This is a genomic window from Vibrio bivalvicida, assembly GCF_001399455.2.
GTDB classification, from domain to species: Bacteria; Pseudomonadota; Gammaproteobacteria; order Enterobacterales; family Vibrionaceae; genus Vibrio; species Vibrio bivalvicida.
Window position 1 is genome coordinate 1 of the sequence record NZ_LLEI02000017.1, and the last position, 104,383, is coordinate 104,383.

Below are 104,383 nucleotides of genomic sequence, written 5' to 3' on the forward strand. Positions count from 1 at the left end.
ACTCGTGACCTCAACCTTGGCAAGGTTGCGCTCTACCAACTGAGCTAGTGTCGCATAAAGCTTAAGATTAGATGGTGCCCCGGGCCGGACTTGAACCGGCACAGCGCGAACGCCGAGGGATTTTAAATCCCTTGTGTCTACCAATTCCACCACCAGGGCACACAAATCTAAATTTGTGATGGAGACACCATCTGCGATATCGATATTAACGCATCGTTATCAAAATAATTTGGAGCGACACACGAGGTTCGAACTCGTGACCTCAACCTTGGCAAGGTTGCGCTCTACCAACTGAGCTAGTGTCGCAAATGGAGGCGCGTCCCGGAGTCGAACCGAGGTCCACGGATTTGCAATCCGCTGCATAGCCACTCTGCCAACGCGCCTCTGTGACGCCAAGATGAAGAGTATTTAACTCGATTCCTCTTGGGTACGGAAAGCATTCTACTCATTCGAACTAACGAGTCAACACTAATTTTGATTTTTTAAATCGTTTGTCTATTAATCGTGCAAAACGACCCAAATTAGTGAGTTTGTTAGCAAATAATTGAGTAAATCCACTGAGTTAACTGAATTTACACAGATACCAGATACAAAAAAGCGGGCTATTGCCCGCTTTCGAAATCAGTGGTGTTCTTCATTGAGCAAATCATCTTTTGCTGCCATGAGATACTGCGCCATCGACCAGTAAGTCAGGAAGGTCGCAATGTACAATGCCGCATAACCAACCCAAATCATCCAATCATCGTACCGCCAAATAAGAACCCATAAAGCAAACATCTGACTGAGCGTTTTAACCTTGCCCACCCAAGAAACCGCCACACTCGCTCGTTTACCAATTTCAGCCATCCACTCACGTAATGCTGAAATGATGATTTCACGAGCGATCATTGTCACTGCCGGAATAGTGATCCAAATGCTGTGGTAATGCTCTGTAATTAAAATTAGCGCAGTCGCAACCAGTACTTTATCCGCTACAGGATCGATAAATGCGCCAAAACGAGAGGTTTGGCCCAGTTTTCGAGCCAGCATGCCGTCTAACCAATCTGTAAACCCAGCAACCCAAAACACCATTGCGGCGGCAAAAGGAGACCAGCTATAAGGGAGGTAAAACACAACGACAAATACTGGTATCAAGAAAAGTCGCAACAAAGACAATATGTTCGGGATATTTAAACGCATATTTATTTAAGGCTCTTTTTGTTTGCGTATGGCTCTATTTGGTGCTTCAAACAGCGCCTTATGGTGCGGGATTTTTATTATTGTTTCAATGCTTGATATATGTTTTCTGCCAAAGAAACACTAATACCCGGCACTTTGGCGATTTCTTCTACACTTGCTCGTTTAAGTTCTTGCAAACCACCCATGTATTTAAGTAAGGCTTGGCGGCGCTTTGGCCCGACGCCTTCAATGCCTTCTAAGGCACTGGTTCTACGGGTTTTTCCGCGCTTAGCTCGGTGACCAGCAATCGCATGATTGTGGCTTTCATCCCGAATATGCTGCATAAGATGCAGAGCTGGGGCGTCGCTAGGTAGGTTAAACTCATCCCCTTCAACGGTAATCAAAGTTTCCAGTCCTGGTTTACGAGTCACGCCTTTTGCGATACCGATCAAATGTGGTCGCTTTGGCCAGTCTCCCCAATATTGAGAAATAATCTCATGCGCACGATTTAGCTGGCCTTTACCACCGTCGATAAATACGATTTCGGGAATCTTTTCTACTTCGAGTTGCTTCGAGTAACGACGCTCTAGTGCTTGCCCCATCGCAGCGTAGTCATCTCCCCCCGTAATACCGGAAATATTATAACGACGATACTCTTGCTTAACGGGGCCCTCATGGTTGAACACCACGCACGATGCTATGGTACTCTCACCCATGGTATGGGAAATATCGAAACACTCCATACGTGTTATACTTTCCATTCCAAGCAACTCTCGCAACTCTTTAAAACGTTGAGAGATCGTCATCTTATGATTGATCTTGGTGGTGATTGCAGTGAGCGCGTTGGTGTTAGAAAGCTTCAAGTATCTGCCACGTGTACCAACCGGGTTAACATGAAAATGGACCTTACGTCCCGCAATACCTGAGAGCGCTTCAGCCAGCGAGTCAGAATCATCCATTAAGCCTGTGTTGAGTATAATTCGAGTCGGAATAGTCCTCGCCTCATTATGGCTTAAGTAGTATTGGCTTAAGAAACTATAAAAAACTTCTTGCTGAGTGGTGCTGTTTGGAATCTTAGGGAAATGGCTTCGGCTCCCCAAAACCTTACCTTGGCGAATCATTAAGATATGAATACAGGCAATCCCATTTTCTTGGGCAAAGCCGAGCACATCCATATCGTCCATAGAGTCTTCGGAAACAAATTGCTGCTCTTGCACGCGGCGTATTGCTTGGATTTGATCCCTGAATTTGGCTGCATCTTCAAAGCGCAATGATTGACTTGCCAGCTCCATTTTTTCAACTAATGAACTCAGGACTTGTTGATCTTTGCCCTGTAGAAACAAACGTACTAAATCGACTAGTTCTTCGTAATCTTGATCAGATATCACACTGCTAACACAAGGTGCTGCGCAGCGACCAATCTGATACATCAAGCAAGGCCGCGTCCGATTGCTGTAGACAGTGTCTTCACATTGTCTGACTGGAAAAATCTTTTGCAACAGATGGAGCGTTTCTCTTACCGCACCAGAATCAGGGTAAGGGCCGAAGTACTCGCCTTTGCGTTTTTTAGCGCCACGGTGCATCGAAAGCCGAGGATGTTTGTGTCCACTCACAAAGATATAGGGGTAGGACTTATCATCCCGCAAAAGTACATTGTACTTAGGCAGGTACTGTTTGATGTAGTTATGCTCTAGGATCAGGGCTTCAGTCTCGGTGTGTGTAACCGTGACATCAATTTTGGCAATATTACTTACGAGGGCACGCGTTTTTTCGCTATCTACTTTGATTCTAAAATAGCTTGAAAGGCGCTTTTTGAGATCTTTGGCTTTACCAACATAGATAACCACAGCCTCGGCGTTATACATACGATAAACGCCAGGCTGATTGGTTACTGTTTTAAGGAAAGAAGCCGAGTCAAATTGGGTCATACCACTACCATGTACTGGATCTGAAAAACATTGATGGTAATGGCGCCTTATAATGTCTCGGTGTCGATCATTCCATGTCGAATCGCTAGGTGAGTCAATTCAACATCACCACTAATGTCTAGTTTATTAAACAAACGATAGCGGTAGCTGTTTACCGTTTTAGGACTCAGGTTCAACTGCTCAGAAATGTCAGTAACCTTTTCTCCTTTGGTAATCATCATCATGATTTGCAGCTCGCGCTCAGACAGATCAGCAAATGGGTTTTCCGAAGCCGGAGAAAATTGGCTAAGTGCCATCTGTTGAGCAATTTCTGGTGAGATGTAGCGTTGACCACTATTCACCATACGAATCGCGTTGACCATTTCATCTGGCCCCGCGCCTTTAGTCAGGTAACCCGCGGCACCTGCCTGCATCACTTTAGTTGGAAACGGATTTTCCGTATGAACAGTTAAAACGATGATTTTGACATCAGGATTAAAACGCAGGATCTTCTTGGTTGCCTCTAGGCCACCAATACCCGGCATATTCATATCCATTAAAATGACATCAGCATGGTTACTACGACACCATTTTACTGCTTCTTCACCGCTTTCAGCTTCCCCTGCTACGTTCATTCCACGGACGTCTTCAATAATACGTCGTATCCCTGTGCGAACCAGCTCGTGATCATCTACAAGGAAAACATTTATCAAACTTGTATCTCCACACAACATTAACTTGGCTCTGAACCCACTAGTGTGGATTACAGTACAGCTGCCTAGTTTAACTCAAATTACTCATTTCGCTTACTCTGAATATGTGCTGAAACGCAAAGTTTAGCAAGTACTTATTTTCATAACTGGTATTTAAATTGTTATTAATCTAATAATCAATTGCTTAGAGTATATTATTGGTCATTTTCATAGCACTTCGTCGATTCCAAAAGTGGTAAAATAGCTGCTTGCTATTTAACATTCTAAGCTTGTGGTACTCTATTTCTGCGGAAGTTCACCGCGTCATTTCGTTGATAATTATCACCATGGCTATTCAAAACGGATTCGTACTTACGCGGCAAGCCCGCGATATTAAAGGCAATACTCAGATTGATCTTTGGTTATCAACACCACATGGTCCTACTCAACTTCTGATTGAAGGCGAAAAGCCTGTCTTTTTTGTGTTTCAAGACCAGTTAGAAAGTGCCAAAGCACAGACCCAAAATTTACAAGTCGAATGGAAAATCTTACCACTGAAAGACTTTGACTTACGACCTGTGGCTGCATGTTACTGCAGTTCTATTAAGCAAGCTCAATCACTCAGCGAGCAGCTAAAGCAGCACGACATTGAAGTCTTAGAACACGATATTCGCCTTGCTGATCGCTTTTTAATGGAACGCTTTATTAAAGGTAGTATAGAGTTTGCAGGTGCAGTACAGAGTAATACACCCCACCGACGACTTAAGCAGGTGAGATGCCGCCAAGGTAATTACACCCCCGAACTTAAAGTGGTGTCATTAGACATTGAGTGTTCAGAAAAAGGTGTTCTCTATTCTATTGGGCTAGATAGTCCAATGGATAGTCGAGTGATTATGATTGGACAATCAGAGAAGGCTGACACTCATATACAGTGGGTAAACAACGAAAAAGAGTTGCTGCTGGCCCTAGTTGGTTGGTTTAACCAGTTCGACCCTGATGTTATTATTGGTTGGAACGTCATCGACTTTGATTTCAGGCTCCTACATAAGCGTGCCGAGAGGAATCAGGTCAAACTTATACTTGGTCGAGGTAAGCAATCGAGCTTTTTCCGCACATCAAACACAACTCAACAAGCCTTTATCTCGATCCCCGGCCGAGTTGTAATGGATGGGATTGATACCCTTAAGACGGCGACCTACCACTTTCGAAGTTGGTCACTTGAGTCAGTTTCGCAAGAATTACTCGGCGAAGGTAAGCAGATACACAACGTACACGATCGCATGGACGAAATCAATCAGATGTTTCGCCATGACAAGCCCTCACTTGCAAAATATAACCTGCAAGATTGTGTATTGGTTAACAAGATTTTTGCTCACACTCATTTACTTGAGTTTGCCATTGAGCGCTCGAAGCTGACGGGCGTTGAGCTCGACCGCGTTGGAGGCTCAGTCGCTGCCTTTACTAATCTGTATCTACCTCAGTTGCATCGTGCAGGTTATGTCGCTCCTAATCTGCATTCTGAGAATTGGGTTGCAAGTCCTGGTGGGTATGTGATGGATTCCATCCCAAACCTCTACGATTCTGTTTTAGTTCTCGACTTTAAAAGCCTCTACCCTTCAATCATTCGTAGTTTTCTAATCGACCCTATGGGGTTAATTGAGGGTTTACAGTTAGAGGTTGGTAATCAGGAAGAGCAAGCGGTTCCAGGATTCCGGGGCGGCCAATTTCACCGCTCCCGCCATTTCCTTCCTGAAATGATCGAAAATCTATGGGCAGCTCGCGATATCGCCAAAAAGAATAGCGAAAAAGCTTTCTCTCAAGCAATAAAAATTATCATGAACTCTTTCTATGGCGTGCTTGGTTCGTCAGGGTGCCGCTTCTTTGATACCCGGTTAGCTTCAAGTATTACCATGCGGGGTCACGAGATCATGAAGCAAACCAAGGTGTTGATTGAGGAGAAAGGTTATCAAGTCATCTATGGAGATACTGATTCCACTTTCGTCTCGCTCAATGGCCAATTCACCCAAAAGAAAGCCGATGAAATTGGCCACCAACTAGTCGACTATATCAACGATTGGTGGACGAACCATCTGCGTACCGAGTACAACCTCAACTCAATTTTGGAGCTAGAATACGAAACACACTATAAAAAGTTCTTAATGCCGACGATTCGGGGACAAGAAATTGGTTCGAAAAAACGCTATGCAGGACTTATCGGGGACGGAGAGGATGAACGACTCATTTTTAAAGGGTTAGAAAGTGCACGTACAGACTGGACCCCTCTTGCACAAGAGTTTCAGCAGACACTTTATTCGATGGTGTTTCATGGTAAAAATCCAAATGATTATGTTCGTAGGTTTGTAGAGCAGACAAAAGCGGGCCAATTCGATGACAAATTGATTTATCAAAAACGCTTAAGAAGAAAACTGCATGAGTATCAGAAAAACATCCCACCTCAAGTACGCGCGGCAAGAATAGCGGATGAGATCAATGGCCAATTAGGCCGACCGTTACAGTACCAAAACAAAGGCCGAATCGAGTATGTGATTACCATTGCAGGGCCAGAGCCGAAAGAGTACCAAAAGAGTGCCATCGACTATCAGCACTACATAGACAAGCAACTTAAACCTGTCGCGGAAGCAATCCTGCCATTTATTGGCGTAGATTTTGCCACTCTTAGCGAACCACAACTAGGTTTATTCTAACAGTTAGCAGACTATTTAGCGTCTTGCATAATCTCGGCGTAACGACCAGAGGCAACTAATTTCTCGAAACCTAGGTTAAATTGCTCGACAAAGTACGCTTGATGAGGGCTCTTGTTAGAGATAAGAACACTCCATTTTTGCACATCAACAGGCTTACTGGCATGGGTAATCTTTTGTGCTTGGTCGTAGGGAAGTTCATTATGGATTAATGTATAGCCAACACTTTCCGTCGCAATAACCAAGTCTACTCTATTAGCCACCAGCTTTTTAAAATTATTCACCTCACTCCGTACGCGTTGAACTTTTATCACGCCTTGTTGCTCTGCATCTTGGAATTCTTGCGAATACTCATAACCAATTGTGCCCCCTATCTCATATTCCCCGAGGTCACTAATAGTATGCCAATCAACTGTCTTGCCGACTAAATGAAACAGTACACGACGTTCTTCTAATACAGGAAGGGTATAGATAAATGCTGCTTGGCGCTTTTTATTTTCCGACCAAATCACTGTTCCGTCATATTGGCCTTCTTCTGCTAAAACATAAGACCTTTGCCACGGGTACCACCCCCAATCCACATCTATACCTTGTAGTTTGTACGCCTCAACAATAACTTGCGATGACGGCCCGCCGTTTGGCAAGGAGTTAGAAAGGTAAGGAGGCCATTCTCCATTGGTTAATTTAATGGTACTAGGACCTGCTAAAGTATGTGCAGACACTAGGTAGAGAACCACAAGGATCAACGGCAATTTCATACTACCTCCGATGGAATCAACGGTACATATTCCATATAACTATAGCAAATCCGCCCTTTGTCCCCCCCTCCCCCCTCTTTCATAGCATCGAGGCAGATCCTTTTCTCGCTCTATAAGAGCCACGAGTCCCTCATCCATCAGTTAATTGCCAAAAGCTGCGTGACTCTCGTTCAAAGCCAATTATTTTAAAGTAAAACATTTTTATTTATTTGCATTTCTTAACCCACCCTTAACCCTATTTAAACTAATTTTCGACAGATTAATGACATGTCGTCACCACAGGAAGAATATGTGTTGGCTAATTCCAACCAACCGGAGCGAGTAACACTAATCTGACTTACCCCGTTATAGATTTCACTGGTGTCCATGTTGCCGAAGATCAAGTTTGTATCATCAAATAACAAGAGAAATAGTATGAAAAGAAAATCTAATCTGCTTCTACTAGCAGCTTCAGGAGTGTTGAGTGCTAACGTTTGGGCATCTGGATTTGACGAGCCCGCTGGAGCAGCTATTAATATGCTCAGTACTCTGCAAGATTCAAGTGCAGTCAACTACATCAATGCCGCCTATCTAGCCGACGGTAACAGCGAGCCACCGACACTTTCCCAAGTAAAAACTCAGGTGCTAACCGAAAACAGACGCTACTTGATCGACTTTAGTAACATTGAACATGAATCTGATAAACATATTGCTCAGGACAAGCTACGTCAAAGCTTAGGTTTGTTGACTCTTGGGGATATGATTATCATTAGTGAGCACAAAGGAAAACTACTGTTTAGCCAATTAGAAGGGCCTGATGACAGTAACCTGGAGCGTCTTGAATACAAGTCCAAGCCACGACGGGTAAAGAAAAGCATCTCACCTCTAGCAGAAATAGACAACAGCATACCTAGGGTCGCTTTTTATATCGAGGCTAAACGCACAATCAGTGACGCAGCATGTAATCCTACCTGGAATACTTACCAAGGCCCCGTAAAGAGTACTGGCATGTGTGACAATGCCCATATCTCTTTGATTTATCAAGTGACGCTGCAACGCTCACTACCATACGGGAGCCAAGGGAGCGCTACGCCAGACGCAAAAATCGTTCGAGTTGCGATTGATGACTCTACGACCGGAGCGGGCATTAAACTAAACCGCGACTTCGGCAAAATTCTGCTTCATACACGCGGCATACCTTGGCCTGAAGGAGGGGACGAGCATGAGATGGTCACCACGGCACTCGCGCAAAACTATGACTTTAATTTTAATGCTTCAAATGACAAAGCTCGCATTCTGCGCACTGTGCCTAAAAACAATTTAAACAAAAACTATACCAACCGTGAGATTTCAACTTTTTCTTTCGGTGTTGTGGCGGGAGGTGAAGCGAGTAGCGACGGCGCCAAAGGCAAGCTTGAAGCTTCGGCAAACTGGACGGAATCAAAGTGGTTGTCTTTCGAAACCAATGACTATCGGGTCGATCGCCATTCAAACGGCTCTCAGCATGTAGGTTTCGAATGGGCAAGGGAGCAGTACCCAACCGCTGAATCGGTTATGGTAACTACAATCCATGGCTATACCGCAGGAATCACACTACCTGTTGATGAAAGTCGTATCCACAAAATGGGACACGCAAGCTTTCTACCAAAAATGGAAGTCATTTACTCCGCAGCCCCTGATGCTACAGGCAAAACCAAATTTGATATTGATTCCTCTGTCGACATAACTGGCTTTAGGTATATGACGAACGTGACACCGTTTTTTGGAGTGCGCACTTACTACGCTAAAGACAGTGATCACCAAGTCAATCGCGTCAACAAGAACATTAGTTTTGTGGTTGATTGGGACCACCCTGTCTTCACCGGAGGCAGGCCAGTTAACCTGCAGCTTAGTGGTTTCAAAAACAGATGCATTGCTATCGATAATCAACAACGTTTATCCAGTGAAGAGTGTGATGAATATGATAACCATCAGGCATTCATTTACAGTCGAGATGGTCAGTATATTAGCGCATACAACACCGAATATTGCTTAGATAGTGATGATCTAAGCCAAGCTCGGTCGTGTAGCTTAAGCCTCACACAAAAATGGAGTTGGGAGGAAGAGACAAAACCAGACAACTTAAAGAGCGCCCACCTCGATCGTTATCTAACGCACGATAAACAAACTGGTGAGCTGAGCATGTCATCTGGCACACAAACCGACTCTAAACTCAGTACTAAGATGTATACGCGTTATGTCAATGTATTTGACGCCTCGACAATAGAAACAAGCTCTTTTAAGTAACTCCCGCACACTAGATTTAAAGAATACCGCGGTAGTGAGAGCCACCTTGTTTCACTACCGCCTAGCCGACGCTTTATCCAATCTTAAATTCGGTCTTTTTATATTGGTGAGATAGCCACTCACCAAAACCATCAAGAATACCAATCACAGAACGTTTGGCGATAAGTCGCCCTGAAAGCAGTATCCCTAATCGGTCTATTTCTACCTGCTTTTCGGGGTGATAACACAAAAAAGCTTTTCCACACTCTTGTGGGTCATCAAACCACTTTTTGTCTTTGTACATGACGAGAGAGTAGCTCGCTCGGAGCAACTTCTTCGCGATGATCTTCTGCGCTTTAATCTGATCTTCAGGCTTATCACAACGGACAATACGATTGCGGTAAACCGCTACCCAATCTTCCACATCCATATTCCAGTGCTTGGCGATCTCCCAACTTGGTTCGTAATCACCAAAACACTCAGACAAATCTTCACCGAAAATGCACACTGAGCAATGCCGTAGCTGAAAGCCCCAAGAGAAAATACTCTCCAAACTCGCTACCTCTGAAACTAACGCAGTTTTAAAAGATATTTCAGTGATAAATGGATAAGACTTTTGAAAGCGCCATTTGATGGAATTAAATAGAGTGGTTCTTAGATTGCTAAACGGCTCAACTGTAACCACAATCACGTCCAAATTAGACACCCCAGGCTTTGCAGTTTTACGCGCAACACTGCCATAGAGATAAATGCTGTGCAGATTTTTCCCTAACCCATTTCTGAGGAAGCTCACTAATTCATCGATGGCTGGTTGATAATTAGGTTGAAACGGTGTTTTAGGGTTGATCGTGGAAAGATGCATTTGATTGGTAACACAAAATAAACGAACTCAATTTTCTAATGTTCGCTCACCGCGCAGGATGAATCAAGATATTCCTTCAGCTAGTGACTCGGTATATAATCGCGGTAATACCTATTCACACGAAGGAAATTGTTCATGCCAAAGGCAAGTGAGCTTAAAAAAGGTTTTGCTATCGAATCTAATGGTAAAACGCTATTAATTAAAGACATCGAAGTAACCACTCCTGGTGGTCGCGGCGGCGCTAAAATATACAAACTGCGTTGTACGGACCTAACTACAGGTGCTCGCGTTGATGAACGCTACAAATCAGACGACGTCGTAGAAACTGTAGACATGTTCAAACGTGCTTCTTCTTTCTCTTACGTTGATGGTGACGAATACATCTTCATGGATAACGAAGATTACACTCAATACACGTTCAAACAAGACGAAATTGAAGACGAACTACTATTTGTAACAGAAGACATCCAAGGTCTACATATAATCCTTGTTGACGGTAACGCCGTTGGCCTAGAGCTTCCTGCGGCTGTTGAATTAGTCATTGAAGAGACAGATCCTTCAATTAAAGGTGCTTCAGCATCAGCACGTACTAAGCCTGCGCGCTTCGCAACGGGCCTCACCGTGCAAGTTCCAGAATACATTGCTACTGGTGACCGAATCGTGATTAACACGACTGAACGTAAATACATGAGTCGCGCGTAGCCATGACAGATCTAATCTCATACGATGATGCCATCGACACGGCTTACGATATTTTCTTGGAAATGGCGCCAGACAACCTAGAGCCAGCAGATGTCATTCTATTCACCGCGCAGTTTGAAGAGCGCGGCGCTGCTGAGTTGGTTGAAACTGGTGACGACTGGGTTGAACATGTCGGTTTTGACGTAGACAAAGAAGTATATGCTGAAGTTCGTGTTGGCTTAGTCAACGAAAAAAATGATGTGCTTGATGATGTGTTCGCGCGCCTATTAATTAGCCGCGATCCTGAACACAAGTTCTGCCATGCTCTATGGAAACGCGACTAAAATCGACTTTCAAATGGCAAAGACAAAAACACCCTAGCCTTTGCTGGGGTGTTTTTTCATCAGGAGCTTTCTAGGAATCTAGCTAGCCCTATGAAGGATGCGCCTCTTAGTTAACTAAGAGTCAGTCCATCTTTATATTTTCAACTCGGGCTTTTAATTTTTGCCCAGGGCGGAAGGTCACTACGCGACGAGCACTGATTGGAATGTCTTCACCTGTCTTGGGGTTTCGACCTGGACGTTCATTCTTATCACGAAGATCAAAATTACCAAATCCAGACAGTTTTACCTGTTCGCCACTTTCCAGTGCCTTACGAATCTCTTCGAAAAACGCCTCAACCGTTTCCTTGGCATCCCGTTTACTGTATCCGAGCTTTTCAAACAGGTTCTCAGCCAAATCGGCCTTTGTGAGCGCCATAAAACTTTCCTCAAAGCTGTGTTAAACATCGCCGCCCCAAGGCAGCACCAAAGCATTTCACCAAGCCAATCAACAACATATCGGCTTTACCTTGGAAAGTGTATGCCAAGCTCATGATTTTCGCCAACTTTTTTCTTCAATGAGCACAATTTAGTCGACAAAACAACGAGATAGATGGCTAAATAGGCAGAATTTCCAACAATTAAAGGGATGATGAACGCCAATAGCGCAGAGGATTAGTTTATTATTAACAAGATTGTTAGATAATAATTTCAAATCAGAATCAGTTGATAGCTAAAGTACTGATGTAGGTAATAAAACACAAATCTTACGAAAACCACGTCATCCCAATAACTAATGGCTCTGTTGTTAGCGCAATTCAAAACATTAATGATGAAAAAACAATCACCTAATCCATACACAACGTGCTCTACATCACCAATATTAATATTAATAACGTAGTAATTAGCATAAACATACTAATTCAATTGCACAAATAGGCATACATATGAATACTAATTGTTCAAAATAACAATATTACAACAATGTCTATGGCTAATAATTATCAATCTTCCCTTTTGGAACGAGGGACGAGTCAACATGCGCGTGCGCTATTTGAGCAAATCGAAATACTTTTCGGAGTGGACAGCAATCACTTTTTTAAACATATACTCAACGAAAGAGTCACGCAGATCTGCGAGCAAGATAACTCGCTCCGGTATAAAAATATCGCGACAAAGCTGCAATCACCTTACTACTTTGTTAACGTCAATTATCCGCTGAAAGATGAACCTAAGCAGTGGCATGATTTTGAACAAAGGGCTTTAACACTTTTTGATAACTGGGCGCAGGCATGGTGTGCATTCAATGTCTGGAAGATTACGAAAAAATACTACAATCAAACCTGTAGTTTAAAACTTGAGTCAGTTCCAATATTTACTCAGAATGAAGAGAACTTCGCCGATAGCATCATCAAGGATATAGAGAAACACACAGAGCTCTATTACACGTTTCACAGTCAGTATGCAATGGAACTCCCTGACGCAGTAATGTTAATCAATCTAGCAACGTTTGTTTGGGAACAACAATGGTTTGAAATGCTCTATGAAATTGAAGTATCTTCTCAGGGAACTCACTTCATTCTAGCTCAGTTAGCCCCTGATCTAGCCTTCCCCATCATTGTATCTAGTGCGAAAATTAATCGACATCAAAACGCACTTGATTGGCTTTACTTTTCACCGTTTTTTCAAACTTCTTGCTGGACTTTGATCAACCAAGCAGAGATGCAAGATCAATTAGTGAACCTAGATCTCTTGTGTTCAGATGTCGAGATCAGTGATACTTCATCAGCGGAATTTGAAAACACACTATGGCAAAATATTAGGGCCCAAGAAAAGTGCTGCGAAATCGTCAGGCTAACTGTCAGTGGTAACCAGAATCAGAAGATTTTTTTCCTCTATTTGTCACAAAAAAGGCTAATGGCTCAACTGGACAAACACCACTTTCAGGTTGCCTTTGTCGTCATTGAGCAACCATTGATGATTCAGTATTACCAAAGTTTAAATAACGGTGCGTATCTAAAGATGAGTTTTTGCCACGTATCAGATTCAGGGTTCGCTACATATAAAGGACTTTGGTTTATTAAACCACTAAGTCAAGCTTTAGCCGAATGCAGTTATCGACATTATAAAGTTAGTACCATCACGCAATTAAAGCAGCATAGACACCAAGGACAAGAGCTACAATATGCTTAGTTATATTTCAGAACAGCTACTCTATCCAAAAGCCATCGCCCTGATTATGACTGCTTTACTTGTCTTTATATGGGCGGGGTATTTTTGCACCGCTCTCACTAGAAAGCATGGTGTCGGCAGCTTAAAACAGTATCTCTACTATGTGACCTATACGCTTGGGCTGTTTGTTTGGATTTTGAGTAATGCTTACTTTCATAGCGGATGGTTAGTTGAATGGGGCCCAGATGTAGGTACTATGATGGCAATCATTGCCAACCTTTCTGCACTGCTTGCATTTAGTTCAGCTTACTATTTCTCAGCCAAACTGAGAAAACATTACACAAGTAGTCAACCAAGTTTTTGGCAGTTTCTATTTGCTGGTTTAACCTTGACCTTTTGTACCGTGGTAAATATCGTTCCCGATCTGACTGTTAAAAGCGTAATCATTAAAGGCCCAAGTAACTTCATGTTAGAGTTTGGTGAGTACACTCGACCATTCTTTATTGGCTTAACGCTGCTATTCGCACTAACGTTCTTTAACCTGCTCTCTATTAAACGCGGTAGTAGCCGTGTACGACGCACAAGAGTTAACTATATGATACTCGGGATGACCATTTTTATGGCGTCTACTGCGGTTATCCAATTAGGTTTTACATATTTCTTCAATAACTTCTCTCTGACTTGGCTCCCACCAGCACTTTCAATTAGTGAAATGCTCTTTATGGGATACGCGATTCTCGCTTCTCGCTTTTACAGTTTTCGCTATCTCTGCCTTGTGGGGTGTTCACTACTCATTACCGCCGCCACCTATACATTTATCGTTTCTCTGTTCAAAGACTTGAGCTATGCCAGTACAGCAACAGGTATAGTCGCAATATTGGCCATCGGTCTCTCATGGCCTTATGTATCACGTTTGGTCCGCACCTGCCTAACCTACGCGTTGTACGGTTCACCTGTTTCTCCGACAGAGAAAATCGCTCAATTAGAAGACGAGTTTCAAAAATCCCCAAGTAAAGCCATAGAATCACTCGCGACTTATTTGGGTGTACCTAGCGATAAACTAAAGTTACTTGATGATTACCAAGGTGCCAGTATGTATCGCTCTTACTTCGAGAATCACTCCACACCGTTGGTGATCGATGAAATTGAAGATGCGATCGAAAAAAACCGCAACAAAGAACTATCAACCATCCACAGTAGTATGAATCAAATGGAGTCAGCACTGGTTCTGCCCATCTACGAAGGCAAGAACAAGCTATCCCATGTACTGGTTTCTAGTCACAAGCCGGGAGGTGTCAATTTTTCTTTTGAAGAACTCAAGGCACTAGAACGCGTCATACAGAAAGTTCAAGTTCATATCAATTACGAACAGAAAGTAAGACAGTCGCAAGCACTTGCGAATTCCATCGCTCACGAGATGAGAAATCCACTTGCACAGGTGCAGTTTGAGTTCGAATCGCTTAACCACAAGCTTCTATCTCCGAACGATGCCAACAGCCTAATGCAACATGTTGATAAAGGTAAGCAAGCGATAAAGCGCGGGCGACAACTGATTGATATCATCCTGCGAGAAGTTAACAACTCTTCACTTGATCAAGAACCAGCAGAAGCAACATTAATTCATGACGCAATCAATAGTGCGATTAATCAATACGGCTTCGACAATGATGATAACCTTAAACGTATCTCGTTGAATCTTGACCATGATTTCGTAGCCAAAATTAATGATACTCTGTTCAATTTTGTCTTATTTAACTTGCTACGCAATGCCATTTACTACTTTGACTCTTATCCGAATAGTCAGATTGAAATAAGGACTGAGCGCGGTCAGTACGAAAACTACTTACTGTTTCGAGATACCGGGCCAGGCATTCCTCAAAATTTGCTGAGGCGTATTTTTGATGACTTCTTTAGCCACAATAAGAGTGGTGGTAGTGGCTTAGGCCTCGGATACTGCCAACGCGTATTGACGTCATTTGGTGGTTCAATCAGTTGTCACTCAGAAGTTGGAAGCTTTACCGAGTTTAAACTCACCTTCCCGGCAACCAACGCTACCGTTTCTCAGGCTATAAAAACCAGCCCGGTACCTAAACAAGAAACAAAAGCCTCTACTCCTGCAGTTGCTGTATCTAATGGCGGGCTTAATTTTGGCGTCGCACCTTCTCATATGATATTGGTCGTTGATGATAAAGAAATTCAGCGCACCTTAGTTAAACTTTATCTTGAACAGTTAGGCTATGGCGTCGTACTGGCAAATAATGGCAAAGTGGCGATTGAGATTATCCGAAGCAACCCCATTGATCTTGTATTTATGGATATCCAGATGCCAGTCATGAATGGTTTTGAGGCAGCGAGCATCATTAAGCGAACCTATCCAACGATTCCAATTATCGCTCTGTCAGGAGAGTCTGGCGAACGAGAACTGAACTTGATTAGCGAGCTTATGGACGGACGACTGTCTAAACCAACGACAAAAGAAGCACTCGATCAAATGTTGAAATCTGCTCTACCTATGGGCATACATTAAGCAGTAGTTTACTGGCGAAACAAAACTCTCAAAGCGGTTATGGTATCAATTTGCCATACCGCTTTCGCAGATAAACATTTGATTATATGGGAACTCCCCATCCTCTTCTCAAAACCATCAATAACTTCACTCATTATTCGGCACTAAATCATAGTACCGATCATTCGCCCTTCGAAAACGAGACACATGTCAGATAGAAATAAGAAAATAGTTGCTCATACATCAGCATCAGGTAAATAAGATCGCAAAACTTTGAGTCGCGATAATTCAAATCAGCACCAAATTCAGGTTACTTCTTGCGATCTAATCGTATGTACGATGCTAACTAAGCTATATAAGATAAAAACAGTGTCGGCTCAATATTAACAACGTCAACACTTGGTGAACTCAGAACAACATGTTCAGCTATCTATTGAATCAACTATTATACCCAAAGGCGGTCGTATTACTCTCGACCTCTTTACTCGTCCTTATATGGGCTGGGTACTTTTGTACTGCTCTAGCAAAACGCCACGGGAGCCTCGGTCTAAAACACTATCTCTTTTATATTTGTTATACGTTAGGTGTGTTCATTTGGGCTCTCAGCAATAGCTATTTCCACACCGATCTCATTATGAAATTTGGTGATGCGATGGCCATTAAGATGGCCGTCGTTGCGAATCTCGCGACGCTGCTTGCGTTTGTTTCCGCCTATTGTTTCATCGTCAAATTGCATAAACACTATACAGATAAGAATGTCGCTCGATGGCAGAGCGTATTGGTCACCGCCATTGCACTATTCGGAGTGTTCAGCAACCTGATCCCTGGTGGTACGGTTCAGGGAATTGAAATTTCGGGTCCAAGCAAATTCCAATTAGAATTTGGCCCCTATACAAAATACTTTTTCCTTGGCTTCACTACCTTAGTATTTCTGACTTTTTTCAATCTGCTTTCATTAAGAAACAATCACAATCGAATAAGACAAACGAGAATTAATTACATGATTCTGGGTATCACCATTTTCATGTGCTCTACCGCCACCATTCAAGTTGGTATGACTTTCTTTTTTGACAACTTTTCACTGACTTGGCTCCCACCTACACTCTCTCTCAGTGAGATGTTACTCATGGGCTACGCGTTGCTCACATCTCGATTCGTTAGCCCACGATATATTTGTTTTGTCTTTGTTAGTGCGGCAATAACTACGCTTATATACGCCGTTTTCATTTCTTTGGTAGTACCAATATCAAAGGTGGATCTGTTTAATGTTTTATTACTTGTCCTGCTCATTGGAATGACATGGCACAAACTTTTCAAAGTGATCCAAAAAGGAGTAAGTCTGTTTTGCTATGGCGAATCAATAAATCCAGTAGAAAGAATTGCTCTTTTAGAAGAAGAGTTTCAAATATCTCCAACCCAAGCGATGGAGAAGTTAGCGAGCTATATAAGTGTGCCTAAGGGTAAACTGCGCCTACTTGACGATTATCGAGAAGTGAACCAGTACCGCTCCTATTTTGAGAGCTATCGCACCCCGTTAGTAATTGATGAAATTGAAGAAGAGTTACTTCAATCTAGTGATATGGCGCTTAGTGCGGTACACAACACTATGAGTAAAACTCAGTCTGCTCTAGTACTGCCCCTCTATGAGAGGAAAAATAAGCTTTCACATATTCTAGTATCAAGTTCAAAACCTACAGGAAGGCACTTTTCCTACGAGGAGCTGGCAGCAATTGAACGAGTGCTAAGAAAAATACAAGTGCATGTCAATTACAAAAAAGAAGTTAGACAATCACAAGCTTTAGCAAGTTCTATTGCACATGAGATGCGCAACCCGTTCTCGCAGCTTCTGCTCGAGTTTGAAATGCTAGAACAAGCTATTGACGCAAGGCAGCCATCTGAACAGCTAGTGTCATATGTTAAAAAAGGAGCCCATGCCATCGCTCAAAGCCATCAACTGATTGATATTATAATGCGTGAGCTGGAAGACGCTTCGCTCGATCAAGAGCCTGTTATTCCATCTTTGATATCATCGGTAATTTGTGCAGCGGTTGACCAATATGGCTTTGACAATGAAACCACGCGTCAAAGGATTCATTTAGAACTAGACCAAGACTTTGTCGCTGAAATTAATGCCACCTTACTCAGTTTTGTTCTGTTCAACCTTTTACGCAATGCCACCTACTATTTCGATTCTTACCCGAAAAGCCAAATTACAATTCGCATTGAGAATGGCCAATACGAGAACTCTGTTCTTTTTCGTGATACCGGGCCTGGAATACCAGAAAGCCTACAAGCACGCATCTTTGACGACTTCTTTAGCTATAACAAAAACGGCAGCAGCGGTTTAGGTTTGGGCTATTGTCAACGTGTTATGAACGCATTTGGAGGGTCAATCCACTGCCAATCTCGAATTGAGCAATACTCCGAATTCAAACTAACATTCCCAGCGACAAACATTTCGCTCAGTCAAATCAAAGCGCCAAAGCCTCACCAAGGCAACACAGCTCGGCAACAAATAGCTCCGGCTGTTAGTTGAAATAAGATCCGCCCTTCGTGATGATTGCCAGTCAATAGATTGGCAATCCCATTCCCAATTTGACTCTCATTTTGCTGTTTTTTGCTAGATTATCCAAATACACTTACTCTCAAATTGCTATTTTTTACACATTATTAAGCACCTACCACCTAAGTGGTCAAAGTCTCATTCTACTGGCATTGAATATGCTTAATCCTTACACGGTATACACAAGCGGCAACACTCCGTTTTACAGATGTCAGGAGCACGTTATGGAAGTTCAACGTCACACATACTATCGACTTATTCATCAAGGCATCAAGAGCCTTCTTGTCGACCGAATCGGGCATTTTACTGAGTTGGAATATCATGAATACTTAAATGGTATGACTGGAAAGTCATGTTGCTTTTCGATGAGCGATGAAGAATTGCAATTTGCCGTCGATAGTTTACGCAGTGAAGGCTATTTGGAAGATTTTAAGCGACAGATTCAACGTTAATTGACAAATTGACGGGTACAGACTTCGGCTCGCATGCTACTAAGCACTTTGTGATTGGCATTGAATTGGTTAGACTAAGAGCAATTACACAGATGTAGAATAACTCAATGAAACAACTGCTCGACTTTATCCCGCTGATTATCTTCTTTGTTCTATACAAAATGCAGGACATCTACGTTGCGACGGGCGCTCTTATAGCAGCCACCGCCATTCAAATAATCGTCACCTATGTCATGCTCAAAAAAGTAGAGAAGATGCAAGTCATCACTTTTCTGATGGTAGCCATCTTTGGTGGCATGACAATTTTCCTTCACGATGACAACTTCATAAAATGGAAAGTCACCATCGTTTATATGATTTTTTCCATTGGCTTGGCAGTCAGCCATATCATCGGTAAATCAGCGATTAAGAGCATGTTGGGCAAAGAAATCACCCTCCCCGAGCACATATGGGCCAAAGTCACATGGGCATGGGTAGCATTCTTTGCATTCTGTGCGGGGTTAAACGTCTATATCGCGTTCAAACTGCCTCTTGATGTTTGGGTTAACTTCAAGGTGTTTGGCCTGCTTGCCGCAACATTTGGATTTACTCTACTCACTGGTGTGTATATTTATAAGCATATGCCTAAAGACGATAGGCAGGCAAACTCTAGCGAATAAGTTGATAAGTTTGTTACAATCCTACTTTTGCGGCGACCGACTTGGTCGCTGCTTCGTTTGTATTGGATGTCACAATGAGCACAGAACACACCGCACCTAAAGGGCAGATGCTTCTTAGAACCCTCGCTATGCCAGCAGATACCAACGCCAATGGCGATATTTTTGGTGGTTGGATCATGTCACAACTCGATCTAGCTGGCGGGATTCTCGCCAAAGAAATCTCATCTGGCCGCATTGTTACGGTTTCTGTATCGAGCATCACTTTTAAAAAGCCTGTCCGCGTTGGTGATGTCGTCTGTTGTTATGGTGAGTGTACTAAGATTGGCCGTACTTCAATGAGTATTGACCTAGAAGTATGGGTAAAGCCCGTGAAAGAGCATGGCCTAGAAGATCGCTTTATGGTGTGTGACGCCACATTCAATTACGTTGCTATTGATGGCGACGGAAAGCCTCGTCCGATCAAGTAATCAGCATAGGTATAGAATTATCTATACATCAAAGCTTTAAAAATACGCTAGTTAAGGTAGAGTAATCGTCTGAAATTAAGCTAATTATATAAGGATATCGGCTCATGTGGTACGTCATTTTCTCACAAGATGTAGAGAACTCTTTGGAAAAACGCCTTAGCGCTCGTCCGGCTCATCTAGAACGTTTGCAAGTACTCCAAGATGAAGGTCGCTTGCTGACTGCTGGTCCTATGCCTGCAATAGACTCTGATAACCCTGGTGAAGCTGGTTTTACAGGTTCGACTGTCATTGCTGAATTCGAATCTCTACAACAAGCGCAAGAGTGGGCAGACTCAGACCCATACATTGCAGCAGGTGTATATCAAAGCGTTGTCGTAAAACCATTCAAAAAAGTATTCTAATCATGCTTAACTCGCTAAAGATATATACTCTAGTGGCCTTAGGCACCTTAATTGTGGGGTGTTCTTCTGCATCATCAGAAAAGCAGAAACAGCTTGAGTTACTCGCACAAAGCCGTGCTAACTTGCTATCAACAGAGTTACCGCTTGAGTCTGGTCCATTATCTATCATGCGCGCCAACGCAAAAGGAACCACGATTGAGATTATGATGGTTTACAATGACGATGCAAAAGGGGCTAGACCTACATCTCAAGTGTTGAAGCAGAGCATTCAAACCTATTGCAACACACCAGATACCAAGAATAACCTAGAGGTAGGGGTCAGCTACCGTATTAAGATGCGCAATAGCCGCGGGCAGCTAATGGCAGATGAGTTAATCACTAACCAACGCTGCCAGACTCTAAGCAAGTAACCGATAGGCGGCACCTGTTAAATATTGAGTAAAGGCGACATTATTGGAGTCTTTACTATCTTAATTATTGATGAATTTTTTATTGCAGCTTACAGTTGTTCAAGTTTCTAATCTTCCCCTATATTTCAATACGATAGCTCCTCATCGCTCTGATGGTCTTAATTAAAACAGACTCAACACTGACAAAACTGACCAATAATTAACCATAATGTGTTGACGGTTTTCTTGTCGGCTTCTAAGTTTTCATATTAATGTCACAACTAAGGAGGTTCACCGCATGAAACGTGCTAGCAACTCATACCGTCTTCAATTGATTAAAGAGGTAGCGACTCGGCAAGATCGGCTGAAAGGTGGTGATCCGATGGCGAGCTATATACAACATTTGCTTGATGAGAAACCTCAAAATGAAAAGCGCAATGAAGTGAACCACCGATTCTCAGGAAACCATTTTGATGAGCACGCCGGTGGTTGGGTTAACGATCGTTGGGGCTTGAAGTAAGTGAGCTAGTTGTCAGATTTCAAACAGAGAGGTTCATTGGGCAAGCGCTCAAGAATCTCTCTTTGTTTTATTTCGGTCAGTTGATGCCACAGATACCTTTCTTCCCGGCTACGTCCGCAGCCGATACAAATACCATTGTTGCTAGATTCGCATAGACCCACGCAGGGGTTAGTATTGTCATTTCGTATATCCATACTACACCTTAAAATACAGTACACGACATTTAAGATGTAGCCTAAATAATGGGCCATGTAAATCTTTGATTTTAAAATAGATCTTGTTGCGGGGTGTGGGTAAGTATCTCTTCCGTGGGCTTAGATTGCCCTTTTCGAATTTTGCGTAAGTACCGTTGTCGACAGAGCTTTATCACATGTAACTGTTGAGCAGGTGTCATATTAAGCCAATTAAAACGCTCTTCCCTTTTGCGCATACAGCCCTGACAATAGCCTTTCTCATCTACTGTACATATGCCGACGCAGGGACTTGGGACGATAAAAAACTCTAACTGCTCCAAGCGATTCCTCTCACTTTAATTAACGCATAAATTTCACTCTACGTGAATTGTAATTGTATGTTTATCAATGAGTTTCAATATGTGATTGATACCAAACTATGACCTTATTTTGACAAATCCTGCCTGCAATTCACTATACTGCTCTCATCAAAGTCATAAAGCTGACTTATCTATTTATTATCGGAGTTGATCTATTATGAAGCTTAGTCCAAAAATGTTACTTGCAGCAATTACTCTACCTCTTGTTGTAACGGCATGTGCAAGCACTGGAGACGATGTGAAACCAATTACAGCTCAAGATTTACAACACCATAACTGGGAACTGGTTAGCATTGACGGCGAAGATATCACGCTAGAAGGTCGTCAAAACCCACCACGTCTAGAAATTGGCGAGAAAATGACTGCCAACGGTAATGCTGGATGCAACAACTTCTTTGGCCAAGCAGAATTAAAAGATAATCAGTTCCGTATCGAAAAAATGGGTATGACCATGAAAATGTGTGTTGGTGACATTATGGATATTGAACAAGCATTCGGCCAAACTCTATCTGACTGGAGCGATATGACTCTAACGCAAGACTCAATGGTGCTAAAAAACGATGTACATACGCTAACGTTTAAATTGAACGATTGGAAAAACTAACATTTATCGCCAAAATAAGTTCAGAAAGCAGCCAACTTGGCTGCTTTTTGATTTCTACCAGACTCTTTTCATACATCTCGTCAACAATTCAGCCAAATTGTTAATAATCCTGATTTTTTCAGTCATAATGAATGAATAATTGCGTTAGCTCGGTCTCTAATTATTGGCCGATACAATTATTCAACTAACAGGGAACATTATGACAAGGCTGATCACTCTTATTTCTTCGCTTGTTTTTTCACTTTCTTCCGTTGCAGCAGACCAATGGCAAGAGACTGTCGAGAAAGCAAAAGGACAAACCGTTTACTTCCATGCTTGGGGTGGTAGCCAAGAAATTAACCGCTATATTCAATGGGCCGGCAATGAGCTTCAATCACAATACGGTGTAACATTAAAACATGTAAAAGTCACCGATATTGCAGAAACAACATCACGCTTGATTGCAGAAAAAGCAGCAGGAAAAAATAGTGGTGGTAGTGTCGACATGGTTTGGATTAATGGTGAGAACTTCAAATCTATGAAAGACAACCAACTTCTATTTGGTCCATTTGCCGAGGGTTTACCTAGCTGGCAGTATGTCGATAAATCACTTCCTGTCGACGTAGATTTCTCTGAACCGACAGAGGGCCTAGAAGCTCCTTGGGGCGTAGGTCAACTGGTCTTTATTCATGATGAAAAAGAGCTAAATAATCCACCACAATCATTCGCAGAACTACAAAGTTACGCCAAAGCGTACCCCAACCGAATCACTTACCCTCGACCGCCAGAATTTCATGGCACGAGTTTTATTAAAGCACTATTGATCGAATTGACAAATAATGATGCTTCTCTACAGCAGCCAGTTTCTGATGAGAGTTTTGCTATCGTGACACAGCCTCTTTGGTCATACTTAGATGAATTACATCAAGTGGCTTGGCGTGGTGGCAAACAGTTCCCAGCGGGCACGGCAGAAACGGTTCAGTTGCTTGATGATGGCCAAATCGATCTCGCCATTACATTCAATCCAAATGCCGTATTTTCCGCACAAGTAAGTGGCAACCTAGCAGACACAACAAAGGCTTATGCAATGGAGGCTGGTGCTCTTTCTAACATCCACTTCTTAGCGATTCCTTGGAATGCCAATGCAAGCGCTGGAGCTCAAATTGCGATTAATTTCCTACTCAGCCCTGAAGCGCAATCTCGTAAAGGAGATTTGAATGTATGGGGTGATCCTTCCGTACTAAGTAGCCAATTCTTAACTGGTTCAGCTAAGAATACCCAGCAATTTAAGTCAATTGCCGAGCCTCACCCTAGCTGGCAAGCTGCTTTGGAAAAAGAGTGGCTAAAACGCTATGGAAACTAGAGTTACTGCATGTTAAGAGCGCTCTATTTAGTCATTATTGTCGTTTGTATAGTGCCTACCCTACCAGGCTTGCTTGGTGTGTTGGTCTCTGCGCTCGGGTACATCCCCCCGATTGGCTTAAATCAGTTTTCCATTGATGGCTTTTCTGCTGTTTTTGAATGGGCTGGTGTTTGGCAGTCAATCGGGTTAACGGTATATAGCGCGATTTTGAGTAGCTACCTAGCCTGTTTGATCACTTTTGCCATTTTGCAATCTGCATGGAGGACTGCATTTTGGCGTAAGATTGAGTTGAGCTTATCTCCGCTACTCGCGATGCCTCACGTTGCATTTGCTATTGGTTTTGCTTTCTTGTTTGCGCCGACGGGAATGGGCGCGCGTATCCTACATGATATGTTTGGTTACAACCCTAACGGACAAACGGTCGATGACTTGGCGCTATTAGTCAAAGACCCTTATGCAATGGGCTTAATTGTAATGTTGGCCATCAAAGAAGTCCCCTTCTTACTTCTGATGAGTATCCCCATTCTTCAGCAGTTAAATGTTGAACAGACTGAAAAAGTCAGTCACGCCATGGGCTATAGCTCGGCTCAAACTTGGTGGAAATGTCTTTTCCCTCAATGGTTTGCTAAGCTGCGCTTCCCTATGCTCGCGGTTATGGCTTACAGCTTATCTGTGGTTGACGTTGCCTTAATTGTTGGCCCTACCAATCCGCCAACATTTGCTGTATTGGTCTGGCAATGGTTCAATGACCCAGATTTATCACTGCTTCCTCGCGCAGCAGCTGGTGCCGTTGTTTTATTCACAATAGCCACATTACTGATTGTTTTTGCTCGCTTGGTCGAATGGACAGTCACCAAAGGTTTTAAGGCTTGGCAATATTCGGGTAGAAAGGGAGTCAATTTACCGGGAAAAAGCCTTTTCTCTGTAGTCGCAGGATTAACCTTAGCGATAATTCCGCTATTGATTATTTGGAGTTTCGCTCAACGCTGGCGGTTCCCAGATCTCCTGCCATCCAAGTTTAGCCTTCGATTTTGGCAATATGAATGGCAAGGTATTTTAGCCACTCTAGAACAGAGTCTAGTCATCGCGCTTGTCTGTGCGACTGTGAGTTTGGTGTTAGCGTTGATCGCTCATGAATATCGTCTACGTTACCGTTGGCAGGTACCGGGGTATATCATCGCAATCCCTATGCTCATCCCACAATTGTCAGTTCTGTTTGGTGTGCAAATCGTGACTTTGTACTTAAACAGCGAAGCGTATTTGTTTTGGGTATGCTGGGCTCACGTTTTTTTCGCTTTCCCATTCGTCTATCTATCACTTGATGGACCATGGCGCAGCTTTGACGACGGGCTTACGCGCGTTGCCCTTAGCTTAGGTAAGTCTCCGTTACAGGCTTGGATGAAAGTTAAACTGCCATTGCTATTACCTGCCATCGCGTTTGCTTGGGCTATAGGCATTAGTGTGAGTCTCGCTCAATACCTTCCGACTCTCGTGTTGGGAGCGGGACGTATCAGCACAATCACTACTGAAGCTGTCGCTTTATCCAGCGGCTTTGATCGTCGCGTCACTGCCATTTATGCTATTTGGCAAGCGATCTTACCACTGCTGTTTTTCTCATTTGCGATTCTACTTAGCCGACTACACGTTAAGTATCGCCGACTGACTATTAAAGGTTTACTACCAAATGAGTCTTTGTCTCGAAAACCTCGCCATCCGTAAAACGAATGGTGACCCCCTTTTCTCTGATTTCAACCTGACCGTCGAGCCAGGAGAAATTGTCACTTTGATGGGCCCAAGTGGCTGTGGTAAATCAACCTTGCTTGATGCGATTGCTGGTCACTTGTCATCAGAATTTGATTACTCAGGCTCTATCACATTGAGCGAGCAACGCCTTGATAGACTGCCCGCACACAAACGTCAAGTTGGTATTCTATTTCAAGATGATTTGCTCTTTCCGCATCTAACTGTGTGGGAAAACCTTGCGTTTGCATTGCCCGACTCGATGAAAGGAGCACAAAGAAAATCAAGAGCGATGCAAGCATTAAAAAACATCTCACTATCAAAACTCGCAGAGTCCTATCCAGACCAGATCTCTGGCGGTCAACGCGCTCGTATTGCCTTAACACGCATGCTACTAGCGAAACCCAAAGTCGCTTTATTAGATGAGCCTTACAGCAAGCTAGATAAGGAACTGAGAGAGCAATTCCGCGCTTGGGTTGTCGAGCAATTAAAACAGGCCAATATTCCAGCATTGATGGTCACTCATGATGACGAAGACATTCCATCAGATAGCCGCTGTATAACTTGGCCGTGGGAGACAAAACATGCTTGATCGTTTCAGTATCAAAGTTATTCGTTGGCCTTTAGCTCAGTCTGCCAAGCTATTTGATAAGCTAGGGGTCACTGCCAACCAGACAACACTGTTTGGCTTTGCCTTAGGCTGCCTTGCCTTTCCCGCTTTGATCGTAGAGCAATACACCTTAGCGCTGGCTTTTATAGTTCTCAATCGGATATGCGATGGCCTTGATGGCGCACTTGCACGTGTTCAAGGTATTTCGGATGCGGGGGGCTTTCTCGATATCAGCTTAGATTTTCTATTTTACTCGCTGATCCCATTTGGTTTTGTGCTCGCTAATCCAGAGCAAAACGCCATTGCCGGGGCATTTCTGATTTTTTCTTTTATCGGAACGGGGACAAGTTTTTTAGCTTTTGCTGTAATGGCAGGAAAACGCGGCATCGACAACCCTGTCTATAAAAACAAGTCACTCTATTACATGAGTGGACTCACCGAAGGAACAGAGACAATTGGCTGCTTTATTTTGTTCTGCTTATTTCCACAACATTTTGCCTTGATTGCATTCGTCTTTGGTGCCGCATGCTGGTTTACAACCTTTACCCGTATCTATTCAGGCTTTCAGACATTAAATGAGGCGCCTTAGCGCCTCATTTACTACCTATAAAGTGACTTCGACACGGCGATTTTTTTCACGCCCTTGTGAAGTGGCATTACTCGCCTTAGGCTTTGTTTCGCCTTTCGAATCAATCTGAGTATTATCTAGCCCTTGATCTATTAAATAAGCCTCTACGCTGCCTGCACGCTTTAAACCCAACTGAAAGTTATACTCCTGTGGTCCTGTACTATCAGTATGTCCGGTCAAAACAAACTCATTGTTTGATGACCCTGCGATTTGAATAATACGATCAAGGATTTTCTTCGACACCGGCGTTAGGTTCGCGCGGTCAAAGTCAAAATAAACACTCGCTAACACATCCCCAGACTGACCTGAAATAAACTGGCCATTATTTACTAGATACTCGGCACAACCTCGCTCTAGCTCAAACTGACTAGCGAAGCGGTCGACAAAATGGCGAGTATCTAGGTCTGTTGCTTCAGTTTGCACCTGATACATAATTCCTGCATTAGGAATAACAGAAACAGGCGTACCAGACTCAACCTGAATATAAGTCGCGCCCGATTGAGTTCCACATACTTGCTCAAAGACAATATTGGCGTCATTGGCTAATACTGTAGAGCTCCCAACTAGAGCCGAAACAATAAAGAGTTTGTTGAATTTAAAAATCATTTTAAGTGTCCGATTTCTTCTGAAATTAGGTTGAGGATGATGTCTAAGAGTTCATCAGGATTAGCAGCGTCGTAGACATTTTCTTCACCAACACATTGAGTTAAGGGGTTTTTTCCAACGTTATAGCCAAATCCGATTAAAGCAATTTGGAATGTCACAGGTCGATTATCAGAAGTTTTGCGGCTATTTAACTCTGCACGTATATCTTCACAAAGGCCCTGGTTAATGAGTGCTTTGGTTGGGACTGGTTCACGACTACTCATAGGGCCATGATTGCCGTTTTTATCATCGCCATCAGATAAAATAACCATAAGCTGACGCGGGTTAGGATCTGATAACTGGTCAAAATACTGTGCTGACTTGATAATCCCTTGGTAAGAAGCGGTTGCACCGCCTGGACGAAACTTTTTCATCTCGGATCTTAGTTGATCGAACTTATCGACAAATGAGACATTCTTATAGCTCATCCCAAAATTTCTATACAATTCGTGAGCACACACCATATCTTTGTCAGATGCTCGGCTATCACGCCAGCGCTGTACCGTTTTGTACGCATCGAGTTTGTAATTTCGGCCTCGCTTTTTATAGTAGAGTTCATCAACATAAGGAAGTGGACTCTTACTTCTCCACCCACAAGACAAGTTATCCTTGGGCCGCGCAGTAAACTCGGCATAAGGTACCAGTGAAACCTTGTTATTGATTTCTTGTATTCCTTGGTATGTTTCAAGTTCATCAAGCACATCATTAATGATATCTCTTACACGTATATACTTAGGTTTACCCTTCCATGATTCGCGCATGGACCCCGAATAGTCCATCACAAATGAAATATCAATGCTGTCACCTTGGTACTTACGCGCTGTAGCAGCGTGCGCCACATCATAGCTGTCACCAAAACCGACAAACTCCTGTGTGGGTAACCAAGCATCTTGGTTAATGGACACTTCTAACGAATACTGTGAGTATCGGTTGGCGCCATCACAGTCGAGGTTGTTGGAAACATGACATTCACTTCTCCCTATCTTGGTAATGGAGATATCCGAATCAGGGATATACGCGCTAATATAGTCTTTAGCTAAACTTTTGTTTTCACTTGTGTTTTGGCTATTCTTAGCAGCCAGAGCCAACGCTGCTGCTTCAGTTGCATCGCCTAAACGAGCTTTGGTTTGCAGTGCACGTGAACCATCAATGGCGAGTGTGAAAAATCCCCACATCCCTGGAATGATCAAAGCAAATAATAACGCAGCGTGCCCGCTTTGTTTTGTTCTAGAACTGCGCATGATTACCGCCCCATCATCAAAGAGGATGATTGTATGGTGGTAAATTCTTCGTCAAACAAAGGTCCCGCCCAATTGTCGGTTTCATAACATAATGTCACCCGGTATAAGGTTGCTCGACGTCCCCATGAGGTCACCATTGAGAGCCCTTCTTGCTGAGAGATAGTTTGTCCAAGTGAGCATCCCTTTCCTTTCGAAATTAGAGTCACAGAAGGCTTACCGTTGAGGTCAAATTTAAGCAACTCAAACTCTCCACCAACGTTGTTTGCCTGATAACTGCCCATGGTTCTTTGCATAGAACCTGTAGCAATCTGGTAGATATCAGTGACCATCTTGTTATCGATATCGAAATTGTCTTTGCCATAGAACTGAGTACGCTCTTTAATCACATTGACCAAGGAGTAAGAAAGCCGATCTAACTTGCCTTGCACCGAGAGCTTAACGATGATATCAGCGGTAAAGATCAATATGGTGGAGAACACAACCCCCAGCAATGCAAACTCAATAGAGAACACCCCACGCTGGCTAGATTTTGAATTGATCACGCTCGAACTCCTGAATTACAACAACTTCTCTTGTCAGGCTACTGCTCGCCCGCATAAAAATAGCGAGCATTGGCGTGTAGTCATAATTGACTCTGTATATCGCAAGTGCGCTATCTGTCGGGTTTCCGCACTCCACTTCGCTGTGATTTTCATTCTGGGTACATGTGTCATCGTTCGATCCACCATAGCGACCTAGCTCTTCAATCGAAGCAAAGTAATGTACTGTAAGTCTGTACTTGTCAGGGTCAATGATATTGCCTAACACACCCGCCTGCTCACGAATGATTCGTTTGAACTCCGTCATAAACTGCGTTTGCTGTGAGCTACGGCTCGCCATCGTATTTGTCGTCTTGGCACGACGTGAAGCTTCCGCTATCGCGAGATCATTAGCAGAAGAAACATAGGCCAGATAACCCATTTCAGCCCAAAGCATAATCATTAAGAAAAAAGCCATAAAGCCGAGTCCAAATTCGATAGAGGCAACGCCATGTTGTTTACGTCGATTTATCATGGCTTAAGACTCAAAGTACGCGCTGTTAAAGCCGTCAGCACGGATTGAACTAATGATTTTCTGCGCCTGTTCACGCTCATATTTGTCTTCGAGCAACTGTTGAGCTTGCTCAATATCACCTAATTTCACCAACACAATGACCAAGTTAGCCTCAGTTTTGCTATCTTTTGGATTAGACTGATAAGCAGAAAGTAGTAAGTTGTAACTGCGTTTATATTGACCCTGAACTAAATACAAGGTCGCGAGATTATTTTTAACCACATCATCGACATAAAACAGCCTTCTCGCGTCAACGAAGTGTCGTTCCGCCACCTCAAGTTTCCCTTCCACCGCGGCTAATACTCCAGCAAGGTTGTGAGCTTCACCACTCTTTGGGTTTAGCGACAGAGCCGTCGAAACATTCTCCACTGACTGTTCGATATTGCCTAAATGGAAATGCGCTTTAGCCAATATAAGATAAACATCAAATCCTTTTGATTTTTCGGTAAGTTGACTGATAACAAAAATGGCAGACTCATGGTCTTCCGTATCCAAATATGTACGAGCTAGTTTTATACGGGTTTCAACACTTTCACGTTCGCGTAGCGCTTGCTTATAAAATTCAATCAGCTTTTCCTGATTGTTTGCCTCGATATACATCTGCTCTTTATTAGCATTAATCACCGAATTAGGGCTAGAGGGCTGGATGGTCGCACAACCGCTCAACAATAAAGTAGCTAACAGCATCAATTTATACATGGTCCATAAACCTCATTACGGCAGGTGCTAAGATGATCACCACAATCGGCATCATGATAAAAACAATCAGCGGCAGAGACATTTTTGCGGCGAGCTTACCGATACGCTCTTCAGCTGCGAGCATATTGACGTCACGGATGTCAGATGCAAGTGTGGTTAACACTTGATAAATAGACGAGCCATATTGCAGGCTTTGCTTTAATGTCATGACAAAGCTGCGAATTTCTGATGTCGGTAACTTTTCATACAGCTCGTCTAGCGCCCTTTCAAGGCTGACAATTTGTGCGCGGTCATCCAATTTAGCGAGCAACGAGGCAAGCTCTTTATCAAATGCTCTTAGTTCTAGAGATAGATATTTAATGGTCGCCTCGAGCGTCATTCCGGTTTGAACGCAAATTGCCATCAGATCGAGTAAATAGGGTAACTGTCCAGAAATACGTTGTCGGCGCGCCCTCTTTCTTGCCGCGAGTAACGAGTCTGGAAAAATAATACAGGTGACGAACCAAACAGCCATTGCCGCGACCATTTGCGACGATGCTATTGAATACATATTGGCTAACAAGTAGATAAGAAAAATACCTAGTACTGATACGCCATACTTAAAATGCATGTAGTACTTAGCAAAATTTTGATTGTGTAGACCTGCCTCCTCTAATTTCTCCTTAATCTCACCTTCCTGTGAAGAAAATGAAGAAGTTAGCTTTTCAAGTGCCTGTACTAGGTGGCTATCCGTATCGGTTTGCTTTTCTTGGTCGTCATCAATCAAGGCATAGATTTTTAGCATCTTCCGCCGCTTAGCCGTACTCCATACCTGATAGCTGACAATCGCGATACCTAGAGTGATAAGGATAAGAGTTACAAAGATGAGCAAATGAGCTGACATTATCTTTGGGCTCCTCTCATCAAACTCCAAATGATAAACAGCCCAATAAACTCACTGCTAATCAAGTAATAAAGAATAGGTTTACCTTCAGGATCAAATAGCAAAAATTCGAAATTATCAGGGCTGACAAACTGCAACATTAACAACACAGAAAAAGGGATAACCGCGACAATCTTTGCCGACATGCGTGCTTCCGCGGTCAGGGCATACTTTTTTTTCTCTATCGCCCGAGCATCGAACATCAATCGGTTTAAACGTGCAATGACATCTTTCAATTGCCCTCCACGCTGCATATTGGCGCGCAACGTGATAACGAAAAAATAGAAAGAAGGATAAGGAAAGCGATCGCAAGATTTACGAAACACGTTGTCCGGTGTTTCGCCGAGCTGAAGCCTTTCTCCCATGTGCTTAAACTCACTACCAACTTCACCTTGTAGCGTTCGACCTACATAGATGATGGCATGCATAATACTTTCACCTGAGCTCACCGCACTCGATAGCATGTTCAGTGCGTCAGGAAAGGCACTTTCAAACGCTTGACGCTGACGCTTTTGCAACCATAAATACCCAAGCATCCAACCGAGAACCAAGACACTTGAAGCAACTGAGACCAAGTTTGCCTGCAAATACTTGTTATTCAGTATCATAGCAACGGTGACTAAAACAAGGCTGTACACAAGCAGTTTCACCTCTGGCATTTTGCCTAACTGACGTTTCACGTTTTTGCTTCGTGCTTTTAGTTTGTCGACAAAAGTTTTGTCAGAAAGCGCTTTAAGGTCAACGGCTTGCTGAGCCTCATCAATAGAGCAAGCCCTTAAAGAGCGGTTTGCTTCTTCCAAGTAGTCGTTTTTTTGTTCGCTATTTGTTGGCCAAAACACCACTAGCAAAGCTACACCACCTAGAATTAAGGCTAACCAGTAAATCATACAGGGGCACCAACATTAAAAGCATCCGTTAGCTGTTGTTCCAACCCAAAGTACTTGGCTTTTTCGACTAAAACTGAACGTTGCATAAGGCCAGCGGTAACAAACTTACCGTGAATTTTTCCGTTTTCGTTCGCCACTGACGCAGGTTGAAAGCGGAATAGTTCTTCAAGTACAACATTCGAACCTTCAATCCCAACCACTTCAGTGATGCTCATCACTTTACGGCTACCGTCGTGCAAGCGACTAATTTGCACCACAAGATCGACTGCACTCACAATTGCTCTGCGAACCGCCTCTAATGGCAAGCTGTTGGTCGCCATCATTACCATGGATTCCACCCTTGCCAGCGCATCTCGTGGAGTGTTGGCATGCAGGGTAGACATAGAACCATCGTGCCCTGTATTCATTGCTTGAAGCATTTCAAACGCTTCTGCACCACGACATTCACCAACAATGATTCGATCAGGACGCATACGCAGTGAGTTAATCACCAAGTCACGCTGACTAATCGCACCAGAACCTTCAATACCAGCCATTCGAGTTTCCAATCGTACTACATGAGGCTGCAACAGTTTCAGTTCCGCTGCATCTTCGATAGTGACAATTCGCTCTTTTTCCGAGACATATTGTGACAACGCATTAAGCATAGTTGTCTTACCGGAGCCTGTACCGCCAGAGATGAGGATGTTGAGCCTACAACGTGCTGCAATCATTAAAATACGCGCCATCTCTGCGCTCATGGCACCAAACTCGACCAGTTCAGAAAGCTCTATTGTTTGTTTCTTAAACTTACGAATAGAGATAGAAGTACCGTCGATTGCTATGGGGGGAATTACGATATTAACGCGGCTTCCATCAGGTAGACGAGCATCACAAGTTGGCGAAGATTCATCAACACGTCTGCCAACTCGGCTCGCAATACGTTTAGCGATTTGCTGTAACTGCCCTTCATCGATAAAGGAAATATTCGCTTGTTCTACCAAACCATGTCGCTCAATAAAGATGTGGTCACAACCATTGATCATGATGTCACTGATCGACTCATCTTCCATTAGAGGTTGCAAAGGCCCAAGTCCGTGCAATTCATCGACAAGCCCTTTGACATATTCACGACGGATAACACTGGCAACCGAAAACCCTAGCTTGTCGATCAACATATCGACAGCGTTAGAAAGCTGAAGCGTCAATGCATCTTTAGACACACTTTGCACCACTTCTGCATCTAGCGCTTCGAAAATCTGTTTACGAATCTCTATATAAGCTGACTTATTGATCTTAACGTCCATTACTTGCCTCGCTTAAGAATACGACGTAGCCAACTGTTTTTTTCACCTTCATCTGGCTGACCAAGCAGCATTGCTGTAAGTTTGTGCAGATTTTGACTGACTGGATAATCATGTTTATAGATATGCTTTTGCTCTAGAACTAACTTACTCATTCTCGGCTCGTTCGGCAGTATGATGTCAGGGGTACGCCCTAGAAACGCTTTAATGTTTGCCGCATTTATCGTCGCCGCTTTTTCTTCAATGGTGTAGTTCAAAACAAACAAACAACGCACACTAGAGTCTGCGGCTTCCAAACTCTTCATCGTGCGTTTAGCTTCACGAACACTTGAGACTGTTGGCTCCATCAGTAGAACAATGACGTCACAGGAAGTTGAGATGTAATCGAGGTCTTGTTTAGAATTACTCCCTCGTGATAGATCTTCGAGAATAAAATTGTAGTTACCTGATAATTGCGCCGTTAAAGTGCGGAGGTACTCTTTCAGTTCGAGTTCATTGAGTTCATCTGACTCAAGCGACAATACCGCTAGCATGTTGTCGACCTTTTTCACCATGCTTGCTGCATAGGTAGTATCAACGCTCGATGCTAATGAAGCTCTAGAGACGAGTTTCTTATCAAATCGCTTAAGCCCCAAGAAAATATCTAAGTTACCACCACGAAAATCATGATCGACCACCAGAGCACTCGACTTTTTAATGTCGGATAGCTCGAAGGCTAATTCTGCGGTCAACATGGTGGCACCGACGCCCCCCTTGGTCCCCCAAACACCCACTTTTTTAGCGCTGCGATCTTTACCTAAACCAGAATTTCGTTGACGGTTATTATTAACATTGCGGACAAACTCTATCAGTTCTTGCTTAGTGATAGGCCAGAATACATAGTAAAAACCCATCTCTTTCAAGTTTCGAATTGTAGAGATTGCATCTTCGCTACCTACGACTATTACAGAAGCACTGTTAGGTAAAAGATGACTAATTCGCTCCATGTCCTTTGTGATGTTTTCGCTCAGGTTTAGCTCAACAATCACGATCTCAACGAAAGATTCACGCACATGCTGTTTAATCTTGTCATCACTATTGACGAGCATAGTTGGAACATTGATATTCTCGAAGCGAAAAGCTTCATCAACCAGATCGACACACTCTTGTGTTTGATGGAACAAAACAGAGGTAATGGTCTCTTTTTTAACAGTGTTTTGCAGCGGTTTACTTTGTAGCTTATCTACTAAATCAAACATAAATGTGGGCCTTACTTAGCTAAAGGCTGAGATGAAAGGGTATTTTCTGGATTCACCATCGATTGCCATCGTGCATTTTCCGCAAAACAACCTTCGGCGTTTGTACCAAACTTACCTACCTTACTTGGAGTGCATAATTCAGTGATCACCTTGGTGTAGTGAAATTCAACCGCTACATCTTTGCCACTATCTAACTGTTCTTGGTGAAGGGATATTTGATTTGACTCAACCCCACGCTCAAGCAAACCTTGACGAATTGAGATTACAAACTGTTTACCTAGCCTTGTTGACCATTGCAGATTAATTCCCTTACTCGCAACAATTTGCCAGTTGTGATCGATTAGCTTCTGCACTTCTTGCTTAGCTTTGTCTATACCAGCAGGTTCAAAGGAAGCAGACCATGTATAAGTCATCGGCACAGTGTGAATCGCTTGGCCTTCACGCATCGAAACGTTTTCAGCGCAACCACTCAAAACAAGCAGCATAGATAAGCCGACGGATTGCCAAATAGAGTTAAGATTGACGTTTCTCATAGCTTGAAGCCTCCTGTCGCGTAGATTTCATTTGCCCATTTACTTTGATCTGAATCCGATATGTTTGGCTCAATGTTCAAAAAGCGCTCAAGACTAGTAGTTTTCTGCATCGTAGGCAGTTGGATTGAGCTAGGTTCAACGGGTTGAACAAGATTGACCGTCGCAACAATAACAAGCTCAGTGCGCGTTCTTTCCGTCCCTGAAGAGCGAAATAGCGCACCTAATACAGGAATTTCGCCAATAAATGGGATTTGGCGTAACGACTCCTTGTCTTCGGTACTCAACAGGCCACCTAACACAAAGCTCTTGCCATCAGCGAGCTGAACCGTCGTTCTTGCCCGTCGAGTTTTTAATGCCGGAAGATTGTATGACTCGTTGCGGTATTGGGTATCCAATGAACTCACTTCTGGGATTAGTGAGAGCTTGATATTGTCATCATCCAGCACCTTAGCCATCAAATCTAAGCGAATACCAAACTCTTTGTATTCAACATTAGTGGTCCCATCGACCACAGTCACTACAGGTAGTTCTCCACCTACAAGGAAATTGGCCGTCTCTCCGGACATCACTGACAAGTTTGGCTGCGCTAGAATTTGCCCAACGGTATCGTTACCCATCGCAGTTATCACTGAAATGATATCTGAGGCACTGAAAGAGGTTAGCTTATCAATGAAAACACCTGAGTTTTGACCTTGGCTACCATACTGAACACCAAATTCTTCAAGAAATGAGTGTGACACTTCAGCAATCGATAGCTTTACATTGACCTGCTTTTGGGTGACGACTTCGATCTGGTTGACAACACCAGTGAAGTGGAAACGCTTCATAAACTCCATTTCATAGTCGTCATCATTGATGTTCCATTTAATTGCGTACTCTTTCTTTTCTTTCTCTAACAACTCTCCCACCATTTGATTGATAGCATCTTTGTTTTTTTCATTCGCAACAGTGCCCGTTAAAACCACATTGTCACCAATATGAGTCAGCTTTACGTTCGCATTGGGATACAGCAGTTGAACTTGGCTTTCTAGCTCCGTGAGCGATGTATTAACCGTTACCTTACGTTTAGTTAGGGTTTTTCCACTGATGCCAAATACGGCAAATCCGGTTTCACCCAAGGCTTTGCCAAACAAAGCAACTTTGCGTTTATCAATCACTTGATAGTCAGCCACTTCTGGATTGGAAATAAAGACAGAGTCAATGTCTTCGCCAACCGAGATGATTTCCATCTCGCCTTCAGAGAGGTAGGTGATTCTTTGCGCGTTTGAAAGAGAAGGTACTAAAAACAATAAGGCACAAAGAGAGATAAGTAACTTTTTCATTGAAGCCTCAGTTAATGGTTACGTCGTTAGAGCGATACTCAACGACAGATTTGAAGTTGGATAGCACATCACCAGCATCTGCATGGAGATCTGACTTCTTGTATTCACCAATGGATTTGTGGACTTCCAGTTCAGAGATTCTTTTTGCCACTGTGAGGGTCGCTACTTGCTTACGAGTAAGCTCTAAAATCAGATTTACTTCGGTTGACGCTGGAGCGCTACGCGTTTCACCAATCAACGTCTTGTTTACTTGCAGTACTTTGACACCTGTTAGCACTGGGGTAACAAACATATTGCGCTTACGCGTCGGTTGTGTCTCTGCCGTTTCTATTGAGAATTCCGTTGGCAAAGAGAGAGATAACACATCAATCATGGTCCCGTGGGTGATCACACCACCAACAATGGATTGAGGCCGCACTTTTATTGCATAAGGAACACGGTTTTTGGCGATCACCAAATCAACATAGCCCTCTTGATCTGGCGCAACCAAGTGCTCTTGAAAAATCAACTCGCCAACATTCAAGTCTGCCGCGTAGACCAAACCGTTTGAAAAATTGATCAACATATCTTCAGCAACACCTAACACCGTGGCTTTAGACTCGGTTACACGAAGTAATTCCAAATCCGAGCGCTTCACCTGCTGACCTTGACCAACAGAGTTGACCAATCGCCAAGCGGTAATCAACTTGTCTTGTTTCACTTCCGGTTGAAACTCTTGCGTTGGAGTTTTTGATAAACTCCCTGCTAAGCCATACAAACCCAATAAGATTGCTAGCCCTGCAAAAGTTAATAATACTTTTTTATTCACACTGAATTTTCCAAGATAGATGCCAGCACTCCAAATAGCCCGCCTAGGGATATAGCGATCCCATAGGGTATTCCCGTGAATTTACTCTCTGCTACTTTATTTCTAAACAGATAGAAAACACTGGTAATACCGCCGGTAATAGCAACTATAAATAGCGTAATAGGAATGTATGCTGGAATAATTGCAACTGAATAGGCGGCAAATAGCTTACTATCTCCGCCACCAAGCCAACCTAGGTGGCTCATGACTAATCCAATTGACAAAAACAAGATAACGTTGACTATTTGGAAGACTCCACCCAGTTTCAAAACGATAATAGAGCAGCTAAGTAGCACTCCTAAACAGAGGAGGTTACTGATTTTTCGGTATCTAATATCTGACCAGATGGATAGAAAAGTGAGGGTAGCCAATAATATTAGCCACCCTGTTAGGCACTGTGTTCCCAAAACGTCGATGACTACTTCGCAACTTTGCCTAGTTCTGTTTTGATGCTAGTAAATATGGTAGTAAGGTGTGTACCAATGTCACCAACGAGTGCAGCAATTACAATTGAGATACCTGCCGCAATAAGGCCGTACTCAATAGCAGTTACGCCGTTCTCATCGCTCTTATAGTTTTCAATGGCTAATTTGGTGTTAACAAATAGTTTAGTAAACATGCTTATTCCTTCTGACTTTAATCTAGAAATTAAAATTAAAAACTTATAACCCAGACAAATTTGGGGGTGCACATTTGTAACTCGAACAATTACACCTGTTCAAAAAACAATTCATAACTAAACTAAACAAACAGTATAAGCCGATCAATAAACTGTATATTTATATAAAAATAAACAAATATGTAAAATTATTACACACAAAATATGAACCACCAAGCATATGGGGCGACATTTCTTGCCTAGTGTCCAGTTTAAATCACATTCACTTATTGAATAGATCTACAAATAAGATGGTTGATAAAACAACAAAACACGTTCAGTTCTGTTATTTACAGGCTACGAATAATAAAAAAGCGCCATGAATGGCGCTTTTCGGGGTTGAAATATGCGGCTATTTAAATCGAAGTACTTTAAGCGACGCTTCTGTATCGACGTCTTCAAACTCTGGAGGGTTGTCTAACCGCTCAATAAAGTTGAGCTGCGGCGCTTCTTCCTTCATGCCTTCTATTAAGAACTGGCTTGTTACTTGAGGAGAGTTAACACAGGCGATTACTTGTCCATCTTGCGCTAACAACTCCGGCAGCTTTCTGAGAATACGCTTGTAATCTTTAGTTAGTGCAAAGCTACCTTTTTGGAATGACGGCGGATCAATCACAATTAAGTCATAACGTCCCATCTTCTTGATTTTTCCCCAAGAGCGGAAAATATCGTAGCCTAAGAACTTAACTTGATTAGTGTTGTGGCTATTCAACTTATGATTTTCTCGCCCTTTCGCCAGTGAAGAGCGCGACATATCGACATTGACCACTTGATCTGCCCCACCTTCTATCGCAGCAACAGAAAATCCGCATGTGTAGGCAAACAGGTTTAGAACATTTTTATGCTTAGCGTTATCTTTTACCCAATCACGCCCATAGCGCATATCCAAAAACAGACCAAAGTTTTGGTTGCGGCCAATATCGAGTTGGTACTTTAAACCTGACTCTTCTACTACAGGGCGGCTATCCAATTCGCCCAGCAAGACTTCCGAAGGAGCCCCCTCTGCGTAACGATATTGAACAACTATTGAACGGCCTTGTTTTTCGTTCCACAACGCACTTTGTGACAGTGTAACCAATCCTTGCTTTAGTTGTTCAATAAATGACTCTTCAACCGCTTTAAATACACTGACAATAAGCTGCCCTTGAATCCAATCACAGGTTAATTGATCCAACCCTTCAAATCTACGGCCACGGCCATGAAACAGGCGGCGAATTTCGTTCGGAGCTGATTCTAATTGAAGTTGCAACTGCTCAAAAAAAACTGGAAGTTGTTGTGTCTGCATTGCTGCAGGAATTACTTGTTGATCTTCGGCCATGATAGCTCCCAAGGTTTTAGCCAAGCCTCAATGCCTTGACTGGTCATTTCATCATTCCACTTCTCTCCGAGTAAGACACTTTTACGCGGATCGCAAACAAATTCGTAGCTTTGGCTATTGAATTCGAAGCGAAGGGCAAACGCATGCAAGTAACCGCGATCTGAGGTATTGCCACTATTGTATATAGGATCGCCGACAATTCCCGAACCTACTGATTTCAGAGCGACGCGAATTTGGTGCGTTTTCCCTGTATGCGGTTTACATAAGAAAAGTCTTTCACCGGGCAAAGCAGTTGCAGAAAAAAACTGGGTCACCGCAGGGTTATGTTGAGTGGTAAGCAGCTTCCAAGATGCTCGACGCGAGCGTTCCATATCTCCCGATACCAACCCTTGCTTCTTTTTTGGTTTTTTACTGCCGATAGCGAGATAGAACTTCTCCACTCGCCGTTCGGCAAACTGGTTTGAAAGAGCTCTGGCTGCCGCCACGTTTCTACCCAGCAACAAAATACCCGAAGTCATTTTGTCTAAGCGGTGAATAAGATAAAGCTGTGAATCTCCAGTCTGTTTGGAAACATCTTGGAGTAGCATAGTATCGCCATCATCTTTATGTACTGACACATTCGGATGTTTATTAATAACGATAAAGTCAGGATGGGTATGTAAAATATCAAACATTAGACAGGCTCCACTTCGGAGGCATGAGTATACCCATTCTCTTTGTGAATACCAGTAGGGTATCATTCATCAAGCGATAAAGAGACTTTGACACAAGATAGGCCAGGTATTACCAGACTTACCCCTACTGCTGCCACTCACTCATGTAGGACTAGCAAAAAAAACCTCCCAAGCGGGAGGTTTGTTTCATTGAAGTCGTGAGTCAGGTCTATAGCTTCTTAGAGAAGATTCCTGCCACAGCGATGATACCGATACCTAGCAGCATGATTTCACCCTTGCCGCTATCGAAGCCAGACTTAATGCCCATGAAAGCAACGACTGCGATAGCTACTGGAATAATGTACTTAACTAGGTTGTACCATAGACCAAACAGTGGGAAAGACACTTCACCATCGTTAGTGATCTCTTTTTCAAGCTCTGAGCGTGATAGACGCCAACCTGCGAAGATACATACCAACATACCACCAACAGCTAGGAAGATCTTATCTGTTAGGAGGTCGAAGATATCAAATGCGCCAGTGCCGAATAGTGTTGGCCCTACACCACCTAGCGACAGAGAGGCGAATACACATAGCGTTGCCATTACTGAGCTTGCGCTGATTACGGCTGTAGATCGCTTCATACCTTTTTCATCAATTAGGTAAGAAACCACAACCTCAAGTAGTGATACAGAAGAAGTAAGTGCCGCTACCGTTAGACCAATGAAGAACATCAGTGCAAACAGAAGACCGATTACGCCACCCATTTCAGCAAATAGCTGAGGTACGACAACAAATACTAGACCAGGGCCAGCCGCTGGCTCCATACCGAATGCAAACATTGCTGGGAACATTGCTACACCTGCTAGGATTGCAACACCAGTGTCCATTGCAGTAACCATACCTGTCGTCTGAACTAGGTTTTCTTTCTTCTTCAAGTAAGAACCGTAAGTCAACATACAGCCCATACCCAAGCTCAGCGAGAAGAACGCCTGACCTAGAGCCGCTAGAACAACGTTACTATCCACTTTAGAGAAATCTGGCATAAACAGGAATTCAAGACCAGCCATAGCGCCAGGGAGCATTAGACCTTTCACTGATACAACAATCAGGATAAGGAATAATAGAGGCATTAGGATCTTACCTGCTTTCTCGATACCGCCAGATACGCCTTTCATCACGATGGCGATGTTTAGCATCAGGTAGATACCCATCCACATCAGTGGTTGAACGGGATCAGAGATGAAACCGCCAAAGCTGTCACCGATTGCTTCTGGTGCACTTAGCAGGCCGCCACCAACTTTAAAGATGTATGCCAGTGCCCAACCACCTACCACTGGGTAGAAACCCATGATAAGTAGACCACTCAACACACCCATAACGCCTGTAAACGTCCAACGACGATCTGTCGTTTTAAACGCACCAACAGCGGATAGACCTGTCTTACGACCAATAGCGAACTCAGTTAGCATGACGCTAAAGCCGATAAAAATTACGAAAAGAAGGTAAATTGCAACGAACGCGCCGCCGCCGCTCTCACCTGCCGTATAAGGAAATTTCCATATGTTGCCCAAACCAACAGCAGAACCTGCTGCGGCCATCACGAAGCCTAATTTAGATCCCCATGTATCACGGGCTTGTGTACTTGTACTAGTAGCCACGGTTACTCCATTAAATCGTTTTTAAGTTGTGTTTGCTTCTGTTAGGCGCCTTAAAAAAGTGGTGTATAATTATTTTTACACTTAATAAAATTATCAGTGACGCTAACGTTATGGCAAGTAAAGCAGTTTAAGATTAAAATTGGAAGCCCATTTAGTTTATTTTTCCGCCACAAATGTAATTAATATGTTTAAATGCTGCTTTTTTAGCCTTTAACATCTACTATACACCAGAATTTACATTCCCATAACATAATCATTCTTTTTCTGACTTTTCCTTACTCGTTACATTCTTTGTCTATTTGTCGCTTGTCGCCCCTCTCCCAGAGTTCTAATATTGAATGGCATTGGAATACCTAGGTTACTGAATGGAAAAGTTTTATCACTTTGTTACGCTGGCTGGGATCGTCTTATATTGGATTTTAGTTGCAGGTGTGACAATTCGAGTCGTACTAAAACGACGTGCTGTCAGCGTCTCGCTAGCTTGGCTGATGATCATTTATATCATTCCAATCTTAGGTGTCGCCTGCTATTTCCTATTTGGTGAACTCAATCTTGGTCGCAAAAGAGCCGAACGCGCCAAAGAGATGCTCTCTCCTTTCTCTGAGTGGTTCTCGAAGCTCAACGATTGTCATGCTCACTCACCTGAAAGTTTTGGCCGCCATATCTATCGTATTGATGAGCTATGTAACAACCGGCTTGGTCTACCTGCCCTTTCAGGTAACTCACTTTCTTTACAAAGTTCTCCTGACGATATTTTACATTCCATTATCGAAGACATTGAAAATGCTCAAGCCAGTATTCGTATGGTTTTCTACATTTGGCACCCAGGCGGGTTGGCCGATTCCGTTGCTTCTGCCTTAATTCAAGCAACAAAACGAGGTGTAGATGTTAAAGTTTTGCTCGACTCCGCTGGCAGCCCACGTTTCTTTCGCAGCGAGTGGTTACAGATGATGCGCGGTGCGGGTATCGAAGTCGTTCAAGCACTCGAAGTTAGCCCGTGGCGTATCTTCCTTCGTCGCCTCGACCTGCGCCAACATCGGAAAATCATCGTCATCGACGAAGAGATCGCATATACAGGATCAATGAACTTGGTTGACCCGGCATACTTTAAACGAGACTCTGGCGTCGGTCAGTGGATTGACATGATGGTACGCATCACCGGCCCAACCGTTAATGTATTGTCGGCGATTCACTGCTGGGACTGGGAAGTAGAGACAGGTTCTCGGGTATTCCCATCATTACCCAAGTGCAACATCAATCCAAATGAACCTCAACACCCTGTTCAAGTTGTTCCTTCCGGCCCAGGTATGCCAGAACACCTCATTTCTCAGGTATTAACGCTGGCGATCAATCAGGCGAATCACTCAGTTCGTATCACGACTCCATACTTTGTCCCTAGTTCTGATTTACTTGAAACACTCAAGATGACCGCACAACGTGGCATTAAAGTGGAGTTGATCATCCCACACAAAAATGACTCACTCATGGTTCAGTGGGCATCACGTGCATTTTACAGTGAGCTATTAAGTGCCGGGGTTAAAATTTATGAGTTCTATGGCGGATTGCTACATACAAAGTCGGTTGTGATTGACGAGGAGTTCTGTCTCGTCGGAACGGTAAATATGGATATGCGTAGTTTGTGGCTTAACTTTGAGCTTACCCTAGCCATTGATGACATAGCGTTTACCAAAGAGATGTATTGGCTTCAGCAAAGTTATATAGATCAGTCTCACTTAGTTAACATTCAAGACTGGGAAAAGCGTACGCTATTCTCTCGCTTTTTAGAGCGCGTTTTCTATCTGTTTAACCCACTGCTTTAAACCCTTGCTATTCAAGCTACGCCATGGTTTAAATAAGAGAAAGTATTCGATAAGGACTTCCGATGTCAGAAAGTAAACAGACCAGAATGGTCACCGCTGGTCGCGATAAAAAGTGGACTAATGGCGTGGTAAACCCGTCCGTCCAAAGGGCATCTACCGTTGTATTCAACACCGTCGCTGAAAAACATCATGCAACGGTGAACCGAGCAAATAAGACTCTGTTTTACGGTCGCCGCGGTACTACCACCCATTTTGCGTTTCAAGACGCAATGACCGAAATAGAAGGTGGCACAGGTTGCGCTCTGTATCCTTGCGGTACAGCAGCGATCTCTAATGCCATTCTGTCGTTTGTCGAGACAGGCGACCACATTTTGATGGTCGATACCTGTTATGAACCAACACGAGATTTTTGCGACAAGATCCTTAAGAAGATGGGAGTAGAAACAACCTACTACGACCCAACTCTGGGTGAAGGTATTCGCGAGCTTATTAAGTCAAATACTAGGGTGCTGTTCCTAGAATCTCCGGGGTCTATCACCATGGAAGTACAGGATGTGCCAACTCTGTCTAGTATTGCACACGAACACGATATTATCGTGATGCTAGATAACACTTGGGCAGCAGGTGTAAATTTCTCACCCTTTGAACATGGCGTCGACATTTCTATTCAAGCAGCAACGAAATATATTGTGGGCCACTCAGATGTCATGCTCGGTACTGCAGTTGCCAATGAAAAACACTGGGATCAATTACGCGAACAAAGTTACTTGATGGGCCAATGTGTTTCCCCTGACGACGCCTACTTAGGCTTACGTGGAATTCGCACTCTTGATGTACGTCTGCGTCAACACGCAGAAAACAGCTTAAAAGTCGCGCAGTGGCTTCAAAACAGACCTGAAGTTGATCATGTTCGCCACCCTGCCCTTGAAACTTGTCCTGGTCACGAGTTTTTCACACGCGATTTTACCGGTGGAAATGGCCTATTTTCATTTGTCTTGAAAAGCAGTTACCCAAGAGCAACCACAGCCCTATTAGATGGAATGAAGCATTTTAGTATGGGCTATTCCTGGGGGGGGTTTGAAAGTCTGATTCTTGCCAATGAACCAAAGAGCTTCAATAGTCTGCGTACAGTGGCTAATCCTAACTTTGAGGGAACCCTGATTCGCTTACATATTGGACTTGAATCTGTCGATGACCTGATCGCCGATCTTGAAGCAGGGCTAGAACGATACAATGCACTGATTCTCGAAAAAGAAGCAACGGCCTAATGCCTTCAAAAAAGTTCACTATTTAGCCTCGCTCGCGAGGCTTTTTAATATATTGATATTATTAACAATTTGGTCATTATGATTTTATAAGACCTTTCGTTAATTAAAGCTGTTGGTTATTAATTCAACATCACAATTTAACATTTTATTAACTTATCTAATTTCGCTTAGTTCAATTTTTCTCCTACGTTTAAACATCTCATCAGAGGTCATACCAGAAGGAGCTAACATTGAAACTGATCTACTCACTTGTCCTTACTTGTGCTTTAGCACTTGGACAACCTATGCTAACCAACATCGCCTATGCCAGTGGCTACACTCAAACTCAATATCCCATAGTTCTTGTTCATGGACTGTTTGGATTCGATACCCTTGCTGGTGTCGACTATTTTTATGGCATACCCCACTCACTGACGCGTGATGGCGCCACTGTGTACGTTGCGCAAGTATCCGCTTCAAACAGTACCGAAGTAAGGGGGGAGCAACTTCTAGAACAAGTAGAAACCTTATTGGCTGCAACAGGCGCGTCTAAGGTCAACCTAATGGGTCATAGTCATGGCGGCCCCACCGCACGTTATGTCGCATCCGTCAGGCCAGATCTTGTTGCATCAGTCACCAGCATTGGTGGCGTTAACAAAGGTTCTAAAGTTGCTGACTTGGTAAGAGGAACGGTACCGGAAGGCTCGGGGTTAGAAGGGTTAGCGGTAAAACTAGCCGGAGGACTCACCACACTAATTAACCTTCTTTCGGGTGGGACAGATCTTGATCAAGATCCACTAGCCTCTCTCGAAGCGCTAACCACTGAAGGTTCGCTTGCGTTTAATCAACATCACCCATATGGAATTCCCGCCAGCACCTGTGGCGATGGCGACCTTCTCGCTAATAATGGCGTCTATTACTATTCTTGGACAGGATCTTCCACCTTTACCAATCTTTTTGATCCTACTGATGGCGCCATGGTTGTACTGGGCTGGGCGTTCGATGAACCAAATGATGGCTTAGTCGGAGCGTGTAGTACCCATTTAGGAAAAGTCATTCGTGATGATTACAAGATGAACCATCTCGACGAAATAAATGGGTTGCTAGGCATTCACCACCTATTTGAGACAGACCCTGTCACACTGTATCGACAACACGCGAACCGCCTAAAACAACAGGGGCTATAAGGAAAACCCGATGAAAAAGACCGCTCTTATTACCGCTACTCTCGTTATTTCTATTGGTTTAGGTGCGGTCTTATATAAGTCCGCTAGTATGCCAGACAGCTTACCAGTCGCTCCATCTCAAGTAGATATTGAGGTTGATACCACCACGGCAAAACACTTTTTCGATTTTTCTTTGAGCAGCTTGGGAGAGCAAAGTCTCAGTGACATCAAGAAAACGGTCCGTCAACACGTTTCAATGGGCAACAACCTCACTGATGAAGAGGCGTTATTTACAACTTATTTGCAATACAAAGAAGCGCTTGCTGACCTTGAACCCATGCAAGTCACTTCGCTCACAGCCATAGATTTAGAGCAACTTCACCTACGCATCATGGATTTACAATCTCAGTATTTCTCGCAAGAGCAAATCAAGCTGCTATTTGAAGATGAAAACCTGTTACGTCAATTGGCCATCGACAAAGCGAGTATCGCCCAGCAAGATATCAACAATATACAAAAGCAAGTCTTGATAGAAGATAGGCTTACCGAGCTACCTGAACATATTCGCAAAGCCGAAAGCAACAACCAGCTCGTTGTTAATTTAGCGTCTGTATCACGACTTGAGAGTCAAGAGAAATACCTTGCCAGAGTCGAGCTGATCGGCGAAGAAGCAGCACAGCGGCTCACCGCACTCGATCAACAACGTGCCTCTTTCCAATCATCACTCGATTCCTATTTACAGCGTAGAGATAGCCTACTTGCGTCGCCATCTCTTTCAGAGCAAGATAAACAATTTCAAATCACTCAGTTACGAGAGCAAAACTTCGACACAACTCAGTTGAGACGAGTACAAGCGCTTGAGAGAATCCATGACAGTCGTTAAACGATACAACATTGGCAGCATACAAGGTGCTGCCAAACAAAACCTATACACGCTTTTTCGGACAGCCGACTAAGTGATCATCAACCATTCCAACAGCTTGCATAAATGCATAACAGATGGTTTCGCCAACGAACTTAAACCCTTTCTTTTTGAGGAATTTACTCATCGCTTTTGATTGCTGTGTCGAGGTAGGGACATCGCTCATTTGAGTCCAGAGGTTCACAATAGGCTCACCCTCGACAAACTGCCACAATGCCTTAGATAAACTGCCGTACTCTTCGATGAGTGCGAGAGCCGCACGCGCATTACTATAGACAGATGCAATCTTTCCTCTGTGTTTTACCACGTCAAAATTCTCTATAATTGGCTCTACGTTTGATTCATCGTACTGAGATAGACGAAACAAATCGTAGTCTTCAAATGCCGCTCGGTAACCTTCACGTTTTTTTAGAATCGTTATCCAACTTAACCCAGCTTGCGCGCCTTCTAAAGTAATAAACTCAAATAGCACTTTGTCGTCATAGACGGGCACACCCCATTCTGCATCGTGATACTCACGCTCTAGTTCATGATTCATAGCCCATGCGCAAGTTGTATCCTTACTCATTCATTATCCCCTTTTAAAAAACACCCCCGACAAAGTCAGGGGCGTTCCGTTAATATTTCTAGTTAATTTGGCACTTTCACTTTGTGGAATAGACGATACAACACTGGCACGACAATAAGTGTCAGCACTGTTGCAAAACCTAAACCAAACATGATAGTCACCGCCATCGGTTTGAAGAAAATATCAGGGAGCAGAGGAATCATACCCAAGATGGTAGTGATCGCAGCCATACAAACCGGGCGAACACGGCTTAACGCAGCATCCACCACCGCAACATAGGGATCTTTACCCGAATGCATTTCGATCTCTATCTGATCCAACAAAACGATACCGTTTTTCAGCAACATACCTGATAAACTCAAGAAACCAAGTAGGGCCATAAAGCCGAACGGTGTATTCAAAGCCAGTAAGCCTGTGGTCACACCAATTATCGCTAAAGGTACGGTTAACCAAACAATCAAAGGCTCTTTGACTGAGTTAAACAAGAATACCGTCACCAAGAACATAAATAGGTAGCCCATTGGCATAGTGGTAAATAGTGATTTTTGAGCATCACCTGACGACTCATATTCACCGCCCCACTCTAGCGAATAACCTGGCGGCAACTCAATCGCTTCGATTTGTGGCATCAAACGCGTTTGGAGTGTCGCTGCAGTCTCTTCCCCAAGCAAATCGGGATCAGCCATGACGGTCAACATACGTTTGCGATTCTTGCGAACTATGATTGGGTCCTCCCAACGAATATCGTAGCCTAATGTCACTTGCTGCAACGGAATATACTCGCCAAGCGCTGGGCTCCAAATCTTCATACCTTCAATATTACGAATATCAACACGCTCACCTTCAGGTAAACGGGCTACTATCGGCATTAAGGTCGTACCATCTCGGTAAACACCAATTGATTTACCTGAAAAAGACATCGCTAGGAACTCGTCTACATCAGATTTACTGATGCCGTAACGACGCGCTTGGCTCTCATTAAACTGTGGTTCAAGCACTTTAGTACGCTCTCGCCAATCGTGACGGATGTTCGTCGCACCAGGATCAGCGTGCATGATATCTTCAACTTGTTTAGCAATACCACGTAGTACCGTTGGATCAGAACCAATGATACGAGCTTCTATCTTCGCACCACCACCTGGACCAAGCTCAATTTGCTTAAGCTTATAGTTAATCTCTGGAAATTTGTCTTCTAGGTACAACCTAAAGTTTTTCATCAAACTTTCAAGTTGTTCATAGTCGGCAACACGAGTCGTGATCTCACCATAGGCTGAATAGCTCTTTTCTGGCGAATATGTCAGCATAAAGCGTTGCAAGCCCTGCCCCGCCGTCGCCGTGACATGCTCAACACCTTCTTGCTCTGAAAGCCAAGATTCCAATGCTTTCAACTTAGTATTAGTCGCGCGTATATCAGTCCCTTCAGGTAGCCATATGTCCGTTAGGAACATAGGTGTTGTGGAAGATGGAAAGAAAGACTGCTTAACTTGAGTAAAGCCAACAATGCTCACAGCCAAGCCAACAATAAGTACAATCACGGTTAACCAGGCTCGCTTCATACAAAATTCAAGGAAGCCTTTGTAAACCACAAAGATCATTCCATTGTATGGGTCACTGCCTTCTCCTTGTTTGAACTTCTGACCTTTAAAGAAGATATCTGCAAAAAATGGAGTTAGGGAGATAGCGGTAAACCAGCTCAACATCAGCGAAATAAGCAGTACGGTAAACAAAGTACCACAGTACTCACCCGTTGCATCCTCTGACAAGCCAATTGGAGCAAACGCCGTCACTGCAATAACAGTAGCACCAAGCAATGGCCACTTGGTTTGAGTTACGATATCGGTGGCGGCCTGCATTCGCGTTCGCCCTTTTTGCGTACCGATCAATATCCCTTCGACCACCACTATGGCATTGTCCACCAGCATACCCAATGCGATAACCAGCGCACCTAAAGAGATGCGTTGCAAATCAATAGCGAAGTACTTCATAAAGATGAATGTACCTAGCACGGTCAAAAGTAGAATAAGCCCAATCAACAGACCTGAACGTAGCCCCATAAAGAACAACAGCACGATGATCACAATCGCCACTGCCTGACCTAGGCTGACAACGAATCCGCTCACCGACTTGTCGACTTCTTTGGGCTGGCTATAAATTTCAGAGATTCCAACACCGACAGGCTGCTGATACTTAAGCTCGGCAAGACGTCGGTCAAAGCGTTCCCCTACCTCAACAACGTTTACCCCTTGAGCAAAAGAGACCCCTAAATTAAGCGCTAAATCGCCATTAAAGGTAATGATGTTACTAGGAACTTCAACATAACCCCGTTTTATATCGGCAACATCTTTAAGGTAAATTAGGCCCTGTGCACCACTTTCAGTAATAATGAGATCACCAAGTTGGTCCACATTTTCAAACTCACCTGTTGGATGGATTCGAATATATTCATCACCGATTCGAATTGCGCCAGCATCAGAGACAACGTTCTGAGTTGATAACAAGTTAAATACAGTGTTCGGCGCTATTCCGAGAGTACTCAAACGCTTCATCGAAATCTCGATAAAGACCTGCTCTTGCTGCTCACCCGATACAGAAACCTTGCTGACACCGTCAATCAGTTCCAGTTCTCGACGCAAATAGTCAACATAATCGAGTAACTCTTTGTAGCTGTATCCATCGCCAGTTACCGCTAGTAAGATACCGTAAACGTCACCAAAATCATCAATCACTGTCGGGTCATTCACACCAGGTGGGAGTTGACCTTTAAGATCATTAACCTTACGACGCAACTCATCCCAAATTTGAGGTAAGTCATCAGGGCCATAGTTGTTCTTCATCGAGACAGTGATCTGCGACAAACCTCGACTAGAGGTCGAGTTTACTTCATCGACATACGTAAGCTGTTGAATCGCTTTTTCTATCGGGTACGTCACCTCTTCTTCAACTTGCTGCGGTGTTGCTCCAGGGTAGGAAGTGACAACCATAGCATCTTTAATGGTAAATGCCGGATCTTCTAACTGGCCTAAACTGAAAAATGCACTAACACCACCAATTAAGAAAATCAGTGAGATCATCCAACTGATGACTCGGTTGCGGATAAAATAAGCCGCGATTCCCGTTATCTCATCATCGCTTTGTGACGAGTTATTGTTGTGTTCACTCATTACCCGCCTCCTGCTTAACTACTTGCACCTGCATTCCTTCCCTTAACCTAGAAACACCTGCTATCACAACTGATTGCTCACGACTCAAGCCATCAAGAATTTCAACTGCATCTTTCGTCGCCTTTCCTGTCACCACTTTCTGTTTCGCGACAGAGTTATCTTCATTGACCACCCAAACATACTTACTTTGTCTGTCGAGTGAGTCGCCATCACCATTGAAGATGGCCTCAATAGGCACTTGCACGCGACCTTTCAACTCGAAACCAATTTCTTTGCTTTTAGAAGTCACTTCTACCGCCATACCGTCAAGAATGTATTCCTCTTCAGGCATAGGAAGCGTTAAAGTCGCCGTAAATGTACCAGTTGCAGGATCTGGCTCAGTGGTAAACTCTTTGACTCTAGCGTTGTACTCATTGCCACTTGGAACTCTGACAATCGCTTTGATGCTCTTAGCAGCCACTTGTGTTTGCTTATTCGCATGGAGTCTATCGGGCAGTTGTATCAGCACTTCGACACTGTCGACACTATGGATATTGACGACTTGCTGACCAACTTGAATATTCTCGTATTGATCTACACTTACCCGAGAAATAATGCCATCAACGGGCGCTTTTAACTGAGTAAAAGACAAGCGAAGTTTCGCTAACTGAAGCTCTGCGTAAGCTATCTGACGGTTAGCTGCTATTTCATCAAATTGAGATTTTGCTAGTAAGCCTTTATCTACCAGTGGTTTAGAACGTTTATATTGGCTATCTACGACACTGTAACGTGCCGATGCGTTGTCGACATCAAGCTGGTAGTCAGTGGGATCTAACTCAGCGATTAGGTCTCCCTTTGCCAGATGATCACCTTCTTTGACATAAATTTTGTTGATCTCACCAGAGACACGGAAGCTAAGATGTGAACGTTCTGCGGCATTGGCGACAGCAGGGAAATAAAGTAGATCTGCGCTTACCTCACGATCAGCTAGCGCCAATACCTTAACTTTAGGTGCGCCAAAATCAACATACTGAGGTTCACCTCCACATCCCGATAAAAGTACAACTGAAGAGAGCGCACATAGATTTAACCATTGCTTCATCTTACAGACCTCGCTCTTTAATCCACTCTCGAACCTTAATGCCCGGCTCGATACCATTCACACCAGAGATTACGATCTGGTCACCTTCATTTAGGCCACTTTGCACTTGTCGCTTGTCATTCAGATCGACCAGAGCTTTAGTAACGATGCCTTGAGAATCTACTCGCCAAACATATGTTTGACCATTTTCCTCAATCAATGCCGACGTTGGAATCCGCGTTGCTCCGGTAGACTCTACTGCGACGTGGATAGTGCCAGCCATACCCGGTAAAATGCCTATGTCTTCGGGTCTTTCCATCACCATGGTGACTTTATAAGAGCCCGTCTTCGGATCTGCTTCAGTATCGACTTCTTGGAATGTCAATTCATATTGGTTCTCAGGGAACGCATCAAACGTCATGTGCGCAGTTAGATTTAGGCCACTTGCAAATCGATTGAGGAGATGATCTGGAAGCTGAAAAATAACCTTCATTAACTGCGTCGTTTGAATATTCATTACACCTTCTTTGGCCGCGATATACTCATATGCTTCAGCAGGGACAATGGATACCGTACCATCGTACGGTGCGACTAAACGGGTGTAGCGTAAGTTTGCTTGCGCCTGTTCAAGCGTCGCTCTAGCAGAGTTTCGTTTGGCTTTCGCTTCATCAAAGTCTTGTTCAGAGACAACTTTGTCTTTACGAAGCTTTTTATACCGCTGGAATTGAACATCAGCGAGGCGGTATTGTGCTTCCGCTTGCTTCGCCAATAAGGTGTATTCATCAGGGTTTAATGAGGCTAAAACATCCCCTTTAATGACGGCTTGCCCAGCAACGACATCAATAGATTGCAATTGGCCTGGTACTCGAAAGGCAAGTACCGCTTTATCACCAGCTTCAGAAGTGGCAGGAAAAGAGCGTTCAAAGTGAGCATTGCCGATTGAAACAGTAAACAGTTTAGCTGGCCTAGAATCGGGTTCAGGAACAGGAGGAAGCTCCCTACCACAGCCACTGAGCACAGCAGCTGTTGCAAGAAACAGTATGGATTTGCGCATAATCAATCATCCGTTTGCAGCGATTAGTTACAAAGATAGATGAATGATACCGCCTCTTCCATACGTCAGGTAGAAAATATTATGAAAATTAATAATTTGCCCGTTATATGAGTAGATTGTCGCAATTTTGAACCCTCAGTATATTAATGTGAAGTGAAGGTTCAAAACCGCCGAGCTCTTTGAAGCTGTTAAAGTGTTTTGAACTCTTTATCTACTTTAAACGCATCTGAAGTCACGTAAGCTTCAATATCTCGAATTTGAGTTTCTAGATTGTGAAAATCTCGCTCGATGGTATTGAGCAACATTTCAGGTGTTTGGCCTTGCTGCCAAGGTTTGTTTTTTAGCTTGTGCTCTTGCTCGGTTTTGATCGCTTCGACATAGTTTGCTGGCTGCTTTTCAATCATCAGGGTCATGGCAATGTACGCTAACAGTACCAAGAAGCTACCACCCAGCAGAGCGGCTGAAATCACCAAAATACGTACTAGCCACACTTCTAAAGCAAAATAATTCGCTAACCCTGCACACACGCCCGTTATCTTTCCATTCACAGGATCTCGATAAAGTTCTCGCCTATAGTTCATAACGACGTCTCCAAGTCGGTGACTCCGCATCCAAAATACGCTCTAGCGTGTCTACTCGGTTCTGCATACTGGCCGCTTTCTCCGATAAAGATTCTAGTCGTTGAAGATCTTCATTCGACAGCCCTGTACTCGCATTTTTCTTACTGCGGTAGTGCAAGAATAGCCACAACGGAGCAACGAAAATCAGAAATACGATTAATGGACCAGCAATAAAAAATGACGACATAAATAACTCCTTAATGAAAGGTAGATAAACAGCTTTTCCAAGCCCATGCTATCTACCTAGTTAACTTATCAAAATCTAACTGGAATTACTTTTTATCTTCCATTTGCTGTTTAAGTTTCTCCAATTCTTTTTCAATTTCATCTTGCGCCTGAAGCTCTGCAAATTCTTGGTCGAGTGACTTAGCGTTACCTGTCTTAGCATACAGATCCGCTTCCGCTTCCATTTCATCTACCTTGCGTGAGTATTGCTCAAACTTAGCCATGGCCTCGCTTGTACGCGCTGTATGCAGGTGCTTTTGAACATCACGGCGGTTTGAAGCCGTTTGGCTACGAATTGCCAGTGCCTGTTGCTTTGCACGAGTTTCCGTTATTTTTGTTTCTAGCTTGCTGATTTCACCAGTTAGCTTGTCGATGGTCTCCTCAACCAAGGTTTGTTCAGTGTGCAGGCCTTTCAGCATATCTTGCAGTTTTTGCTTTTCTATCAGCGCTGATCGCGCAAGATCTTCACGCTGCTTTGTCAGTGCCAGCGTTGCCTTCTGCTGCCATTCATCGATCGCAGCTTCCATTGAATCTACTTTACGTGCCAACTCTTTTTTGTCTGCAATTGCTTTTGCCGAATTGGTGCGCACTTCCACTAAAGTGTCTTCCATTTCCTGAATGATTAAGCGGATCATTTTTTCAGGATCCTCTGCTTTATCCAATAGAGCACTGATGTTTGAATTAACGATGTCGGCGAATCGAGAGAAAATACCCATAGCGAGGCTCCTTATTTTATTGCATCAAGTTATGTCAAACATAACCATTGAATCTGTATTTTTTCAATCTACTCAATGGTTCCAAGTTACGTGCCAACATTTCAACCTATATAAATCAAACAGTTATCAAAAAACTCATTGAAATATTTTTTTAACTGTGTTGAATTTGACCTACAGTTGGTAAATTTCACCACGGAGCTATTATGCAGCAAAATCTAATTGGCGAATCCCCTGCCTTTCTCTCGGTACTTGACAAAGTCTCTAAACTGGCAGCAATTGAACGACCAGTACTAATTATCGGTGAACGTGGTACGGGTAAGGAACTCATCGCTCAACGTCTGCATTATCTGTCCAAGCGCTGGGATCAGCCCTTGATTTCGCTAAATTGCTCAACGTTAAGTGAAGGGCTGATCGACTCAGAGCTTTTTGGTCATGAACAAGGCTCATTTACTGGCTCTAAAGGACGTCATAAAGGGCGTTTCGAGCGCGCTGAAAATGGCACTCTGTTTTTGGACGAATTGGCGACGGCTCCTTTGCTGGTTCAAGAAAAGCTTTTGCGAGTCATTGAATACGGCCAGTATGAAAGGGTTGGTGGTCATCAGTTGCTTAATGCCAATGTCCGCTTGGTTTGTGCAACCAATGCAGATCTACCTCAAATGGCAGGTCAAGGGGCTTTCAGAGCCGATCTATTAGATAGACTAGCCTTTGACGTTATTCACTTACCTCCGCTTCGCCAGCGGCAAGAAGACATTCTATTACTTGCTGAATATTATGCCATTAAGATGTGCCGCGAATTGGGCTTTGAGTATTTCGTTGGATTTTCGAACCAAGCGGAGCAAAGTTTGCTCGATTACCGTTGGCCAGGCAATGTCCGCGAACTAAAGAATGTTATTGAGCGAGCCGTTTATCAGCATGGAGCAGAGCAAGAACAAATTGAGCAGTTAATATTCGACCCATTTCAATCCTCTTGGACCCCACCCGAGCTGAAGGATGAATCAGCCCAACCACCTCAAGTACCATACTTCCAGTTTCCGATTGATTACAAACAGTGGCAAGAACAGCAAGACCAACTCATACTTAATGAGGCATTAAAGCAAAGTCAGTTCAATCAGCGAAAAGCGGCAGAGCTACTTGGGCTAAGTTATCACCAATTAAGGGGGATGGTACGTAAGTATGACCTTACCAACCTCAATTAGCTGATGAAAATTGTGGTTTTGCTTTGGTTACCATGGGTATTTAGTGGTAAATTATTAGGATCTTAAGGCATAATGATGCGTTCTATTGTGCTTTGTCCCAGACACTTGTTCTTTCTATGAAAGCATTCATTCAGTTTACATTAGGTTTATTTAGCCTCAGCCTGTTAGCAGGTTGTGGTGAAGAGATTGATCACGACAAAATCCGCCAGAAAGGATTCGTCTACTGTGGTCAAGGAGGTCCAACGACCTTTAACCCTCAGCTCGTTGATAGTGGTATTACTACCGAAACACTTAGCCCACAATTGTTCAACACTTTACTGACACTCGATAGCAAAACGTACCAACCTATCCCAAGCCTTGCGACAAAGTGGATGGTAAATAAAGCCGGTACTGAGTACATTTTTACTCTGCGAAAAGGAATTCAGTTTCAAACCACAGCTTGGTTCACGCCTTCTAGATCAATGAACGCGGATGATGTGGAGTTTAGCTTTAATCGCATTGTCGATACCACCAACCCATTTCATTATGTCGGCAGCGGTCTTTACCCTTGGTTTACTGGCATTGATTTTCAAAACTTGATTGTCGACGTGACCGCCCTATCAAAGTACAAGGTGAAGTTCACCTTGAGCCGACCAGACAATAGTTTCTTGTCTAACATTGCCACTAGCCACGCCGTAATCCATTCGAAAGAGTACGCAAATCAGCTCGCGCTCAGTGATGACAAAAGCATGCTAGATAGCCACCCTGTTGGCACTGGGCCTTTTTACCTTGCCGAGTACCAAGCCAATGACCTTATTCGTCTCAAAAGAAACGATCGCTATTGGAAAGTCAGACCTAAAATGGAGCAAGTTGTTTTTGACATTTCTCAACGCGGTACAGGTACGCTAGCGAAACTGCTGCGAAGCGAATGTGACGTACTTAACTCACCACTGTCAAGCCAACTGCCCATTATTGAACAAACGGCCGACGTAGAGTTAACGGCTAAGCCAGCAATGAACATTTCTTTCGTTGCAGTCAACACCTCACACCCTGCACTAAATGATGCTCGGGTGCGCAAAGCCCTTAACTATGCTATCAACCGTCAAAACATCTTAGATTCTGTCTATTATGGTACAGGGAGCCAAGCATATTCTGTTCTGCCCCCTTCCTCATGGGCCTATCAAAAAGACGCCGTACAGATCCGCTATGACCGAAACTATGCCATCGCACTTTTACGTGACGCTGGTTATAGCAAAGGGCTAGAGCTAACTATGTCGGTGCCACTTGAGCCACGAGCTTATAATCCTAGTCCAAGGAAAACAGCAGAGTTAATTCAGGCTAACTTAGCCGACGTTGGCATAAAACTCAATTTGATGGCCGACGACAGGTTCGAGCGCAGTACGCTCAACGACAATGCCAATATTGACCTTCACTTGACAGGTTGGATTGCCAATACAGGTGACCCAGATAACTTTTTGCGCCCTCTCCTATCTTGTGACTCAAAACGCGCAGGGCTAAATGTATCGAGTTGGTGCAACCCAGACTTCGATTTCTTACTCGATTTAGCACTCGAGGTCGACAAGCCACGTTATCGACAGAATCTGTACAAACAAGCGCAGAATATTCTCAATGAAGAGTTCCCTGTGATTCCACTAAACCATGGCATGCAGTTGCAAGCTCATCACGCATCATTGAAGGGCTTCAAAGAGAGTCCATTCAATGCTCAGCCATTTGATACTGTCGAGAGGGTTAAGTAATGCTACTGTATTCGGTTAGACGCTTTAATCTCTTCATAATCACACTATTGATACTCACTATGGTGGGTTTTAGCATTCTCAGACTAGAGCCTAGTTCACCTTGGGCTATCCATGATTTTTGGAACGGCTGGATGCTCTATCTTGGTGAACTCATGCAGTTGAACCTTGGTGTCACTAAACTAGGCACGCCGATTATTGATGAGTTAAGTGTTGTCTTTCCTGCGACTTTAGAATTGTGTTTCATTGCGTTTATTATTTCGCTATTGGTTGGTATTCCCGTTGGCACCTTGGCCGGTATGAAGCAAGGTAAGTGGATAGATACTGTCATTTCATTTACTTCAATGTCTGGTTATTCCGCTCCCTTATTTTGGGTCGCTCTATTAATGATCATGGTGTTCTCGCTACACTTTCAAGTGCTACCCGTTGCTGGCCGTTATGACCTACTTTATCAAATAGAGCATGTCACTGGATTTGCCATCATCGATGCTTTTTTTGCCAATGGCGAGTACCGAGCACACGCGCTTCAGAGCGTTCTGGAACACTTAATCCTGCCATGCTTGGTACTTGCTCTAGCACCGACCACTCAAGTCATTGGCTTGATGCGAGCTTCGGTAGCAGAAGTTATGGGACAGAACTATATTCGTGCCGCCCGCATCAAGGGTTTGTCGACGCACGAGATCGTCACCCAACATGTGCTGCGCAACGCTATTCCACCTATCATTCCAAAAATAGGCGTGCAACTTTCAAGTATGTTGACACTTGCCATTATCACCGAGTCAATATTTAACTGGCCAGGCATTGGCCGCTGGTTACTCGATGCCCTATCCAATCAAGATTACGTTGCCATTCAAGCGGGGGTTATCGTGGTTGCTAGCTTTGTTCTTACTGCCAACATCTTGTCAGATTTGATTGGTGCAATGGTCAACCCACTGGTAAGGAAGGAGTGGTATGCTAACCGATAACGTTTATCAAGAAGAGCGTATCCCTACCCAGTTCGAACGTTTCTGGCGTAGCTTCCGAGCAAACAATTTGGCAATGTTTGGTCTGTGGTGCCTGCTGATTCTGTGCCTGATTACATTGGTTTCGCCGTGGTTAACCCCCCACGATCCGCAGGCTCAAAGTGGAGAGTTACTTATCCCTCCCTCTTGGAACCCGACTGGCACAGTAGAATATTTCCTTGGTACAGATGACTTAGGCCGAGACATACTGTCTCGACTAATCGAAGGCTCGCGATTCACATTTGGCGCAGCCTTTGTGGTTACACTCGTCGCCACAGTGATCGGTTGTTTGATTGGTGTGCTAGCAGGCATGACCAAAGGACTGCTATCAAGTGTTTTGAATCACTTGCTAGATACCGTTATGTCTATTCCATCATTACTATTAGCAATTATATTCGTTGCTTTCTTAGGGTTTGGTGAATTCAATATACTCCTCGCAATCTGCTTAGCCTTGATACCAAGGTTCGTTCGTTCCGTCTACATTGCGGTACATACTGAAGTTGAAAAAGACTACATCATGGCAGCTCGCTTAGATGGGGCAAACCAGTTCTACCTACTATGGAACTCAATATTACCCAACATTTTGGTAGTTGTTGCCACTGAAGTTACCCTTGCTTGGTCAATTGCTATTCTAGATATCACCGCGCTAGGCTTCTTAGGGTTAGGCGCGCAGGCACCGAGCACCGAATGGGGGGCCATACTTGGCGATTCTGTTGAGCTGATCTACCTTGCCCCTTGGACTGTGACCCTTCCAGGGCTCGCCATTATGTTTACCGTTATTGTCATTAATCTGGTTGGTGAAGGAATTCGCCAAGCGCTTAATGCGGGGATCGAATAATGCCGTTATTAGATATTCGACATCTCACCATCGAGATTGAAACACCGCAAGGAATGATGAAAGCGGTAGATCGTATGAGTCTGACCATGAACGAAGGCGAAATACGAGGATTAGTTGGTGAGTCTGGTTCAGGCAAGAGCCTTGTTGCTAAGGCGATCGTTGGCGTTTGTAAAGATAACTGGAAAGTTAGCGCCGACCGGATGAGACTAGGTAATGTAGACTTACTCCAATTGACTCCTAAAGAGCGGCGCCGCGTCATAGCCCGTGATATAGCTATGATTTTTCAAGAACCCTCTACCTGTTTAGACCCTTCAGAAGAAGTGGGTAAGCAGTTGATTGAAGCCATTCCATCACGCTCTTTTGAAGGTAAGTGGTGGGAGCGGTTTAAGTGGCGAAAAAAACAAGCGGTTGCGCTACTTCATAAGGTTGGGATTAAAAACCATCAACAAATCATGGAGAGTTTTCCCTATGAACTCACTGATGGTGAGTGCCAAAAAATCATGATTGCAATGGCCATCGCTGCTAAGCCAAAGCTCTTGATTGCTGACGAGCCAACCAATGATCTAGACCCTATAACTCAATCTCAGATTTTGCGCTTGCTCAGTAGGATGAACCAATTGCACAACACATCCATCATGCTGATCGGGCACGACTTAACCACTATTACTCAGTGGGCGACACGTATTACTGTCATGTATTGTGGCCAATCTGTTGAGTCTGCAGATACCAGTAAGATTTTAGACAAACCTAAACACCCTTATACCGCAGCACTGCTTAAAGCTATGCCCGACTTTAACGACTGGATTCCGCATAAAGAGAAACTCCAGTCGTTACCGGGCTCTATTCCACCGCTCCAGCATTTGCCCATCGGCTGCCGCCTTGGCCCACGTTGCCCCTATGCGCAGCGCCAATGCGTTGAAATACCGATGACTCGTCGAATTAAAAATCATAAATTTGCCTGCCACTTCCCGTTGAATATGGAGAAGAAAAAACTATGAGTGCCCTATTAGAAGTCAATGAGTTATCAAAAACCTTCGTTACGCGCTCTAGTCTGTTTCGCAAAAAGGTTCAACAAGCAGTAAAACCGGTCAGCTTTAGCCTTGAGGCAGGACAGACCATAGGCTTTATCGGCCAAAACGGTTCGGGTAAGTCAACCTTAGCACGAATGCTCTCGGGGGTTGTTGAGCCCACATCAGGTGAAATTCGAGTCAATGGTGAACTGCTAAAACATGAAGACTATTCCACGCGCTGCAAACTTATTCGAATGATTTTCCAAGATCCAAATACCTCTTTGAATCCTCGCATTCAAATTGGACGAATCTTGGAAGGCCCACTAAAAAGAAATACGAGTATGCCCCCCGAAGCGCGTATGAAACGAGTAAAAGAAACACTTCTTAGAGTGGGGTTACTTCCTGAGCACGCCTATTTCTATCCGCAGATGCTCGCTACGGGTCAGAAGCAGCGTGTTTGTCTCGCACGAGCGTTAATTCTCCAACCTTCCGTTATTGTTGCCGATGAAGCGCTGAATGGGCTGGATATGGCAATGCGCTCACAGATCATCAACTTATTCTTAGAGCTTCAAGAAGAGATGGGCGTCTCGTTTATTTATGTGTCACAGCATATCGGCATTGTAAAACACATTACCGATAAAGTGATGGTGATGCATGAAGGGGAACTCGTCGAGAGCGGTGAAACCCATGAAGTGCTTAGTTGCCCAACTCATCCTGTGACACAAAGATTAGTAGAAAGTCATTTCAATAAGGCGACCTGCTTTAAATAGGACTACTCATGCTAAGGAAAGCAATGCTTGGAATTATAGTGCTTGCCACTTCATTCCATTCTCAGGCATACAGTACACAACAAACTTGGCTCGATACCCAGTTTGTCGAGAAGGCTTTTATCAATGTTGCGCTGCGTAATGAGTACTCGTCTGGAAGTAAGCCATTAGTAAAATGGAATGAGCCTATAAAAATATGGGTCCAGCACAAAGTACCGGACAAAGCGCTTCACGATGAGCTTACAGACGCACATTTGCGTCACTTAGAGCAGATAACTGGACATCGAATTCAAAGAGTGGCATCACGTGAACAAGCGAATATCGTCTGGGTGTTTACTAAAGAATCTAAGTGGCGTGAGGATATCGAACGAGAGCTAGGTAAACCAGCGCTTGCGAAAGTATATGGGGCGATCTGCAAAGCAGGTTACCAAGTCGGTCGTAACGGCGCTCTTTCTCACGCAGCCATCATCATACCAGTCGATCAAGCTAGGGAGCACGGTAAGTTGCTTGCCTGTATCGTTGAAGAGATCACTCAAGTCTTGGGGTTGCCGAACGACTCAGAGAGCGCTTTCCCATCGATTTTCAATGATGAAACTCCCGAAGATCTGCTCTCTCCGCTTGATGTCGTTCTTTTAAAACTACTCTATGAGCCTGAGCTCAAACCTGGGATGAGTCAAAAGCAAGTCACGCCTATTATTAGAAAGCTATTAGCCAAATACAAAAAAGACGGCACGTTAAATCGTGCCGTCTCTATCGCAAAACAAGGAGAGCTATTTCAGCTGATAGGTTATTAATCCCTGTTAGTCTTAGCCGCGCTTTTTCAACTCGACTTCAAATTCGTCTGGGTACAGTACCACACCTTCTTCGTTGTCGTTAGGGAACACAACAACAGATAGCTCGTCATCTTCAAGACCATACGTCCAACGACTAAACCATTTTGCCGTCGAGATTGGCTCTGCCTTACAGTGCTCCCAATCTCCGGTTGCCCACTGCTCTGCAAACTCTTGGTGGGGCCAAACCGGCACACAATCTTCCTCTTCGGTGTTGAGCATTACGCAGCCATGCTCATCAGTCAGGATCCAAACCTTACGGTTTTTGGCGATTTCTTTAATGCAGTAATTAAAGCGCTCATCAGGGCGCATTTTATTCACTGTTTCTAGCTGCTCATTTGATAGCGACATATTCACTTCCTCGCAAAGAAAACGCCCATGGCGTGACCATGGGCGTTAGGGTATACATTAGAGAGATAGAATTAAGCTAGTTCAGCTTGAAGCCAAGGCCAACCTTGCTTCTTACGACTTAGCGTATTTTCCATCATTAGCATGCCGTCTTTCTCATGCTTAACAAGCTTCTCAGCCCACTCACCCTTGTAAAGTAGACGAGTTTGAGCTGTCGTGATGTCTGTTAGCATTACTGCTGCAAACGCCAAACCTTGTTCAGCACAGCGGCTTTCTAGATCAGCTTCTAGCGCTTCGATCATGCCGTCGACTTGCTCAAGTGTTGCAAGCTCAACCTGACCAACAACTACGTCACGACCGTTGAATGGGTAACCTTTCAGGTCTTTTTCAACAAGCTCAGCCGCTGATAGGCCTTCGATATTTGTTTTAGCGATAAGTAGATCTTTAATGAATGCATCTACATCGCAAACGTCAGCGATTTTCGCTAGCTCTTCTACTGCATCTTTATCTTTTTGAGTACAGGTTGGAGAAGCAAAGCCGACAGTGTCAGATAGGATTGCTGACATCATTAGCTTAGCGATCTTAGGGGTGATTTCGTGGCCTTCGATTTTAAACATGTTAAACAGTACTGTGTTAGTACAGCCAACAGGCCAGATCCAAGCTTCCATAGGGTTTACAGTCATCACGTCACCTAGGCGGTGGTGATCAACGATACCTAGAATTTCTGCGTCAGCCACATCATCTGGTGCTTGTGCTAGATCTGAGTAATCTACTAACCAGATTTTCTCGCCCGCCACTGAAGTACGTAGCTCAGGAACTTCTGCGCCAGCCACTTCTAGAATGTGTTGAGTTTCACGGTTAATTTCACCTTGGCGAATAGGCATCGCTTCAACGCCACGTGCTTTCAGCAGCTCAGTAGCTACTAGTGCACTACAGATACTATCACTATCAGGGTTCTTGTGACCTACAACTAGAATCATCTTTTTTCCTATCTGACTAAATTTCTTCCCAACGAGGGGCAATTACTCACAAACCCGGCATTTTACCGGATTTTGGTGATTTGTCATCGGTTGGATAGAGAATATTTCGTCATAAGCAATGACCAATAACCGTTATCAAACCTAACCCTCATTTAAGTTTAGCACTAATCCCATCATGCTTCTCAACAATAAGACACACTTAATACCATGGTTCACCTAGCAGGTAAGGTAAAAAAGTTATTGCAAACAATTCTCATTAGCATATAGTTGATAATAATTCGTATTCACAGTTTCGACCGCCTATGGACATTTTACGATTTTCTCAAACTCTGCCCTCGTGGCTGTCTCTTGCTCAGTTTCGGCCAGCATACAAGCGCTTGTTGCTCCCTTTCGCACTAATCGCTTTAATCACAAACGACACGACAAGAGACGTTTCGATAAACACCCTGTCTGATGCATTTTGGGCAGTATCTAGCTATGTCGCTTTTACCCTTGCGATTTATCATTACCTATCGGTTTTCTTTAACAAAGAAAACCGTATAGTAAATTTGTACCAAAGTTCTCGAAACCACCAAGTATTCTTTGCAGCATTACTTGGCGCTCTACCCGGTTGTGGCGGTGCGATTATTGTCACCACTCAATTTGTTAGCGGTAGAGTTGGTTTCGGCGCAATTGTCGCAGTTTTAACGTCGACAATGGGTGATGCCGCATTTTTGCTACTCGCAAGTAAACCTGATATCGGTTTTGCAGTCATTGGCCTTGGGGTAATGGTTGGCTGTATTTCTGGCTGGGTTGTTAATGGAATACATCGTGATGATTTCCTGCGCCCTGAAGCAAAGTCAGTCGCGAATCGTTTTAGTTGCGCAAGTGAAAGATCAAACAGCCTTGAACAAAAGGCAATCAATCTACAAGGTGCATTTTGGAAATGGCTAATTGTACCTGCAACCATCATTGCCGCACTTGGCTCTTTTCAGGTCGATGTAAATCAATTGCTCCACCTACCTGAAATGACCATTGAATGGACGGGCGCAATTCTGATCATTGTTAGTATGTTACTGTGGTCACTAACTAAAGAAATCAAAGATTACGAATCAACAGTTGCTGAGGACATAAAGCAAGTTTCTTCTCATCCAATACAGAAAGCTGCGCAAGATACCAATTTCGTTACAGCATGGGTGATACTGGCATTTATGGCATTTGAGCTGATTACTTTCTTTGGCCATATTGACCTCGCCGCGACGTTTTCTGGCTGGGGAGCGTGGATGCCTCTAATGGGATTAACAGTAGGTTTACTTCCGGGCTGTGGCCCGCAAATACTGGTGACTAGCCTATATATTTCCGGCGCAGCACCCTTATCCGCGCAACTCGCAAATGCAATCTCTAACGATGGCGATGCTCTATTCCCTGCAATTGCCTTGGCACCAAAAGCCGCTTTGGTCGCAACCATCTACTCAGCATTACCCGCTTTAGTTGTCGGTTACGGTTATTACTTCTTATTTGAAATTTAACAACATATACGTTGGCAAGAAAAAGCGCCCTCATTTGAGGGCGCTTGCTATTGGGAGGTCAGATATTATTTGTGACGCTCTTTTAGCTTGTTGACCACATCATTCATTGATAAACCTTGGTCTTGCAGAAGGACTAGCAAGTGGTAGATCAAATCGGCTGACTCGCACACTAACTCCGCTTTATCACCCGACGTCGCCGCAAGCGCGACTTCAACGCCTTCTTCGCCCACTTTCTGCGAAATACGCTTGGTGCCACGGGAATAAAGGTTGGCAGTATAAGAGGAATCAGGGTCGGCACTCTTGCGGGCAGCCAATAGCTGCTCAAGTTGATGAAGCCACACCATTTGCGACTCCTCTTGTGGGTCGACATCCCAGCAAGTGGTGTTGCCCAAGTGACACGTAGGACCAATGGGATTCACTTTCACTAGTAGCGTGTCGTTATCGCAATCTAGCTGCATGTTCACCAATTGCAATACGTTGCCTGAGGTTTCACCTTTGGTCCACAAACGCTGCTTAGTACGAGAAAAAAAGGTGACTTGACCTATTTCACCCGTTTTCGCCAGTGCGTCTTGATTCATGTAACCCATCATCAGCACTTGGCTCGACTGGAAATCTTGCACAATGGCAGGTACTAGGCCATCCACCTTGTCCCAGTTGATACGCTCAGCTAAAGAACTTACTTCGGCGGTGTTTACACTCATAGTCGAACCTCAATACCTTGTTGTTTTAAATACTGCTTTAATTCGCCAATATTGATGACTTGCTTGTGGAACACCGATGCGGCAAGCGCACCATCCACATTTGCCTTTTGGTAAGCTTCTGCAAAGTGCTCCATCGCACCAGCACCGCCCGATGCAATCAATGGCACGTTACACACTTCTCGCACCATATTAAGCTGTTCGATATCGTAACCATTACGTACACCGTCTTGGTTCATCATGTTCAACACAATTTCACCTGCGCCACGCTGCTGAACTTCTTGTACCCAATCGCGTGTTTCCCATTGGGTCGCTTTGGTGCGTTCTTCATCACCCGTAAACTGATAAACCTGATATTTGCCCGTCTCTTTGTCATAGTACGAATCGATGCCGACGACGATACACTGAACGCCAAATTTGTCCGCAAGGTCAGTGATTAACTGTGGGTTTGCCAACGCTGGAGAGTTGATAGACACCTTGTCTGCACCGAACTCAAGAATGCGCGCTGCGTCTTCGGCTGATTTAATGCCACCAGCGACACAGAAAGGGATATCGATCACTTCTGCAACGCGAGCCACCCAACTTTTATCTACCACTCGACCATCGCTTGAAGCGGTAATGTCGTAGAACACTAGTTCGTCTGCACCTTCTTCAGCATAACGCTGCGCCAGAGGAACGATATCGCCAATGATTTCGTGATTACGAAACTGAACGCCCTTCACCACTTGTCCATCACGAACATCAAGACATGGAATTATTCGCTTTGCCAACATGCAAATGCCTCCTCTGCTGTGAACTTACCATCAAGTAGTGCGCGGCCAACAATCACACCAGCGACACCAGAGTCTTTCAGCGCTTCGATATCCGCTAATGAACCAATGCCACCTGATGATTGAAATTGTACTTGTGGGTATTGTTTACATAGGTCTACATACAGCTCAACGTTTGAGCCTTCTAACGTGCCGTCTCGAGAAATATCGGTACAAAGTACATGTTGTAAGCCAACGGTTAGGTAATCATTAATCAGAGCTTCGATAGTCACGCCTGAGTCTTCTTGCCAACCAGAAATTGCCACTTTGCGCGTACCGCCTTGATCGATGTTGATATCTAGCGCGAGAACGACTTTTTCCGCGCCGTATTTTTCCATCCAACCTTTTACCAATTCTGGTTGTTTTACCGCTGTCGAGCCAACGACAACGCGCTGAGCACCTGCTTCGAGTAGATCGACAACGTCTTGCTCTGTTCGTACACCACCACCGATTTGGATATTCGCTGGAGTGCTCGCAAGTAGCTTGGCAATCAAATCAAGTTGGCGCGCTGTCGTGTCTTTCGCGCCCGTTAGATCCACTAAATGCAACCAATTAGCACCGGCTTGGTGATACAAGTTGAACTGCTCTGCTGGGTCGACTTTGTACTCGGTTACTTGTCCGTAATCACCTTGATAAAGGCGAACCACCTGTCCTTCAATTAAATCAAGAGCTGGAATAATCACACTAAATCCCTTTTATAATTCTAAGAAGTTTTGAATAAGCTTGGCGCCCGCTTTTGAAGAACGCTCAGGGTGGAATTGCACACCGTAGTAGTTACTGCTTTGCACAGCAGCCGTGAATGGATTTTCGTATTCACATTCTGCAATCGTGTACTCGCCAACAGGCATGGCAAAGCTATGTACGAAATAGAAGTACTCGCCTTCTTCAATCCCTTTGAATAGTGGGTTGCCTGTTTTAGCTGAGACAGTGTTCCACCCCATGTGAGGCAGTGGTAAGTCACCGGTTTCAAGTAGCTTCACTTCACCATCACAAAGTCCAAGGCACTCAACTAGTTCATCCGCTTTCTGCCCTTTTTCTTGAGACACTTTGCCCAACAGCTGCATACCTAAACAGATCCCCAGCAGCGGCTTTTCTACCTGTTTTACCAAGCTAATTAGATCACGCTCTTCGAGATTCTTCATCGCTTCACTTGCTGTCCCTACACCTGGTAGAAATAGCTTATCTGCTGCAAGCACTACTTGAGGGTCTTTAGAAATCGTTACATCATAACCTAAACGTTCAATGGCAAACTTCACCGAAGAAACGTTGGCACAACCAGTATCAATAATGACTACTTTCTGTTCTGTCACTGTTTTTCTCCTTGCTAACGTTAGCCTTAAAGTACGCCTTTACTACTTGGTAGCTCAGTGCCTTCTACTTTGATTGCTTGGCGTAAAGTACGACCAAACGCTTTAAATAGACTCTCGATGATGTGGTGATCATTATCGCCAGCTGAAGATAGGTGCAACGTACACGCTAGCGTATCAGTCAATGAGCGGAAGAAATGAACCACCATCTCTGTGGATAGGTCACCGACTTGTTCACGGCTAAACTCCGCATCGAACTTAAGGTACGGACGGCCAGACAGATCAAGCGCACACTGAGCTAAACACTCATCCATTGGCAGGCTAAAGCCGAAGCGACCGATACCACGCTTGTCACCGAGAGCTTCTTTCAACGCTTGGCCTAATGCAAGAGCGGTATCTTCTACCGTGTGGTGATCATCAATGTGTAAGTCACCTTCCACTTTGCACACCATCTGGAATCCGCCGTGGGTCGCGATTTGATCTAGCATGTGGTCGAAGAAACCAAGACCAGTAGAGATTTGGTTGCTTCCCTGCTCATCCAGATTAACAGCAACTTTAATGTCCGTTTCTTTAGTGGTCCGAATCACTTCAGCAACGCGTGCTTTGACGGTTAGATCTTTAAGAATCTGTTTCCAGTTCATGGTTTCTGGGTTGTATTGAATACCACGAATTGCCATGTTTTCGGCTAGTTGAAGATCCGTTTGACGATCACCAATCACAACCGAGTTTTGGAAATCGACTTTGCCACCTTGAAGGTATTCTTTAACCAAACCCAATTTAGGCTTACGGCAAGAGCAGTTATCTTCATCAAAATGTGGACAAATCAGCACATCATCGAATTTCACACCCTGAGATTCGAAGAGCTCCATCATCATGTTGTGTGGCGCATCAAAGTCTGCTTGTGGGTAGCTGTCCGTGCCCAAACCGTCTTGGTTAGTCACCATCACCAGGCGGTAACCCGCATCTTGAAGAGAGAGTAGACTAGGAATAACAAACGGCTCTAGCTTTAGTTTATCTAACCTGTCTACTTGAAAGTCCACCGGTGGCTCAACAATTAAGGTGCCATCTCGGTCGATAAATAGAATTTTTTGTTGCTTGCTCACTCGAACTTCCTTATTTCAAATTTAGTGGCTCTCGCAAAGGCCAGAGCCAATGATATTTAGCTGTAATAGTTTCTAATAAATCCGAGTGTCTTTTCGCACTCGTCTCGACTACCAATACTGATGCGTACACAGTTTTCGATAGGAGAGTTGCGTAAAATAATGCCGCTCTCCCATGCTGCTTTAAATAGTTCGTCACCCTGCGGGAATTTAACCAATAGGTAATTACCCCAGCCTTCGAATATTTCTAAGCCTTCAATCATTGATAAACCAACTTGCAGATACGCACGGTTTGCATTGAGGTCGAGAACTTGAAACTTAGCTCTAGCTAGTCCCGCTTCAGATAACGCCTGAGTAGCGATTTCTGCCACTGGTATTGGTACTGGGTACGGGGCGATAACCTTAAGAAGTACATTAATCAGCTCTTCGTTTGCAAGGGTGAAACCGCAGCGCAGCCCCGCAAGCGCGAAAGCTTTCGACAGAGTACGCAAAATCGCTAGGTTCGGATATTGCGCTAATAAATCGACCGTCGACGCTTCCGGACAGAAATCAATATAGGCTTCGTCCATCACGACAATGGCGCGATCTTTTGTCGTCTCAAGCAAAGACACAATATCTTCACGTTTAACTAGATTGCCCGTTGGGTTGTTTGGTGAACAGACAAATATCAGCTTAACGTTGTCTAGATTAGCTTTGATGCCATCCAGATCAAGTTGCCACTCTGACGTTAACGGCACTGTCTTGCGCTCTACTCCAATAGTTTCCGCACTGATAGCATACATTCCGTAAGTCGGTGGGCAATAAAGAATCGCGTCTTCACCCGGCTCACAGAAAGCACGAATCAATAGCTCGATCCCTTCATCTGCACCACGAGAAGTGAGTGTTTGCTCTGGTTTAACACCAGCATAAGCTGAATAAGCTTCAATTAGCTCTTTCGGCTGACATTCGCTGTAGCGGTTTAAGCGAGCAAAGTCAGTTTTGTATTCGTTGTTAAACGGTGATTCATTAGCATTCAACCAAACATCACCCGTACCGCCAATTCGACGAGCCGATAAGTAAGGCGTCAGTTGCTGGACTTTTTTACGCGCTAGCTTTTCCATCTCATTGCCCTCTTACTTAGTTGCCAGTTTTTCAACACGAATCGTAACCGCGCGTTTGTGTGCATCCAAACCTTCAGCTTCTGCCATAGTTACAACAGTTGGCGCTAACTCTTTTAAACCATCTGCCGTTAGTTCTTGCACCGTCATTCGTTTAGAGAAGTCTGCTAAACCAAGACTTGAGTAGGTGCGGGTGTAGCCGTAAGTAGGAAGAACGTGGTTTGTCCCCGACGCATAATCACCTGCTGACTCAGGAGACCAATCACCTAGGAAAATCGAACCTGCATTGTCTAATAGAGGCAGAAGCTCACGCGGATTCTTAGTTTGTACAATCAGGTGTTCCGGACCATAGTAGTTCGAAATCGACACGGCTTGAGTCAACGACTCAGAGATAATGATTAAACTTGAAGCCAAGGCCTTTTCAGCGATATCCGCACGAGACAACTCTCTAAGCTGACGCTGAACTGCATCGGTAACCTGATCGGCAACAATCGGCGATGGTGTAACAAGCACGACTTGTGAATCTGGTCCGTGCTCCGCTTGGCTAAGCAAATCGGCAGCAATAAAATCTGGGTCAGCGGTTTCGTCAGCCAGTACCAACACTTCAGAAGGCCCTGCTGGCATATCAATTGCTGCACCACGGAAGTCATTACTTACCTGACGCTTTGCTTCTGTCACGTAAGCATTACCCGGCCCAAAAATCTTATCTACTTTTGAAACGCTTTCCGTACCATACGCCATTGCCGCAACCGCTTGACCGCCACCAACATTGTAGACTTCATCAATGCCACATAGCTTCGCGACATAAAGGATCTCGTCTGCGATTGGCGGTGGCGAGCAGAGCACTACTTTGCGGCAACCTGCAATTTTCGCTGGCACCCCAAGCATCAAAACTGTCGATGGCAGTGGTGCACTGCCACCCGGAATGTACAAGCCCACTTTTTGAATTGGACGAGTGACTTGCTCACACAATACACCAGGTTGTGTCTCAACCTTAATAGGCTGAGGTTTTTGCGCCTTATGGAACTTAGAGATATTCGCATAGGCCTGTTCAAGTGCCTGTTTCATGTTGGAAGACAAGCGTTCACATGCAGCCTCTACCTCTTGCTCAGAGACACGAATCGACTCAGGCTTAACACGATCAAACTTTTCTGTCAGCTCCAGCAACGCAGCATCTCCCTCTGCGCGGACTTTGGCGATCACTTGCGAAACCGCTGCGGTTATATTCGCACCTTCAGTAATTGCCGGACGCTCTAAAATAGAGTCTTGCTGAGATTCACTTAATGATTGCCAAACGACTGTTCTCATTGCGATTACTCCATCATTTTCTCAATTGGCAATACTAGGATTGAGCTCGCGCCCAACTCTTTTAGCTGTTCCATTGTTTCCCAGAACAAGTTTTCAGTACTCACTAAGTGAACAGCGACTTTTTGCTGATCAGCCGAAAGAGGGAGAACCGTTGGATCTTCAGCGCCCGGTAGCAAAGACTTGATTTGCTCCAGTTTATCCGTTGGTGCGTGCAACATAATATATTTTGACTCTTTCGCTTGCTGTACACCTTGCATACGTGTCAGAAGTTTTTCGATCAAGGCAACTTTGTCAGCATCGAACTCACCAGTACGTTGAATCAAGGTCGCTTTTGATTGGAAGATGATCTCTGCTTCTTTGAGACCATTTGCTTCCAAAGTCGCACCAGTAGAAACTAAGTCTGCAATCGCATCAGCAAGACCGGCACGTGGCGCAACCTCTACAGAACCTGTCAACATACAGGTAGAGAATGGAACACCTTGCTCATCCATGTAAGCTTTCAACAATTGTGGGTAGGTTGTCGCAATTCGTTTACCCGCGAGATCTTGAGGACCGTTATAAACTTCGTCTTTGTCGATAGCAATTGACAGGCGGCAACCACCGAAGTCTAGTCGGCGCAATTGAACGAATTCACTTGGTTCACCTAATGCCTTACGATCTAAGCGCACTTCTTCAAGTTCGTTTTCACCGATAAAGCCTAGGTCAACAACACCATCCATGATTAGACCAGGAATATCGTCATCTCGGACGAGCAATAAGTCAATTGGCATATTTAGTGAGTGAACTACAAGGCGCTCACCCATGATGTTGAATTTAACGCCGCACTTTTTAAGCAGTGTCTGACACTCCTTACTTAGGCGACCTTTCTTTTGGATTGCGATTCTTAGGCGTTGTGTTTGCATTGCTATATCCCTGTGCAAAATTTTGAAATTTATAAACTTTTTAAGATTAAAATACTGAAAAACCCTCGGAAGAGCTGGTCTCCCGAGGGTTCTAAATCTTGTATTTTGCGATTTTAGCCTCCGGGAGTTTCCTGTCTCCCGGGTATGCGTGCATCTCCCGAAAGACTAGACTGGGTGATGATGGTGATGAATGTTCATGACTAATTTACGCATACTTAATAAGCTCTTCTGCTTCGCTTTGTTGATATCCACACTAACTAAGGCGAAAACATTTTTCAACCATTTATTTAAACTTTTTTATAATTGTCTATGACAAATAAAAAGGGAGCCTGAGCTCCCTATCTAGTTATTTATCACTTCAGTCAATTAGGTGTTTTGGCAGCTAGCCATTTTTGACTTCGACAGAACCGACAACACCACGCAAATCGCTATAAATGCCACTGATGCTGCAGCAAACGACATCCCGATAGACGCTGTCATACCTAGAGTGATAAAGCCAATGCACGACACTGCTGCAACCGAAAGCGCGTATGGCAGCTGAGTTGCTACGTGGTCAATATGATTACAACGCGCACCTGTAGAAGAGAGAATAGTCGTGTCCGAGATTGGTGAACAGTGATCACCAAATACTGAACCCGCTAGAACAGCACTTAACATAGGTAGCATAAGCGCAAGATCAGTGGCACCCGCCATATCACCAGCAATTGGCAGCATAATACCAAACGTACCCCATGAAGTACCTGTAGAGAAAGCCATAAGACCAGACAACAAGAACAAAATTACCGGCAGCCAATGTGGGTTAATATTGCCTTGAGCCAACGTCGATAGATACTTACCAGTGTTCATATCTCCGATAACAGAACCGATTGTCCAAGCAAATACCAAAATCAAAATCGCACCGAACATTGATTTCGCACCAATCCAAAGCGTACGGGAAATCTCCGTTACAGCGATGCCTTGCTTAACAACGGTAAACAGCGCCACAGCGAGACCGACTAGACCACCGTAAATTAGTGACGTACCAACATCGGTATTCTCAAATGCGCCAAGCAAATTAAAGGCAATACCGTCAGCCTCTAGAGCTTGTCCACCTGTATATAGCATTGAAGCTACAGTCGCAACGATAAGTAAAACGATCGGTAGAATCAGATCCGAAACCTTACCTTTATCGCTCTCTTCAATATCAAGCTCTTCGTTGATTTCGTGTGCTTCGTCTGAATCTTCTGCTTGCTCTTTAGTAAAGCCTTGACCACGTGAAGCTGCAATTTCATGATCGCGCATCTTACCAATATCTAAGCCGAACCATGCCACAGCAAACACCATAAGCAGAGCAAAGATTGCATAGAAGTTCATCGGAATAAGGCGGACATAGGCACCTAAGGCTGAATACTCAGTAATCCCATGAGAGACCAAGATACCTCCAATAATAGTCATAATGTATGCACCCCAACTGGATGCAGGCATAATCACACACATGGGTGCTGCTGTAGAGTCTAGAATATAGGCTAACTTAGCTCGCGACACATAAAAGCGGTCTGTAACAGGACGAGAAATCGCACCGACAGCTAAGCTATTGAAGTAATCATCAACAAAGATAAAAACACCTAAAAATGCAGCGAGGAGCTTTGAGCCGCGTTTACTTTTCACTCGGGTCTGAGCCCATTCGGCAAACGCACGAGTACCACCCGAAAGGGTCAATAGCGCAGTCATCATGCCGAGTAGAATAAGGAAGCCAACAATGCTCATATTCCACGTATTAATGCCACCGTCTTCAATAAATACGCTTGAAACAGTCGAACCAACGTAGCCTAGCGCACTACCAAACGAGTAATCGTTTAGCAAAATAGCGCCCAATACAATACCAACCCCCAACGAAACGAGAACTCGACGGGTAATAATAGCTAAACTCAGTGCCACAAGCGGTGGCAAAAGAGACAAAGGAGATGATGCAAAATCAATTAAATTCATGATCTTCAAAAACCAGTAATAAATGGTTAGAGATCTACTGCAGACTAATTGAAGGAATTCATTTCCAAACAATTAAGTTGAAATTAGCGATAGGCTAGCGAATGCCAGACCCAGCCCTACAGTAGCGCTCCATAGTTTTACAAATTATAGACTATGGCAGTGTTACCCCTTTCGAGTGTAACCCCAGCAAACCCCTTTGATGAGAAAGTTCACTTCGGCGGAATAACCTTTTGTGTTTGCTCATTGGCATCACCCCAACAAACACTACTTTTTTATTCCGCGCCTCTACCGCGAACGTTGAAACTTTAAACTATTGAAAAATCAATTTAACAATAATTTAACCAACAATTCGCATCAGGTTCCGCCCATTGTACTTATCTCACGCTCTCTTTCAACATAATATTCCACTTTTTATTGTTAGAATTATTGCTAACCATCTTCGACTAAGCTTCCAAATCGAATGAATAGTCATCCAGTTTGATAGCTTTAGCTGAGACCTTTTGCTGTGGATGAATTAATCATTTATAAACTCTGCAGAAAAGAGATATATGCTGCAAAATATATGAGTAGTTTCATGAAAATTACATTATTGTATGAGATGCAGCACTTGCTATTTAATTGCTATATACATAGCGACATATACAGCCAAAGCCTAGTTTTATATATTCACGGCCATCGATATGAAACCAAACCCCCAAACAACTTATCTAATATTATTTGAACAAGGCCAAATCACGGTAGAGATTAATTTTCCTGACTGAATTTAAATTAGATAGTGCAGAATGATACGGATAAATTACTATTTTAGGTAAATTTATGTCAGTAAGATTGTAATATTATTCTTGGCGGTTTATAGTTCACACATCGGCAACTTATATATGAAGAGATGAATAAATGTCGGAACTAACAAAAACACTATTAAACATTCGTAGTCTACGCGCTTTTGCTCGCGAATTAACTCTCGAGCAATTAGAGGAAGCACTAGATAAACTCGCTACAGTTGTAGCAGAACGTAAAGAAGCTGAAGAAGCTGAACTTGCAGCGAGAGCTGAGCAAGAAGCTAAATTAGCGGCTATCGCTGACCAAATAGCTAAAGATGGTATCGATGTAGAAGCGCTAATTTCTGCGCTAGCAGGTGAGTCTAAAGGTAACAAGCCTAAAGCTAAGCGTGCTCCTCGTCCTGCTAAATATCATTATATTGATGCTTCTGGCGAAACCAAAACTTGGACAGGTCAAGGTCGTACACCTTCAGTTATCCAAGAACAATTAGATGCTGGTAAGCCTTTAGATGACTTCCTAATCTAATCAATTCGTTTGAGTTATTCAAAAAGCGCCGCTGGGCGCTTTTTTATTACAATGAATATAACAAAGCCCCATCAAATGAGGCTTTCTTAAAATGAGTTTTAACGTTCCCAATACGCTTCTTCCAAACTGTCTTCTCGCTCTGGAAGTCCACGAGATAAACGTGGCGAATGCTGCACCAATACTTCGTAGCTTGCTCGGTTTGAGTATTTACATACTTGTGAGAATGAAGAATAAGTTAAGTATGAATGTGCATGCTTACTAGAGTTAGGGACATTTTCTTTGTGGTATTTATTGGCAGCCATATCATGCAATAAAGCCGACAATGCAGCATCGCCAGCACCATTTGTATTCTTAATTTTCTCCGGACCTCCCATATAAGGCGAAATATGTGAGTACACTTTAATCGGATTATCACAAAGCGCTTTTGAAGCAGGTCGGCTAAATTCGAAGCGGTTGAATTCAGCAATACTACCTGGTAGCAATGGCAAAGAGGTTTCACGCTTTGCTGATTCTTCCGTATATCCGGCCATAAATAAGCCGACAGGTCCAGCAGTACATAATACCAAATCCACCCAGTCTAACGCTTTATCAGATGCAGCAAGGGGATCAGACTCGCCGGTTAACGCTTCGGCTTCATCCTCATTCATCGCTACCACTGAGACATGATCATTTAAAAATTCTTGCCAAAATTTCGGGTCATCTTGAATGACAAACTTAGTACCTAAAGTCAGTACAACCGGCACGTCATGCTTTTTGGCATATTCTATTGCCTTCATTGTTGCTTGAGGCATTGGGTCTCCCTCTTTACAACGCACCAAATAAGCGGTCAGTACTAACGCTGAAGCATTTTTAAATATTTTTTCTGAAATACTATCAGGATGAAGTTGATTCATCTGACCTTCACTAATTGCAAATGTACGTTCGCCATCTTCGGTAATAAGTGCAAAACAACGACCGATTGCACCATCTACACCTTGCAGGTGATTTAAGTCCATCCGACTTGATGTGTTACACAAGTAGCGGTAGCCGTAGCTGCCAATTTTAATATCTTGGCTCATCACGCCTAACAAAGTCGAACGATCATCAGCGAGCACCGAATAATTGTGAAGCGTATTGCCAATAGTACCACCAGCATATTCATTGGTAATAAGGTCACGCTCTTTTAGCTCGTTATATAATGCTTCAGCAGTTTCGTCATCTATGACAAGTGAGTGCCCCTTACTCAATTTGTACTTATCAATAAGCTCACTGCTTACCTTGGCTTCTATATCAACGAGCGTTTGATCAATACCGATAATGTGCGTACGCGACATTTTTTTACTTTCTTGAGATTGACTGACTAATGGATCACGTGCGTGAACAGGAAAGTAGTGCTTCGATTTACGTTGACCAGGAAATTTCATAACAATGCTTCTGCAGTAAAGGAATGTAAATAAGGGATGAAAGGATGCCGGATTCTACCTCGCAGCTTGTAGCACGGCAACAAAAGGTATTATAGCAAACGTTTGCACGAGCAATTAATATACGAGTGAATCTGAATGTAATAGATAAGTGGGGTAAAAATAAGGATAAGCACTCACTTTATGTCAGTGCTTTGGAAAGTAAAACAGCGAGTGTTACCATTCTACATGTCGGTATATTGGGCTTATTCGCCTTCCATAAAACTTAAGTCAGGCAAGCGATCTAAATTATCAGCATAGCGCTTTAAGTTGAACTCACCTTCGTTTTTCATTACATCAAAGATTTCAATCGCTACCGCACACGCCATCATAGCGATAGCGTCTTCACGAGGCGTGCCCGTCATCATCAAACGCATCAAGGTTTCTTTCACCTTCACTGGGTTTCCATCTTCTAGCTGGTTTTCGATAACTTCGATTAGCTGCGCTTCTTCGATGATTTGGTTTTCTTCGCTCATTAGATTAATTCTGACTCTCTTGAATTTTCGTCACTATGCCATATATAAAAGTTTAATAGTCAAATTTTGCAGTTTTAACTATGCAAGCGCACAATAATCGTCCGAATTCGAAGTGTGATTTCGGTCTCGGAACTGTCACCCTGCTGTGCTTTCTGATAAAATCTGCCTCCAGTTAATTTAAGTGGTGTTTAGTAATGTCTGACAACAGTCAAAAGAAAGTCATCGTTGGCATGTCCGGTGGCGTTGATTCATCTGTATCTGCGTATCTTCTTAAGCAGCAAGGCTACCAAGTCGAAGGCCTATTTATGAAGAACTGGGAAGAAGATGACAACGAAGAATACTGTACAGCAGCTGAAGACCTTGCCGATGCGCAAGCTGTTTGTGACAAGCTAGGCATACATCTACACACGATTAACTTTGCTGCCGAGTATTGGGACAACGTATTCGAGTATTTCCTTGCTGAATATAAAGCAGGTCGTACACCAAACCCAGATATTCTGTGTAACAAAGAGATTAAGTTTAAAGCGTTTTTGGAGTTTGCTGATGAAGTTCTAGATGCCGACTACATCGCGATGGGGCATTATGTTCGCCGCACTTTTCCAACCGCGGAAGACATTGCAAATGGTGAGAAGCCACGCATGCTTCGCGGACTAGATAACAACAAAGACCAAAGCTACTTCCTATACACTTTAAGCAGCGAACAGGTCGCGCGTAGCCTTTTCCCTGTGGGTGATTTAGAGAAACCTGAAGTTCGCCGCATTGCGGAAGAGCAAGATCTGATCACAGCGAAGAAAAAAGATTCAACTGGTATTTGTTTTATTGGTGAACGTAAGTTTACTGACTTCCTAGGCCGTTATCTCCCAGCACAGCCAGGCAACATTGAAACACCAGAAGGCAAAGTCATCGGTAAACACAACGGATTGATGTACCACACGCTGGGTCAGCGTAAAGGTCTACATATCGGTGGCCAAAAAGGCGGTGGTGGCAATGAAGACCCGTGGTTCGTTGGTGACAAAGATCTTAAGCGTAATGTGCTGATTGCAGTTCAAGGCAAAGACCACCCAATGCTTAAATCCCAAGGCTTACTAGCATCACAACTACACTGGGTGGATCGTGAAGCAATTAAAGATCCGTTACAATGCACAGTAAAAACACGCTACCGTCAAACAGATATCCCATGTACTATCATCCCTATCGATGATGAGAGCATTAAAGTGATCTTTGACGAGCCTCAAATTGCCGTTACACCAGGTCAATCTGCTGTTTTCTATCAAGATGACGTCTGCCTTGGTGGTGGAATCATCGAAGAACGCATTTAATTTTTTAGGAGTAGAACTACGTGGCTAACACACTATACGACCGTACAATCGCCTTTGCAGGAATTTGCCAAGCTGTCGCTTTGGTACAACAAATCGCAAAAAACGGTCACTGTGACTCTGACGCGTTTGAAACTTCTCTAAAAGCGATCTTAAGCACCAACCCAAATAATACCGTGGGTGTTTTCGGTCGCGAATCTGACCTAAAGCTTGGCTTAGAATGCCTAGTCAAGGGTATCGATAGCACTCCAAATGGTAGCGAAATTACGCGTTACATTATCAGCCTAATGGCGCTGGAGCGTAAGCTGCAATCCCGCAATGACGCCATGTCTCAGCTGGGTGATCGTATCCAAATGCTAGAACGTCAGCTCGATCACTTTGAACTGCTAGACGAACAAATGATTAGCAATCTTGCAAGCGTCTATCTTGATGTGATTAGCCCTGTAGGCCCGCGTATTCAAGTTACGGGTACACCATCAGTACTGCAACAAACGTCTAACCAACACAAAGTTCGCGCTCTTCTTCTATCAGGTATTCGCAGTGCCGTACTATGGCGTCAGGTCGGTGGTAAACGTCGTCACCTTATCTTTGGCCGTAAAAAAATGATTGAGCAGGCACAGATACTATTAGCTCGAATCTAACGTTTATTTATTAGCTCGCGCCACATCGCGAGCTTCTTCTTTTATGCCAAAACAAACCCAAGGCAAACGTTTGCGCAATATTCGTGACAAACTCGTTTGTAATTGGTATAAAGCACACAAAATTTAGAAACTCAATTTTCAGGAGAACATCATGGAACTGTCAGCATTGACTGCTGTTTCACCAGTAGACGGTCGTTACGGAAGCAAAACCATCGCACTTCGCAGCATCTTTAGTGAATTTGGACTACTGAAGTACCGCTCTATCGTTGAAATTCGTTGGTTACAAAAGCTTGCAGCCACAGATGCAATCACCGAAGTACCAGCATTCAGCGCAGAAGCAAACAAGTTCCTAGATGAGTTGGCCGCGAACTTCTCTGAAGAAGATGCAGCACGCATTAAAGAGATTGAACGTACAACTAACCATGACGTCAAAGCCGTTGAGTACTTCCTTAAAGAGAAAGTCGCTGGTTTACCAGAGCTAGATGCAGTGAACGAGTTCATTCACTTCGCTTGTACTTCAGAAGACATCAACAACACCTCTCACGCTCTAATGCTAAAAGAAGCTCGTGATGAAGTGATTCTTCCTGAAATCAAAAACATCATCGACGCTATCAAAGCGCTTGCTGTTGAATACCGTGATATTCCTCTTCTATCTCGTACACACGGTCAACCTGCTTCTCCTTCTACTATGGGCAAAGAAATGGCTAACGTGGCGTACCGCATGGAGCGCCAGTACAAGCAGATCGCTAACATAGAAATTCTTGGTAAGATCAATGGTGCCGTAGGCAACTACAACGCTCACCTTTCTGCTTACCCAGAGTTAGACTGGCACCAATTCTCTGAAGAGTTCATCACTGAATCTCTTGGTGTTACTTGGAACCCATACACAACTCAAATCGAACCACACGATTACATCGCAGAGCTATTCGACGCGGTTGCACGTTTCAACACTATCCTGATTGACTTCGATCGTGATGTTTGGGGCTACATCGCTCTAGGTCACTTCAAGCAGAAGACGATTGCTGGAGAGATAGGTTCTTCAACCATGCCACACAAAGTTAACCCAATCGACTTTGAAAACTCAGAAGGTAACCTAGGGCTAGCAAACGCGGTATTCGGCCACCTAGCGCAGAAACTCCCTATCTCTCGCTGGCAGCGTGACTTAACTGACTCAACAGTTCTACGTAACCTAGGCGTTGGTGTGGGCTACGCAATCATCGCGTACACTTCAACACTAAAAGGCATCAGTAAGCTAGAAGTTAACCGAGAAGCGCTTCTTGCTGAGCTAGACCAAAACTGGGAAGTTCTTGCAGAACCTGTGCAAACAGTTATGCGTCGTTACGGTATCGAAAAGCCATACGAGAAGCTAAAAGAGCTAACTCGTGGCAAACGTGTCGACGGTGAAGCTATGCGTAACTTCATCGATGGCCTTGAACTACCAGGGCACGAGAAAGCACGTCTAAAAGAGATGACACCAGCTAACTACATCGGTCAGGCAATTGAGCTAACTGATAAGCTGTAAAAGAATCGAGAATCGAGAATCGAGAATCGAGAATCGAGAATCGAGAATCGAGAATCGTTTAATTGTGAGGGTTGACGTGAAAGCGTCAACCCTTCTTCATTTCTATCTAAATATATATTCAGCCGTGCTGTTTCCGGTCATTCCTTAGAGTAACGAAGTTGCGAGTAAGGAATCTCTTTAATTTTTCTATCAGCTTTTAGAGATCCCCCCTTCGTTCCTCGCTCTCGGGGATGAGGGGTATAATGCCAAGCAGAAACATTTTCCGCTTACCCATCCCCTTTAGCTCTCTACTTTTTTTGAAAAAACAGCGTGATCTTCCCTACTTCAATGCCAAACTTCTTAATTTTGGTTAGATTAAAAACATGCTTTTCGTCCTGGCGGTATAGCCAGTCATCCAATGACACAACAACTGTCGAGTCTTCTAGTTGTAATTCGAAGTCATATTGCCACTGAAGTGCATTGCCAACTTCTCTCCCTGTCGCAATACCAATAATGTCGTCAGCGCTTCCTTGGTAGTAACCATTGCCTAAGCGTTCAATGGTCCAGATTCGTTGGGATTTCTCACCATCATCAAATACAAAATCTTCGACAAGTGTGAGAGTGTTTTCTTTCACACTGCCGACAATCACCACCTCAAAGCGGCGAGTCTGTTTGTTGGTGTAATCTTGCACCATTCCCCAAGCCATTGACTTGCCTTCAAAGTACTCGAACAAGTTGAATTCAGGTTTGCTTTCTCTGTAGTCATCTAAGTCGCTAGAGCAGCCTATAATCAGTAGCGTAGATAACAGCACCATGATCGTCAGCTTTAGGCGTTTAAACATTAGTTTCTCCCAATCAAACGTTCTCTGAGCCGCGGGTACTCAGTGTTTGGTGATAACCATATTGCTAGAAAAGCATCGTTAAAAGCCTCTTCTTCAATAGAACCAATGAGTTGCTGGTTTGTCTTTGGTTTAGAATAGTAAAAGCTGCCTCGGTAACCATCTGTCACGTAAGTCAGATTGTTACCTTCTTCAATATCAGGGAAGATGATTTCTAGCCTTGACGCCCAATAATCCGTATCACTTTGCTCATAGCCGAGCTTTTCCCACTGTTCAACCGTAGCGTCTAGCAGTTGTTTTTGAGAAATGTCTCTTTGGTAAGTAATAGAAAGTGCAAGGGGGTGAGGTGTAATATCCTTTTCAACAACATAGCCGCCATTTGGCGTCAGCAATTGCGACTCATAAATATCAAAGAAAAACATTGTTAACTGAGCCTGACCAACACTAGTCCAACTTCTCCAGCTTTCAGCATTATGCCTTGATGACTCAGACGCAAAAGCACTACTAGTCAGCACTAGGAACGCTGTTATTATTGCTACGCACTTCATATCCATATACCTTAAGAATCAAAGCAATGATTAGAGTCCACTCAACGAGTAATATGCTTACAATGGTGATGTTAGAAACCCCAAATGAAACGGCTCCAAGGCTTTCACCCGCAACATAACTTAGTGCACCTCCAATCCCTCCTACCATTGATACGATAGTTAGTGGATACTGGCTCACTATCGGATATAAAAAATAAGCGTACCAAGCAAATATCAGCCACAATGCCAACAACCATAATGGGAAATATTCGTATTGAAACTGAAGCAATCCAAAGGTCATATTTGTAAAATCGACCACAATACCTAGAGCAACAACAAGAACAACCCTAATCCAATTGAGCTTCATTTTGATAGTCGAAACAACCAGCGTTATCGCGACAAGCGATAATGTCACGTACTGTAGCTCATAGTTTCCTATTACGGCGCAGAACCATATAGCTTGAAACCAAGTTGACACCATAAGTAACCGCTTCATAGCATGCCCCTTTAATTCAGCTTCTACGGACGCTGAAACGTCATGTGAACAGTGCTGATTGATTTTGCACGAAAGCCACCTTCACAATAGCAAAAGTAGTAATTCCACATTCGTACAAACCTGTCATCAAACCCCAAGTCAGAAACCTGTTCACGGGCTTGGTTGAACTTCAGATACCAGTCTCTAAGAGTTTTGGCATAATCCTCACCAATATCGTAAAGATCTCTTAGAATGAGGTCGCTATGTTTTGTCGTGGCATGTGTTAATGCGGTAATTGAAGGTAAAAAGCCACCTGGGAAGATATACTTTTGAATAAAATCAACATTATTACTGTAATATTCATAGCGCTGGTCTGCAATGGTGATTGCCTGGATCGCCATCAGTCCGCCAGTCTTCAATAATGACTGGCACTTTTGAATGTAAGAGGTAAGAAACTGCTTGCCAACTGCCTCGATCATCTCAATTGATACCAGCTTATCAAAAGCCCCTTCCAACAGGCGGTAGTCTTGTTTAAGCAGGGTTATTCTGTCTTGCAAACCCTTCTCTTCTATCTTCTGCTTAGCGTATTGAAACTGCTGTTCTGAAATAGTTGTAGTGGTAACATGGCAACCATAGTTTTCTGCCATATAGATAGCCATTGCCCCCCACCCTGTTCCTATCTCAATCACGGAATCATTAGATGTGATCTTCAGTTGCTTACACAGGCGATCCATTTTATTGATCTGGGCGTGCTCTAGCGTGTCCTTAGGCGAATCGTAAATCCCTGACGAGTAGAGCATGCGACTATCAAGAAAAGTTTCGTATAGTTCATTGCTCAAATCATAATGAGCCTCAATATTTCTTGCAGAGTTCTCGACTGTGTTGCGATTCAACCAGTGCCCAACTTGATATATAAGTTTCGACAAAAAACTTGAACGCCTTTCGATAGTGTCTAATGTTGAAAGGTTCATTGCCATTAGCTCCATTACGGCTGTAAGGTCAGGACTATCCCACCATCCATCCATGTATGCTTCACCAGCGGCAATGCTGCCGCCTTTCAGTAAGCGAGCATAAAACGCAGGATTTTTGACCTCAACAATGGCACTAGGTTGGCCCTTCTTCGGGCGACCAAAGCTCTCTCTGACTTGCGTAGCACCTTGCGAACCAAAAGACTCAATGATGGTCAACGAACCAAACTGAATCTTGTACAAACATGAAAATGCGATATTTCGGGCTGTTTTCTGCACCGAAGTTAATTGCGCAGGCAAAGGTAGCGTTTGTGAGTTAATCATTTCTTAGGCTCCTTGTTATTTTTCTATTTTCGCGCTTTGAGTCTGTTCAATTTCATCACCCTGCCTATATTTGGGGTGCGAATAAAACGGCGCTCCTTTGATCCATAGTTTTAATGCGTGCCAATAAATTCCCACAGTCACTTTTACTGCCATTATTGGAGTAACGATCAAATGTTTAAGTAGAACTCGCGAACACAATCGTTTTCTAACCATTTTCATTGTGGCATCAAACTCTTTGTCACTGCGATGACACTCCAAATGAATAGAGAGACGCTGATTTATGGGCTTGATTTTCCATACGTATTCTTGCTCAATAGGATTAAATGGAGAGACATGAAACGCCTTTGCGTGCTTCCAGGTTCTCTCATCATTTGCATCTAATAAATAGTAGTAACGTTCATTCCAAGGTGTGTTGCTAACTTCAGCCAGTAGGTAAAGCCAGTTTTCACTCTCGTCATAGATGTAGTAGAAATTAACCGGACTAAAGTAGATACCAAAATACCTTAGGTGCACTACAGCTTTTACGCTTCCTTTAGTAGCCTCTCCGCCAAGTTCTACGACCTTGTTTAATACCGCCTGTTTTAAGTCCCCAGAACCTAAGTAATCATCGCGTTTAAACCTAGCCCAATGCCACCAACGAGTTCCGAACCCCCACACCTTGTTTTGCAAAGATTCAAGCTCATCTAAGTCTAGGCATGGCATAAACAAACGGTAGTTCAACGCGTGTTGTACTGGAGTAAAGCGCCGGTGCCTTACATCCCCAACAAAAAGGCAGCTCCCCTTCCCTTCAGACATCTTAAGCCGCTCCCTGAGAACCCAAATTGGAATCTAGTAGATTAATTCCTCTCACTATGTCTAAAGCACTACGTACACCATCTTCGTGGAAGCCGTTATACCAATATGCACCACAGAACCAAGTTCGAGATAGGCCATTAATTTCGTCGCGTCGTGCCTGTGCCTCTATCGATTGCTGGTTGAAAACCGGATGGTGATAAACAAAGCGCTTCAATATCTTTTCCTGCGCAATTTGCTCATTACTGTTTAAAGAGACGCAGAATGTTGCCGGTGCATCAATGTGCTGCAATATGTTCATGTTGTAAGTCAATGTTGGTGCTCTACCTTCTTCACCATTACAACCTTCAAGCCAATAGTTCCAAGACGCCCAAGCTGTTTTTCGTTTTGGCAATAAGCTTTCATCAGTATGCAAAATGACTTCATTCGCTTGATAAGCTAAGTTGGACAGTACAGATTGTTCGGTCGCACTCGAATCTTGCAAAAGCTGTAGAGCCTGATCACTATGGCAGGCAAACACAACCTGATCGAACCTTTCAGTCTGACCATTAAAATGCAGCGTCACACCTGCTTGATCTCTTACTACAGAATCAACGGGGGTGTTTAGACGTATCTTATCTGAATATCCTCTGGTAAGTGGCTTGATGTAAGTACTTGATCCACCTTTAATTACATACCATTGCGGGCGGTTGGTCACATCAAGTAAGCCATGATTGAGAAAAAATCGCGCAAAAAAGGGCAACGGGAAAGCTCGCATATCTGCTAATGTCGAAGACCAAATAGCCGCACCCATCGGCAAAATATAGTTGTCGCAGAAGTAGTCACTAAAATCACGCGAAGTGAGGAAGTCTCCGAGTGTTAAATCGGCAATGTTAGGCTGGTTGGCTATCTCCTTAACTTCTTTATTAAAGCGGAGAATTTCAAAGATAAAAGAGTAAAATTTAGGATTTAGCCAATTACGCTTTTGAGCAAACAGTGTCGACACAGTATGCCCATTATACTCAAGGCCGTTGCTATCATTTCTTACGCTGAAACTCATTTGGCTTGGTTTGCCTTCCACTCCGATCTCTTCCATTAAAGCGATAAAGTTAGGGTATGTTCTGTCGTTGTAGACAATGAAGCCTGTATCTACAGAATAAGAACAACCTTCGACTTCGACATCAACGGTTGCGGTATGTCCGCCTATGTAATCATTCGCTTCAAACAAGGTGACGTCGTGCTCTCTATGTAAATAGTAACCACAAGTTAACCCCGATATTCCTGTTCCAATAATTGCAATTTTCATTGTCCTGTTCCTATCCTTGAGCGAGTAGCTTGGCAGTTAGTGCATTTTGCCAGCTGTATGGAAGAGCGCCGATCAAACGTAAAATGGAAGTAAATTTCTTAGGGAAATAGATGTGGTCTTTTCCTTTCGCAAGTCCATCTCTTATCTCCTGAGACGCCCGCTGTGAAGAAACCAACATGGGCATTTCAAAGGTGTTTTTGTCGGTTAGCGGAGTTTTGACAAAACCCGGGTAAATAATCGAAACATCAATACCCTGCGGCTTGAGGTCAACCTGAAGTGCTCGCGCCAAATAGCTCACTGCCGCTTTTGATGCACCATAAGCTTCCGCTCTCGGCAAGGCCAATTCACTCGCTATCGACCCGACTATGGCGAGCCGTTGTCCACGCGAAAAATACTTCTGGCAAGCCTCGATGGCGTTGGTAAGTCCAATAACGTTAATGTCGAAAACACGCTTCATAAGCAGCGCGTCGAGCTTGCCGTCATCGATGTACTCGCAGTCCCCTGCATTCAAAATCCAAAGGTCAGGAATGCTGTGTAAGGAGTTAAGAGCAATAGTCGTCGCCTCTAGGTCGGTTAGGTCAAAAGCAATAGGATGTAAATTGGTAAACGTGTCTTTAAGCTCACTTAATCGTTCTTCATCCCTACCGCAGGCATAGACCTCGAAGCCGTTATCGGCATAATCTTTTGCAAGTTGGAGCCCAATCCCCGAAGTGGCTCCCGTTATTAGAACCGTCTTCATTTGCCTAACCTTTGCTTAATCGTTTTGATTACCGAGCCGAGTAGAGGTAGGTTTTCATAGAGCATCTCACCAAGATCAAAATAGTCACGATGGTAAATGACCCGACCTTGCGAAAACTTCAGATGGCTAACACCATTGACGTACACCGCTGAGCCTTTTGATAGCTTTGGATGCTCCAGCGCCATCTGCCAGGTTAGAAAGCCGCTGTTTCCCGTTTGCTGGTGCTCAAGAATGTTGAAATCGCAGCGCGTTACTTTGCTATAAAGGGATTCGAAGTAGTTTTCTAACTCTTGCCACCCTTCTAATCTGTGCGCAGCATCTTCAAACACTACCTCGTCATGATAAACGTCAGACAACAGATGAAGATTTGATTTGTTCAACTGTTGATAAACTTCGCCTACCGTTTGTACATCCATTCAAAACACCTCTCACAAACTTGTACATAAATAATTTTTGTACAACAATCTAACCATAGGTGATTTCTGAAAGTTGTACAAATTTTAGTTTGTATAACTTGTACGTGAGGGCTTTTAAAACAGATCAAAAAAAAAAGGCCTGGTTATAAACCAAGCCTTTTCAATTAATTAGGTGTTATATCTACGAATTGCGTAGAGCGGAGATACGTTTATCTAGCGGTGGATGACTCATCAATAATTCTGTCATAGAACGTTTACCATTAATACCAAACGCCATCATTGAGCCTTCTAGTTGAGATTCGTGACTTACTTTTAGTCGCTCTAGCGCAGCTATCATTTTGTGTTTGCCAACTAGGTGAGCAGCACCTGCATCAGCATGGAACTCACGATGACGGCTGTACCACATTGTAATAAAACTCGCTAGGAAGCCAAATACCAACTCAAGCACCATGCTTACACCGAAGTAAACCATCATATTACTTCCGCCTTCTTCCTCATTGTCGTTCGATGCAACAATGTTGGCGATAAATCGCGATAAGAAGATAACGAATGTGTTCACCACGCCTTGCATCAGTGTCATTGTCACCATATCACCATTGGCGATATGACTAACTTCGTGGGCAAGCACCGCTTCTGCCTCATCACGAGTCATGTTGTGCAGTAGACCTGTAGAAACCGCAACTAAAGAATCATCTCGTTTTGCACCAGTTGCAAAGGCGTTAATGTCAGCTGAATCGTAAATAGCGACGGTAGGCATACCGATCCCTACTTGCTCAGATTGGCGACGAACTGTTTCTAGTAACCAGTGCTCTGTCTCATTACGTGGACTTTCAATCACCATTCCACCCACTGAGCGCAGAGCCATACCTTTTGACATCATCAGTGAGATAAACGACCCGCCAAAACCGAAAACGGCTGCCATTACCAACAAGCCAGACAGACTTCCAGGCTGCATCCCTGTCATTGCATAAACAATGTTCAGAACAACACTCAATACCAGAACAACAGCTAAGTTGGTTGCAAGAAATAACATTACTCGCTTCATTACTTTTCTCCAAAAAACGGAAGCATCTTATTATTGCCCTCAAGAGCAACTCTTGGGACTATTCTTTACCTAATAGATATAGTCTATCCCCTTTGATTACAAGGTTAAGAAGTAAATTGAAACATTTGATTTCTAAAAAGTAAGCTTAAGATTAACAACTGATAAATAATTGACCTGAGAAATGACTAGCAACATAACGATAAGCCTAAGATTTTCTCCTTAGACTTTGGTCGTATTGTGACTCTTACCAAACGTGCTAGATTTAGTTGAGATTAAAGAATCCATGTAATAAGGGAACGAAATCATGGTAGAAACTAACAACTATCAAATGGCTATTGATCTGTTGTGCTGCCACCTCGGTATTTCTGAAGATGAGGCAAAACAACAACTTGGGATCTCAGTAGAAGATAAAACTCAAAAGCGCATTATTGAAACACAAGGTGCGTTGATGGGCTTAAACCAAGAGATGTAAACATCACTAATATAAAAAAGGCTGCCAGTTTGGCAGCCTTTTGTTTTTTTAGCGGTTTAGAAGTGGTGAGACATCAATATATTTAGCCAAATCTTTGCGCTTCACTTTGGGTACATAGGGGATTTCACCCAGTTTTGGCGCTGCGATTTTATTCTCTAGCATTTCAATGATTTCTGCGTAATGCTCAGTACCTGGATTCACTCGGTTTGCTACCCAACCGATCACTTCCACACCATCCGCTTTAATTGCATCCAGTGTTAACATCGCGTGACTCAGGCAACCTAACTTTATACCCACCACCAAAACGACTGGGAGTTTCTCTTGCTGCACCCAGGTTGATAAACAGTCAGATTTCGAAACAGGAACACGCCATCCGCCAGCACCTTCAACAAGGACAATGTCTGAATTCTGCTTATGTAACTTTAGTTTGTCACTTAACACTGAATACTCAATGTCGATATTTTCACGAATAGCCGCAATATGAGGAGAAGCAGGAAGCTCCAACGCATATGGGTTTACATCGTCGTATGCAACGTTAACTGTTGCCGCTTCTTGTAGATACAAGGCATCTGAGTTACGAAAGCCTTGCTCTGTTTTATCGCTCCCAGCGGCTACAGGCTTGTAACCAATCGTTTTTAAATCCTTTTCTGCTAGCGCATTTAAGATTGCTTTTGAAGCAACCGTTTTTCCAACATCGGTATCCGTACCCGCAATAAAAAATGCATCAATCATAGATTAATAACCCCTAAACAGACCTGATATGTTGCAGGCAGAAGACCCTGATGATTTCGGTAAGTTTGGTATTCATGCTCGACTTTTAGCAATGCTCTACGACTTGTCAGGCTATTCGAACGGCCATCAATGTGAGTAGCGCCAATGCCTTTCAAGTCACGCATAAGAGCAAAAGCCGTCTTATACCAAACCGTGATTGGCGATAAGTCTAGTTGATGCGCATGGCATTCAGATTGCGCTAACGCAATTTTTGCCTGATTGAATGAGATAAAGTCATTCACGTGTTGATATGAGTCAATTTTTGCCCACGCCTTTTTAAGCTCTAGCAGAGAGCCATCTAGCAATGTGGATATATATGCTGACCCTTCAGGCTTCACAACTCGCTTGATCTCTCTTAGGGGCACGCTCAAATCTTCACACCACTGTAAGGCAAGGCTAGAAAAGACGCAGTCAAAGCTATCACTGTCAAATGGTAGACATTCGGCATCTCCTTGCTGATAGTAGATACCCACCTCACCACATCGAATCCTCGCTTCAGCAAGCATCTTGTCTGACAAATCGAAGCACACCACCGTCGCACCGCGCTTTAACAGCTCTTGAGCAAAGTACCCTGTACCACAACCAATATCTAAAACCGTTTGTTCTGATAGATCGCGAGGCATTTTATCTAACAGTCGATGACCAACATCACGTTGAAAAGCAGCGTGTTGGTCATAGGTATTGGCCGCACGCCCAAACGCTTCAGCTATTGCCGTTTTGTTCACCGTATCTTCTGGCTCCACAAGTACAGCTTGATTCATTTACTTATATCCCTTTCAATGCTTGCTTTAGCGTATTGGTCAACTTGATGACATGTTGCTCAGAGTGTTTAGCGGTAAGCGTGATTCTCAATCGAGCACCGCCCTGGGGTACCGTAGGTGGACGAATCGCTGTGACCCAAATTCCTTGTTGACGCAGTTCATCTGCAACTTTAAGTGCTTGTTGGGGCGAGCCCAGAACAAACGGTTTGATTGGGGTGACCGTCTCCCTATAGCCTTCAAAATCTTTCAGTTGCTCATGAAAACGATCAGCCAACTCGCCTAGCTTTTCTCTGCGCCAATCTTGCTCTTGAATCATCTGCGCGGCTTTATTAAGCGCAACCGCTTGCGAAGGAGGAATAGCTGTTGAATAGACATGGTGCTTAGCGAACTGGGTTAAGTAATCTCCCACAGAATGGCTACACAAAATCGCCGCACCCGACAGACCAAACGCTTTACCAAAGGTCACAACAAGGATGTCTGGCTGAATACCTGCGTATACACAACTCCCCTGACCTTTATCACCCAAGACACCAACGCCGTGAGCATCATCAACTGCCAACCAAGCTTTGTCTTCAATCGACATTTTGATCTCTTTCAGAGGAGAAAGATCGCCATCCATGCTAAATACGCCTTCAGTCACCACCAAAGTGCCTTGATTAAGCAAAGATGTTAAATGGGCAACGTCATTGTGCTTAAAGCGCTTCATGATGGCAGGAGATAGCGCACCCGCTTCAATCAAGGAAGCGTGATTTAGCTTATCCTGCAGCAGCAGGTCATTTTTCTTCAGTAACGAGAACAGCAGTGCTTGGTTGGCTGAGAATCCAGAACCAAACAAAACCGCTCGGTCAAACCCAAACCAACCACACAAGGTCTCTTCAAGCTTTTGGTGGGCAACAGAAAATCCAGTGACCAGTGGAGATGCACCACTACCATTACCATATAGATCTAGCCCTTCCTGCCACGCTCGGGTTAACTCCTTATCAGACGCTAACCCAAGGTAATCATTGCTGGAAAAGTTAAGATACTCGTTATCACTGTAGATAAGCTTTGGCGCGCTGCTTAGTTCGATAGCACTCAGAGATCGGCTAAGGCCCTTAGCTTGTCGATCACTAAGGGCTGAATGAATACGTTGCTCAAACACTTGCATCGTAGAATAGATCATCTTTGGTTGGTCTTGCCGCGACACGTTCTACTACGCGGTCAAGCAGAACGTTCTCTTCGATTTCATCTGGTTTTTGAGAAACCTCTTGGCTGTTAATGCCTAGTTTGTTGAATAGCTGCATATCTTTGTCTTCTGACGGGTTAGGTGTTGTCAGAAGTTTACAACCATAGAAAACTGAGTTAGCACCAGCCATAAAACATAGCGCCTGCATCTGCTCGTTCATGTTTTCTCGACCCGCAGACAAGCGAACCGCTGATTTTGGCATCATGATACGCGCGATAGCGATAAGGCGAATAAAGTCAAACGGCTCAACGTCTTCAACCTCCTCAAGTGGCGTTCCTTTCACCTTAACCAACATATTGATTGGCACACTTTCAGGGTGAGTAGGTAGGTTCGCAAGCTCAACCAGCAACCCCGCTCTGTCATTTGCGCTCTCACCCATTCCGATGATCCCACCTGAACAAATCTTCATTCCAGCATCACGTACATGAGAAAGCGTATCTAAACGATCTTGGTACGTTCGCGTGGTAATAATACTGCCGTAGAACTCTGGTGACGTATCTAAGTTGTGGTTGTAATAATCTAACCCAGCCTGTGCCAAAGAGTTCGCTTGATCTGGCGTTAGCATCCCTAAAGTCATACAGGTCTCTAAGCCCATGCCCTTCACACCTTTAATCATGTCCGTCAGATGTGGCATATCTCGCTCTTTTGGGTTTTTCCATGCAGCACCCATACAAAAGCGAGTTGATCCGGCATTCTTCGCTTTTTGAGCCGCGTCAAGAACTCGCTCAACTTCCATTAAGCGCTCTTTCTCAATGTCCGTTGTATAGCGGGCACTTTGCGGACAGTACTTACAATCTTCAGGACAAGCACCTGTTTTAATAGACAGCAGAGTACTCACTTGCACATGGTTATGTTGCTGATATTGACGATGAACCATTTGCGCTTCGAAAACTAGATCCATGAATGGCTTTTCCATAAGGCCGCGAACTTGCTCTACAGTCCAGTTATGACGTACTTCCACGTGCTTTCCTTTGATTATTGTTGGTTTGATTACTTGGCTAGTCTACTGACACGAGGTAAACTGTCAACACAACAAAAAATCAAAAGTTTACACTTGACTATATATTGACCACTTCAATTTCAGGAACTGGACATGGATCTCGCTTTCGACCGTCATCATATATGGCATCCTTACACATCAACGCTTACACCTCTGACCTGCTATCCTGTAACTTCAGCAGATGGCGTCTATTTACAACTCGAAGATGACAAACGACTGATCGATGGTATGTCTTCTTGGTGGTCAGCAATTCATGGCTACAATCATCCACATATAAATGCTGCGGCCCATGCTCAGATTGATAAAATGTCACACGTTATGTTTGGCGGAATTACGCACGAACCCGCAATCAACCTATGTAAGAAATTACTATCATTTGCGCCGAGTAACTTACAACATGTATTTCTCGCTGACTCAGGTTCCGTTGCCGTGGAAGTCAGTCTTAAAATGGCTCTTCAATACTGGCACGCTAAGGGAGAGTCTCGACCTAAGTTCTTAACACTGCGCGATGGCTATCATGGTGACACCTTTGCGGCCATGTCTGTGACCGACCCTGATAACTCGATGCACTCGCTTTATAAAGGATTTCTTCCTGAACATATTTTTGCTACCTCTCCAAAGACAGGTTATTGGCAAGAGTGGGATGAGAGTGACCTAAATGACTTTAGAGACAAAATTTCACAGCATCACAAAGAGATCGCTGCTGTAATCTTGGAACCGATCGTCCAAGGGGCCGGAGGGATGAGAATCTATCATCCGAATTTCCTCAGAGGAGTTCGAGAGCTGTGCGATCAATTTGGTGTACTGCTGATTCTCGATGAAATCGCAACCGGATTTGGCCGCACAGGCAAAATGTTTGCTTGTGAGCATGCCGATATTCAGCCAGATATATTATGTGTAGGCAAAGCACTAACCAGTGGCTATATGACGCTTTCAGCAACCCTAGCCTCCAGTGATGTCGCCAATACTGTCTGTGGTGGTGAAGCGGGCTGTTTTATGCATGGGCCAACATTTATGGGTAATCCACTGGCCTGTGCTGTCGCGACTGCGAGTATGGAGTTACTTGAGCAAAACCAGTGGCAAAAACAAACAACACAAATTGAGCAACTATTCTCAGAGCTACTGCCTAAGCTAAAAAAATATCAAATGGTTAAAGATGTTCGCTGGTTAGGCGCGATTGGTGTGGTTGAAACCACAGCAGCAGTCAATATGGAAGCGATTCAAGCTTTATTTGTTGAACAAGGCGTGTGGATACGCCCATTTGGCAGACTAATTTATATGATGCCTCCTTACATCAGCCAAGCAGAGCATATTGAAAAACTGGTTGCATCTGTAGAGCTGGCACTAAATACACCGCAATGCTTTAGCTAACCAACTTATCAATACAAACAAAATAGGCTTCCAAACGGAAGCCTATTTTCAAATCTGTTTAGATTGAGCATTACTCTTGGTCAATCACCCAGCGACGAAACGCTTTGCGCTCTTCTTTCGATGCTTTTAGATACCAAGCTTTTAGCTGCTCGACATTACTGGTCGCAACCGGCTTAGCTGGAGAGGTTGTTTCTACTTTGCTTGAAGTAGAAGTCACTGCTGCAGTCGTTGTTGCTGCAACTGCGATCGCTTGTGCTTCAACTGGCTTGTCAATTAACTGGCCGTTGTTGAAGTGAATCCCCTTAGATTGGTTGTACTCAGCTACAAGATTGTCCATCGATAAGTATGGGAATAACCCACCTTTTGATGGTAGTTTTTCTTGCGAGTAACTCAGTGGGACGTCATCTTGAACTAGTTCCCAACCTGGTTGCTCAGTTTTGAATTCTTTTGTCGCTGTTTGCGCGCTGCTGACTGGTGGGTTCTCAATTTTAATTTCCTCACCGTTTACTATAAATGATAGAACGTAAGGATCTGACGTAAATACCTTTGCAGAGTTACCTCGACCTAAAGTTTTGTCCATTCTAACAACGAGTTGAACATCCCCATTTGGAATTTCTTGCGTGCCAATTTTCGATTCCGATTTTTGACCATTGATATAAAGAACTGATAGCCCTTGCTCAGGCATTAATGTTGCTGCACTGACAGAAAATGCGCCGAAAGTACATAATACTAGCATCCATTTTTTCATGATATTACTCTGTGTTCCCGCTTTAGTTATCAGTCAATTTTAGCAAGGCAATTCATCTGTGAAAAGCAATAAACTATTGTTAATCAAATAAAAAAGCCACTCTCAATGAGTGGCTTCGTATTCCAATTAAAATTATTCAATTAGAATGTAGCTTTAACACCGATACCGTAACCTAGGTCAGAGTTAGCTTTATCGTTGTCACCAATCTCTACATATACTGTAGTGTTTGGTGCAATACCGTAACCTGCGTTTAGGAACCACTGACCGAAGTCTTCAGCTTTAGCGTACGTTACAGCATCTTTAGCATCGTTCAATGTACCGATTGTGTAGTTGTCGCTGTAATCAGTGTGGCTATAACCACCTGCGAAGTTCCACTTGTCCCACGTGTAATCCGCAGCAAAAGCAATTGTATCTACATCTGTTGAACCGCCAGTGCGGAAGTCAGTGTCTACCGTGTAGTAACCAAGTTCTAGGTTTAGATTCTCAACACCTGCATAACGTACTTCTAGAGCCATTAGAGTTTCGTCTTTGTCTAGAGTTACTACGTTGTTAAGAACTTTACCTTTAAGCTCTGCATCAGCAACGAAAGCAGTGAAGTCGAAGTCAGCTACACGGTAGCCGAGTTTAACGTCAAAATAGTGACCGTCTTTACCAATAGCTTGTGCTTCGTGCTTGTCTTGAATAAGACCTAGACCCATGTAGAAAGAGCCAGTATCTAGATCGTAACGAATTGCCTCTTCACCACCAAAGTTAGAATCGTTAAAGAACGAGTTAACACCAAATAGGTAATCGTTACCAATGCCAGCATCATCCATTTGAGTATCTAGCTTACCGATTTTCAAATCACCATAGCTAGTGTGGTAGAAACCAACGTATACGTTACCAACTGAAGTTTTGTCGTTGGCACGGTCGCTGTTGTCACCAGAGAACTCTAAGAAAGCACCAACTTGTAGGTCATCGTTTACTGCGTAACGAGTGTCGAAGCCGAAGTCTGCATCATCGATTTCTTGCTTAGTGTTTTGATCTTTGCCGATGTCCTTTTTGTAACGAACTTCTACGTCACCAGTCATGTTAACTGTAACACCATCTTGGTTATAAAGTTCGATAGCTTGAGCAGACGTCGCTGCCATAAGTACTGAAAGAGCTACTAGAGTCTTTTTCATAATAATCCACTGCCTTTTCTATAGAATGGGAATTCCTTGTCCGGTTCCCTTTATGTTTTTTGATGATGACTCCAATCTCTTAATGGTCGGATATCATCGCCACTTAATTTCGGGGTCTAGATTGCAAAAGATTATGCGACGTGTCAAATGTTCTAAAACGCCAACATAAAAAAACATAAAACCAATGTAAAACAACAGCTTGTATATTTTTAGGCTCAAAATTCGAGCGACTTCATAGATTAATGACGAGTCTATCAGCTCCTTTAATTTAGCTCGGCTTTAGATTTTTATACCATACAAGTCTTATCCATAAGCCACCCACAGCATTATCAACTGTTAAACCAAAAGCTTTGGCGTGATATATTTTTTACATTTAGAATTAATTGTAAGTACCTGAAGGTTCAGTTTTTTTTTGTGAACAAGATCCACATTTGGTCAATTGGGATTCTATTTCGTGAACTAAGTAGTACTTAGAGAACTGTGCTATGATGCGGCACCCGCTATATAGGTCACAGTATGACAACCAGTAAAATCCAACAATCCATTCGCACAAGTTATCAAAACTTGCAGTCACAGCTCGAAAACTTTGTACCTCGTCGAGCGCAAAACTATCTTGTTGCTGAGATAGCCAAAACATTGTGTGGTGAATATCACAAATCGACTCGAGTGATTGTGGCTGAAGCAGGGACTGGAATCGGCAAATCTCTATCTTATTTAATGGCAACTATTCCTGTTGCTGTACTCAACAACCGTAAGGTCGTTATTTCAACCGCCACCGTGGCACTTCAAGAGCAGCTCGTTGGAAAAGACCTTCCTCTATATAGAAGGCTCACTGACCGAGAGTTTTCCTTTATCTTAGCAAAAGGGCGCCAACGCTATTGTTGTGCTGAAAAACTGGCATCTGCGAGCGGGGTTGATGGTGGTCAATTAGCTATGTTCGAGTCCAAGCCAAAGAAAAAAGATATAGAGCAGCTTGAGACGATGTATAAGTCGCTAGCTCAAGGAAAATGGGATGGCGACCGTGACAGTTGGCCAAAACCAATCAAAGATGAAATTTGGCAGATGATAGTCAGCGACAAGCATAGCTGTAATCTGAGTCTGCCCGCACACAGAGACTGCCCTTTCCAAAAGGCTCGTTCTGAACTTGATAAAGCCGATGTCATCATTGCTAACCATAGTTTAGTCATGGCCGACGCCGATCTTGGCGGCGGCGTGATTCTTCCCGAACCTGAGAATACCATCTACGTGTTTGATGAGGCGCACCACCTACCACATGTAGCACGCGATCACTCCTCTGCCGCTGCTGGCCTAAAAGGTGCGGCAAGTTGGCTGGAAAGGCTGAATCAATCAGTAACTAAATTTGCCAATATGGCTGATGAAAAGAGAGTTGCTCGATTTAGGAATGAATTACAAGACTCTGTGCAGCAGTTAATTCCTTCGCTCAACCAACTGGCGACTCGTTTTGAACCTGCCCATTTCGAAGAAAAAATTTACCGCTTCGAGAAAGGCGAGCTACCCAACTGGCTGGAAGAGGAAGCTAAGGAGCTGAAAAAGCTGTCGCAAAAAGGCGCTCAAGCCGTGGCGAAAGTGGCGGATCTGATTTCAGAGCGAGTAAAAGATGGCGAACTCACCAATCGATTAGCGGAACCTGCTCTAGCTGAACTCGGCTTTTATATCCAACGTATGGACAACCTTGCTCAAGTCTGGAATTTAATGGCTGAACCATTGCGAGAAAAAGGCGCTCCGCTAGCAAGATGGTTGGAAGTCAGCCCAGATCGTGAAGGTGACTTCATTGTTAATGTTTCTCCACTCGAAGTCGGTTGGCAGCTAGACCAACAGCTATGGAGTCGTTGCGTCGGCGCGGTATTAACTTCCGCTACTTTACGTGCATTAAACTCATTTAGCTTCTTTTGCCGCCAGTCTGGCGTGAGCGAGAGGCCAGATGATGGGGTGAGATTCCTTGCCCTCGCCTCCCCATTCGATTATCAGAATCAGGCGGAACTGCATATACCAAAAATGGATTGCGAACCTTCCGCGCCACAATTTACAGACCACTTAATAGAAAAGCTCCCTAACCTGATTGAGAGCAATAAGGCAAACTTGGTACTCTTCTCTTCTTACTGGCAAATGAATCAAGTCGCTGACGCACTCTCAACAGATTTTGTAAAAAGAGGCTGGTCGCTACAGGTACAAGGGCAAGAGTCTCGTTCGGCGATGCTAAAAAAACATAAAACCTTGGTTCAGTGCCAGAAAACAAGCGTGTTATTTGGTACAGGAAGCTTTTCCGAAGGCTTAGATTTACCAGGTGAACTATTAGAAAATCTGATTATCACCAAGATACCTTTCGCTGTGCCAACTTCGCCTGTTGAACAAGCTCATGCCGAATACATCGAAAGTCGTGGTGGTAATCCTTTTATGCAAATTGCAGTACCAGAAGCAAGCAAAAAATTGATTCAGTCAGTCGGGCGTTTGCTGCGTAAAGAGCGCGATTCTGGTAAAGTCATCATCCTTGATCGAAGAGTAGTGACTAAACGTTACGGCAGCGCTTTACTAGACTCATTACCTCCGTTTAAACGCATTATTGAATGATAGAGGTCTATAGACCTGCCCCTACTCTATATATAAAGAAGAATAACTATATGGAACTTTTTGAGCCAACCATGCTGTTGGTGTTGGCACTTGTCGCTTTTTTGGCTGGTTTTATCGACGCAGTTGCAGGTGGTGGCGGTATGCTTACTGTACCAGCGCTGCTGTCTTTGGGATTGCCTCCTCATATTGCGCTTGGTACCAACAAACTTGCCGCGACCTTTGCCTCATCAACGGCAGCATTTACTTACTACCGTAAAAAGCTATTTAAGCCACAATGTTGGTTGCGTGCTTTCGTCGCTACTTTGGTTGGCGCCATCCTTGGTACTTTATTTGTCGATCTCATCAGTACCCAGTGGCTCGAAAAAATATTGCCACTGATCATTCTTGCTGCGGCGATCTATACCATCTGGCACAAAACGCCGAGCAACGTGAATAACGAATCTCCACAGCCTTGTCCGGTATTAAATAAGAAGCAGTATGCTCAGGGTTTAACACTTGGGTTTTATGATGGTGTAGCAGGTCCCGGTACGGGTGCGTTTTGGACGGTAAGTTCAATGGCACTATATCGGCTCAACATTTTGCTCGCCTCTGGTTTGGCAAAGGCGATGAACTTCACCAGTAACTTTACCTCTTTGGTGACCTTCGCGATACTTGGACATATCGATTGGGTCCTCGGCCTGACTATGGGTGTATGCTTAATGGCAGGCGCTTTTGTTGGTGCGCACTCTGCAATTCGATTCGGCGCCAAGTTCATTCGCCCTGTGTTTGTTACCGTAGTAAGCATTCTCGCGGTCAAACTCGCTTACGAAGCTTGGTTTGTGAACCTTTAGGCAGTACTTATGAGTAAAGTTAAGCAGCTACAATCGACCCTAGAGCAACTCGCCATCAACGCGGCGGCTTTGGATCGTCAGCGTGGTGAGCACCACTTGGCGCTTTTCGATGAACGGCTTTTCAAGTGTAAAGCCAAGCTTTTAGTGCCTTGTGTCAAAGAAACCCAGTCAACGCTAGAGAGCATTATTCGAGAAGAAGACGCTGGTAAGCTAACCGCTATGCGTGCAGAGTATCTTACCGAGCGTTTGCTCGCGCAAGTCGGAGCGATACAACGTGAACTGGCGACCACTAAGATTCGCAAACACGAGCCGAAACATAGCAGCTACTTCAGAAAACCCATCAACGAGCTATATCAACACCTTTCTCAGCATCAAGAGTGGGAACGTCGTTTAGTGGAAATGGTGCGAGATAAGGAACTTGCACTCCAGTACGCACCACCTTTCCAGCAACAATCAGCTCAGCAAGCCCTTATGGCAACCGAGCAAAGGCTTAAGCGCTGCCAAGAAGCAAAGCTCAAGATAGAAAAACAAATTACCTACAGAGAGAGAAACCCGTAATGCCTTCATCGAACTCAGGATTAGATAATGCACCAGATGAGGTCAAACTTGCCGTCGATCTTATTTACCTACTGGAAAGCAATCAAGTCGATCCAAAAGTTGCACTCGAAGCCATTAAGATAGTAAAAGCAGATTTAGAGAGTAAGCTGGAGAACTCATGTACCAGCTAAGTTTTGATCTCAACCTTTTCCTTGCGGAGCACTGGCATAAAAAGCCGACTGTCATTAAAGGTGGTTTCGCGAATTTCATCGATCCTATTTCCCCAGATGAGTTAGCAGGTCTATCGATGGAGGAAGAGATTGACTCACGCTTTATCACCAATAAAGACAACAACTGGACAGCCAAACACGGTCCATTTTCTCAATCTCATTTCGAATCTCTTGAAGAGTCACACTGGCAATTAGTGGTTCAGGCCTGCAACCATTGGCACTTAGGATCCGCTGAGCTTATTGAGCCGTTTAAACAATTACCTAACTGGCTGTTTGATGACTTAATGGTATGCTTCTCGGCACCTAAAGGGGGCGTAGGTCCACATATCGACCAATATGACGTGTTTATCATCCAAGGAAGCGGTAAACGTCATTGGCGAGTTGGAGATAAAGACATTGGCCAGTACAAAGAATCCATTCAAGCTGGCGCACTAAGACAAATTGAAGGCTTTGATGCAATTATTGACGAGATTCTTGAGCCTGGCGATATTCTTTATATCCCACCGGGCTTTCCTCATGAAGGTGATACGCTTGAGCCAAGTATGAGTTACTCTATTGGCTATCGTTCTCCAAAAGAGCAAGAACTACTGAGCAACTTTGCAGACTACGTACTAACTCATGACATGGGAGATGTTCACTTGCATAACCCGCAGCTACGTAGTCAAGCACACTACGGTGAGATCCTATCTTCTGATACAGACTTACTTATCGACATGCTCAGATCCGCTTTAAACTCAAGCAGCGATATTAAGCAATTTTTGGGATCGATGCTCAGCCAGTCACGCCACCAGCTTGATATTGTCGAACCCGAAGCTCAATTGAGGCCATCAGAAGTTTTTGAACACTTGAATACGTTAGGCACATTGCGCAAAGTTTCAGGCATTCGAGCACTCTATCACCAAGAAGCAACAGACAAAATCTATATCAATGGCGACACGTTTGATGTGAGTGAAGAGTGGCTAGTTGATGCGTTGTGCAATCACGAAGCGATCAATGTTCAGTCTTTCGCTGAAGTGAGCGATGAGCAAACCATTATGCTGCTGACTGACATAGTGAACAAAGGATACTGGTACCTCGACTAAGCGAAATTTTTCGACAATAAAAAGGGCTTCGCGATTACGAAGCCCTTTTTGCTTTCCGCTAGTCATCTAAATCCGATTAGACCTTAAACTGATTAACCAATTGCTGCTGCTTGTCAGATAAATCAGCGATTTGCGAACTTACCATCTCGGACTCTTCTGCTTGGCTTAGTATTTGAGCACTTAAATCACGGATGTTAGTCACGCTTTGGTTTACTTCTGCCGATACCGATTGCTGCTCTTCTGCTGCTTTAACAATCTGCGAGTTCATATCGTTGATCGACGCAATGGCTGTAAAGATCTGGTTCAACTCTTTGGCGGCATTTTGCACTTGTGTAGCTGAATCATTCGCTAGATCATTACCATCTTGAATCGCCTGAACGACATCTCGGGTGCCATTTTGCACATTTTCAATCACCTGCCTAATTTCACCGACCGATTCTTGCGTTCGACTAGCTAGGTTTCGCACCTCATCCGCGACAACTGCAAAGCCGCGTCCTTGCTCACCTGCCCTCGCAGCTTCAATAGCGGCATTGAGCGCAAGTAAGTTAGTTTGCTCTGAAATACCTTCAATAACTGACAAGATCTCTGTGATATTGGCATTATTGTTGGCGAGCTCTTCAACAACAGGAACAGCCGCAGTCATACGCTCCACCAAACGCATCATTTCTTGTTGAGATTTCTCAACCACTGATTGCCCACTTACCGCTGCCTCATTCGCTTTTTCTGCCTCTCTGACTGCAATTTCGGCATTTTGAACCACTAACCCTGCCGTTTGAGTCATCTCTTCTGAAGCCGTTGCAACCAAATCAACTTCTTTAAACTGCGAGTCGCTACTGGTGCGAGTTTGCTGCGCAGCGATCCGGGATTGCTGAGTGGTTGTACCTACCTGGATAGTCGTATCGACCACTTCACTGATGATAGATTGCAGCTTATCTAAGAAGCTATTGAAGCCTATCGCGAGCTGGCCAATTTCGTCTTGTGATTTCACCTCTAAGCGTTGAGTTAAGTCTCCTTCTCCTGAGGCGATATCGTCTAGTCGAGTAACAACTTCTCGAATCGGTTTCACTAAGCGTGATGCAGAGAAAGCAATCGTCGCAAGCCCTAGCAATACCAAAACAATACCTGCGACAAGCTCAGTAGTAACGCTAGATTCTACTTGCTGACTGATAATTGCATCTAACGCTTCAGCATCTGCAAGCACACTAGAGCGAGGTAGATCAAATAGCACACCCCAAGTCTGATTCGCGACCATAATTGGCGCAAAAACATTAAGCCACTGGCCGTCTTCACTCCACTGTGTCTGAACAGATTGCCCAAACAATAGGTCAGTTAACTTATCCGGAGAAACAATATCACTCACAAATGGCTGGCCGACCGAACTAGATGGATTATCACTGGCGATCAATGAACCATCCAAACTGATCAGATTGACGTTACCACTACCGGAGAACAGCTGTTGATCAGAGTTAACGGCAATCTCTGACAGACCATCTAATCGCAGGTCGATGCCAAAGAAACCAATTGTTGTATCATCAATCAAGAGTGGAATTGAAATTGAACTGGTTAAGAAAGCACCGCCATCTTGGGTTACAAACCTTGGAGTAGTAATACAAGTTTCACCCGAAGCTAGTGGACAATAAAAACGTTCGCTATTTGTTGCGTCATCAAGTAATGCTTCAGATAAAACACTTGAAACAATGTTCTCACCGTTTTGCGCTGTCATCCAGTACGGAGCAAAACGACCTCTTTCATTGGATCCAACATACTCAGCGTCAACGTAGTTACTGTCTTCATTATCCAACATCTCAGGCTTAAAGACTAAGTACGCACCTTGAACACTGTCAAAATCAACCACTGCTCGACGAACCATCTCATCAAGTGCAGTCCTTAGCTCCTCACTATCTCCAAAATTTTCTTCACTTAGATTCTTTTGAAACATCACACTAGAGGCAAGCATCTCGGCTCGATATAGGGCTTCATTGAGAAACTCTGAAACCTGCGTGGCATTAAGCAATGCGCGCGTTTCAACGATCTGCTCTGACTTGTCGATTACAGATTCTGAACTTTGCTGTTTAATTTGATGTTGATTAGAAATTGCGTTGTAAACGGAAAAACCAATCAAAGAAAGAGAAGTCACAAGCAGGCAGAACCCTGCTAGAAGCGTAATTTTCCACTGCACTGATAACGTTCGCATAGTACGTCCTTTTAGCAAACTCGGTGTTTTAAATAGAGATAAGTATCAATGGAATTACACCACAAACATAGTAGATATCAATCTAAAGTTTAAAAAAATGTTAATAACTGCTAAGTGGGTTCATCGCCTTCGCTGCAACTGAAAATTGATGCTAGTATTGGCTTACAAAAATTCGAACAGCCACAAGCAAGGAACTGAAATGAAAGTTATTTCATTCAATATCAACGGTCTTCGTGCCCGCCTGCATCAATTACAAGCCGTGATCGATAAGCACCAACCGGATGTTATCGGCCTGCAAGAAATCAAAGTGCACGACGAAGCATTCCCCTTAGAAGATGTTGAAGCTATGGGTTACAAGGTCTACTTCCACGGGCAAAAAGCGCACTACGGTGTTGCCATGCTGTGTAAGAAAGAGCCTATCTCAGTTCAAAAAGGTTTCCCTACCGATAATGAAGATCATCAAAAGCGTATGATCATGGTGACGTTAGAAGATGATAACGGTGAAAAAGTCACGGTACTGAATGGCTACTTCCCACAAGGCGATAACATCAGCCACGAGACCAAGTTTCCATATAAGCGTCAGTTCTACAAAGATCTGATGACTTATCTCAATGATCACCACAACAACGATGAACAGCTTATCGTTATGGGTGACATTAACATCAGCCCAATTGATGCAGACATCGGCATTGGTGAACCAAACCGTAAGCGTTGGCTAAAAACTGGTAAGTGTTCGTTCCAACCAGAAGAGCGTGAATGGTTGCAGACACTATTAGACTGGGGTTTTGTTGATACCTTCCGTCAAATTCACCCAGATGTAAACGATCGTTTCTCGTGGTTTGATTACCGCTCCAAAGGGTTCCCAGATAACCGCGGTCTACGTATCGATGTGGTTCTCGCCACACCGAAGCTTGCCGAGAAATGTATCGAATCAGATGTTGACTACGAATTACGTGGTATCGAAAAGCCTTCTGATCACGCACCGATTTGGTCGACGTTTAAGTAAAAAACTGGACAAAATCAAAGGGTTGACACATTGTGTCAACCCTTTATTTTTGATGTCATCCCCGAGAGGGAGGCACGACCGAGTCGGGGATCTCTTGAAGCAAGTAGATAACTGATTAAGATTCCCTACTCCTTCCTTCGTCAGTCTATGGAATGACGCCGCTTACAAACTATATCACAGCAATGTTAGTCGCCCTAATATCACAGGGTTTAACAATATATTGCTGTAGCTAATGCCGTTGAAATTTGCTGTTTCTAGTGCCCCTCCTTGTTGTATCTTATGCCGAGCACTTTATTTTCCCTAAATAAGTTACAGCTGCTTTAGTAGTTTTTCTGTCTTCCCCATTTCAACCAAAAAATCTTGTTGATAGTTACGGCTTTGTTGCTTAAATCGATGGAACTAAATCAAGAAGCTACGATCTGATCGGCT

At 43.8% G+C, this 104,383-nt stretch carries 103 protein-coding genes, 3 tRNA genes, 1 riboswitch and 1 other annotated feature; of the genes, 42 read left to right on the top strand and 64 right to left on the bottom strand.

The features are described from left to right. Positions 1-72: 72 nt before the first annotated feature. From APB76_RS03390 to uvrY, 6 genes are all read right to left on the bottom strand, one after another. Positions 73-159: transfer RNA gene (locus tag APB76_RS03390), tRNA-Leu, on the bottom strand. Positions 160-230: 71 nt separating this feature from the next. Beyond that, positions 231-306, bottom strand: a tRNA-Gly gene (locus APB76_RS03395). 3 nt (positions 307-309) lie between these two features. Further along, a tRNA-Cys gene (locus APB76_RS03400) sits at positions 310-383 on the bottom strand. A gap of 238 nt (positions 384-621) precedes the next feature. Then, complete coding sequence (gene pgsA / locus APB76_RS03405) at positions 622-1,179, bottom strand: CDP-diacylglycerol--glycerol-3-phosphate 3-phosphatidyltransferase (protein ID WP_049846979.1); 558 nt, start codon at positions 1,177-1,179, stop codon at positions 622-624. Between the two features lie 77 nt (positions 1,180-1,256). Then, on the bottom strand, positions 1,257-3,086 hold the full coding sequence (gene uvrC / locus APB76_RS03410; protein ID WP_054963137.1) for an excinuclease ABC subunit UvrC: 1,830 nt from the start codon (positions 3,084-3,086) through the stop codon (positions 1,257-1,259). A gap of 47 nt (positions 3,087-3,133) precedes the next feature. Beyond that, a complete protein-coding gene (gene uvrY / locus APB76_RS03415) occupies positions 3,134-3,778 on the bottom strand; it encodes a UvrY/SirA/GacA family response regulator transcription factor (protein ID WP_004746682.1) in 645 nt (214 codons plus the stop codon). Between the two features lie 326 nt (positions 3,779-4,104). Here uvrY and APB76_RS03420 point away from each other — a divergent pair, with 326 nt between their 5' ends. Then, positions 4,105-6,462 (top strand): DNA polymerase II, encoded by a 2,358-nt coding sequence (locus APB76_RS03420; RefSeq protein WP_054963136.1) that lies wholly within the window; start codon positions 4,105-4,107, stop codon positions 6,460-6,462. Positions 6,463-6,473: 11 nt separating this feature from the next. Here the strand turns inward: APB76_RS03420 and APB76_RS03425 are convergent, their stop codons facing one another. Further along, complete coding sequence (locus tag APB76_RS03425) at positions 6,474-7,217, bottom strand: substrate-binding periplasmic protein (RefSeq protein ID WP_054963135.1); 744 nt, start codon at positions 7,215-7,217, stop codon at positions 6,474-6,476. Between the two features lie 414 nt (positions 7,218-7,631). Here APB76_RS03425 and APB76_RS03430 point away from each other — a divergent pair, with 414 nt between their 5' ends. Next, positions 7,632-9,482, top strand: coding sequence for a leukocidin family pore-forming toxin (locus APB76_RS03430; protein WP_054963134.1), 1,851 nt, complete (start codon positions 7,632-7,634; stop codon positions 9,480-9,482). 73 nt (positions 9,483-9,555) lie between these two features. Here the strand turns inward: APB76_RS03430 and APB76_RS03435 are convergent, their stop codons facing one another. Then, positions 9,556-10,323 (bottom strand): nucleotidyltransferase domain-containing protein, encoded by a 768-nt coding sequence (locus APB76_RS03435; RefSeq protein ID WP_054963133.1) that lies wholly within the window; start codon positions 10,321-10,323, stop codon positions 9,556-9,558. Between the two features lie 135 nt (positions 10,324-10,458). On the opposite strand from APB76_RS03435, the gene yeiP reads away from it, so the two are divergent. Beyond that, the gene (yeiP, locus tag APB76_RS03440) at positions 10,459-11,025 is read left to right on the top strand and encodes an elongation factor P-like protein YeiP (RefSeq protein WP_049846973.1); all 567 of its coding nucleotides are present in this window, start codon (positions 10,459-10,461) and stop codon (positions 11,023-11,025) included. A 2-nt stretch (positions 11,026-11,027) separates the two neighbouring features. Next, positions 11,028-11,348 carry an HI1450 family dsDNA-mimic protein gene (locus APB76_RS03445; protein WP_054963132.1) on the top strand — a complete coding sequence of 107 codons (321 nt, stop codon included), beginning with the start codon at positions 11,028-11,030 and terminating at the stop codon, positions 11,346-11,348. A 121-nt stretch (positions 11,349-11,469) separates the two neighbouring features. Here the strand turns inward: APB76_RS03445 and ihfA are convergent, their stop codons facing one another. After that, positions 11,470-11,763, bottom strand: coding sequence for an integration host factor subunit alpha (ihfA, locus tag APB76_RS03450; RefSeq protein ID WP_049846971.1), 294 nt, complete (start codon positions 11,761-11,763; stop codon positions 11,470-11,472). A 551-nt stretch (positions 11,764-12,314) separates the two neighbouring features. Here ihfA and APB76_RS03455 point away from each other — a divergent pair. From APB76_RS03455 to APB76_RS03495, 9 genes are all read left to right on the top strand, one after another. After that, on the top strand, positions 12,315-13,517 hold the full coding sequence (locus APB76_RS03455) for an acyl-homoserine-lactone synthase (protein WP_054963138.1): 1,203 nt from the start codon (positions 12,315-12,317) through the stop codon (positions 13,515-13,517). Continuing rightward, on the top strand, positions 13,510-16,023 hold the full coding sequence (locus tag APB76_RS03460; RefSeq protein ID WP_054963131.1) for a response regulator: 2,514 nt from the start codon (positions 13,510-13,512) through the stop codon (positions 16,021-16,023). The genes APB76_RS03455 and APB76_RS03460 overlap by 8 nt, the downstream gene beginning before the upstream one ends. A 613-nt stretch (positions 16,024-16,636) precedes the next feature. Beyond that, positions 16,637-18,538 (top strand): sensor histidine kinase, encoded by a 1,902-nt coding sequence (locus tag APB76_RS03465; RefSeq protein WP_237767877.1) that lies wholly within the window; start codon positions 16,637-16,639, stop codon positions 18,536-18,538. Positions 18,539-18,789: 251 nt separating this feature from the next. Beyond that, the gene (locus APB76_RS03470; RefSeq protein ID WP_049846968.1) at positions 18,790-19,017 is read left to right on the top strand and encodes a hypothetical protein; all 228 of its coding nucleotides are present in this window, start codon (positions 18,790-18,792) and stop codon (positions 19,015-19,017) included. Between the two features lie 107 nt (positions 19,018-19,124). Next, on the top strand, positions 19,125-19,676 hold the full coding sequence (locus APB76_RS03475) for a septation protein A (RefSeq protein ID WP_054963129.1): 552 nt from the start codon (positions 19,125-19,127) through the stop codon (positions 19,674-19,676). 74 nt (positions 19,677-19,750) lie between these two features. Further along, complete coding sequence (yciA, locus tag APB76_RS03480; protein WP_049846966.1) at positions 19,751-20,143, top strand: acyl-CoA thioester hydrolase YciA; 393 nt, start codon at positions 19,751-19,753, stop codon at positions 20,141-20,143. Positions 20,144-20,247: 104 nt separating this feature from the next. Continuing rightward, positions 20,248-20,544, top strand: coding sequence for a YciI family protein (locus APB76_RS03485; protein ID WP_049846965.1), 297 nt, complete (start codon positions 20,248-20,250; stop codon positions 20,542-20,544). Between the two features lie 2 nt (positions 20,545-20,546). Continuing rightward, positions 20,547-20,954: a GspS/AspS pilotin family protein gene (locus APB76_RS03490; protein WP_054963128.1), complete on the top strand. Its 408-nt coding sequence runs from the start codon at positions 20,547-20,549 to the stop codon at positions 20,952-20,954. A gap of 277 nt (positions 20,955-21,231) precedes the next feature. After that, complete coding sequence (locus APB76_RS03495) at positions 21,232-21,453, top strand: hypothetical protein (protein ID WP_049846963.1); 222 nt, start codon at positions 21,232-21,234, stop codon at positions 21,451-21,453. A gap of 5 nt (positions 21,454-21,458) precedes the next feature. Here the strand turns inward: APB76_RS03495 and APB76_RS23530 are convergent, their stop codons facing one another. Together APB76_RS23530 and APB76_RS22500 are read right to left on the bottom strand one after the other, a co-directional pair. Next, the gene (locus APB76_RS23530; protein WP_371719914.1) at positions 21,459-21,578 is read right to left on the bottom strand and encodes a DUF1289 domain-containing protein; all 120 of its coding nucleotides are present in this window, start codon (positions 21,576-21,578) and stop codon (positions 21,459-21,461) included. A 140-nt stretch (positions 21,579-21,718) separates the two neighbouring features. Next, complete coding sequence (locus tag APB76_RS22500) at positions 21,719-21,967, bottom strand: DUF1289 domain-containing protein (RefSeq protein WP_074181688.1); 249 nt, start codon at positions 21,965-21,967, stop codon at positions 21,719-21,721. Between the two features lie 196 nt (positions 21,968-22,163). On the opposite strand from APB76_RS22500, the gene APB76_RS03500 reads away from it, so the two are divergent. The 5 genes from APB76_RS03500 (at position 22,164) to APB76_RS03520 (ending at position 26,891) form a co-directional block, all read left to right on the top strand. Continuing rightward, entirely contained in the window at positions 22,164-22,610 is a 447-nt protein-coding gene (locus APB76_RS03500; RefSeq protein ID WP_054963127.1) for an META domain-containing protein, read from the top strand. Between the two features lie 199 nt (positions 22,611-22,809). After that, positions 22,810-23,952: an ABC transporter substrate-binding protein gene (locus tag APB76_RS03505; protein ID WP_054963126.1), complete on the top strand. Its 1,143-nt coding sequence runs from the start codon at positions 22,810-22,812 to the stop codon at positions 23,950-23,952. Positions 23,953-23,961: 9 nt separating this feature from the next. Beyond that, positions 23,962-25,671 (top strand): ABC transporter permease, encoded by a 1,710-nt coding sequence (locus tag APB76_RS03510; protein ID WP_054963125.1) that lies wholly within the window; start codon positions 23,962-23,964, stop codon positions 25,669-25,671. After that, complete coding sequence (locus APB76_RS03515) at positions 25,637-26,284, top strand: ATP-binding cassette domain-containing protein (protein WP_054963124.1); 648 nt, start codon at positions 25,637-25,639, stop codon at positions 26,282-26,284. The genes APB76_RS03510 and APB76_RS03515 overlap by 35 nt, the downstream gene beginning before the upstream one ends. Then, positions 26,277-26,891, top strand: a complete 615-nt coding sequence (locus APB76_RS03520; RefSeq protein ID WP_049846958.1) for a CDP-alcohol phosphatidyltransferase family protein — start codon at positions 26,277-26,279, stop codon at positions 26,889-26,891. The genes APB76_RS03515 and APB76_RS03520 overlap by 8 nt, the downstream gene beginning before the upstream one ends. Positions 26,892-26,906: 15 nt before the next feature. Here APB76_RS03520 and APB76_RS03525 read toward each other — a convergent pair whose 3' ends face one another. The 17 genes from APB76_RS03525 to APB76_RS03605 form a co-directional block, all read right to left on the bottom strand. Beyond that, positions 26,907-27,536, bottom strand: coding sequence for an OmpA family protein (locus APB76_RS03525; RefSeq protein WP_054963123.1), 630 nt, complete (start codon positions 27,534-27,536; stop codon positions 26,907-26,909). Beyond that, on the bottom strand, positions 27,533-28,816 hold the full coding sequence (locus APB76_RS03530; protein WP_054963122.1) for a TadE/TadG family type IV pilus assembly protein: 1,284 nt from the start codon (positions 28,814-28,816) through the stop codon (positions 27,533-27,535). The genes APB76_RS03525 and APB76_RS03530 overlap by 4 nt, the downstream gene beginning before the upstream one ends. A 2-nt stretch (positions 28,817-28,818) precedes the next feature. Further along, the gene (gene tadF, locus APB76_RS03535; protein ID WP_054963121.1) at positions 28,819-29,358 is read right to left on the bottom strand and encodes a tight adherence pilus pseudopilin TadF; all 540 of its coding nucleotides are present in this window, start codon (positions 29,356-29,358) and stop codon (positions 28,819-28,821) included. After that, positions 29,339-29,869 carry a TadE/TadG family type IV pilus assembly protein gene (locus APB76_RS03540; RefSeq protein WP_054963120.1) on the bottom strand — a complete coding sequence of 177 codons (531 nt, stop codon included), beginning with the start codon at positions 29,867-29,869 and terminating at the stop codon, positions 29,339-29,341. The genes tadF and APB76_RS03540 overlap by 20 nt, the downstream gene beginning before the upstream one ends. A 3-nt stretch (positions 29,870-29,872) precedes the next feature. Next, entirely contained in the window at positions 29,873-30,607 is a 735-nt protein-coding gene (locus APB76_RS03545) for a tetratricopeptide repeat protein (RefSeq protein WP_054963119.1), read from the bottom strand. Further along, the gene (locus tag APB76_RS03550; RefSeq protein ID WP_054963118.1) at positions 30,600-31,490 is read right to left on the bottom strand and encodes a type II secretion system F family protein; all 891 of its coding nucleotides are present in this window, start codon (positions 31,488-31,490) and stop codon (positions 30,600-30,602) included. The genes APB76_RS03545 and APB76_RS03550 overlap by 8 nt, the downstream gene beginning before the upstream one ends. Next, positions 31,490-32,416 (bottom strand): type II secretion system F family protein, encoded by a 927-nt coding sequence (locus APB76_RS03555; RefSeq protein ID WP_049846951.1) that lies wholly within the window; start codon positions 32,414-32,416, stop codon positions 31,490-31,492. Before APB76_RS03555 ends, APB76_RS03550 begins: the two co-directional genes overlap by 1 nt. Continuing rightward, positions 32,413-33,702, bottom strand: a complete 1,290-nt coding sequence (locus tag APB76_RS03560) for a CpaF family protein (protein ID WP_054963117.1) — start codon at positions 33,700-33,702, stop codon at positions 32,413-32,415. Before APB76_RS03560 ends, APB76_RS03555 begins: the two co-directional genes overlap by 4 nt. After that, on the bottom strand, positions 33,702-34,937 hold the full coding sequence (locus APB76_RS03565; RefSeq protein ID WP_054963116.1) for an AAA family ATPase: 1,236 nt from the start codon (positions 34,935-34,937) through the stop codon (positions 33,702-33,704). Before APB76_RS03565 ends, APB76_RS03560 begins: the two co-directional genes overlap by 1 nt. Before the next feature lie 11 nt (positions 34,938-34,948). Next, a complete protein-coding gene (locus APB76_RS03570) occupies positions 34,949-35,470 on the bottom strand; it encodes a hypothetical protein (RefSeq protein WP_049846949.1) in 522 nt (173 codons plus the stop codon). Next, positions 35,467-36,792, bottom strand: coding sequence for a type II and III secretion system protein family protein (locus tag APB76_RS03575; protein ID WP_054963115.1), 1,326 nt, complete (start codon positions 36,790-36,792; stop codon positions 35,467-35,469). The genes APB76_RS03570 and APB76_RS03575 overlap by 4 nt, the downstream gene beginning before the upstream one ends. Before the next feature lie 7 nt (positions 36,793-36,799). Further along, on the bottom strand, positions 36,800-37,600 hold the full coding sequence (gene cpaB, locus APB76_RS03580) for a Flp pilus assembly protein CpaB (RefSeq protein ID WP_049846947.1): 801 nt from the start codon (positions 37,598-37,600) through the stop codon (positions 36,800-36,802). After that, on the bottom strand, positions 37,597-38,046 hold the full coding sequence (locus tag APB76_RS03585; protein WP_330220426.1) for an A24 family peptidase: 450 nt from the start codon (positions 38,044-38,046) through the stop codon (positions 37,597-37,599). Before APB76_RS03585 ends, cpaB begins: the two co-directional genes overlap by 4 nt. An 11-nt stretch (positions 38,047-38,057) precedes the next feature. Beyond that, the gene (locus tag APB76_RS03590) at positions 38,058-38,258 is read right to left on the bottom strand and encodes a Flp family type IVb pilin (RefSeq protein ID WP_049846945.1); all 201 of its coding nucleotides are present in this window, start codon (positions 38,256-38,258) and stop codon (positions 38,058-38,060) included. 391 nt (positions 38,259-38,649) lie between these two features. Then, positions 38,650-39,582 (bottom strand): class I SAM-dependent methyltransferase, encoded by a 933-nt coding sequence (locus tag APB76_RS03595; RefSeq protein WP_049847010.1) that lies wholly within the window; start codon positions 39,580-39,582, stop codon positions 38,650-38,652. Between the two features lie 11 nt (positions 39,583-39,593). Further along, positions 39,594-40,289 carry a TIGR01621 family pseudouridine synthase gene (locus APB76_RS03600; protein WP_049846944.1) on the bottom strand — a complete coding sequence of 232 codons (696 nt, stop codon included), beginning with the start codon at positions 40,287-40,289 and terminating at the stop codon, positions 39,594-39,596. A gap of 208 nt (positions 40,290-40,497) precedes the next feature. Beyond that, the gene (locus APB76_RS03605; protein ID WP_049846943.1) at positions 40,498-41,928 is read right to left on the bottom strand and encodes a sodium-dependent transporter; all 1,431 of its coding nucleotides are present in this window, start codon (positions 41,926-41,928) and stop codon (positions 40,498-40,500) included. Between the two features lie 365 nt (positions 41,929-42,293). Between APB76_RS03605 and cls the strand changes: the two genes are divergently transcribed. The 4 genes from cls to APB76_RS03625 all read left to right on the top strand — a co-directional run bounded on the left by cls (position 42,294) and on the right by APB76_RS03625 (position 47,044). Continuing rightward, positions 42,294-43,748: a cardiolipin synthase gene (cls, locus tag APB76_RS03610; RefSeq protein WP_054963114.1), complete on the top strand. Its 1,455-nt coding sequence runs from the start codon at positions 42,294-42,296 to the stop codon at positions 43,746-43,748. Between the two features lie 62 nt (positions 43,749-43,810). Beyond that, a complete protein-coding gene (locus tag APB76_RS03615) occupies positions 43,811-45,016 on the top strand; it encodes a cystathionine beta-lyase (RefSeq protein ID WP_054963113.1) in 1,206 nt (401 codons plus the stop codon). Positions 45,017-45,246: 230 nt separating this feature from the next. Beyond that, positions 45,247-46,182: an esterase/lipase family protein gene (locus tag APB76_RS03620; protein ID WP_049846940.1), complete on the top strand. Its 936-nt coding sequence runs from the start codon at positions 45,247-45,249 to the stop codon at positions 46,180-46,182. Positions 46,183-46,192: 10 nt separating this feature from the next. Then, complete coding sequence (locus APB76_RS03625) at positions 46,193-47,044, top strand: lipase secretion chaperone (RefSeq protein ID WP_054963112.1); 852 nt, start codon at positions 46,193-46,195, stop codon at positions 47,042-47,044. Positions 47,045-47,087: 43 nt separating this feature from the next. Here the strand turns inward: APB76_RS03625 and APB76_RS03630 are convergent, their stop codons facing one another. The 7 genes from APB76_RS03630 to pspA all read right to left on the bottom strand — a co-directional run bounded on the left by APB76_RS03630 (position 47,088) and on the right by pspA (position 54,487). After that, positions 47,088-47,651: a DNA-3-methyladenine glycosylase I gene (locus APB76_RS03630; RefSeq protein WP_054963111.1), complete on the bottom strand. Its 564-nt coding sequence runs from the start codon at positions 47,649-47,651 to the stop codon at positions 47,088-47,090. A 62-nt stretch (positions 47,652-47,713) separates the two neighbouring features. Further along, complete coding sequence (locus tag APB76_RS03635) at positions 47,714-50,812, bottom strand: efflux RND transporter permease subunit (RefSeq protein WP_054963110.1); 3,099 nt, start codon at positions 50,810-50,812, stop codon at positions 47,714-47,716. Next, positions 50,805-51,893 carry an efflux RND transporter periplasmic adaptor subunit gene (locus APB76_RS03640; protein WP_054963109.1) on the bottom strand — a complete coding sequence of 363 codons (1,089 nt, stop codon included), beginning with the start codon at positions 51,891-51,893 and terminating at the stop codon, positions 50,805-50,807. Before APB76_RS03640 ends, APB76_RS03635 begins: the two co-directional genes overlap by 8 nt. Position 51,894: 1 nt before the next feature. Beyond that, the gene (locus APB76_RS03645) at positions 51,895-52,926 is read right to left on the bottom strand and encodes an efflux RND transporter periplasmic adaptor subunit (protein WP_054963108.1); all 1,032 of its coding nucleotides are present in this window, start codon (positions 52,924-52,926) and stop codon (positions 51,895-51,897) included. A 188-nt stretch (positions 52,927-53,114) separates the two neighbouring features. Continuing rightward, complete coding sequence (gene pspC, locus APB76_RS03650; protein WP_193395073.1) at positions 53,115-53,537, bottom strand: envelope stress response membrane protein PspC; 423 nt, start codon at positions 53,535-53,537, stop codon at positions 53,115-53,117. Beyond that, entirely contained in the window at positions 53,497-53,733 is a 237-nt protein-coding gene (gene pspB / locus APB76_RS03655; protein WP_054963106.1) for an envelope stress response membrane protein PspB, read from the bottom strand. Before pspB ends, pspC begins: the two co-directional genes overlap by 41 nt. Before the next feature lie 85 nt (positions 53,734-53,818). Continuing rightward, positions 53,819-54,487: a phage shock protein PspA gene (gene pspA / locus APB76_RS03660; protein WP_049846932.1), complete on the bottom strand. Its 669-nt coding sequence runs from the start codon at positions 54,485-54,487 to the stop codon at positions 53,819-53,821. A gap of 203 nt (positions 54,488-54,690) precedes the next feature. Between pspA and pspF the strand changes: the two genes are divergently transcribed. The 7 genes from pspF (at position 54,691) to APB76_RS03695 (ending at position 61,826) form a co-directional block, all read left to right on the top strand. Then, positions 54,691-55,683, top strand: coding sequence for a phage shock protein operon transcriptional activator (gene pspF / locus APB76_RS03665; RefSeq protein ID WP_049846931.1), 993 nt, complete (start codon positions 54,691-54,693; stop codon positions 55,681-55,683). 116 nt (positions 55,684-55,799) lie between these two features. Continuing rightward, on the top strand, positions 55,800-57,419 hold the full coding sequence (gene sapA, locus APB76_RS03670) for an ABC transporter substrate-binding protein SapA (protein ID WP_049846930.1): 1,620 nt from the start codon (positions 55,800-55,802) through the stop codon (positions 57,417-57,419). After that, positions 57,419-58,381, top strand: coding sequence for an ABC transporter permease (locus APB76_RS03675; RefSeq protein ID WP_049846929.1), 963 nt, complete (start codon positions 57,419-57,421; stop codon positions 58,379-58,381). The genes sapA and APB76_RS03675 overlap by 1 nt, the downstream gene beginning before the upstream one ends. After that, positions 58,368-59,255: a putrescine export ABC transporter permease SapC gene (gene sapC / locus APB76_RS03680; protein WP_049846928.1), complete on the top strand. Its 888-nt coding sequence runs from the start codon at positions 58,368-58,370 to the stop codon at positions 59,253-59,255. Before APB76_RS03675 ends, sapC begins: the two co-directional genes overlap by 14 nt. Further along, positions 59,255-60,253, top strand: a complete 999-nt coding sequence (locus tag APB76_RS03685) for a peptide ABC transporter ATP-binding protein (RefSeq protein ID WP_049846927.1) — start codon at positions 59,255-59,257, stop codon at positions 60,251-60,253. Before sapC ends, APB76_RS03685 begins: the two co-directional genes overlap by 1 nt. Continuing rightward, on the top strand, positions 60,250-61,035 hold the full coding sequence (locus APB76_RS03690; RefSeq protein ID WP_049846926.1) for a peptide ABC transporter ATP-binding protein: 786 nt from the start codon (positions 60,250-60,252) through the stop codon (positions 61,033-61,035). Before APB76_RS03685 ends, APB76_RS03690 begins: the two co-directional genes overlap by 4 nt. 8 nt (positions 61,036-61,043) lie before the next feature. Next, on the top strand, positions 61,044-61,826 hold the full coding sequence (locus tag APB76_RS03695) for a DUF2927 domain-containing protein (protein WP_054963105.1): 783 nt from the start codon (positions 61,044-61,046) through the stop codon (positions 61,824-61,826). 12 nt (positions 61,827-61,838) lie between these two features. On the opposite strand, the gene APB76_RS03700 is transcribed toward APB76_RS03695, so the two are convergent. Beyond that, positions 61,839-62,213, bottom strand: coding sequence for a DUF2750 domain-containing protein (locus APB76_RS03700; RefSeq protein ID WP_054963104.1), 375 nt, complete (start codon positions 62,211-62,213; stop codon positions 61,839-61,841). Positions 62,214-62,284: 71 nt separating this feature from the next. Continuing rightward, positions 62,285-63,190, bottom strand: coding sequence for a manganese-dependent inorganic pyrophosphatase (locus tag APB76_RS03705; RefSeq protein ID WP_049846923.1), 906 nt, complete (start codon positions 63,188-63,190; stop codon positions 62,285-62,287). 302 nt (positions 63,191-63,492) lie between these two features. Between APB76_RS03705 and APB76_RS03710 the strand changes: the two genes are divergently transcribed. Continuing rightward, a complete protein-coding gene (locus APB76_RS03710; protein WP_054963103.1) occupies positions 63,493-64,698 on the top strand; it encodes a putative manganese transporter in 1,206 nt (401 codons plus the stop codon). Positions 64,699-64,763: 65 nt separating this feature from the next. On the opposite strand, the gene hisIE is transcribed toward APB76_RS03710, so the two are convergent. The 9 genes from hisIE to APB76_RS03755 all read right to left on the bottom strand — a co-directional run bounded on the left by hisIE (position 64,764) and on the right by APB76_RS03755 (position 73,887). After that, the gene (gene hisIE / locus APB76_RS03715; RefSeq protein WP_054963102.1) at positions 64,764-65,399 is read right to left on the bottom strand and encodes a bifunctional phosphoribosyl-AMP cyclohydrolase/phosphoribosyl-ATP diphosphatase HisIE; all 636 of its coding nucleotides are present in this window, start codon (positions 65,397-65,399) and stop codon (positions 64,764-64,766) included. Continuing rightward, the gene (gene hisF, locus APB76_RS03720; RefSeq protein WP_049846922.1) at positions 65,396-66,169 is read right to left on the bottom strand and encodes an imidazole glycerol phosphate synthase subunit HisF; all 774 of its coding nucleotides are present in this window, start codon (positions 66,167-66,169) and stop codon (positions 65,396-65,398) included. The genes hisIE and hisF overlap by 4 nt, the downstream gene beginning before the upstream one ends. Then, entirely contained in the window at positions 66,151-66,888 is a 738-nt protein-coding gene (gene hisA, locus APB76_RS03725) for a 1-(5-phosphoribosyl)-5-[(5-phosphoribosylamino)methylideneamino]imidazole-4-carboxamide isomerase (protein WP_054963101.1), read from the bottom strand. Before hisA ends, hisF begins: the two co-directional genes overlap by 19 nt. 12 nt (positions 66,889-66,900) lie before the next feature. After that, entirely contained in the window at positions 66,901-67,515 is a 615-nt protein-coding gene (hisH, locus tag APB76_RS03730; RefSeq protein ID WP_054963100.1) for an imidazole glycerol phosphate synthase subunit HisH, read from the bottom strand. A 26-nt stretch (positions 67,516-67,541) separates the two neighbouring features. After that, entirely contained in the window at positions 67,542-68,615 is a 1,074-nt protein-coding gene (hisB, locus tag APB76_RS03735) for a bifunctional histidinol-phosphatase/imidazoleglycerol-phosphate dehydratase HisB (protein WP_054963099.1), read from the bottom strand. 56 nt (positions 68,616-68,671) lie between these two features. Beyond that, positions 68,672-69,712: a histidinol-phosphate transaminase gene (hisC, locus tag APB76_RS03740; protein WP_054963098.1), complete on the bottom strand. Its 1,041-nt coding sequence runs from the start codon at positions 69,710-69,712 to the stop codon at positions 68,672-68,674. A gap of 12 nt (positions 69,713-69,724) precedes the next feature. Further along, positions 69,725-71,017, bottom strand: a complete 1,293-nt coding sequence (gene hisD / locus APB76_RS03745; protein ID WP_054963097.1) for a histidinol dehydrogenase — start codon at positions 71,015-71,017, stop codon at positions 69,725-69,727. A 5-nt stretch (positions 71,018-71,022) separates the two neighbouring features. Further along, positions 71,023-71,919, bottom strand: a complete 897-nt coding sequence (gene hisG, locus APB76_RS03750; protein ID WP_049846918.1) for an ATP phosphoribosyltransferase — start codon at positions 71,917-71,919, stop codon at positions 71,023-71,025. A 53-nt stretch (positions 71,920-71,972) separates the two neighbouring features. Next, positions 71,973-72,109 (bottom strand) — a sequence feature (His leader region). Between the two features lie 176 nt (positions 72,110-72,285). Continuing rightward, positions 72,286-73,887 carry a Na+/H+ antiporter NhaC family protein gene (locus tag APB76_RS03755; protein WP_049846917.1) on the bottom strand — a complete coding sequence of 534 codons (1,602 nt, stop codon included), beginning with the start codon at positions 73,885-73,887 and terminating at the stop codon, positions 72,286-72,288. Between the two features lie 114 nt (positions 73,888-74,001). After that, positions 74,002-74,183: riboswitch (Lysine riboswitch) on the bottom strand. A gap of 598 nt (positions 74,184-74,781) precedes the next feature. Between APB76_RS03755 and APB76_RS03760 the strand changes: the two genes are divergently transcribed. After that, entirely contained in the window at positions 74,782-75,192 is a 411-nt protein-coding gene (locus APB76_RS03760) for an H-NS family histone-like protein (protein ID WP_049846916.1), read from the top strand. A gap of 98 nt (positions 75,193-75,290) precedes the next feature. Here the strand turns inward: APB76_RS03760 and APB76_RS03765 are convergent, their stop codons facing one another. Beyond that, positions 75,291-76,595 carry an inosine/guanosine kinase gene (locus APB76_RS03765; RefSeq protein WP_049846915.1) on the bottom strand — a complete coding sequence of 435 codons (1,305 nt, stop codon included), beginning with the start codon at positions 76,593-76,595 and terminating at the stop codon, positions 75,291-75,293. Positions 76,596-76,837: 242 nt separating this feature from the next. Then, complete coding sequence (locus APB76_RS03770) at positions 76,838-77,107, bottom strand: hypothetical protein (protein ID WP_049846914.1); 270 nt, start codon at positions 77,105-77,107, stop codon at positions 76,838-76,840. 194 nt (positions 77,108-77,301) lie between these two features. On the opposite strand from APB76_RS03770, the gene mnmA reads away from it, so the two are divergent. The 3 genes from mnmA to purB all read left to right on the top strand — a co-directional run bounded on the left by mnmA (position 77,302) and on the right by purB (position 80,586). Then, complete coding sequence (mnmA, locus tag APB76_RS03775) at positions 77,302-78,426, top strand: tRNA 2-thiouridine(34) synthase MnmA (RefSeq protein WP_054963096.1); 1,125 nt, start codon at positions 77,302-77,304, stop codon at positions 78,424-78,426. A 20-nt stretch (positions 78,427-78,446) separates the two neighbouring features. Further along, entirely contained in the window at positions 78,447-79,064 is a 618-nt protein-coding gene (gene hflD, locus APB76_RS03780; protein WP_054963095.1) for a high frequency lysogenization protein HflD, read from the top strand. 151 nt (positions 79,065-79,215) lie between these two features. After that, positions 79,216-80,586 carry an adenylosuccinate lyase gene (gene purB, locus APB76_RS03785; RefSeq protein WP_049846911.1) on the top strand — a complete coding sequence of 457 codons (1,371 nt, stop codon included), beginning with the start codon at positions 79,216-79,218 and terminating at the stop codon, positions 80,584-80,586. 287 nt (positions 80,587-80,873) lie between these two features. On the opposite strand, the gene APB76_RS03790 is transcribed toward purB, so the two are convergent. The 9 genes from APB76_RS03790 to htpX all read right to left on the bottom strand — a co-directional run bounded on the left by APB76_RS03790 (position 80,874) and on the right by htpX (position 87,975). Then, the gene (locus APB76_RS03790) at positions 80,874-81,407 is read right to left on the bottom strand and encodes a DUF3833 domain-containing protein (RefSeq protein ID WP_049846910.1); all 534 of its coding nucleotides are present in this window, start codon (positions 81,405-81,407) and stop codon (positions 80,874-80,876) included. Then, positions 81,407-81,952, bottom strand: coding sequence for a chalcone isomerase family protein (locus APB76_RS03795; RefSeq protein ID WP_049846909.1), 546 nt, complete (start codon positions 81,950-81,952; stop codon positions 81,407-81,409). Before APB76_RS03795 ends, APB76_RS03790 begins: the two co-directional genes overlap by 1 nt. Beyond that, entirely contained in the window at positions 81,909-82,427 is a 519-nt protein-coding gene (locus tag APB76_RS03800; protein ID WP_049846908.1) for a DUF2878 domain-containing protein, read from the bottom strand. Before APB76_RS03800 ends, APB76_RS03795 begins: the two co-directional genes overlap by 44 nt. 23 nt (positions 82,428-82,450) lie before the next feature. Next, positions 82,451-83,698, bottom strand: a complete 1,248-nt coding sequence (locus APB76_RS03805) for an SAM-dependent methyltransferase (RefSeq protein WP_054963094.1) — start codon at positions 83,696-83,698, stop codon at positions 82,451-82,453. Between the two features lie 15 nt (positions 83,699-83,713). Beyond that, positions 83,714-84,493 carry a DUF1365 domain-containing protein gene (locus tag APB76_RS03810; RefSeq protein ID WP_054963093.1) on the bottom strand — a complete coding sequence of 260 codons (780 nt, stop codon included), beginning with the start codon at positions 84,491-84,493 and terminating at the stop codon, positions 83,714-83,716. A 1-nt stretch (position 84,494) separates the two neighbouring features. Beyond that, positions 84,495-85,775: an NAD(P)/FAD-dependent oxidoreductase gene (locus tag APB76_RS03815; protein WP_054963092.1), complete on the bottom strand. Its 1,281-nt coding sequence runs from the start codon at positions 85,773-85,775 to the stop codon at positions 84,495-84,497. A 10-nt stretch (positions 85,776-85,785) separates the two neighbouring features. Beyond that, the gene (locus APB76_RS03820; protein ID WP_054963091.1) at positions 85,786-86,514 is read right to left on the bottom strand and encodes an SDR family NAD(P)-dependent oxidoreductase; all 729 of its coding nucleotides are present in this window, start codon (positions 86,512-86,514) and stop codon (positions 85,786-85,788) included. After that, entirely contained in the window at positions 86,511-86,930 is a 420-nt protein-coding gene (locus APB76_RS03825) for a nuclear transport factor 2 family protein (RefSeq protein WP_054963090.1), read from the bottom strand. The genes APB76_RS03820 and APB76_RS03825 overlap by 4 nt, the downstream gene beginning before the upstream one ends. 181 nt (positions 86,931-87,111) lie before the next feature. Then, positions 87,112-87,975 (bottom strand): protease HtpX, encoded by an 864-nt coding sequence (htpX, locus tag APB76_RS03830; RefSeq protein WP_054963089.1) that lies wholly within the window; start codon positions 87,973-87,975, stop codon positions 87,112-87,114. A gap of 304 nt (positions 87,976-88,279) precedes the next feature. On the opposite strand from htpX, the gene APB76_RS22890 reads away from it, so the two are divergent. Further along, entirely contained in the window at positions 88,280-88,447 is a 168-nt protein-coding gene (locus tag APB76_RS22890; RefSeq protein ID WP_150115042.1) for a hypothetical protein, read from the top strand. 48 nt (positions 88,448-88,495) lie between these two features. On the opposite strand, the gene bioD is transcribed toward APB76_RS22890, so the two are convergent. Genes bioD through bioB form a run of 4 tightly spaced genes read right to left on the bottom strand, consistent with a single transcriptional unit; the run spans position 88,496 to position 92,165 of the window. Further along, positions 88,496-89,179 carry a dethiobiotin synthase gene (gene bioD, locus APB76_RS03835; RefSeq protein WP_054963088.1) on the bottom strand — a complete coding sequence of 228 codons (684 nt, stop codon included), beginning with the start codon at positions 89,177-89,179 and terminating at the stop codon, positions 88,496-88,498. Then, entirely contained in the window at positions 89,176-89,979 is an 804-nt protein-coding gene (gene bioC, locus APB76_RS03840; protein WP_054963087.1) for a malonyl-ACP O-methyltransferase BioC, read from the bottom strand. Before bioC ends, bioD begins: the two co-directional genes overlap by 4 nt. Before the next feature lie 4 nt (positions 89,980-89,983). Then, positions 89,984-91,126, bottom strand: coding sequence for an 8-amino-7-oxononanoate synthase (gene bioF, locus APB76_RS03845; RefSeq protein ID WP_054963086.1), 1,143 nt, complete (start codon positions 91,124-91,126; stop codon positions 89,984-89,986). Continuing rightward, the gene (gene bioB, locus APB76_RS03850) at positions 91,113-92,165 is read right to left on the bottom strand and encodes a biotin synthase BioB (RefSeq protein WP_054963085.1); all 1,053 of its coding nucleotides are present in this window, start codon (positions 92,163-92,165) and stop codon (positions 91,113-91,115) included. The genes bioF and bioB overlap by 14 nt, the downstream gene beginning before the upstream one ends. Before the next feature lie 132 nt (positions 92,166-92,297). Between bioB and bioA the strand changes: the two genes are divergently transcribed. After that, entirely contained in the window at positions 92,298-93,575 is a 1,278-nt protein-coding gene (gene bioA, locus APB76_RS03855) for an adenosylmethionine--8-amino-7-oxononanoate transaminase (RefSeq protein ID WP_054963084.1), read from the top strand. 70 nt (positions 93,576-93,645) lie between these two features. Here the strand turns inward: bioA and APB76_RS03860 are convergent, their stop codons facing one another. Then, on the bottom strand, positions 93,646-94,323 hold the full coding sequence (locus tag APB76_RS03860) for a YccT family protein (protein WP_054963083.1): 678 nt from the start codon (positions 94,321-94,323) through the stop codon (positions 93,646-93,648). Positions 94,324-94,463: 140 nt separating this feature from the next. Further along, complete coding sequence (locus APB76_RS03865) at positions 94,464-95,486, bottom strand: porin (protein ID WP_054963082.1); 1,023 nt, start codon at positions 95,484-95,486, stop codon at positions 94,464-94,466. Positions 95,487-96,002: 516 nt separating this feature from the next. On the opposite strand from APB76_RS03865, the gene dinG reads away from it, so the two are divergent. Genes dinG through APB76_RS03890 form a run of 5 tightly spaced genes read left to right on the top strand, consistent with a single transcriptional unit; the run spans position 96,003 to position 100,754 of the window. Then, positions 96,003-98,075, top strand: a complete 2,073-nt coding sequence (gene dinG / locus APB76_RS03870; protein WP_054963081.1) for an ATP-dependent DNA helicase DinG — start codon at positions 96,003-96,005, stop codon at positions 98,073-98,075. A 50-nt stretch (positions 98,076-98,125) separates the two neighbouring features. Next, entirely contained in the window at positions 98,126-98,905 is a 780-nt protein-coding gene (locus tag APB76_RS03875; RefSeq protein ID WP_054963080.1) for a sulfite exporter TauE/SafE family protein, read from the top strand. Positions 98,906-98,914: 9 nt separating this feature from the next. Then, the gene (locus APB76_RS03880) at positions 98,915-99,463 is read left to right on the top strand and encodes a primosomal replication protein (protein ID WP_054963079.1); all 549 of its coding nucleotides are present in this window, start codon (positions 98,915-98,917) and stop codon (positions 99,461-99,463) included. After that, positions 99,463-99,633: a pleiotropic regulatory protein RsmS gene (gene rsmS / locus APB76_RS03885; RefSeq protein ID WP_049846891.1), complete on the top strand. Its 171-nt coding sequence runs from the start codon at positions 99,463-99,465 to the stop codon at positions 99,631-99,633. The genes APB76_RS03880 and rsmS overlap by 1 nt, the downstream gene beginning before the upstream one ends. Then, entirely contained in the window at positions 99,621-100,754 is a 1,134-nt protein-coding gene (locus APB76_RS03890; protein WP_054963078.1) for a cupin domain-containing protein, read from the top strand. Before rsmS ends, APB76_RS03890 begins: the two co-directional genes overlap by 13 nt. 76 nt (positions 100,755-100,830) lie before the next feature. On the opposite strand, the gene APB76_RS03895 is transcribed toward APB76_RS03890, so the two are convergent. After that, on the bottom strand, positions 100,831-102,948 hold the full coding sequence (locus APB76_RS03895; protein WP_054963077.1) for a methyl-accepting chemotaxis protein: 2,118 nt from the start codon (positions 102,946-102,948) through the stop codon (positions 100,831-100,833). 199 nt (positions 102,949-103,147) lie between these two features. Here APB76_RS03895 and xthA point away from each other — a divergent pair, with 199 nt between their 5' ends. Next, positions 103,148-103,954 (top strand): exodeoxyribonuclease III, encoded by an 807-nt coding sequence (xthA, locus tag APB76_RS03900; RefSeq protein ID WP_054963076.1) that lies wholly within the window; start codon positions 103,148-103,150, stop codon positions 103,952-103,954. The last annotated feature ends 429 nt before the right edge of the window (positions 103,955-104,383 follow it).

Coding starts and splice junctions, on each gene's coding strand:
- APB76_RS03455 (WP_054963138.1), top strand. CDS start 12,315: ATGGCTAATAATTATCAATCTTCCCTTTTGGAACGAGGGACGAGTCAA.
- APB76_RS03515 (WP_054963124.1), top strand. CDS start 25,637: ATGAGTCTTTGTCTCGAAAACCTCGCCATCCGTAAAACGAATGGTGAC.
- APB76_RS03805 (WP_054963094.1), bottom strand. CDS start 83,698: ATGATTAACTCACAAACGCTACCTTTGCCTGCGCAATTAACTTCGGTG.
- APB76_RS03530 (WP_054963122.1), bottom strand. CDS start 28,816: ATGCGCAGTTCTAGAACAAAACAAAGCGGGCACGCTGCGTTATTATTT.
- APB76_RS03550 (WP_054963118.1), bottom strand. CDS start 31,490: ATGTCAGCTCATTTGCTCATCTTTGTAACTCTTATCCTTATCACTCTA.
- pspA (WP_049846932.1), bottom strand. CDS start 54,487: ATGGGTATTTTCTCTCGATTCGCCGACATCGTTAATTCAAACATCAGT.
- APB76_RS03540 (WP_054963120.1), bottom strand. CDS start 29,869: ATGATAAATCGACGTAAACAACATGGCGTTGCCTCTATCGAATTTGGA.
- APB76_RS03825 (WP_054963090.1), bottom strand. CDS start 86,930: ATGGATGTACAAACGGTAGGCGAAGTTTATCAACAGTTGAACAAATCA.
- rsmS (WP_049846891.1), top strand. CDS start 99,463: ATGCCTTCATCGAACTCAGGATTAGATAATGCACCAGATGAGGTCAAA.
- APB76_RS03525 (WP_054963123.1), bottom strand. CDS start 27,536: ATGATTTTTAAATTCAACAAACTCTTTATTGTTTCGGCTCTAGTTGGG.
- APB76_RS03880 (WP_054963079.1), top strand. CDS start 98,915: ATGAGTAAAGTTAAGCAGCTACAATCGACCCTAGAGCAACTCGCCATC.
- APB76_RS03815 (WP_054963092.1), bottom strand. CDS start 85,775: ATGAAAATTGCAATTATTGGAACAGGAATATCGGGGTTAACTTGTGGT.
- APB76_RS03765 (WP_049846915.1), bottom strand. CDS start 76,595: ATGAAATTTCCTGGTCAACGTAAATCGAAGCACTACTTTCCTGTTCAC.
- APB76_RS03470 (WP_049846968.1), top strand. CDS start 18,790: ATGGAAGTTCAACGTCACACATACTATCGACTTATTCATCAAGGCATC.
- APB76_RS03505 (WP_054963126.1), top strand. CDS start 22,810: ATGACAAGGCTGATCACTCTTATTTCTTCGCTTGTTTTTTCACTTTCT.
- pgsA (WP_049846979.1), bottom strand. CDS start 1,179: ATGCGTTTAAATATCCCGAACATATTGTCTTTGTTGCGACTTTTCTTG.
- mnmA (WP_054963096.1), top strand. CDS start 77,302: ATGTCTGACAACAGTCAAAAGAAAGTCATCGTTGGCATGTCCGGTGGC.
- APB76_RS03635 (WP_054963110.1), bottom strand. CDS start 50,812: ATGAGTGAACACAACAATAACTCGTCACAAAGCGATGATGAGATAACG.
- APB76_RS03475 (WP_054963129.1), top strand. CDS start 19,125: ATGAAACAACTGCTCGACTTTATCCCGCTGATTATCTTCTTTGTTCTA.
- dinG (WP_054963081.1), top strand. CDS start 96,003: ATGACAACCAGTAAAATCCAACAATCCATTCGCACAAGTTATCAAAAC.
- hisC (WP_054963098.1), bottom strand. CDS start 69,712: ATGGAAAAGCTAGCGCGTAAAAAAGTCCAGCAACTGACGCCTTACTTA.
- hisIE (WP_054963102.1), bottom strand. CDS start 65,399: ATGAGTGTAAACACCGCCGAAGTAAGTTCTTTAGCTGAGCGTATCAAC.
- APB76_RS03565 (WP_054963116.1), bottom strand. CDS start 34,937: ATGTTTGATTTAGTAGATAAGCTACAAAGTAAACCGCTGCAAAACACT.
- APB76_RS03810 (WP_054963093.1), bottom strand. CDS start 84,493: ATGTCTGAAGGGAAGGGGAGCTGCCTTTTTGTTGGGGATGTAAGGCAC.
- APB76_RS03800 (WP_049846908.1), bottom strand. CDS start 82,427: ATGAAGCGGTTACTTATGGTGTCAACTTGGTTTCAAGCTATATGGTTC.
- APB76_RS03865 (WP_054963082.1), bottom strand. CDS start 95,486: ATGAAAAAGACTCTAGTAGCTCTTTCAGTACTTATGGCAGCGACGTCT.
- APB76_RS03790 (WP_049846910.1), bottom strand. CDS start 81,407: ATGTTTAAACGCCTAAAGCTGACGATCATGGTGCTGTTATCTACGCTA.
- purB (WP_049846911.1), top strand. CDS start 79,216: ATGGAACTGTCAGCATTGACTGCTGTTTCACCAGTAGACGGTCGTTAC.
- APB76_RS03600 (WP_049846944.1), bottom strand. CDS start 40,289: ATGTTTGATATTTTACATACCCATCCTGACTTTATCGTTATTAATAAA.
- pspF (WP_049846931.1), top strand. CDS start 54,691: ATGCAGCAAAATCTAATTGGCGAATCCCCTGCCTTTCTCTCGGTACTT.
- APB76_RS03895 (WP_054963077.1), bottom strand. CDS start 102,948: ATGCGAACGTTATCAGTGCAGTGGAAAATTACGCTTCTAGCAGGGTTC.
- cls (WP_054963114.1), top strand. CDS start 42,294: ATGGAAAAGTTTTATCACTTTGTTACGCTGGCTGGGATCGTCTTATAT.
- yciA (WP_049846966.1), top strand. CDS start 19,751: ATGAGCACAGAACACACCGCACCTAAAGGGCAGATGCTTCTTAGAACC.
- APB76_RS03625 (WP_054963112.1), top strand. CDS start 46,193: ATGAAAAAGACCGCTCTTATTACCGCTACTCTCGTTATTTCTATTGGT.
- bioA (WP_054963084.1), top strand. CDS start 92,298: ATGGATCTCGCTTTCGACCGTCATCATATATGGCATCCTTACACATCA.
- hisD (WP_054963097.1), bottom strand. CDS start 71,017: ATGAGAACAGTCGTTTGGCAATCATTAAGTGAATCTCAGCAAGACTCT.
- APB76_RS03465 (WP_237767877.1), top strand. CDS start 16,637: ATGAAATTTGGTGATGCGATGGCCATTAAGATGGCCGTCGTTGCGAAT.
- APB76_RS03630 (WP_054963111.1), bottom strand. CDS start 47,651: ATGAGTAAGGATACAACTTGCGCATGGGCTATGAATCATGAACTAGAG.
- sapA (WP_049846930.1), top strand. CDS start 55,800: ATGAAAGCATTCATTCAGTTTACATTAGGTTTATTTAGCCTCAGCCTG.
- APB76_RS03645 (WP_054963108.1), bottom strand. CDS start 52,926: ATGCGCAAATCCATACTGTTTCTTGCAACAGCTGCTGTGCTCAGTGGC.
- sapC (WP_049846928.1), top strand. CDS start 58,368: ATGCTAACCGATAACGTTTATCAAGAAGAGCGTATCCCTACCCAGTTC.
- APB76_RS03705 (WP_049846923.1), bottom strand. CDS start 63,190: ATGATTCTAGTTGTAGGTCACAAGAACCCTGATAGTGATAGTATCTGT.
- ihfA (WP_049846971.1), bottom strand. CDS start 11,763: ATGGCGCTCACAAAGGCCGATTTGGCTGAGAACCTGTTTGAAAAGCTC.
- APB76_RS03755 (WP_049846917.1), bottom strand. CDS start 73,887: ATGAATTTAATTGATTTTGCATCATCTCCTTTGTCTCTTTTGCCACCG.
- hisF (WP_049846922.1), bottom strand. CDS start 66,169: ATGTTGGCAAAGCGAATAATTCCATGTCTTGATGTTCGTGATGGACAA.
- APB76_RS03490 (WP_054963128.1), top strand. CDS start 20,547: ATGCTTAACTCGCTAAAGATATATACTCTAGTGGCCTTAGGCACCTTA.
- APB76_RS03875 (WP_054963080.1), top strand. CDS start 98,126: ATGGAACTTTTTGAGCCAACCATGCTGTTGGTGTTGGCACTTGTCGCT.
- bioD (WP_054963088.1), bottom strand. CDS start 89,179: ATGATTGATGCATTTTTTATTGCGGGTACGGATACCGATGTTGGAAAA.
- APB76_RS03860 (WP_054963083.1), bottom strand. CDS start 94,323: ATGAAAAAATGGATGCTAGTATTATGTACTTTCGGCGCATTTTCTGTC.
- APB76_RS03420 (WP_054963136.1), top strand. CDS start 4,105: ATGGCTATTCAAAACGGATTCGTACTTACGCGGCAAGCCCGCGATATT.
- APB76_RS03700 (WP_054963104.1), bottom strand. CDS start 62,213: ATGTCGCTATCAAATGAGCAGCTAGAAACAGTGAATAAAATGCGCCCT.
- APB76_RS03575 (WP_054963115.1), bottom strand. CDS start 36,792: ATGAAAAAGTTACTTATCTCTCTTTGTGCCTTATTGTTTTTAGTACCT.
- APB76_RS03425 (WP_054963135.1), bottom strand. CDS start 7,217: ATGAAATTGCCGTTGATCCTTGTGGTTCTCTACCTAGTGTCTGCACAT.
- xthA (WP_054963076.1), top strand. CDS start 103,148: ATGAAAGTTATTTCATTCAATATCAACGGTCTTCGTGCCCGCCTGCAT.
- APB76_RS03615 (WP_054963113.1), top strand. CDS start 43,811: ATGTCAGAAAGTAAACAGACCAGAATGGTCACCGCTGGTCGCGATAAA.
- APB76_RS22890 (WP_150115042.1), top strand. CDS start 88,280: ATGGTAGAAACTAACAACTATCAAATGGCTATTGATCTGTTGTGCTGC.
- yeiP (WP_049846973.1), top strand. CDS start 10,459: ATGCCAAAGGCAAGTGAGCTTAAAAAAGGTTTTGCTATCGAATCTAAT.
- APB76_RS03570 (WP_049846949.1), bottom strand. CDS start 35,470: ATGAGAAACGTCAATCTTAACTCTATTTGGCAATCCGTCGGCTTATCT.
- APB76_RS03495 (WP_049846963.1), top strand. CDS start 21,232: ATGAAACGTGCTAGCAACTCATACCGTCTTCAATTGATTAAAGAGGTA.
- APB76_RS03770 (WP_049846914.1), bottom strand. CDS start 77,107: ATGAGCGAAGAAAACCAAATCATCGAAGAAGCGCAGCTAATCGAAGTT.
- APB76_RS03435 (WP_054963133.1), bottom strand. CDS start 10,323: ATGCATCTTTCCACGATCAACCCTAAAACACCGTTTCAACCTAATTAT.
- APB76_RS03430 (WP_054963134.1), top strand. CDS start 7,632: ATGAAAAGAAAATCTAATCTGCTTCTACTAGCAGCTTCAGGAGTGTTG.
- APB76_RS03520 (WP_049846958.1), top strand. CDS start 26,277: ATGCTTGATCGTTTCAGTATCAAAGTTATTCGTTGGCCTTTAGCTCAG.
- hisG (WP_049846918.1), bottom strand. CDS start 71,919: ATGCAAACACAACGCCTAAGAATCGCAATCCAAAAGAAAGGTCGCCTA.
- APB76_RS03560 (WP_054963117.1), bottom strand. CDS start 33,702: ATGGACGTTAAGATCAATAAGTCAGCTTATATAGAGATTCGTAAACAG.
- APB76_RS03460 (WP_054963131.1), top strand. CDS start 13,510: ATGCTTAGTTATATTTCAGAACAGCTACTCTATCCAAAAGCCATCGCC.
- htpX (WP_054963089.1), bottom strand. CDS start 87,975: ATGAAGCGAGTAATGTTATTTCTTGCAACCAACTTAGCTGTTGTTCTG.
- APB76_RS03695 (WP_054963105.1), top strand. CDS start 61,044: ATGCTAAGGAAAGCAATGCTTGGAATTATAGTGCTTGCCACTTCATTC.
- bioC (WP_054963087.1), bottom strand. CDS start 89,979: ATGAATCAAGCTGTACTTGTGGAGCCAGAAGATACGGTGAACAAAACG.
- pspC (WP_193395073.1), bottom strand. CDS start 53,537: ATGCGGAGTCACCGACTTGGAGACGTCGTTATGAACTATAGGCGAGAA.
- APB76_RS03685 (WP_049846927.1), top strand. CDS start 59,255: ATGCCGTTATTAGATATTCGACATCTCACCATCGAGATTGAAACACCG.
- APB76_RS03500 (WP_054963127.1), top strand. CDS start 22,164: ATGAAGCTTAGTCCAAAAATGTTACTTGCAGCAATTACTCTACCTCTT.
- APB76_RS03595 (WP_049847010.1), bottom strand. CDS start 39,582: ATGCAGACACAACAACTTCCAGTTTTTTTTGAGCAGTTGCAACTTCAA.
- APB76_RS03640 (WP_054963109.1), bottom strand. CDS start 51,893: ATGAAGCAATGGTTAAATCTATGTGCGCTCTCTTCAGTTGTACTTTTA.
- APB76_RS03445 (WP_054963132.1), top strand. CDS start 11,028: ATGACAGATCTAATCTCATACGATGATGCCATCGACACGGCTTACGAT.
- APB76_RS03510 (WP_054963125.1), top strand. CDS start 23,962: ATGTTAAGAGCGCTCTATTTAGTCATTATTGTCGTTTGTATAGTGCCT.
- APB76_RS03555 (WP_049846951.1), bottom strand. CDS start 32,416: ATGATTTACTGGTTAGCCTTAATTCTAGGTGGTGTAGCTTTGCTAGTG.
- APB76_RS03710 (WP_054963103.1), top strand. CDS start 63,493: ATGGACATTTTACGATTTTCTCAAACTCTGCCCTCGTGGCTGTCTCTT.
- APB76_RS03760 (WP_049846916.1), top strand. CDS start 74,782: ATGTCGGAACTAACAAAAACACTATTAAACATTCGTAGTCTACGCGCT.
- APB76_RS03485 (WP_049846965.1), top strand. CDS start 20,248: ATGTGGTACGTCATTTTCTCACAAGATGTAGAGAACTCTTTGGAAAAA.
- APB76_RS03795 (WP_049846909.1), bottom strand. CDS start 81,952: ATGAAGTGCGTAGCAATAATAACAGCGTTCCTAGTGCTGACTAGTAGT.
- APB76_RS03675 (WP_049846929.1), top strand. CDS start 57,419: ATGCTACTGTATTCGGTTAGACGCTTTAATCTCTTCATAATCACACTA.
- APB76_RS03545 (WP_054963119.1), bottom strand. CDS start 30,607: ATGTATAAATTGATGCTGTTAGCTACTTTATTGTTGAGCGGTTGTGCG.
- uvrC (WP_054963137.1), bottom strand. CDS start 3,086: ATGACCCAATTTGACTCGGCTTCTTTCCTTAAAACAGTAACCAATCAG.
- APB76_RS03590 (WP_049846945.1), bottom strand. CDS start 38,258: ATGTTTACTAAACTATTTGTTAACACCAAATTAGCCATTGAAAACTAT.
- bioF (WP_054963086.1), bottom strand. CDS start 91,126: ATGCAAGTGTTTGAGCAACGTATTCATTCAGCCCTTAGTGATCGACAA.
- APB76_RS03820 (WP_054963091.1), bottom strand. CDS start 86,514: ATGAAGACGGTTCTAATAACGGGAGCCACTTCGGGGATTGGGCTCCAA.
- APB76_RS03690 (WP_049846926.1), top strand. CDS start 60,250: ATGAGTGCCCTATTAGAAGTCAATGAGTTATCAAAAACCTTCGTTACG.
- pspB (WP_054963106.1), bottom strand. CDS start 53,733: ATGTCGTCATTTTTTATTGCTGGTCCATTAATCGTATTTCTGATTTTC.
- APB76_RS03890 (WP_054963078.1), top strand. CDS start 99,621: ATGTACCAGCTAAGTTTTGATCTCAACCTTTTCCTTGCGGAGCACTGG.